Origin of the sequence: Rheinheimera sp. WS51, from assembly GCF_050936095.1 — a bacterium.
In the GTDB taxonomy this organism is placed as follows: domain Bacteria; phylum Pseudomonadota; class Gammaproteobacteria; order Enterobacterales; family Alteromonadaceae; genus Alishewanella.
The window spans coordinates 57,672-173,014 of the sequence record NZ_JBOTRC010000003.1 but is presented as its reverse complement, the minus strand read 5'-3'; the positions used below and the strand labels follow the sequence as shown (position 1 = coordinate 173,014).

The window sequence follows — 115,343 nt, the reverse complement described above, 5'->3', positions numbered from 1 at the left end:
CAGCTTCATGCACCTGTTCATTACGCTGCTTACTGCAAATAGGAATGGTTTTGGCCGCTTTAAACACTTTGTTCGCAACCGGTAAGTCGTAAATGGCTTTTTCCATTACAAACCGTACTGGCCGTCTTACTGCCCCGGCTATTAATAAGGCATCAACATAACTCACATGGTTTGCCACTAAAACCGCAGCGCCATCATCAGGAATATGCTCTAGACCTTTTTTATTTACTCTGTACATACTATGGCTAAGTAAATAAATAATAAAACGCCAGACAAATTCTGGCATTTGATAATAAACATAAAAGGCCACTACAAAATTCATTATCGCCAGAATAAGAAAATATTCGCTAATGGAAATTTGCAGTACAGATAAAAAGAAAATACCGGCTACAGCGCTGGCAACCATAAATAATGCATTAAAAATATTATTCGCCGCAATAACACGGGCACGTTGATTCGACTGAGCACGTTGCTGCAATAACGCATACAAGGGCACAATAAATAAACCACCAAAAACACCTATTAGGCTTAAATCAATAAGTAACCACCAGCCATGAGCGGTAGCAAAAAACTGACTTAAGTTTACTAAACTGGTCGGGGCCTGTGATGGGCTACTTATATATAAAGCGATACCAAACAGAGTTAACCCAGCAGAGCCAATAGGAACTATCCCAAGCTCAACTTTGTCGCCAGATAAGCGCTCGCAAAGCATAGAGCCAATACCCACTCCCATGGAAAACGCGACAAGTAATGCCGTGACGACGGTATTGTCGCCGCCTAATACTGTTTTAGTGTAGTTAGGAAATTGAGTTAGATAACTGGCGCCTAAAAACCAAAACCAGCTAATAGCCATAATTGATAGATATAAGTTGCGATTGCTATAGCTAATGCTGATGGCTGTTTTAGTTTGCTGCCAAGGCGAAAACTGAAATGGTTGCGCTGCCGTTACTTTGCCTACATCGGGAATATGCCGACTTGCCAAATAACCTAAAACCGAAAATAAAATAATCACAGCCGCCACCCATAGCGGTGCTTGTGTAAAGCCAACGATCAAGCCGCCCACTACGGTGCCAAGTAAAATAGCAACAAAAGTGCCCATTTCTACCCATGCATTACCCGCTAGCAATTCTTTATCAGACAGCAACTGTGGCAAAATAGCGTATTTCACTGGGCCAAAAAATGCCGACTGGCTGCCCATTAAGAATAATAATCCGAGTAAAAGTAAATATTGCTGAAAATAAAACGCTGCCGCGGCCGCTAACATTAAAGCAATTTCTATCAGCTTTAAGCGGCGGATTAACCGCGTTTTACAACTGGCATCAGCCAAGGCTCCAGCGGTAGCTGAAAACAGTAAAAAAGGTAATATAAACAAGCCTGCTGCTAAATTCATTGTAACATCAGTCGGCCAAGGCAAGGCGTTAGCAGCGGTAAAGGCTAGCATTAACATTAAGGCATTTTTAAACACATTATCATTAAAAGCGCCTAGTGCTTGCGTTAAAAAAAACGGTAAAAACCGTTTTGACACCATAATTTTCTGCCCTGACATCCCAACTCCATTAACAATGTGCTTAACTAGTTACCGCTGTGCAGCATAATAAAATCCTTAGCACAGCGCCAGCTATTAGATCGATAGCATTGCAGTTGACAGGACATCTAGCCGTCTATATATTGCGTTAGTTACTCTATATCGCTGCGCTAAATTTGACTTATTAAAGGGCTCGCTATGACCACATCTTATACCCATCCTGTTGGCGCTAAGCGCTCTTTAGTGCCACTGCTGGTTTTTATTATTTTATTTCTAGGTACCGGCTTATATTTACAAAGCCAAGATGTAGCTTATGCCTTTTATCAACTGCCTGGCCATGTAGCGATTATTCCGGCGTTAATGTTAGCGGTTTACTTTCATAGAGCGCCGTTAACCGAATCAATTGATGTCATGATCAAAGGCGCGAGCAATCAGAATATTATTACCATGTGTATTATTTATTTGCTTGCCGGTGCTTTTGCTAGCGTCGCTACTGCCACTGGAGGCGTCGATGCCGCAGTCAATGCCGGTTTAAGCCTCGTTTCAGCCGACTGGCTACTACCGGGGTTATTTATTATTGCCGCTGTTATAGCTACGGCTATGGGTACGTCTATGGGAACCATTGCTGCATTAGCGCCTATCGCCGTGACTTTAGCGAATCAAGCCAGTTTAGAACCCGCACTTGTCGCTGGGGTATTATTAAGCGGTGCCATGTTTGGCGATAATTTATCTATTATTTCAGACACCACTATTGCCTCAACTCGTACCCAAGGCGCTAAGATGTCGGATAAATTTAAAGAAAATATAAAAATAGCTTTACCGGCCGCTATTATCACCTTTGTTCTGTATATCTTCTTATCGTCAGATGGCGCTGTTATTAGCCAACAAGCCATTAATTGGACCGGTATACTGCCCTATGCCGCTATTTTAATGTTAGCGGTTATGGGCCTTAATGTATTTGTCGTGTTAGTGCTAGGTGTGCTTTTAGCTGCAGCACAAGGCGCTTTATTTGCCGATTACAATATCGGCAAACTAGGTAAAGACATTGCTAGCGGCTTTGCTAATGTGCAAGAGATTTTCATTTTAGCAATGTTAGTCAGTGCGTTAAGTGAGTTTATTAAGCAGCAAGGCGGTTTACAGTGGATAGCCTCTGGCATTCAGTTTTTGGCTTCTAAGCTGAAGCTAGCAGGTAATAAAGCACAACAACTGGCCATTGCCGCTTTAGCCTTTAGTAGTAACCTCTGTATTGCTAATAACACTGTTGCCATTGTTTTAACTGGCGATCTTAGTAAAAACCTGGCCGAAAAACACCAAATAAGCCCCAAACGTAGTGCCAGTTTATTAGATATCTTTGCCTGTATTAGTCAGGGCTTAGTGCCTTATGGCGCACAAGCGCTATTGCTCGGGGCCAGTTTTGGCTTATCACCTTGGCACGTTATTAGCCAAAGCTATTATTGTGTGATTTTATTAGTCGTGGCTATTGCCGTTATACTGTTACGCTCTTCAGCCCAAAGCAAGTCATCTGTTAGTTACGCTTAGTGTTAATGACCAAATACACGGGTTAACCAGTTTCTGCTTAACGCAATAGGTTTAGCTAGAGTGTGATAAAGCAAAATTTGCCAGCGCATCTTTAAATTATGCCCTCGAACAAACCAAATCTGCCTAGCTAGCCATGCTTCAAATGACGAGCCCTGTAACATTAACAGCACCAGTTTACAGACAAAAGATTGTGCTTTGACTGGGGCTGTAATCAGTACACTTTGTGCAGCTTTATTATTAAATAACTTAGCTAGCACCCAACAGGCATTGATCACAGCAGGCTGTACTGCCATCAGCCTAGCTTGCTCGATTAACAGCTTAAGTTGCTGTTGCTCTGCAACATCTAGTAGCAAATCATTTAAATCAATCACATCTTTTAGCAGTTTATGGCTTTCTTCTTGGTAAAATAAATGTACCGCAGCATGAATAAATAAATGTGCAGACATAGGCACTTTAAATACAGAACCATCTATAGTGTTCGCATGCGTAAAAATAGGCGCGATATCAATTTTTTTTGCCGATGCAGTTGGATAAATATGGTGATGTAAATCTATCACAGTACCGCGTTGATAATGCTGTAATGGCGGGTTTTGATGTGACCAATTAAGATAATAATCACGATCATAATCAGTAATAGTTCCTTCGGAAAAACCACTAAAAAACAATTTATCTCTGATCTGCTTAACTCGCTCTACAGGCACCAGAATATCGATATCTGCAAAAAGCCTTCCCATACTAACAGGCAAGGCTAAAGCTCGGTAGGCTGCCCCTTTAAGCAAGATGCAGGGACACTTTGCATCAGAAAACAGTGACTCTAATTGCTGCAGCTCGAAATATAACGAATGCTGCTGCTTTTTTGCATAAATCGCGGCTGATTTGCCATGTAAGCGTACTTGATCCGGCACCTGCTCAAGAAGTGCCTTTTGTTGTAATAGATAATAAAATCTTGCTGTTAAACCATGCTCTCTGGCTTGTTGTAAAAATAAAGTCCAGTCTCGCGCAGTCGCATGTTGAATAAAGTCAGTCGGATTTGTGAAAAAACATAATACAGGCTGATTTAGCATAATTGTTCTAACTCATTCAGGGCCTGTTTAATATCCGCATATTCTAATCTGAATGCGCTAATTTGCTGACATAACTGTCCTAACGCATTAAAACCTTGCTCTGCTAACACCGCGTAATTAAATGAATTGTTTGCTAAATGCATAAATGCGTCAGCCTGAGACATTTTGCTCAATTGTAGGTCTGTTTGCTCGGCATTATATTGAGGAAAAACCACCCAAGTTGCGTGCGCTGTTTTTTGGTAACTACACCAACTAGCTTGACTAGGTAATAAATACCCCACAGTGCCCTTAGTGGTACCTGTGGTAATTTGTTTAATATTGGCTTCTGGATACCAAGACTGTACTAAGTCTAGAGATTGATTCTTTAAACTTACCGGCCTAACAAAAGGCACTATTAAGCCATTTTCTAAGTCAACTAAACACATCTCGTCAGATAATAAACGCCAACCTTCTAACATCAGAGCAGCACATAAAGTACTTTTTCCTGCCCCAGGTGGAGCGGGCATAATTAACGCTTTACCTTGTTTTTCTAATACAGCAGCATGGATTGCTAAGTACTGATGCTGATATGAGGCAATACACCAATTAAGCCCCCATTCGAATACCGGGACTAATTGTCCTGGGTCCGTCATACGAAAGTGTTGTTGGCCAGCAGAGATATGATAAGGTCTGCCCCAACCTGCCCATTTGCGTTGAACATTAAGGCAAAAATCATAAATACAATTCGGCTTAGGTTTAGCGATAAAGTCTAAAGGATAGAGTTCTGTTAAAGCAGTAAATAACTGACGACTTTGATTAGATACGAGTACTGAAAATGGGGCTGTGTGAATAGCAAACTCAGTCAAGACTCGACTCCACAGGATCAAGATCAACGGCTGTATCTATACAGGTAGTATGATCTAGTAATGAAAAAAGCACCCTGCTTTTATCTGCAAAAGTTATACCTGTGGCAGATAATTGTTGAGTGCTTTGATCTGTATTTTGCTGGATTAACCAAGCAGCGTAGCCAAGGTACTCATCCATTATTTTAAGTTTTACCGTCTATATAATACACCAGCAATGCATCTAACTGCTGTTTTTGTGCTGTAGTAACTGAATTTAAATACGCATTAACAATTTCATATGGTTCAGGGAAATTACTACTTTGCCCCGTTTCTTGATAATATAACGAATGTAAAAAAGCAGCTGTTATATTACGTAAAAGTGAATTAGATTTTTTTAAATTCACCGCCTCATCCAATGTACCAGTGAAGCTACCATCAAAAACATCACTAAATTTGGTATCTTGATATATTTTGATGCCATTCCACTGTTTAGACCAAGCAGCAATAGTTATATGCTTTGGTTTATAAAAGTAACCGCCTTTGCCACCTGCCACTAAGGTAGAAACATTATCAAAGTAGCGTTTTGCACTGCCGTGAGAATCTAAACCCTGTTTACATGCCTCATACTTTTCAGGCTGAACAGATTGCATTTGTGATGCATTTTCACTGAGAGAGCAATTAAGTGTACTGGTGCCCCAAGCCGCTTTGCTTTTTAATGTAAGCAGTACAGGCAAGCTACCAATGCCTACATGTAATAAAAATTTACGACGGCTAGCTTGAGTCGATTTAACTTCCTTATTATCAATAGGTTCCATAATCTCATCCTAAAGCTTACAACATTGTCATATTAATATTTAAGCAAGAATTAGACCATCAAGCTAAGCAACTGATTATATTGATGGTCTATAAAACTCATTAACACTTAGCGTTAAAAGTGTAAAACAAGCTGACAGCTATTATAAACGACACTGAGGTAATGCAGCCCTAGCCTTACGCTCGTTATAGCTCTTCATTGCCACGGGTAATTCTTTTCGGATTGCAGTTATTCTATTTTCTGGTAACGGATGCGTTGATAAAATTTCTATTGAACCTCCGCCCCCGGCTGCCGCCATGTTTTGCCATAAATTAACAGCTTGTCTTGGTTCAAAGCCAGCTTTAGCCATTAAATCTAACCCTATAATATCAGCTTCGGTTTCATGAGCTCGACTAAAAGGTAAGGTCACACCTAGTTGTGCACCTATACCAAAGGCTGTCATTAACTCGTTTTGATATTGCACTTGGTAAGCCTTCATCGCTGTGCTACTAAGTGTCATGGCCGTTTGTACAAACTGGTTCGTTGATAAGCGTTCGTTACTGTGCCCTGCCATTACGTGAGCAATTTCATGACCAACTACAGCTGCCAACTGAGATTGATTTTCAGCTACCTTTAATAAACCAGTATAGATACCAATTTTACCACCAGGTAAGGCAAAGGCATTAACTTGTTCACTATCAAATACAACCACTTCCCAATTTTGCCGCGCATACTCAGCCGGAGTGACATTGATTAATGCGCCTGTGATGCATTGGACATATTGGATCGTGTTACGATCTTTAGAAGTTGGCGTTTCAGCTTTTATTTGCTCAAACGATTGTGCGCCCATTTTACTAAGTTCGGCATCATTAAATAACATAACTTGCCGACGGCCGGTTGGTGATTCAGCACATGATGCTAATAATAAAACTGTTGCAGTAACCAGCGCCGTTGTTTTTAACATTTTTATTCCTTATGTTTGCTAATAAGTAGCTATTCCAAATGTCAGTATAGATAATTTTATCTGGTAAAGAAAAAAAAACCACCCGAAGGTGGTTTTTTCTCTTTTAACCTAGCTGGTTAAGTCATCAAAAAACTTTTTAACACCATCAAAAAAGCCTTTTGATTTAGGTCTATGTTTAGCTTCGGCATCACCTGCCATGCTATCACCTAATTGGCGCAATAAATCTTTTTGTTTATCGCTTAGGTTTACTGGCGTTTCAATAACCACTTTACAAACTAAGTCACCAACACCGCCACCACGGACTGATTGCACACCTTTACCCCGCAAACGGAACATTTTTTCTGTTTGGGTTTCAGCTGGCACTTTTAATTTAACTCGGCCGTCTAAAGTAGGGACATCAATTTCGCCACCTAAGGCTGCCGTGGTAAAGCTAAGAGGTACATCACAGTATAAATTGCTACCTTCGCGTACAAAAATAGCATGCTCTTTTACATGTACTTGTACATATAAATCACCTGCTGGTGCGCCATGCATACCGGCTTCACCTTCGCCGGTTAAACGTATGCGATCACCTGTATCTACGCCAGCTGGGATCTTAACTGATAATGTTTTGGTTTTCTCAACTCTGCCTTCACCATGACATTTTTTACATGGGTCAGGAATAACCTTACCGCGACCATTACAGGTTGGACAGGTTTGTTGCACAGCGAAGAAACCTTGACGCATAGTAACTTGGCCAGCGCCATTACAAGTTGAACATGATTTAGCCGAGGTGCCTTTTTTAGCGCCTGAGCCATCACATATATCGCAACTTGCCATGGTCGGTATCTTAATATCGACCGATTTACCCCGTACAGCTTCTTCTAAACTTAATTCTAGGTTATAGCGTAAATCAGATCCGCGTTGGGCTCTTGATTGTCCACGACGACCACCGCCACCGAAGATATCGCCAAACACATCACCAAAAATATCGCCAAAATCAGCATTTCCGCCGCCAAAACCGCTAGCGCCACGATTAGGATCAACGCCGTCATGACCAAAGCGATCATAGGCTGCCCGCTTTTGCTCATCCGACAAGATCTCATAGGCTTCTTGGACTTCTTTAAACTTCTCTTCCATGGCCTTATCACCCTTGGTTCTGTCAGGGTGAAATTTCATAGCGAGGCGTTTATAAGCCTTTTTGATAGCTTTTTCGTCGGCGTCTTTAGCGACACCTAATACTTCATAATAGTCACGCTTCGACATAGCTTAGTGCTAACTTCTTATGTTGAGGGGCTGAGTAACCTCAGCCCAGTTAAACTTATCTTACTTCTTGTCGTCTTTAACTTCTTCAAACTCGGCGTCAACGACGTCGTCGTTTGAATCAGCTTGCTGACCTGCATCTGCGCCTTGCTCAGCTTGGGCTTTAGCTTGTGCAGCTTCCATCAGCTTTTGCGACGCTTGCATTAAGGCTTGAGACTTCTCATCAATAGCGGCTTTATCGCTACCTTTTAAGGCCTCTTCTAACTCAGCAATTGCAGTTTCAATAGCCGTTTTATCTTCTGCTGCTAAGCTATCGCCCGCTTCTTCTAATTGCTTACGAGTCGCATGCACCATAGCATCGGCTTGGTTACGCGTTTGCACTAGCTCTTCAAACTTTTTGTCTTCTTCAGCATGCGCTTCAGCGTCACGTACCATTGCTTCGATTTCTTCATCACTTAAGCCTGAGTTAGCTTTAATAGTGATTTTCTGCTCTTTACCTGTATCTTTATCTTTTGCCGATACATGTAAGATACCGTCAGCATCTAAGTCGAATGTTACTTCGATTTGCGGCTCGCCACGACGACCTGGGCGAATACCTTCTAAGTTAAACTGACCTAAAGACTTATTATCAGAAGAACGCTTACGCTCACCTTGTAACACATGGATAGTTACCGCTGACTGATTATCTTCTGCTGTTGAGAACACTTGCGACTTCTTCGTTGGGATAGTCGTGTTTTTCTCAATTAGTGCTGTCATTACGCTACCCATAGTTTCGATACCTAAAGATAATGGCGTAACGTCTAATAATAATACGTCAGTCACATCACCTGATAATACCGCACCTTGAACTGCCGCACCTACTGCTACAGCTTCATCTGGGTTAACATCTTTACGCGGCTCTTTGCCAAAGAAAGCAGTTACTGCTTCTTGTACTTTAGGCATACGCGTTTGACCACCAACTAAAATAATATCGTTGATTTCGCTTACGCTTAAGTCTGCGTCTTTTAATGCTTGCTTTAATGGCTCCATAGTACGTTGAATTAAATCATCAACTAAAGACTCCAATTTAGCGCGCGTTACTTTAATATTTAAGTGTTTTGGACCTGATGCATCAGCGGTGATGTATGGCAGGTTGACTTCCGTTTGCGATGCTGAAGACAATTCAATTTTCGCTTTTTCTGCAGACTCTTTTAAACGTTGCATAGCAAGCGGATCGTTATGCAAGTCAATGCCTTGCTCTTTTTTGAATTCTTCAACTAAGTAGTTGATTAAACGGTTATCAAAGTCTTCACCACCTAGGTGAGTATCACCATTAGTTGCTAATACTTCGAAGGTTTGCTCGCCGTCTAAATCATCAATTTCAATAATTGAGATATCGAAAGTACCACCACCTAAGTCGTAAACTGCTACTTTAGTGTCGCCTTTCTTTTTATCCATACCGTAAGCTAATGCTGCTGCTGTTGGCTCGTTGATGATACGTTTAACATCTAAACCAGCAATACGGCCAGCATCTTTTGTCGCTTGACGTTGTGCATCATTAAAGTAAGCAGGAACGGTAATAACGGCACCTGTTACTTCTTCACCTAAATAATCTTCAGCTGTTTTTTTCATCTTCTTCAAGACTTCAGCTGAAATTTGCGGTGCGGCTAATTTTTTACCTTTAACTTCAACCCAAGCGTCACCATTATCTGCTTTGACAATAGCAAAAGGCATAATTTTAATATCGCGTTGTACTTCTTCGTCTTCAAAACGACGACCAATTAAACGCTTAATTGCGAATAAGGTGTTTTTAGGGTTAGTTACAGCCTGACGTTTTGCTGGCTGACCTACTAAAACTTCACCGTCGTCGGCATAAGCGATAATTGAAGGTGTAGTACGTGTACCCTCGGCATTTTCTAGTACGCGTGGCTTATCGCCGTCAAGTACTGCTACACAAGAGTTTGTTGTACCTAAATCTATACCAATAATTCTACCCATAACTGCTCTCCACTTATATTCTGAACAATTAAAAATTGCGTTGAACAGTTAATGGGGATAGCCCTTGTTTCATTCAAGGTTATTCAACTAATTTTTTTTATTTTTTACTGAAATTTGTTTAAAAAGACCTAGTTGCTGTGTTTTTTAAGGCTTAAACAGCAAAAACGGTTAACTTCTGTTAGCAGACCTGACTATAATGCCCTTCATTGCTAAGCTGAAAATAGGTTTTATTTTATGCCATTACTAGATAGTTTTACTGTTGACCATACCATTATGAAAGCGCCAGCTGTGCGTGTCGCTAAAAAAATGAACACCCCCAAAGGCGATGCAATTACCGTTTTTGATTTACGCTTCTGTGTACCTAATGAAGAGATTTTATCTGAAAAAGGCATTCATACTCTAGAGCACTTATTCGCCGGCTTTATGCGTGATCATTTAAATAGTGATGATATCGAAATTATTGATATCTCTCCTATGGGCTGTCGTACTGGCTTTTATATGAGCTTAATTGGCACCCCAGACGAAGCCGCTGTTGCAACCGCATGGCAAGCAGCTATGCGTGATGTATTAAATGTATCTAAACAAAGCGATATTCCAGAGCTGAATATTTATCAGTGCGGTACGGCGCAAATGCATTCATTAGATGAAGCAAAACAAATTGCAGAGAATATTATTAATCGTGGTGTTGGTATTAACCAAAACGATGAATTAGCTCTGCCAGAAACCATTTTAAAAACCCTATAAGCCAAGCCGTTACTCAGCAATGACAATAGGCCGTTGCTGAGTAGACTGTAACAAGTTCGCAAAGCGAACAGCCACCTTTCTGCTTTAACTCAAACTCAACACTCAACACTCAACATTATTTTGCGCAGCTATCTAACAAATAGGCGATATGTTGATAGTCAATGCCACTGTGTCTAGACAGCCCTATCTCGCAGCTTCTGCTACTAGACACGCCTTGAATACAAGCTGCAACTTGTGGTTTTAAATTATCTAAGGCAGAAGCATTAAGCTCTGGTAGCACAAAGCCTTTATCACCAGCAAAGCCGCAGCAACTAATGCCTTCAGGGATCACTCGCTGTTCAGTACAGGCTGCCACTAACAGTTTTAGCTTATCGGCTTGGTTAAGTTGACTGGCACTACAGGTTAAATGCAAGGCGACTGGAGTTAATAACTTAGTGAGTTGTAATTTAGGTAGCACAAAATCTGCTAAAAAATCGACGCTGTCATACAGTTTTAACCGCGCATCTAGCTTAGCCTTTAAGGTTAAGCTACAGGGGCTGCTATCAGAAAGAATAGGTAAACTTCCCTTGTCGCTAACCTTAAGTAACCATTGCTCAAGCTGTTGCTGTTTTTGCTCGGCTGCGGCAAATTGGCCCTTAGAATGAAACGGCATGCCGCAACATTGACTATCAATACCTTCTGCGAGAATAAGCTGATAACCCGCTTTGGCTAACAACGATTGCATTACCTCAATTAAACTTCGCTTATCTTGGCTAGTCGCCATCGGCCCCATAACTCGGCCCGTACAGCTAGCCAGATAAATAATAGGCGTAAGCTCATCTGTTAACTGAGTGGTATTGTTGTGCTGATTTGCCTGCATATAATAAGCACTAGGCATAGCCTGATGCCAAAAAGGCAGTATTTTAGGTAAAGTATTACCAAGGCTTAAGCCATAGCGTGCGGCTTGAGCCATAAGGCGAAATTGGCTAGCCATTAGCTTAGTCAGCCCTTGCCAGCGCCGGTTATTAGTTGCCCTTAACTGGCGAGTTAAATCACCGGTGTTTATCCCTACCGGGCAAGCGGTTTGACACATTCCGCAAGCGGCGCAGCTATCATTGCCTTGATATTCATAAGCTTTGGTTAGCTGCTTGACGCGCTGTTTATTAGCCCCCGTTCGGTTAAGGCTGGTAATTTCACGCTGAATTACAATGCGCTGCCTTGGTGTTAAAGTTAGCTTACGTGACGGACAAACCGACTCACAGAAACCACATTCAATGCATTTATCGACTAAAGAATTTGTTGCCGGTAAAGGCTTTAAGTTTTGTAAATGAATTTGCTTGTTATGACTTAACACCACATCGGGATTAAGCAGTGATTGCGGATCGAGCAGCTGCTTAATTTGCCACATAAGCTGATAAGCGTCGCTGCCCCATTCTAATTCAACAAAAGGTGCCATATTACGGCCAGTGCCATGTTCGGCTTTTAATGAGCCGTTAAACTCTACCGCCACTAATTGAGTTACGGCCTGCATAAAGGCAGCATATCTTTTTACCTCTTGCGGTTGCTCAAAGCTTTGGCTAAAAACAAAATGCAAGTTGCCCTCAAGGGCATGGCCAAAAATAATTGCCTCATTATACTGATACTGCGCAAACAGCTGCTGTAACCTAGATACCCCTTGCGCTAGTTTTTCAACTGGAAAGGTAACATCTTCAATAATAACGGTAGTGCCGGTTTCACGCACAGCGCCCACCGCGGGGAAGGTGCCTTTACGAATAGCCCATAGCTGATTGTAGATCTTAGGATCAGTACTAAACTCAACTTTTTGTTCAAGCGCATAGCCTTGAAGTGCTGTGTTTATTTGTTGTATTTGCTGTTGTAGCCCTGTCGCTGAGGCGGCTGTGGTTTCAATAAGTAAGGCGCTGGCTGAATAAGACAATTGCTTTATCCACGCAGGCATGCCGGCTTTTTGCTCAATAGAGCTTAAGCTGCGCCTATCGAGCAATTCAACGGCTGCAACCGGTTGTTGCTTTAACAGCCTAACCGCTTCGCAGCATTGCTCTATATTCGGAAACACTAACAAGGCAGTAGCACGATTAGGATAATCTGGCACTGTATTTAAGGTTACTGAGCTAATAAAACCTAAGCAGCCTTCTGAGCCCACCATTAAATGCAGCAATATATCGATAGGATCGGTAAATTCAGTTAGCGCATTCAGCGAAAAGCCGGTGGTATTTTTTAAACGATACTTATGGCGAATTTTAGCCGTTAATGCGGTATTAGCCTTGGTTTGCTCGGCTAAATGGCTTAATGCGGCTAATAAACTGGCATGGCTTTGCCTAAATGCCGTAACGCTAGCAGCATCTTCGCTGTCTAGCACAGTGCCATCGAACAGCACTAGCCGCATACCGGCTAAAGTTTGAAAGCTATTTTGCGCCGTACCACAACACATACCACTGGCATTATTAGCAATAATGCCGCCAATTTTGCAGCTATTAATCGAGGCGGGATCGGGGCCAATTTTACGCTGAAACTTGCGCAGTACGGTATTGGCATCAGTGCCAATTACCCCAGGCTGCAAGCGAATTTGCTCACCTAAGCCTCGAACTTCTCGCTGCTGCCAGTTTTCGCCTAATACGATTAATATTGAATCAGTAACAGCCTGCCCTGACAAACTGGTGCCAGCAGCACGAAATGTAATAGCCACTCGGTGCTGATAGGCTAATTTAATAAGACTGATTACTTCAAGTTCAGTCTCTACCCGCAGCACCAATTTAGGAACTAAGCGATAAAAGCTAGCATCAGTACCATAAGCGAGCCTAGCTATAGCATCATCAAAATAGCGCTCGCTTGGGATTACCCCTTTAACTGATTTTATAAACTGCGGGGATAACATTTCTACCTCGGTGACCAGTAAGCCATTATGATCAATAATAGTAAGCAGGCTAACTTTGCTTGTATAAATTTTGATTGTAAAGCAATAAGGCAGAATTAACTTAGAAGGCGAAACAGACTCAACAGGATAAAAAAATAAAGAAAGGATGACAAGCTAACTAAGGTTAGCAAAAAAACGACAACCTGACTTGTCAGCTTTAGCCGCAAGTCAGGTTGTCGTTATTAATGTCATTTTTTACTACAAGGTACTGCTTAACTTATTGCTAATAACCGCAGATTTATTCTGGCGCTTTAGCAACACCTACCATTGCGGGGCGTAATAAACGACCATTTAATTCATAGCCCTTTTGCATAACAAAAGTAACAGTGTTTGGCGCAAACTCTGTTGTTGGCATCGTGGTCATTGCTTCATGCAGCTCTGGGTTGAATGGCTCACCTTGTGGGTTAATTTGATTAACACCATATTTAGCCACCACATCTAAAAAGCCCTTTAAGGTTAAATCAACACCTTCTACAAAACCTTTTAGCTGTTCATTTTCACGGTCAACAAACTCTAGAGCACGCTCTAAATTATCAGCGACAGATAATAAATCAGAAGCAAATTTTTCTAAGGCAAATTTATGCGCTTTTTCTACATCTAAAGTTGCACGGCGGCGTGTATTATCAGCATCGGCTTTAATGCGAAGCATTAAATCTTTTTGCTCGGCTAGCTGAGCCAGTGCTTGGCTTAACTCGGTTTCTAATTTAGTAATAATATCTTGCTCTGCTGAAAGCTCTACGTTTTCAGCTTGCTCGTTCGTTTGCTCAGTTTGCTCAGTTTGCTCAGTTTTTACGTCGTTTGGCTGTTGTTGCTCTGTCATATCTTACTACTCCCAAATTATGTAGGTGTATTATGGGGATACTTATCGCCGATTCAAGTGCAAACTTAATTGTCTAGCACAAGCGCTAACAAGCGGTATCAAACGGCCATAATCCATTCGTCTGTGTCCTAATAATGCGACAAAGCGCTGCGGCTCAGCCTGATATCGTTGCGCTATAATACTGACATTTGCCAATTCAGCAAAACCAGATTCTTTACCCAGCAGCAATTTTGGCGCGTCGTCTTTAGTAATCGTTTGTAATAACGACATTAAACCATCAGGGTATTCTAGTAACTGCATTACTTGCTGTAAGGCTGGGCTTTGTTGATAATCTGGTGTTAGTAGCAACTGATGCTGACCAAAAATAATAGGCTGGTGTTGCTGCAACTCATCAAGGCTTAGCTGGCCTAACACCTTACGTAATAAATGTTCACACAACCCCGTTTCTGTGCGTACAACATTACCTAGCCGCTCTATTCCGTCTTGCCACTGGCCGCCACTTAAGGCCGCGTTTAATAAACATAATGCCTTGCTTAATGTGGTTGGATCAATCGCCTGTTCGCAATGTAATACTCTATGTAAGATATCACCATCTTCATCTATGACTACTAATAATAATCTATCACTGGCTAAGCGAACTAGATCTATTTGTCTTACCATCCGTCCTTGTTCTTTAGGCGCACTAATAATTGCGACAAAGCCAGTTAAGTTAGTGATTAACTGGCCCGCTTGTTGGCATAATAAAGAAACGGGTAATTGAGCAGATAACTTGCGTTGGATCTCTGAACTCCACATGGCAGACAAGGGTTCTAACTGCATCATGTTATCGATAAAAAAGCGAATACCTTTACTGGTTGGGATCCGCCCGGCAGACGTATGAGGCGAACGTATAAGACCTTGTTGCTCGAGCTGCATCATAGAGTTGCGTACTGTTGCCGAGCTTACCGCTAATTCAGCATGCTGGGCCAATAACTTAGAAGAAACCGGTTGGCCATCTAATAAATACTGCTCAACTATCAACTTAAGTATTAGCTCAGAACGATTTAGCGTTAATGTCATGCCTACTTCCTAGTACAAATGTAAAGGTTATATGGGGGCTGTTATTACTGAATCAAGGTAAAATTGCGACTAGTGTCTGATTAAGGCTAAGGCTATACTGCTACTATGCTGTGTAAGGAATTTTCTATGTCTAATGCTTTTACAACAATAGGTCTAATTGGTAAGCCACATCATGCTGGGGCAAACCAAACCCTGCTAAGCCTATATCACTTTTTACAAGCTAAAGGGTTAACTGTTTATATAGAACAACGTGTCGCCGAATCGTTAGACTTACCCCATGCACAAATTTTAGATTTAGTCGATCTAGGTGAAAAATGTGATCTTGCTATTGTCGTCGGTGGTGATGGCAATATGTTAGGTGCAGCCAGAGTATTAGCCAGATTCGATATTGCTGTGCTAGGCGTTAACCGTGGCAATTTAGGCTTTTTAACCGATTTAGCTCCAGAAAATTTTGAACAACCACTAAATGATGTTCTTGCGGGCAATTTTGTCATTGAAAAGCGTAATTTATTAGAAATTACCGTGCACCGTCACGGCGTACTCAAAAGTAGCAATAGCGCTGTTAATGAAGCTGTATTACATGCAGATAAAGTAGCGCATATGATTGAATTTGAAGCCTATATAAATGATGAGTTTGTATTTTCTCAGCGTTCTGATGGTCTAATTGTTAGCACACCAACGGGATCAACCGCTTATTCTTTGTCAGGTGGTGGGCCTATTTTAACACCAGATTTAGACGCCGTAAGCTTAGTACCTATGTTTCCCCATACCTTAAGTAGCCGGCCTTTAGTGGTATCTGGCAGTAGTGAAATTCGCTTAAAAGTAGCTAGCACTAATGATGCCCATCTACAAATTAGTTGCGATAGCCATGTTATTTTAGCCGTAATGCCCGGTGATGATATCTATATCCGCAAACACCCAACCCCATTGCGCTTAGTACACCCACCAGGTTATAGCTATTTTCATGTCCTTAGAAATAAGCTCGGCTGGGGGAGTAAACTTTATTAAAAAGACACTTGCTAAGGGGTAATTTCAGGTATAAAGTTACTGTATAAATAAACACTGATATTTTGAACAGTTGTTTAATCAGCCACTTTATATTTCATTACCGGCTAAACGGTAACATGGATTGAACGGGAGCCTTATATGCTGTGTCATCTGCACATTAGCAATTTCGCCATAGTACGCGCTTTAGAAATAGACTGGGCAGACGGTATGTCTACTATAACCGGTGAAACCGGTGCGGGTAAGTCTATCGCCATTGATGCCCTATCGCTATGCTTAGGTGAACGAACCGATGCCACTGTTGTCCGCCCAGGCGCAGATAAAGCCGATATTGTTGCTACGTTTGACGTTAGTAACTTAGTAAGTGCCCAAAAATGGTTAACAGAACAAGATTTAGCCATGGCAAATGAATGTATAGTGCGCCGCGTAATTAATAGCGAAGGCCGCTCTAGAGGCTATATCAATGGGGTACAAGTTCCGGCTCAACAATTAAAAGTGCTTGGCCAACACTTGCTTAGCATTCATGGCCAACATGCTCATCAACAATTAATGAAAGGTGATTACCAGCGCCAGTTAATTGATAGTTTCGCTGGCCATCAAGCAGCCATCAACAACACTAAAGCCGCATGGAAGCAGTGGCAACAACTACAGCATGAATATACCGAGCTTGAGCAATCTAAACAGCAACGTGATGCTCAAAGGCAACTGTTAGAATATCAAGTAGCCGAGCTTGACGCCTTTGCACCTAATGCAGATGAATACTGCAGCTTAGAAGCAGAGCATAATTTATTAAGCCATGGTCAGACATTATTAAGCGAAAGTCAGCAAGTGGTGCAAATGCTGTATGACGATGAACAGCAAAACATTTATCAAGCCTTATCAGCAGCTCATGCCCAATTAGAACAACTTTCTACTTTAGATCCTGCTTTAACCTCGATTAGCCAAATGCTAAATGATGCCTTAGTACAAACCGAAGAGGCCAGCCGCGAGTTGCGCCGTTATAGCGATAAAATGGAACTTGATCCAGAGCGGCTAGACTATGTTGATCAAAGGCTAAGCCAGTGGTTAAACTTAGCCAGAAAACATCACACCAGCAATGAAGAACTAGCAAATCTGCACCAGCAGTTAAGCAGCCAATTAGCCGAGCTAACCTGTAACGATGCACGTTTAGCCAGCCTAGCCGATGAAATTGAGCAAGCGAAACAACACTATGCTGAGCAAGCAACTAGGTTAAGTCAGCAACGCAAAATTGCAGCAGAGCAATTAAGCAAAAAAATCACAGCCAGCATGCACGAGTTAAGTATGAGCAATGCTAATTTTCATATAGCCTTAATTGAACAATCATTAGAGCAGGCTAGCATAAATGGTATTGATGCTGTTGAGTTTCAGGTATCAACCAACCCTGGTCAACCCCTGCAAGCCATGCAGAAAGTGGCATCAGGCGGTGAATTGTCACGTATTAGCTTAGCCATACAAGTCATTTTGGCTGATAAAGTCACTACCCCAACTTTGATATTTGACGAAGTCGATGTTGGTATTAGTGGCCCAGTGGCCGCAGGCGTTGGTAAATTGTTACGCCAACTAGGCGATAAAACTCAAATTATTTGTGTTACCCATTTACCTCAGGTCGCCAGCCAGGGCCATCAGCAACTATTTGTCGAAAAATATACAGATGGTGTAGACACAGAAACCCGCATGTTTGCTCTTAATGATGAGCAACGGATCAGTGAAATTGCCCGTTTATTAGCTGGCGAAAACATTAGCGCCAGCGCATTAGCCAACGCCAGAGAACTTTTATGTGCGCCTGCAGTCTGAATCAGGGATTTTATCAGTACGCCTGTTAGGGTATGATGGGCGCATTCAGCTAGAGTAGACAGAATATATGAAAGCAGTTTTAACCACAGTATTTTTTATTATAGGGCTTAGCAGCCTAAGTGCATGCAGTAGTTGGGTATATCGTATTGATATCCCACAAGGTAACTTTTTAGAGCAAAAAGATATTAATAAGCTTCGGGTTCAGATGACAAAAGAGCAAGTGCTTTATGTTCTAGGCAGCCCAGTAGCAAGTAATCCATTTGATAACGATACTTGGCATTACTACTACGCTTTAAAAAGCGGTACTGATAGACAAGACTTTAAAAAACAACTTATCGTTACCTTCAGTGACAATAAGCTGTTAGATATTAGCGGCGATTATGAGAAGTCAGAAGACTTTAATCAGCCACTAGATATATAACGATTAATACTAAATTAATTATAAAACGCTTAACTTTGTTAAGCGTTTTTTGTGCCTGCTACACGGCCGCCCGTTACCTTATCCGCTCGCCCCTCTTCTTTTGCTTTTTCAGCGCGACGACGACGCAAGTCTTTAGGATCGGCAATTAAAGGTCGATAAATCTCAATTCGGTCACCATTTTTAACCGTATCGGTTAATTTAACTGTTCGGCTCCAAACTCCCACTTTTTGTTGCGACAGGTCAATATCAGGGTATTGCTGCAAAATGCCAGAACTATTAATAATTTGTTCCACTGTTGCATCTTGAGCAACAGATAATGTCAGTATGCTTTGTTGGTTAGGTAAAGCATATGCCACCTCAACCATAAGTTGCTCAGCCATTCGCTTCTCCGTATACTTGTTTTGCACGAACAGTAAAGGCGTTAACCATAGAAGTTGCTAATTCACTAAAAATTTTACCAAAGGCAAATTGAATAAGTTTATTAGAAAACTCAAAGTCTAGTTTAAGTATCACTTTGCAAGCATGGTCGTTTAATGGCACAAACTGCCAACCACCATGTAATTTTTTAAATGGGCCATCCACTAACTGCATATCAATACGTTGATAAGGATACAAAGTATTACGCGTAGTAAAAGTATGTCCAATACCGGCCTTGGAAACTTGCAATGATGCCACCATCTCTTGGTTAGACTGACTTACAATTTGTGCTGCAGTACAACCAGGTAAGAACTGCGGGTAATCCGGCACTTCATTAACTAAGTCGAACATCTGCTGAGTGCTATAAAAAACCAAGGCACTGCGCTCAATTTGTGGCATACTCTATCCCCTTTATTGTCGCGGCAGATTGTAACAGAATAACGGGCTGCAACAAGGCTAGCGCCAAAGCAATTCATTAATACAGGGCCGTAGATACTGATAAATTATGAGTAAAAAAAATAAAAGTAAAAACACCAATGGTACCATAGCGCAAAATAGAAAGGCGCGTCATGAATACTTCTTAGAAGAACGCTTTGAAGCAGGTGTTAGCTTACAGGGCTGGGAAGTAAAAAGTATTCGTGAAGGTAAGATTAATATATCTGACTCTTATGTCTTCATCAAAAATGGTGAAGCATTTTTATTAAATGCAAAAATTCAACCCTTAAATAATGCTTCAACACATGTAGTCTGCGATGCTGAACGTAGCAGAAAGCTACTGTTACATAAACGTGAACTTAATAAGCTTATCGGCTTAACTGAGCGCGACACTTATACCCTAATTGCGACAGCTATGTATTGGAAAGCATGTTGGGTAAAGCTAGAATTTTATTTAGCTAAGGGTAAAAAGAGTTTTGATAAACGTGATGATATTAAAGATCGTGATTGGTCTAGAGAAAAAGAACGGATGATGAAGCACTCACACCGTTAATTTCACTTACTAAACTTGAACTTTTTAGCAATACCCCCATCTAAGTAATTGATGGACAGTAAAGTAAGTTGTAATGCGGCTTGTATAAATAGCAACTGCAACGTACAATACAAAAACACTGATGAGTGTAAGTGCTTCACTACAGAATTCGGGGCTGATTCTGGATTCGACGAGATTCACGAACTCCTAAGTGCATGCCGAGGTGCGGTAGGCCTCGTATAAAAAACCGCAAACAAATAGTCGCAAACGACGAAACTTACGCAATCGCTGCTTAATAGGCAGTAGATAGCTCTTCCCCTCACGCATGCCTGTAAGCTGAGACTCTGGAAGATCACCCCCAACAGGATCGCGTGGCGTCTTTGCCTGGAGACAAAACGTTAAAACCAATCAGGCTCGCCCGACGATAGCCTGCCATTCGGCGCTCATAGGGTTAACTAAAAGAATGCGCTAAGCATGTAGTACTGAAGATGTAGGTTTTTCGGACGCGGGTTCAACTCCCGCCAGCTCCACCAAAATTGAGAGCGGCGCAATTAGCGCCGCTTTTCATTTCTGCTTATAAATATCAATTGATGTACTTAACCTAGTTTTAGCCTGTGCCGCTAATAAATTAATTTTTCCATTTTTACTGTAATTTAAGTCACTTTAGCTCTAATTTTTTTAAACTCACAAAATCATACGCTTAGCAACATATAACAGGCTAATTTACAATTTACATATAATTACAATTTGACGCTTAGCCATTTCAGTAGCATAGTGAATGCTGCCTGTGGCTTTGCGGTGTTACTTTTTTGCTGCTGTTTTTCCAAGGATTGGTATGTTCAGGCTTAATTTAAAAATTAAGAATTCAGTTTTATAACTGAATAAATACCATAATAAGAAAGGCAACTTAAATGACCGCCATGTTGAACTCGCCACAACAGCAAGTTAAAGCCGATGCTAAAAATCAGGCTATGCTTGCAAGCTCTACAGTTACACAAGCAGTCACGACACAGCCAACTTTAGATTATTTCCCTTATTTTTTTGCAGCGCAATTAGCCACTACAGCAGCAGAAAAACAAGATACTTTTCGGCTGCGTCATGCTGTGTATTGTGAAGAGTTACAGTTTGAGCCTATTAGTGACAGTGGTTTAGAGCAAGATGAATTTGATAAGCGATCGATTCATTGCTTTATAAAGCAACTGTCATCTAATAGCGTGGCTGGTACTGTGCGTTTAATTACAGCAAAGAATGCAGATGATAATTTGCCTATTGAGCTTTACTGTAATAATACCGCAGGTAACTTATCACCTAAATACTTCGACCACCGCGAGATCTGCGAAATATCTCGTTTAGCTGTACCGGCTAATCTGCGCCGACGCATAATAGCTAAAAACACTAATAGCACACCGCTAAATACACTATTGGAAAAGCTTGAAACAGACTGCTATTCAAGTATTGCGGTTGCACTATATTTAATTGCCACTCTTATTAGTGTTAAAGCTGGGAAGCATCATGCTTATGTGATGATAGAGCCTGCCTTAGCTCGCATTTTACGCCGCGTAGGCATTCACTTTGAAAAAATTGGTGATTGCATAAATTTTAACGGTAAGCGAGCACCTTATTATTTAGATATGCGTACTGTAACTACTACTTTAAAACCTGACTATTTAACCCTGCATTATTTATTAGCTAAACAACTTGGAACTCAATTATCCGCTGTTTATCCTACTTCTATTGTTGCTTCACCTTCATATCGAAGTACACCGCTAACAGATATAACACTGTCTGAAAAATCACCTACTTATAGTTAAACCCAAGTCATTTCTTCTGCTATGATTAGCCATAAGACCAAAATAATTTGATAGCTATATTAGTTTGTTTTTGGCCCCTCTGTTAACTCAGTTAAAAGCTAAAGGCACAAATGAATAAGACACTGCAGAAATTACTGTTAGATATTAGCTTAGATCCTAGGATAGACCAGGGTAACTTGGTTGAAGCCTGCCAGCTTGTCTTAACCACACTGCACAGTCAATTACAGGTCGATAGATTAAGTGTCTGGCTGCATAATAGCGATAATTCTTGTATAGACTGTATCTGCCTGTTAGAACAAAATAATTTTGTTTCTGTCGGCTTACCTAAATTAGTGCGCAGCCAATTCCCAGAATATTTCGCTACGCTAGAGCATTCTAAAGAAATACTGACCTTTAATGCGCCATCAGACTTACAAAATTCAGAGCTATATTCAGCCTATTTTAAGCCGCTTGGCATTACTTCAATACTGGAAGCTCCTATTAGATATCATGGTAAAATTGTTGGCGTTCTTAGCGTTGAAAATAATAAAACTAGGGTATGGACCGATGATAACGTAATGATTATCAGCGTATTTTCTGATATTTTAAGTCGTGCTATTAATGCTTCAGAAAGAATGACTTATCAGCGCCAGCTAAAGCAGCTAAACAGTAAATTAGAGCAAAAAATATTACAAAGAACGAAGAAGTTAACCCAATCGCTGTCGCAGCTAAAAAGCGCTCAACATAAGGTAATTGAATCAGAGAAAATGGCTAGCTTAGGCCGGATGGTTGCTGGGCTTTCTCATGAGATTAACACGCCTTTAGGCATAGCTGTTACTGCTAATAGTCATGCCGAATCTACCTTACTTGAATTAGAAGAGTTATTTTTAAACGGTCAACTTACCAGCAGCATTTTTGCTAAGCAGGGAGAAACCATTAAAAATAGTATAGTGTTAGCAGGTAATAACTTAAAACGCAGCGTCGACTTAGTAGAAAGCATTAAACAAACTGCTTTAGAGCCCGCGTCCTCTTTGCCTGCTTATATACAGCTTGACCAGTTTATTCCGCAAGTTATCTCTAGTTTGGCAGAAGAAATATCGGCTTGCCAATTAACGGTTAAAGTAGAGATCCCACAACAAACTGAGATAAAAACCTATGCCTCTGCATTAGCAACAGTGATAAGGCAATTAATTGAGAACACTTGCCTGCATGCCTTTACTGATCAACAACAGCGCAGGCTTAACTTAAACATCACCCTACAAGAAAGTACATGGTGTTTAACGCTTACAGATAATGGCAAAGGCATGCCTGAACACCAACTAAGCCGAGCCTTTGAACCATTCTATACCACTAATCGCAGTGGCGGCTCTAAAGGCTTAGGCTTAACGTTAGTGTTTAACCTAGTCACGCAAATATTACAGGGGCAACTTGAGCTAAAAAGTAATAGCTCTGAGTTTAGCGTGCAAATTACCTGCCCGCTTAACCCTAAATTACAACTTAACACTTAGGCCATCATTTAGCGTGTTTCTATAGGCCTGTATGCTGGGTATTAATGCTAATACGGCTGCAAAAACAATAATACCTAAAGCCCAATATAACGTATTATCATGAATAATCTGGCCACTGACGCTTAAGCTGTAATTAGCCGCTAAGCTTGGTGCTATCAACATTAAGGTTAACGTTAATAAGCCAACCGCAGACACTAGCGAGGCCAACATTAATAGTAATACCTCAATTTGAATTAAGGCAAACACATACCAAGCATTCGCCCCTGCTGCGCGCAGAATAGCGAGTTCACGTTGCCTTTGTTGCATAGAGGCTAATAGCGTTGTCACCATTCCCACTAAGGCTGCCAGCAACACCATCATACTAATAACGAGTAGCAGTTTTTCTACCATACCCAGCATATTCCATAATTCGGCTAAAGCGACACCGGGTAAAATAGCTGTGAGCGGTTCGGTGCGATACGTATTAATTTCTCGTTGTAAAGTAAAGGTTGCCATGCGCGAGTTAAGCCCTAGCATAAAAGCAGTAATAGAGCTAGGCTGGAGGTTTTGCTCTGACAGCGGTTTAGGTTTAGCGGTTAATGCTGGCCCGCCTTGCTGCCAACCTTGATGAATTGCTTCTATTGCTTGTAAATTAACATGCACTGTTTGGTCAACTGGCGTACCTGTTGGCTGTAAAATTCCCACTATAGTAAAAGGCTTATCTTTATGCTGGCTAAAGCTTACTGCACCTACGCCGTGCGATAGTTCAATTTTGTCATTTAAGTTATAGCCTAACTTGTTAGCGACTTCGGCACCAATAACCGCTTCGAACACACCGGAAAAAGCCTTTCCTTGAGAAAAAGTAAGTAATTGCTTACTGCCATAACTAAAGTGCTTAAAATATTCTATATTGGTTCCCATCACTCTATAGCCTTGATGCGAGTCGCCCAACGAAATTGGAATACTCCACTTCACTTGCGGATGACGGGTAATTTTCTGATAAGTTTCCCAGCTAATATTTGCCGTTGCATTACCTATTCTAAACACGGAATATAATAATAAATTAATCTGACCTGAGCGGGCACCAACAATTAGGTCTGTGCCAGAGATAGTATTGGTAAAACTTGCTTTGGCTTCATGTCGTATATGATCAATGCCCAATAGCAGGGTTAGACTAATTGTTAGTGATAACCAAGTCATTAGCACTGTACTGCGTCGGTTGTATAAGCTTAAACGGGCCAATTTCATTAACATGCCTGCACTCCTTTAGCTAAATGGCGCATATCTAAATATGCACTAAAGTAGTGTTGTAAGCTTAAATCATGACTAACAAAAATAACGGTACATTGGTTAGCGCTGGCTTCTGCTAACATAAGCTGCATAAAACTATCTCTATTATCGCTGTCTAAGGCAGAAGTGGGTTCATCTGCGATTAAAATGGTCGGTTTTGGCACTAGCGCTCGCACTATGGCTACGCGTTGTTGTTGACCAACGCTTAATAAGCGTGCGGGTTTATGCCAAAGTGTTTGTGGGATAGCAAGTTGCATTAATAACGCTTCAGCCCGCTGTAAAGCCTCGGCCTTATTCTTGCCAGCAAAGTAACTGCTTAAGAGGCAGTTATCTAATACGGATAAATACGATATTAAATTTAATTGTTGAAATACCACGCCAATCTGCTTAGCACGTAATAGATCACGCTGCTTAGCACTTAGCTTATGCATAGCTTGGCCATTTAACCACAGCTCACCTTTGTCGGCTTGAGTTACACCAGACAATAAGTTAAGTAAGGTTGTTTTGCCGGAGCCAGAACTACCATAAACAAATAAATGTTGGCCTGCAGCTAGAGTTAGCTTAGGGATCTGTAACTGCCAGCCTTGTTTATGATAGGAGAATTGAAGATTTTTTAGATTAATGGCGGGAATTTTCAGCTGTTCGGTCACGAGTGATCTCTGCGTCATGTTATGATACATATTGCACCCTATTATGCCCACTTTGCAGGAGCAGCTCCAATGCTACGGATGTTATTTGTTCTATTTAAGCTGATGTTGGTCGCATCTATCAGTTTTACTACTTTAGCTAATGACGTAAAAACCATAGAGTGGACAGACTTAATTCCAGAGTCTGATCAAGCTTTAATGGCCAATTTACCTGAAGTGCAACATGATTCTAACCAGTCGATTTTCGATCAAGACTATAACGGCGATGATCCTGCCGCTTTACAGTGGCAAGAAATATTAAAATCAGCCAAAGTGCGGGATGAGCTAAATAATACAAAAATAAAGATCCCTGGTTTTATTGTGCCTTTAGAATTTGACGATCAACAAAATGTAACCCACTTTTTCTTAGTTCCATACTTTGGTGCTTGTATTCATGTACCGCCACCGCCGCCGAATCAGTTAATTTATGTTAGTGGTGCCAGCAATTTAAAAGCCGATATGATTTATTCACCCTTTTGGATTACAGGTACGTTAACCACTGAAACAATGAGCAACGACTTAGGGCAAAGTGCTTACAGTCTTAAAGCTGATAACATTGAAGAGTATAGTTATTAATTTAGTAAAAAATGGTTTCTACTGTGCAGCTTAACCTTCACCTATAGTGGTTTAGCTGCAAGCCAGTTGTAATAAATTAAAAGCGGATAATAGATTGGCGTAAGCTTGCATCAGTGGCGCCTTGCTGACCATTAATGCTCCACTGCACCTGCAGTTGCTCTAGGCTAGGCAACAAATTAAATAGCGTCAGCTGTAATTGCTTTAAACGTGCAGGTTGCTGGCATAGCAGCTGATAATTTGCATAAAAGTCGGCATGACCATGATGAAACTTAGTGTCTAGTAAATCGGTATTTGCTTCTGCCGTAGTTAGTTCACAGTTAGCATCAGCATTAAATTGAAACCAGTCGGCTCGGTTAAAAATATCAATAGCCGCTGTCACTTCAGCACGCTGTTCAGCACTATTAGGCTTATTTTCAAAACCAACAATATTCATAGCCGCAGACTCAAAGGCGACTAGCATTTCATTGCCTTCAACCACTAAGGTTAACACTCCCTTGCCATGCTCATGAGCGCCAAAAGGCTCTGCTGCAACAATAGAAAATGTGCAAGCTAAACCAAGCACAGCGGCGGCAAGTGAAGTTCTCAAGGTCATAATGGACTACCTAAATAAACGATAACTTCGTTAACATAACACAGTCTATTTACTATTTTCTAGCTAGAAACCGTTTAAATCCGCGCTTTAGGCTAAAGTACGCTTGGCTAAAAAGGCAATAAATATAGCTGGAATAAATAGTAATAAGGCTAAATAAGCTAAGCCAATGCCGGAAGTCAGTGTTAGTAATATGCCACCAGCGTAGCTAGCTATCATAATTGAAAAGTTAAAAATACTAGATTGCAAAGAGGTCGCCACATCTTTTGCCCTGTCAACTTGTTTGCTGATAGCGGCTTGAAATAAGGTTACTACAGGTCCAAAAGCTAGCCCCCAGAGTAAAAAAGCAATATAGCTTACCCCTTGGTACTGGCTAAAGAAAATAAACAACGCCATAGCAACCGCTGCGGCAATGATCATACTAATGATTAAGCCGCGTAAGAAGGTATCAATATAACGTGCTGAAACAATAACTGAAATAACAGAGCCTATGCCAAAAATAAGCAATGCCAGTTCAACACCACCAATAAAGTTAAGACTAGTCATTAATAAGGTAATATAGGTATACACAGCGTAATGTGCTATCACCACCAAAAAGGTTAAACCTAAAATAATAAGCACTGCTGGCATTTTTAGTAGTGCTAACGGCGAGTTGCTTTTGCTGCGTTCTTCACCTGCAACCGAAGGTAAAAATATATAGCTTAGTAAAGCAATAATGGCTATTAGGCCGCCTAGGCTAATAAACTCTAGTCGCCAGCCAATCATAGTGCCAACATAAGTTACAAGGGGTAAACCTAGGCTAATGCCAAGTGTTGCGCCAGCCATAATGACAGCTATAGCTCTACCCTGCATATGGCTAGGCACTAGCCGAGTGCCATAGGCGGCTATCATAGGCCAAAGTACACCCGCACAAATCCCCCCCATAATTCGAAAGCCAACAATAACGTAATAATTAGAAGATAAACCAACAATAATATTAGATACAGCGAACCCCAGTAATAGTACCAGTAATAGGCTCTTTCTATTAAACCTCAGGGTTAAGCTGATAAGCGGAATGGTAAATACAGCCGAGGCCAAGGCATAAATTCCGACTAAAAATCCTATATCGGCAGTGCTAACTTGTAAGGCTGCACTCATTTGCGGCAAGATCCCTGAAGGTGCTAATTCAGACAGGATTGCCATAAAGGTAACGCTAGCCATTAAGCTGAATATAAACCAAGAAAAACCTTGTTTTTTATCCGCTATATTCATTATTACCCATCCTAAACTTATGTATGCTCTGGTAAAAAAAGGACAGCTATATTAAAAGCAAGCGATTAACGCTAAGCACATAATGCTGGTCTAATGCTTTAACTGTTCAGGCCTTTGTTGATCTAGCCAATAAGCCGTAGCGTAAATAGTTTGCATCACTTTTTGTAAAAAATGCGGCTCTATATTCTGCCACTTATCATCGACCGTATGGTATTGATCATGTTCTTGGCCACCGATAAAAATATAACTTATGCCTTGGCGATGAAAAGCACCATGATCACTCGCCATTAGCCAATTATTATTTCTAGTTAGGTTAGTAAACTTTTCAGGGCCTCTATTGTGTAAAAAACGGATACTAGCGCCTTGCTCTACATCTTTAAGGTACTGTTTAAGCTCTGGAAACTGTCTGGCACCGGTAACATATAACCGGCCTTGCCGATCAGCTCGACTAACCATATCTAAGTTAAGATTGAAAATAATATTTGATACCGGCACCGGTGCTTGCTGCAAAAAGGCTTTGCTGCCATATAAGCCGGTTTCTTCTGCATCTGTGGCAAGAAAAATATAAGAGTAAGCCGGACAGCTTATTTTAAATCGCTGAGCTAAGGCTAACATAGCGGCAACGCCAGAAGCATTGTCATCAGCACCATAATATATTTTAGAGCCAGAGCGCCCTAAGTGGTCATAGTGCGCACTAATAACAATATATTGATCTGGATATTTGCAGCCTGAGATCCAGGCTTGCATATTAGTGCCGGTTTTATCTGACCAGCCACGTTGATAAGTGAATGGCGCATAGTAGCTATTAGTAAACTTAGCTAGCCCTATATCAGCATAGCGGGCGGCAATATAGGCTTGCGCAACCGCACTGCCTTCAGTATTAGTTTGCCGACCCTGCATCGTTTTATCACTAAGCCGTTGAACATCTGCTAATACACTAGGCTTCGCATTACCATTATTATCACTGGCGGCACTAACTGCATAGAAAGCCGCAAAGTTGCAGCAAAAAAGCAAAACAACTAATAATCCATGCTGCCTTAATGCAGTCAGGTATTTAAATAGCATCTTCGTCTTCTTCACCGGTACGGATCCGAATAACGCGTTCTACTTCAAATACAAATATTTTGCCATCACCTATGCGCCCCGTTTGGGCAGTTTGCACAATAGATTCAATACAGCGCTCAACTTGATCATCACTCACTACAATTTCTAACTTCACTTTAGGTAGAAAGTCGACCATGTATTCTGCACCGCGATATAACTCGGTATGGCCTTTTTGCCGGCCAAACCCCTTAACCTCTGTGACTGTCATACCCGTAATATTAATATCCGCTAACGCCTCACGAACATCGTCTAATTTAAATGGTTTAATTATCGCTTCAATTTTTTTCATTTAAACATCCATAGAATAGCCACAAAGATTATAAGCAGTATAATACATTGCTTAGCGCAATCAGTACTATAACCTAACTATTGATTATAGGCTTTTGCGCCCAGCGCCTATTTATTATCTTAACAAACGAGGTTTACCCATGACTGCTGCCGAAATTATTCAACAAATGCAGGTTCTACCGCAGATCGAGCCAGAATTTGAAATTCGGCGTCGAATTGAATTCATTAAGAAACAATTAACTCATTCTGGCATGAAAAACCTTGTTTTAGGGATTAGCGGCGGCGTTGACTCTACTGTCTGTGGTCGTTTAGCTCAGTTAGCTGTTGATGAGCTTAATCAAAACCAACCAAACCAATATCAGTTTATCGCTGTTCGTTTACCCTACGCTGAGCAAAAAGACGAAGCAGATGCGCAACGTGCAATCGATTTTATTCAACCCAGCCAAACTTTAACCATTAATATACAGCCCGGTGCCGATGCCCTGCATCAAGCAACTTTCAGTGCAGTTGCGGGTGCTTCACTTGCGAATAATAAAGATCATGAAGTTGATTTTGCTAAAGGAAATGTCAAGGCGCGCAGCCGTATGATAGTGCAGTATCATGTTGCTGCTTTAGTAAAAGGCTTAGTCATTGGTACCGATCACTCAGCCGAAAATATTACCGGTTTTTATACTAAATGGGGTGATGGTGCCTGCGATTTAGCGCCATTATTTGGTTTAAGTAAACGTCAGGTTAGGCTTTTAGGTAAAAGCTTAGGCGCAGCTGCAGCACTAGTTGATAAAACACCTACCGCAGATTTAGAAAGCTTAGCGCCACTTAAAGCCGATGAAGCCGCTTTAGGCTTAAGCTACCAACAGATAGATGACTTCTTAGAAGGCAAAGTCGTAGCTGCAGAAGTGAGTGAAAAGCTAATTAGTATTTATACTAAAACACAGCACAAACGCCAGCCAATCCCGACTATTTACAATTAAATAACGCTCAAATTTTACACCAATTTAATTCCAGCTATACTTTTTATTAACCTTAAATTGTGAGGAGACATAAAAAGTGCGCTGGAATCATTTCGGTTTAACCTTATTAGAATTGCTCATTGCAATTGCTATTTTCTCTATTCTAATTTTTATTGGTATTCCGGCTATGGCCGAACTTTCAGAACGCCAACAAGCATCATCTTATATGCGTCATTTTAGCCAGCACCTTGCCTATGCTCGAATAATGGCAGTAAGCAGTAGCTTACCCGTTCAATTATGTCCTACCACTTCAGATGGCTGCTCTTTTGACTGGCATCACTCGCCAGTTAGAATCAGCATACTAGATCCTGATTCATCACTACGGTTATTAAGAGAAATACCCGCCATAAAAGAACCACACAAATTAGTTTATGACCGAGAACGAGTCAGCTTTCGCCGTGATGGTAGTTTAGACGGCTTCGAGAATGGTAGTTTTTATTATTGCCCTAGCGCTAGATATGATTGGCATTATAAGATGACGTTAAACCAAGCAGGGCGAAGTAAATTAGCACTCATTAACACCCGTTGCCCTAGTTAGACCCACAATAAACACTGCGCGCATAGAAAAGCGGGTTACTGCCAACAACTTATTGCTACACCATTATGAAGGTTGCGTTGACCAAAATGATTAAGCTGAAAGCTTAAACAGCCACTATCTGCAGTTTGGCTACCTGTCGCTGTAGCTAAAACACTAAAGCCTGCAGCCATCTCTGTTAGGCTTAAATTAATAGTATAGCGTCCTGATTTAGTGCTACTGGCTGTAACTAAGTTCAGCAAACCATTTAATTGACTGATATCCCCTTGATAAACGCCATGATCGGCAAAATACTGCTCTTGAGCATTCGCTATTGTTAATAGCGTTTCAATGGCTTCGGCTCTATAAGTCCGCAGCACATATTGCTGGTAAGCTGGGTAGCTAATACTAGCCAAAATAGCGACTATCACCACAGCAATCATGATTTCTATTAAGCTAAATCCATTATCAAGCTTAGCCATACTACCAAGCTCCTTGCTCAACCATATAAGTTGCTAAACGTAGCACTTTTGGGAAATCAGACGTAACTAAAGCTTGGGTACAAGTTGCACATTGTTCAGTAATTGCCAGCATATCAGGAATTAACCTGGCCTGTTCTGACTCATTTACAATTTTAAGTTGTAACTTATCATCAACCGTAGCGAGCTGTAATGAGCCATTAGTCACTGCTTCACTAAGCCAACTGCGTTGACTATAAACTTTACCGGCATGATGTAAATGTAGAGCAAAAAGTTGAGTTTCATCATCAGTATTAACCTCACAGCCTAAGCGCTCAGCGTCTTTAGTGGCTGTCATAAAGTAGACTACGCCAGCATAAATTTGCGGTTTCACTATCACAGTGTCATCTAACTTCATTAGCCAACCGGCGCTTTGCTGCAGTTCACGCCATGCAGTCTCAGTTAAACCAAGTTCACTTGCTTCTATGCTTAAATGCGTTCTATCTATTAAATCACTATAAGAAGTGAGTCTGCTATTATTTAGATAATGATTAAAAACAACTACAGTGTCTCCAGCTTCATGCTGTCTAGCAAGAAGAACTAAACTAACTTTAATCCGATCGATAACACCGACGCCAGCAAGTGCTTGTTTGTAGGTTGTTTGCACTAACTGCACCGGCTGGCTAAAAACAGCTTCAGATGCGCTAAAGTCTGCAATTAGTTTCGGACTAGCAAAACCTAACCCTTCTAGCTGAATAAACCAAACTCTGCCTTGTAAATCGACCACATACACGGCATCTGCTAGGCCATCCATATTCAAATCTACACGTGCTGGTTCAGCCATAATTCTGGCTGCCTCAATATCATGGCTAGCATCATGCCAATGACTTAATCTAGCCAGTAACACCGCACTAGATGCATCGTGCAACTCTAGCTGGGCGTGATCTGGCATACTGTCTAATATCCGGTTGTGGCTTAGCAATACAGACCGACTCGCTTCTGTACCATCCATAGCAAGCTGTAACGGTAAGGCATCGCTATCATTTAAATTACACTGCCCTAAACATAACCAAGACATTAATAATAGAATTACGTTAAAACATACTCTAGTCCAGATCATCAACACGCTCTCCTGCAATTAATGTTTGCTGCAATAACACACTGCTATAGCCACTGTAAAAATGATGGCTAGGATCATAGGTTTCTGTTGAAACTAAAACCGCTTTACACCTTAATACAGCCTCAGACCATGCAGCATACTCAGCTGGACAAACGACAAAATCTTCCGCGGCTAGATCCTCGGTTATAGTTAACGAACTTAAATGTTCTGTATAAGCCTGATGGGTTATTTGTAACTGCTGCTGGCCTGCATTAGCAGATTTTTGAGTTAACTGACTAACATACAAACTGGAAACCATAATTAAGCTTAAACTTAATAGCACCACTAACGAAATCACTAAAACCATACCGCGTGTATTTTTCATCACTTCTCCTATAACTGAGTATTATGAAAATAAACCGTACTACTTAGTAATAACCGGCGATAATGATCACCGCCCGCATCAAACCTTTGCTGCCCCATTTGGTAAACCTGATCATTGCTATAGTGTGGATCAGGCTGAATTGCTCTTAATAAGACATAGAACTTAATACTGACAATACGGTTAGTTAATTGCTGCCACTGCGATGCTGTCATCTGTGCTGTTGTTTGCTGATAATCAATATGGCCATCTAAATTAGCATCTATGCCAAATTCAAAATGTAACCGTTCTACACCATCTATAATTGAATCAGTCGTCATACGTGCCTCACCTTCGGCATTACGAATTAAGCGTTTGCGCATTAATACAGGCACTATTTCACCTTCATGTGACTGGCGTTGCACATAGAAAACTAAATGCTGATAAGGGTAATAATCCATAGCTGAATTTAATCCGCTGCTATCGGCAGAAACAAAACGACTATGCTGCCAATTGGTTTCTAAATAGAATCGGTTTGACTGTAACCTATCAATTGAATGCGCTTGGCCAATCAATCGCTTAATTTGTAGTAGCTCGCTGTCTTGCAATGCGCGTGGTATGCAACCTAACTGGGCGCCAGAAGAAACTGCTTTGGCATACAGAGTGACAAAACCGTTATCAAGACTTGGGAAACTGCCGCTATCGAGTATTTCATTATGACAATCTGGACTTGGCGCATCCGGCTTACTAACTGTTGACGCTAACAACACATCAGCCTTACCGCCCCAAAAGCCAACATTTTGTAATTCATTTTGTAGTAAACCCAGCATAAACTGGCCATTTTGTTGTAATTGCGCTAACTGCTGAGTTTGTTTTGCAGACCGACTTAAGGTGCTAAAGGCTGTTAATATCATCATTAGTAAAAATAGCCCTAGCATCATAGCAATTAACAGCTCTGTTATAGTAAACCCCGTATTGGCTCTCATTCTGCACCACCGACAGTAAAGCCACTTCTGCCAGACGCTAGAGCACAAGCCTCTGCCATCGGCTCATGATTTGCCAATCGCTGTTGCCAACTAACAAACATAGTTATCCCAGTGCTTGTAGACGAGAGACAAAACTCAGGATCAATAAGTGAAGATTTAGACGGCGTCGCCCATTGCTGATACCAAGTAAAACGCTGAAACTGCGCCAACTCAGAGGGATCACAAGAGATAACAGAAGAACAAGGACTTGGCGTAGACAACTCAATACCTGTCGTTAGCCTGCCAGACATAAGCGGTATAAGTTGTTGATTACTATAGATGGTATTAATGAGTTCGTTAGTCAAAGCCACAGCTAGAGTGCGCTGGGTGGCATCAATCACATTACGTAAAGCTAAGGTTTGCCCCGCAAGAATGCCAAGCAAACCTATTTTAACAATAACCAGTGCAACGAGAACTTCAACTAAACTATAACCCTGTTGTAACCGCATATCCTTATGCCCAGTTAATTACAATTAACTTTAAAGTTACAACATTATTTCAAAAGATCAAATTTTATACTTAAAAAATTACCAACATTTTTCTACAACGCTAGCAACAAAGCCGCCTTTAGCTCCTTTTCTACCTGCTTGGTTCAAAGTTAAAGTTGCGCATTCACTATCTTTTTGTAAAGCCGTAGGGGCAGCACTTAACTGATAACTACGCGCCGTTAAATTATTTAGACTTATAGTATATCTTTTAGAAATATCATTTCTGCATTGCAATTCAGGTAAAGCAAATCCAGTTGGATTATATCGCATATTAGAAGTGTAATTACGCTCCATAAACTGTGCATATTCCGATAAGCAAGCAGTAGCCGCAGTACGATTAGAGCGAATAATATGCTCTTGATAAGAAGGGATAGCGATAGCGGCTAAAATACCAACTATCGCTACTGCTATCATTAGTTCTATTAATGTTACACCTAACTGCTTTTTATTGATCATTAGTTTGTTAGCTCCCGCCATGAAACACGTCCACGCCTGATACCACCATTGTATCCCTCTACGGCAATGGTAGCAGTCGCTAATCCAATTGCCATTTTATCCTCAAATAATACAGGCTCACTTGGGGTACCATCAAACTTAATACCACTTGCAGGAATTTTGCTATCACCTGAGTTAATACCATCAGCACCATCAAATTTACCATCTTTTGATAAATCAAAGAAATGATATTTTAAGCGAGCGCCTTTGAAAGGATCTATTGACATTACGTAACCATCACCAGCAGGCTTACAGTCATCACCACTTGGAATCGCTGTACTCACTACTAAATTATTACCCGCTTGAACAGGCCTTGTAACAATACGCTCCTTGCCGTCAATCAAATCCATATACCAACCCAGCTTGCCTGCCATATCATTTTCAGTTGCTTCAGTTACAGTTCTGCTTTCTCTGCTTCCCGTCGCATCAGTGTAAACTACATTTTGCATTTCGCGTTTTTTCAGCTTAGAGCGGTCTATAATGCCCGCAACGTCCTGGATACCATACCAGCTCTGTACCTCTGCATTATTTAAATCTGCAGCTGCCAGCATTTTACCTGTTCCAAAAAACAACCATAGCTGGCCAGTTTTTGGCTCTGAACTCAAAGTTAGCCCTCCTGTGATAGGTTGGGCTTGATTTAAATCATTTTTAGCTCTAAATAAAGGAAAACCTGCATAAGCAACTTTCCATTCTGATGGAATATTACTTGATAAATCAAACTTCCACACATTACCTAATAAATCACCAGCAAAGAACCAATCTGTTGTGCCATCCCGGTCAGCATCCCAACCTTCAACCTGGCCAAGGCCATGAGCATTTTCATCTACAGTATCAGGAGCAGCTATATTAGCTAAAACATCGCCATTAGCGATATCAATCACTAATAAACCTGAACCTTTAGTTGCATTGTTATAACCATAACCGACTACAACTGCCCAACTACCATTATTTAAACGAGTGATCGACGGTTTCGTAGTAATTACGCCTAAATCACTGTACGACTTATCCCACAACACATTAGATGTAGTCATACTATTGGGGTTAGTAATATCAAGTGCAAATAAACTATTGCCACCTCGTCCTAATGAGCCGACCAAAATTGTTTTCCAACCCCCTACGTAGACATCAGCAGCTACAGGCGAACCATCAACAAAATATTTATGCTCATAAAAAGGGTCTGCATAAGAAGCTAAGTTAGTACTTTCTTTAAGCATGGCTTTGGGCATATAAGCAAAGGTTTCAGTACCATTAGCAGCATCGAAAGCATGTAAAAAACCATCATTTGCACCAACATACAAACGGCCTTCACGTGTTTTATTGTTTGCAATAAACGCATTGTAGCTATTTGCACCCAGCCAATTATAACGACCAAAGTTTCTATTTATTGGCGCAGCTACAAAATGTGGTGATGAATTAGCAATATCACCTAATAAACCACTGCGTTTGCGGAAGTTTACACTTGCTGGCGCTTCGTTTATCGTCTCCCCTCGCAAATAGTTAACTAAATCCTTACTTTTTAGAGCGTTCTTTTCAGACTCACTTAAATTTGACCAGTTAAAACTTTTTACACCAGATTCACCTGTGAAAAGTAAATTACGCGTATTCCATTCAGGAAAATTTGCTGACCATATTTTCGCAGAAGGATTAGTAATATCATAACTTGATAAAGTACCACTCCAATCATTACCATTGTAACTGCCTTGATAAACATAGTTATCAGCTTGAGTAGAGGTAGTCGTACCGGCTAAGTTAGAGGCTGAAGCAACACCTTGATCAATCCCTTTTAATGTTGCTGATAATTTTTCTGCAAACTCCGTTGGATCCTTAGCTGTAAAAAAGCCTCCTCTTGAATTTACCGCAGCATGAAGTAAGTCATCAATCTTAGCAGGACCATCACTAAATGGATTCCCCCAGTCAATACTATCGCCTGTTGTAATTGCATTCATAGCATCATCAGGTGAGACATCACCTGATAAGCCTAAACTAATACCAAATACCCGCATATGCTGCCAGAAAGCTGGTGATACCCCTTCGCTGGTTGGAACATTATTGTCTAAGCTTGGCATCAAATCATTTTTCCAATAATACATTGCAACATCAGCTAAAGTGTTGTCATAGCCATCTTTAAAAGGATCTGCTTTTGTATATTTACCACTCGCTCCTGATTCATTAGTAAGTAATAGACCATCAGTATTATCATTATTTTTACGTGCGCCTGAAGTTGCAGCTTCACTTGAGTTCCAGTAACCATCTGTCATTATTATACTAAAACTTTGCCGACAGCTCAGCATATCACTGCTGCGTTCTTCGGGCTCTGTGCGCCATGGGTGTTCTGTTTTATAATATTGACCCGCTTTATCAAGCGCATACCGTAGTGGAGTATTGCCACTTGCCTCAACATCAAACAGCCAATTAAAAAATCCAGTCCGTGCACTACCGTTGAATGGCGCGACGCCTTGATAACTTGAGGTTTTATTAATCGCACCATAACCTACGCGCAGCTTACCGCTTTGCTGATGAAAAGCTGTACTGATAGAAGATTTTGAAGCCTGTAATCTGTCACGGTAATAGGAATACCATATAGCAAATTTTTTCTTTATGTCTTCCGACATATCAGAGTGATGAACATACTTATAGCAATCATTATCATACTGATCATCATCATCACAATCGTCTAAATCTGCATCATATTGATAATAAAAGGCACCGTTATAATAGCGTCGGCCCCTATGACTAAAGTCATCTCTTAGATCAGAACGGCTGGTTTGGGTAAAGCCATTATCCCAAGCATTATTGAAAGACGGCTCTCCCCAACTTGTCACACCATCGCTTTTTAGCGGTATTTCATATTTACCGTTAGGATCAAAGTAAACGCCATTGACTTTAGAACTGTAATACCAAGGATAATAAACTTGTTCTGCATCATAATACGTACCAGTTCTTGTACACCGTCCCCCATCCCTGCGGTTACAAAATTCTTTAGTACCACTTTTATAATAGCCGCTGATATTATCTGGCATATACTCTCTATTCATAGAACCAGAATCATCGATAATAAACATAATATTAGGTGCAACTTCGCCACCTGTTTGCAAAGGCGAGGAGGCCAATTCAACTGCTGCATGGGCACTACTTGCAGCAAAAAGCATGCTAGCAATAAAGCTAATATATCTAGAAAGTTTCATCGCTATTATCTCCGCCAAATGGTTTGCATAATTACTGCAGCGCGCCCGTCATCATCTTGCGTGCGTGCTGTAATTCTAAATGTAGGTGACAAGCACCCCCGAGGAGGTGTTGTTGCACTATTACAATCAGGGAAATCAGGATCTGGCCAGTCCCCCATGTATTCAACAATATAACTAGCAGGGTTTGCCATGCCATCATTCATTGCTGCTGCATTTTGCCAATTCGGTGCACCTGGGTCAGCTAAAGTCCAACGATCAACTTGATTCGCAGCAGGAATAGGAAAAACAAAAGGTAATGCAACTGGATCTAAGACATTTAAACGTCGCTCTGCCTCTAATAATGCAGCCTCAACCTGCTGTTGAGTTAACTGCTTATCGTATAAGTTAGAGGTCATTTTTTCTTGTAAAGTTGTGCTCTTAATACTACTTAATGCTAGTAATGTAATAGCAACTAATATTAATAAGCTAACAATTAAGGCAACACCTTGTTGCTTTTTAGCATTCTGCATATCTAACCTACTCTATTTCTAAGTGTGATAATAAAGTTAATATTTTTTGCTGACTCTAATAGGTCCAGTTGTTTTAAAACTTTGTCATCTATAGTTAGTGTTACACTAACTGAAATAATATCGCCCCAATTAAGCACTGCATTTGCTGTACGAAACTGCCGGGTCGTTGCATCCATATAACTAAATTGAATGTTTGAAACACCAAATAATACTTCTTCATTAATTTGCTGAGCGCCCACTACAGCAGCTCGATATAAAGAATTGACACTGCTATCATCACGGCTAGGTGCAACAAACCAAGCTACAGACTCAAAGCGCATCACCATTGCATTACTTGGGAAACTTCTTACTGGCGTTGTTGCGCAATTAAATGGCATTAAAAAACCTAAGTTCTGAGTACAATTTAACGGTGCAGCACCCGTTTTATATTCCAGCGTATTGGCTGCTGCATTCACGGCAGATACCTGAAATAACGTTGTTAAAGTATCATCACATACAATGGCAATATCTAGCGGGTTGAGATCAGATGGTGCTGTTAATGTAAATTCTGCATTAGCCGTATCATGACTATTAATACTGCTACTGACACCTGAAGCATACATTACACGAATAGCTTCTGTACCTAGTGTCGGGGTTATGCCATTTATCGCAGCTACAGGTGCAGCCAAACCTCTAATGCCATCATTCCAGGTGGCCCAAGGCTGAGCAGAATTTAAGATATTAACTACGCGCACAGGATTACCGCAACCACTAAACCCAGCGCTACGGATATCTTTAGACATTAACTGAAATGCTATACGGGCGGTATTCTGAACTTCGGATAAAGAGTTATTGACACGACTAGTCGTCTGGTTAGACATAAATATACCTAATGCCCCCCCTAAAACTAATAAGCCAAGTACCATAGCAATCATTAATTCAGTTAATGAAAAACCTACCATTTTAAATGTTGAAATTACTTTTTGTTTTTTCATGGTAAAACCTGCATTACAACTGAATTTCCCGTCACTAAACGGTCGTCTGTCCAACTAATTGTTACAGTATAAAGATTCGCACCACCATCCCACGAAATTACCGGACAAGTCTCTGCGGTAGTAACCGCTTTAACATTTTGCACCCAGCGATCCGTCAATAAAGCTGAACTTCCTGTACAATCAGATAAAGCATAACCGCCATTCCTTGCTACATTAGGATTAGAACGCATTAGCTCGATTAAGTTATCGGTTAATATCATTGACATACTTCGCTCATAAGAGCTGTTAACATTACGAATGCTAGTTGTTTGAAGCCCTGCAACACCAAGCAAACCTACACCTAAAACAAGTACAGATACTAATACTTCAATTAATGTAACACCCTGCTGCATATCAAAATTATTTCTCATCTATCAATTCCTGCTTAACTTGGATTAGCTGGGGCGCCACAACTTGCAGCAGAACTAGAGTTAACATGAGCCCGACCACCTGAGCGTAATACAATATCACGCACATTATTATCAACTGACGACATACACACTCGTATTGTTCCGTTTAATGCCCCGTTAGTGGCAGTTCTAGCCAAGCCCTGTGGTGTAAACCGTATAGAGTCTGAAGCCGAGCTTAGTGATAAACTTGCCAAGGTTGTTATACGATTAGCATTAATTTGTCCATTCGCAATCACTATCCCACCGCCTTCACGCATAACTAACCAGCCTTTCCAGCCGGTGCTTGGAGCCGCTGAGCAGTTTGTTGCATCGCTGCTATGACACAATACCATTACTTGATTTTGCTTAATCGCTTCCGTTCTAGCTAAAATTAACGCAGCGAGGATCTCATTCGCTTGCCCAGTTAATCGATTACCATTAATCAAGCTAGTAAAACTGGGTACCGCTATTGCTAAAGTGATGGCAATAACTGCTACTGTCACCATCATTTCTATAAGCGTAAACCCTTGCTGTTTTTTATGTTTTTTATTAAGCACCTAGGAAACCGTCCATTTAGCAAAAAATTTGGTTTAGTTATTATTACAAATAATCTATATCTATATTAGAAGCAAGCTTATGCTTGATGAGCGGTTTGATTTAATGATAAGCGGTAAAACATTAAGCTAATAATTGTTAGTATTTAAGCGCTAAGGCTTGCTTTACGGTTGCAAGCGCTCTTCTTGATACATCAAGTTTTTCATCGCAACCTTGTAATTGGATATAGGTGCGACCGTCACTTTGGGTAGTTAAACTAGAGAAATGATCTACATTAATTAATATTTTACGATGACTACGAATCAGTTTTGGCGTGAGTGTTTGTAGTTGAGTTAAGCTTTGATCTATTAATGCTTCGGCATTGTGAGTTACAACCCGAACATATTTATCTTCAGCAATGCAATATAGAATATCCGTAATCAGTAGCTGTTTAGTAACACCTGCAATAGTATAGCTAAGCTTGTCTATTGTAGTTGTAGCCGGTTTAGCCTGTGCTGTTACCCTACTTCTGGCACGGGCTAACGCCTCGAATAAGCGATCCGCAGATATTGGTTTTAAAATATAATCTACCGGCCCAGCTCGATATGCCTCAAGCGCATGTTCTGCATGCGCAGTAACAAATATCACTTCTGGTGTTGGCTCTAGGCTTTGTAACTGACATGCTAGACTGATGCCGTCGGTTACTGGCATTTCAATATCAATTAACATTAAGTCGGGCTGATGCTGCTTGGTTAATGCTAAACCTTGCTGAGCATTCTGCGCCTCAGCAACACAAATAAAGCCTGGCTGTTGCTGTAATAATCGCTTTATTCTCGCCCTTGCTAAGGGCTCATCATCAACAATGATAACCTTTATTAGCGTATGCGTATTCATACTTCTTCCCTGTTATTGCACAGTATATTAATTCGGTAACACTAACTTTATTCTAAATAAATTATCAATAACACTATAAGTTAAACTGGCGTTAGGCCCATAGTGTAATTTTAAACGTTGGCGAATATTTTCAATCGCTATACCATTTTTCGGTCGATTAACACTTAGCTGTTGAAAAGGATTAGTGATCACAAAGCTGACTGCAGAGCGCGATTCAAGTAATTGAATTTTTAATAATGCCTTATCATGACAGCCTTCTATGCCATGGCGCACTGCATTTTCTAATAAAGGCTGAATGGTTAAGGCTGGAATTTTAATATTAGGCAATGTCTGTGGCAGCTGCCATTCAACCTGCATTCGGTTGCCTAGCCGCCATTGCTCTAGTGATAAATACTGCTTTGCTAGCTGTAACTCTTGGGCTAAAGGAACAACTTCACCAACATGCAATGCGGCTCTAAATAATGCAGCTAAATCTAATAAAGCTTTTTCTGCCGAATCTGCATCTATTTGGGTTAATTCAGCCACAGTGTTTAAGCTATTAAATAAAAAATGCGGCTGAATTCTCGCTTGTAAAGCACTTAGCTTAGAACGGTTTTGGGCGTCGAGCTGCTCACTGTGCTCAGAGTGCATAATAAAAAACTGAATAGCGATAATGCTAATAATAAAGGCAATCATGCTATTAGCCATTAAAAAGGCCGGCAGACTTTGATTTATCATTATTGTTTGAGCATTTAGCCAATAGTAAGCCAAGCTACTTATAGCAATTGTAATAAGCAGAAAAATAACGGTGCAGCTACTAAGAATGGTCATAGGGGCTAGCTTATTTAATCTTGGCCTCAACCAACATAAACAAGCGGTGCTAAGTAGCACCACCCAATGCATAAACAAGCTAATTATACCAAGTCGATACCAAGGATCGGTAATAATACCCGGTGCGAAAGCAAGCACAACGGCCACAGCTTGCGATAAAACAATAGCTCGAAAAATAAAACGGCCATGGCATAAATAAGGCAATTGGAGTGCCGGTAATCCGCTGCGCATCATTATCGGCTCCTTTGTATAATAAAACCCTAATTAAATAGTGATTAAGCTACTTTTATTACGCTAATTAATAACGCAGCTCCGCAGGAATAGCAAATACCACGTTTTCTTCACGGCCAGGATTTTCAGTAACGGTAACCCCACCCCATTGCTGTAATTGTTTAACGACTTGCTGCACTAAAACTTCAGGAGCAGAAGCCCCTGCAGTTACCCCTACGGCTTTTACATTGTCTAACCAGCTTTGTTGAATATCCTCTGCGGTATCAATTAAATAAGCAACACAGCCCATTTTTGCCGCAAGCTCTCGTAACCGGTTAGAATTACTACTATTTTTAGCGCCAACAACTAATAATAAATCGGCTTTATTAGCTAGGTCGCGCACCGCATCCTGACGATTTTGCGTGGCATAACAAATATCATCTTTACGTGGCCCTTCAATTTCAGGGAAACGCTCACGTAAAGCCTCAATTACATCAGCGGTATCATCAACTGACAAAGTGGTTTGACTGCTATAGCACAACGCAGCAGGATTTTTCACCGTTAACTGAGCAACATCTTCGACAGACTCAACTAAGTAGATCCCACCGGCTTCATTGCTATATTGGCCCATAGTGCCTTCAACTTCAGGATGCCCAGCATGACCAATTAAAATGCACTCTACGCCTTTGCGACTAGCGCGTGTCACTTCCATATGTACTTTTGTTACAAGTGGACAAGTGGCATCAAATACTTTTAAGCCACGTTGCTTTGCGTTTGTACGTACCGCTTGGGAAACACCATGAGCGCTAAAAATAACAATATTATCGTCTGGTACTTCATCTAGTTCATCAACAAACACAGCGCCGCGACGGCGTAAACCATCTACCACGAATTTATTATGTACCACCTCATGGCGTACATAGATTGGCGGTTCAAATAGCTCTAAAGCACGTTCAACTATACTTATTGCTCGGTCTACCCCAGCACAAAAGCCACGCGGGTTTGCTAATAAAATATCCATAGATTTAAAGTACCTGCACTATTTCTACGCTAAAAGTTAAAGTTTGGCCTGCTAAAGGATGATTAAAATCAACCGTCACTGACTCACCGGCTACTTCACGAATTAGTCCTGGTAATTCAGAGCCATCAGGCATAGCAAACCCTATTATAGCTCCGACTTTAGGCGTGGTTTCAGCCGAGAAGCGAGCGCGATCAACATAATAAATATTATCAGGATTAGGCATACCGTACGCATCTTCTGGTGCTAAGGTGAAGGTTTTCTTATCACCCGCTTTTAAGCCTGTTAATTCAGCTTCAAATGCAGCAGAAATACTCGCATCACCCATTTGCAACTTAGCTGGCTTATTATGCACTCGCGTACTGTCTGCAGCGCTACCATCAGCTAGCTTAATATCAAAATGAAATATAATAGTACTATTCGCGCCTATTGCCGCTGCACTAGCAGTATTTGAATTAGTAATAGGAGTTGCATCAGTCATGTTTTGCCTCTGCTTTATTAGTAAAACTATCCCAGATTAATAACGCTGCACCAATACAAATTGCAGAGTCTGCGATATTGAAAGCTGGATAATGCCAGTCTTGGTAAAATACATGTAAAAAGTCAATAACATAGCCATAGATGCTGCGATCAACTAAGTTACCTATAGCACCGGCTAACACTAAACTTAATGCTAAGCTTAATTTAACTTGTTGCCGCGGTAATCTACCTAACCAAACCGCAATAACCATACTGACTCCAACCGCAATTAACGTAAAAAACCAGCGTTGCCAGCCACCGGCATCACTTAAAAAAGAAAAGGCGGCGCCATAATTACGGACATAAGTAATATTAAAAAATGGCACTACCGAAATAGAATCAAATAACTGCATATTGTGGATAACCACTTGCTTTGTTACTTGATCGGCGATTAATAGCAGCAATATAAGCCACCAAAATCGCCAACCTGTTTGGCTAAAAAGCGTCATTAAGCAAACTCTCGCTGTTCACCATCGCCTTCAACGTTGCTAACACAGCGCAAGCATAATGCTTCATGTGCTGGGTTTGCGCCAACATCATGGCGGTGATGCCAACAACGCTCACATTTAGCCGCAGTAGATGCCGTAACTAAAACACTTAAGCCAGCAATTTCAGTTGCAACCGCATCCGCAGGTGCTGCATCAGTACTGACGGTCGCTGTTGACGTTATTAACACAAAGCGTAACTCATTAGCTAATAACGCTAAATCAGCAGCTAACTGTTCATTAGCGTATAAAGTAACTTCAGCTTGCAAAGAAGCACCAATTCGCTCTTCACGACGCGCAGCTTCAAGCACTTTATTTACCGCATCGCGCACTTGTAATAACTGCTGCCAGTAGCTGTCAGAAAACTTACCACCACTAACACCCGCTAAGCCTTGATACCAAACACCTGTAAACACAAACTCATCATGCTCACCTGGTAGCTCTTGCCAAATTTCTTGCGCTGTAAAGCTCATAATAGGCGCCATCCAACGCACCATAGCCTGAGCTATATGGTATAGCGCAGTTTGACATGAGCGACGCGCAATACCATCAGCATGTGCGGTATATTGTCTGTCTTTAATAACATCTAAATAAAAACTGCCCAGCTCTACGGTACAGAAATTCATGATTTTCGCACTAACTTGGTGGAACTGATAGTTGTCATAGGCGTCAACAATTTCTTGCTGCAACTGGGCGGCGCGGTTAACTACCCACAGATCTAATTGCACCATGTCATCAAAAGCAACCATATCGGTAGCCGGATTAAAACCAGATAAATTAGCTAATAAAAAGCGAGCCGTATTACGAATACGACGATATTTATCTGCAGCACGGTTTAGTATTTCATCAGAGACTGTCATTTCAGAGGTGTAATCTGCCGTGGCTACCCATAAGCGTAAAATATCAGCACCGAGCTTTTTCATCACATCTTGTGGCGAAACCACATTACCTAATGACTTTGACATTTTGCGGCCGCTACCATCAACAGTAAAACCATGAGTTAATACTTGTTTATAAGGTGCATGTTGATTAATGCTAACGCCTGTCATTAGCGATGACATAAACCAGCCACGGTGTTGATCCGAGCCTTCTAAATATAAATCAGCTTGGCTAGCCCCATTATATTCAGCTCGTGCGCCAACCACACAGGCATGAGTTACACCAGAGTCAAACCAAACATCTAAGGTATCTTTTACTTTTACAAACTGCTTAGCATCATCGCCAATTAAGGTTTCAGCCTCTAAATCAAACCAAGCTTGAATACCCTCTTTTTCTACTAACTGCGCAACTTGCTCCATCAGTTCTGCGGTATTAGGGTGTAAAGCACCGGTGTCTTTATCAATAAATAACGCAATAGGCACACCCCAAGTACGTTGTCGGGAAATACACCAATCTGGACGGCCGGCAACCATTTTTTCAATCCGCTGTTGGCCCCACTCTGGGATCCAGCGTGTTTGCTCAATTTGCTCTAATGAAGCCTGACGTAAACCTTGCTGCTCCATACTAATAAACCACTGTGGCGTCGCCCGGAAGATAATAGGCGTTTTATGGCGCCAGCAATGAGGATAGCTATGGGTATAGGCTTTATGTAAAAACAAAGCACCCGCTTCACGTAAGGCTTCAACCACGCTGTCATTGGCTTTAAATACATGTTGGCCTGCAAATAAGGGGGTATCAGGTAAATACACGCCATTAGCCCCAACAGGGTTTGCTATTTCTAAGTTATATTGCTTACCCACCACAAAGTCTTCTTGACCGTGCCCTGGTGCGGTATGAACACAACCGGTACCAGAGTCGGTAGTGACATGCTCACCTAACACTACAGGTACTGTCATATCATAAAGTGGATGCTGTAAAGACATCAGCTCTAAGCTTTCACCTTTAGCAAAACCTAAAGCGTGATAATGTTCAATACCCGCGCGGGCCATCACGTCGGTTACTAAGTCTGTGGCCATAATCAGTCGCTCAGGGCCATTAGGACCTTGCTCAACTTGAACTAAGCTATAATCTAACTGAGCATTAACCGCAACCGCACGGTTAGCTGGAATGGTCCAAGGCGTAGTAGTCCAAATAATGACTGATACTTTCCCTTGCCCTTTGTGGCCTTGTGGATGATCAAAACGATCAACATCAGTTTCATCTGTTAAGGCAAAGCGCACATCGATAGCCGGTGAGACTTTATCTTGATATTCCACTTCCGCTTCCGCTAAAGCTGAACCACAATCAGTACACCAATGCACCGGCTTAAAGCCTTGTTGTAAATGGCCGTTAGCGACTATTTTCGCTAATGAACGGATAATATTAGCTTCAAAGTCAAAGTCCATCGTCCGATAAGGCTTTTCCCAATCGGCTAATACACCTAAGCGAATAAAGTCATTGCGCTGGGCATCAATTTGCGTTGCTGCATAGTCGCGACATTTTTGTCTAAATTCAGCAGCACTAAGCTTAGTGCCCGGCTTACCGTACTTTTTCTCTACCACTAGCTCTATTGGCAAGCCATGACAATCCCAACCCGGTATATAAGGCGCATCAAAATCAGATAAGGTTTTTGCTTTAACAATAATATCTTTAAGAATTTTATTTACAGCATGACCAATATGAATATTACCATTTGCATAAGGAGGGCCATCATGCAAAACAAAACTCTTCTTGCCTTTTTTCGCGGCGCGAATTTTGCCGTATAAATCTGCTTGGGTCCATTTATCTAACATTTGCGGTTCACGCTGAGCTAAATTAGCTCGCATGGCAAAAGCTGTTTGTGGCAAATTCAGGGTATGCTTGTAATCACTCATCCGTTTTGTTCCGTTATGTCAGTATTAGCCTCTGATTGGCTAACATCAGCCTGGCTATTAAAAATTTGTTTGGCCGCAACAACATCTGCTGCGATCTGTTGTTGTAATGCAGTTAAATCTGCAAAACGTTGTTCATCTCTAATCTTTGCTATAAGTTGCACTTCAATTTGGCTGCCATATAAGTCGGCTTTAAAATCAAATAAATGCGCTTCTAACTGCTGACGTTTACCTTGTACTGTTGGTCTATTACCAATATTGGCAACACCCGTAAAGTCACCATAAATTGTTTTAGCCTTTATCGCATAGACACCGGCAACTGGCAATTTTTGCCGATACAAAAATACATTGGCCGTAGGAAAACCAAGATCACGGCCTAACTTTCTGCCATGACGCACCCGCCCGGTTAATGAAAAAGGTCGGCCTAACATCTCTGCAGCTAACGCTAATTTATCTTGCTGTAAAGCCTCACGAATTAAGGTGCTGCTAATGCGCTTATCGCCTAATACTAAACTTGAAGTGCTCGTTAAACCAAACTGGTATTGCTGTGCTGCATGTTGCAGCATTTGAAAATTGCCGCGTCTGCTTTTGCCAAAGCAAAAATCATCACCAACAATTAAATGTGCGACACCTAATTGCTTTAACAATAACTCTTGAATAAACAACTCTGGCTGCTGAGAGGCAAAAGCGGTATTAAAATTAACACAAATTAACCTATCAATACCTAGTGCAGCCAGTGCAGTATATTTTTCACGAAAGCGAGATAAACGCGCTGGCGCATCATTAGCCGTAAATAACTCTAATGGTTGTGGTTCAAATAGCATGACACAAGCTGGCAATTGCAGCTGTTTAGCTATGGCTAGCAGCTTGCTAAGCACAGCCTGATGCCCTAAATGCACACCATCAAAATTACCGATCGTTAATACACAGCCATGATGTTCAGCTTGAATATTATGTATACCGCGAATTAACTCCATGCCTGCCGATTCTACCTGCTGCTTATAAACCGCGCATTATAACCGCTAACTCATTTGCTTTCAGCAATAGAATTCGCTCTAAAGTGGCTTAATCTAATACCAAACACAAATAACAGCGCAAAATAAACCAAAACTGCGGCAAAACATAAGCCTGCCAAATAGATTACTTGCTGGCTAAAACTTAACAATAACCAGTTAGCAAAGCTTGGCATCTGCCAATATAAAATGCTGGCCATAAGCCCTGCAGCAATAACTAATTTAGCTAAAAACACCCAAGTTGTTTTAGTTAATTGGTATACACCGGCCAGTTTTAAACCACGATACAATAAAAAGGCATTTAACGTCGCCGACATAGAGGTCGCTAATGCTAAACCGACATAACTTAAAAATGGCGCTAGCATTAAGTTAAAGCCCATATTCGCCACCATAGCAATAATGCCAATACGCACCGGTGTTTTAATATCTTGGCGGGCATAAAACCCCGGCGCTAACACTTTAATTAACATAAAGCTAAATAAGCCTAGGCTATAAGCAATTAAGCTGTGCGATACCATAAGCACATCATTTGGCGTAAATTCGCCACGCATAAACAATAAAGCAATTATCAGCTTACCCAACACCATTAGGCCAGCCATAGCTGGTATGCCAAATAGCGCCACAAAGCGCAATGACCAATCTAATGTCTGGCTGAATCTTAGCGCATTAGCCCCCGCATGATGTCGAGACAAGTTAGGTAAAATCACAGTGGCGATGGCAATACCAAACAGGCCCAGTGGAAACTCAATTAGGCGATCAGAGTAATAAAGCCAACTTACTGCGCCTGTTAACAAAAAAGAGGCGATAACCGTATCAAGCAATAAATTAATTTGGCTAACCGACACACCAAATAATGCCGGTAACATTAATTGTCTAATTTTAACTACGTTTTCATCGCGCCAGCCCCATTTTGGCCAAACCAACAAGCCCGCTTTAGCTAAAAATGGCAATTGAAACAGCAGCTGCACAGCTCCGCCAATAAACACGCCCCAAGCTAGTGCAATTGCCGGCACCTCTAACTGAGGTGCTAACCAAATTGCACAAGATATAATGGCAATATTTAAAAACACCGGCGTAAACGCAGCCACAGCAAAGCGATTATAGGTATTTAAAATCGCCCCAGATAACGCCACTAAGCTAACAAACCATAAATAAGGAAAGGTAATTTTTAACATTAGGCTAGCTAATTCAAATTTATGCTGCTCTGGGCCATCATTTAGCCATTCAATAAACCAGCCCATGCCAAATAACATGGCCACTATAGGCGAGGCAATAACCCCAAGCACAGTAACTAGCGTCACCACAACACCTAAGCTTCCTGCTACTTTAGCAATTAATAATCGCACCGCATCATCGCCATGCTTGGTTTTCACTTCCGCTAACACCGGCACAAAGGCTTGCGAAAAAGCGCCTTCGGCAAATAAACGCCGCAGAAAATTGGGAATTCGATTAGCAAAGAAAAACACATCAGCTGCAGCGCCAGCACCAATAAAATTAGCCACAACCACATCACGAACTAAGCCTAATACTCGGGAAATCAAGGTCATAACACTAACAATTAGGCCTGATTTTAATAACTTATCTGACACAAAACGGCTCCTTATAAAATAGCACTGCTATTCTGCCTGCTTTTAGAATACAATTACCAGTAGCTAGATAGATTAAAATCTAGGTATTTATAGTAAAAGCATTTGACAATGGGCCATTAAATAGGCATATTATGCGGCCTTTAAAAGGTCCGGTTTTTAGTTTTTAGGAGTGTCACCTTGGCTAACATTAAGTCTGCTAAGAAGCGCGCAATTCAATCAGAGAAACGTCGTCAGCAAAACGCTAGTCAACGCTCTATGATGCGTACTTTCATCAAGAAAACCTACGCAGCGGTACTTACTGCTGACGTAACTGCTTCAAATGAAGCATTAAAGAAAATGATGCCTGTTTTGGATCGTATGGCCGCTAAAGGCTTGATCCACAAAAACAAAGCAGCACGTCATAAAGCGCGTTTAAATGCTCACGTTAAAGCATTAAACGTTGCCTAATATAGTGCAAAATTAAAAAATACCGGCTTACGCCGGTTTTTTTTATCTTAAATTTCAGCTTACTCGGTACAATATAATTGGTAAAGCAAACCAATTAACGCCTCCGCTTCCGCGCTATTAATACTGTAATAAACAGTTTGCGCCACCTTACGTGTTTTAACTAATTTTTGTCGGCGCAATAAGGCTAAATGCTGTGATAACGCAGACTGGCTTAATGCTAACTTGTCATTTAAATCACTTACCGACAGCTCAGCGGGTAACAGATGGCATAAAATAAGCAACCGTTGCTCATTTGCAACTGCTTTGAGCAACTTCACGGCTTGCGTTGAATTTTCTAACATATCGGCTAACTTCACTTACCGAAACTCCTTTATAAGCTTATAACCTAAGCTCAACTATTAGACTGAAACATTAATTGTTGTCGACACCTCGCAATAGTGCAAAATAGCGCCGTCATTAAACTAATAAAGATTGCATTAGATTGTGAATGCGATGAGCAGAAATAGGTTTAGTGACAAAGGCACTAGCACCAGATTCAAATGCTTGCTGTAAATTATCAACCGTGGAATAAGCAGAAATAATAAAAACTCGAGTGTGCTCACGCGCTTGTTTAAATTGCTTTAATAGCTGCTGACCATTAGCATCAGGCAATTGTAAATCTAAAAACACTAACTCAGGCTTATACTCAGCAAACAGTTTAGCCGCGCTTAAACCATCTTCAGCCTCAATCACATCAATAATATTTAGCTGCAGTAATATCTGGCGTAAATGCTGCCGTACATTGGCGACATCATCAATAATTAATGTTCTTAATTTGCTCACACTGTGCTGCATCCTGCACCTCCATCTCAAAGTCCTATCGAGCAAATAGTAATTTAGCTTATTCATACTGTAGACTGCCAGTAAAAATGCTAAAATCCGAGCAATATTTAAACTAAGGGCAATAATAAAATATGAAAATTTGGTTAACAATGCTAGTTGCGGCAGTTAGTCTGAATCTAACGGCTAATGACCTAGAGCTTGATCATTCTCTTGCTTATAAACTAACAGAGTCTCTCACAGTAGAAGTTGGTGCCCGTATTGCTGGAAGCTCAGCAGACGAAAGAGCCGTAGTTTGGGCCGAGAAAAATTTCGCAGCTTTGGGTTACGATAAAGTATGGCGAGAACCATTTAAAATGCCATTTTGGCAGCGTGGTGCGGCGTCATTAACTGTCAGTGCCCCTTTTCAGCAGTCTTTCGTTGTTAGCGCCTTAGGCGGCTCTATCGCCACACCTGCTTTAGGCATCGATTCTAACGTTATTATGTTTGCCAGTTTAGCTGAGTTAAAAAAAGCAGATCCTAGCCAAGTTAAAGGCAAAATAGTCTTTATTAATAAAAGCATGCAAAAAGACAAAGAAGGTAATTTTTATAGCGAAGTGGTTGGCGCTCGCTCTCAAGGCGCAATAGAAGCGGCTAAGCTAGGCGCTAAAGCTATTATTATTCGTTCTGTAGGTACTAGCCTAAATCGTTTTGCTCATACCGGAATTATGCGTTATAGCGATAAAGTAGCCAGGATCCCTGCCGCTGCTATTTCTGTACCTGATGCTATTCAATTAGAGAAAATGTTAGCGCTTCAGCCTAATTTGACACTGCGCTTAACCATGCAAAATAAGTTACCTGGTACTGTTACTAGTCATAATGTTATTGCTGAAATTACTGGCCGTACTAAGCCTGAAGAAATTGTCTTAATTAGTGCTCATTTAGACTCTTGGGATCAAGGTACTGGCGCATTAGATGATGCCGCAGGTGTCGGCTTAGTAATGGCTGTCGGCGCTTTAATTAAACAACAAGGCCAACCTGAGCGAACTATTCGTGTTGTTTTATTTGGTAATGAAGAAGGCGGTTTATTAGGTGCCAAGGCTTATGCAGCTAAGCATGCCAATAATTTACATAACCATGTTTTTGCTTCTGAATCAGACTTTGGTGCTGATCGTATTTGGCGTTTAGACAGCGGCGTAGGCAAAAATTCACTAGCCTTTATTGCTGAGCTGCAAAAGAAGTTAGCGCATTTAGATATTAGCTTAGGTAATAATGATGCTTATGGTGGCCCTGATGTTTCAGTACTAAAAGCCTTAGGCGTCCCTGTTGTTACCCTACTGCAAGACGGTACAGATTATTTTGACTACCACCATACCGCTAACGATACCTTCGACAAGGTTAATCCTGATGCTTTAGAGCAAAACTTATCCGCTTGGTTAATTACAACTAAAGCAGTTGCTAATAGCGACATTGATTTACGCAAGTAAAATAAATGCCTCATTGAAAAAGACAGCTGCAGTAGTCGCTGTCTTTTTTAAAGGCTAATATGACATTCTACGTGGTAATTTCACTTCGGGTCGCTTATGTTTGCGATATAAGCTGCGAATAAAGTACAACTGCAAAAATACGATTAAAAATATAGCTGCTGATGGGTATAAATAACTATTTTCTGATATTGCGAAAATACTTAATCCACAAGCTGCATAGATGAATGGTAATAACTCATATAACCAAAAGGGTATGCTACCTAGACGTTTATTTTTTATGCCATCAGAGCGGCGATTATAAGAGCGTAACACCCAAATTGTCGCACCACCTGCCATCAATAAAAATGCCGCACTTAAGCCTAGCCAAGAACTGGTCAGTTTTGGAAACTGTAAAATGCTCGCTCCTGTAATAAAATAACCATATGGTAAAGCTTCGTATAATCTTAACGGAACCATAGCGTGCCTCCTGCACTAAACCGACTATTTAACAGTATAGCCATCATTTAAAGCATTGTGCACTTTTTATACAAAGCTTTTATTGTATACCTGTATTAGCCATTAAAGCCTTTAAAATCACAACTAGTAAATTGCATTAATTAAACTAATCCGAATCAAGCAAAATTACTCAGTTGAGCAAACAGAGAGTCCGCAGCATAATGCCGCCAATTTCCTCTCTTATTCAATAAAATGGCAGTACATAAATGGCAGATCTATTTTTTAATACTATTAGCTGGATTGGTTTAGCTATCTGTATTGGGGCATTTTTTATAAAAGATGTTTTCCGCTTGCGTCTAGCTACCCTAATAGGTTGCAGTATGCTTTTTATTTACTATAGCCATATTGATATTTTACAGGGCGTTATTTCTAATTTATTAGTATTGTTAATCAATGCCTACTATATTCTGCGCTTTATTAAAGCCAAAAGATCTGAGCAGATGCAATCAGCAGCAATACCTTCTAACCAACCTGCAGCAGCATTATCAGAGTAAAAGCAGCGGAATACTGTTTTCACTGTAACCTTAACGCTATAATCTGCTTATAGCGTTAAAATGGGGGTTATATGCAAAACAACGATTCAGATTTATTTTTGCAAGAAATGCTAGGGGTTACCCCGCTATCTCAAGATGAGATAATACCTATCAGTGGCGAATTTAGCCCTACACTGGCGCAACAAGCTAGGCGCAAAGCTGCCGAACAAGAAATGGAATATGATCCTAATTATCTTAGTATGGAATATGTTGACTTAGTGAAGCCAGATGAGCCCTTTAGTTACAAAAAAGATGGTGTTCAAGACGGGGTGTATCGCAACTTACGCTTGGGCAAATATCAAATTGATGCCACACTAAATTTATTAGGTAAAACCCTAGTTGAAGCCCGAAGTCAATTATTTAGCTTTATCACCGATTGCCATCAGCGGGGGATTCGCACCTTACTAGTCCAGCATGGTATGGGTAGAAACAGCAAACCCCATCCGGCCATATTACGTAGTTATGTTTTTAAATGGCTGCCAGAGATGCCAATAGTCTTAGCCTGTAACACAGCCCAGCGGCATCATGGTGGCTATTCAGCCACCTATATTTTATTGCAAAAAAACCAGCAACAAAAAGCAGATAACCGTGAGCGTCATAGTAAACGCTAAGGCTGTTGCTTAATTGAAAATAAAACAGCCCCCAATAAAATTGGGGGCTGTTTTGGTCAATCCGTTCGACCTCTTTATCCCTAAAGCTAGCTTACACTACTTATCTGAATACGCATTTGCATCACTTATAAGTAAAGTAAGGCAGCTTCGGCTCTGGTCAAAAATGCCGATAACGCCATTAATACAACAACAATAGCGATTGCGGTAAAGCCAAAACCACGACTGGACGCTTTACTCATGCCTAACCTCAGTCACACTTTTACAATTACTAACTTACAATTTGACTAAACAAACCAATACAGTGCAACAGTCTATTGAAATTGTAACAATTTAACAATAACTGAGGATTTAACCAGCATTTTCATTATGATAAGCTAACGCTGAGTAAACAAAATCGGCGGTCAATAGCTGTTTATCATGACTACTCGGTAACTGCTCTAAAGCCTGTTCACTATTTACAATGACAAAGCCTGCTTTTTGGTAATTTGGCAAGGCCGCGGGATGATCGGCACTACAGGTGTGCAGCCATATTTTTGTTGCTTGCCAACTGGTTGCTAAATAAATAGCCTGTTGTGCTAGTTTTTTACCTAAACCTTGGCCGACAAATTGTGGCAATAAGCCAAAAAACATAATTTCAACGCTGCCATCTTGGTGCTTTACCAGTTCTACATAACCAGCGGGAGTCCCTTTGTTCCATAGCAGCCAAGTGCGTACTTTTTGCTGCTGTAAATAGCTAAGCCAGTCTTGATAGGTCCAACTTAACCGACTATACCAACGCCAAGGCCCACCTACGGTGCGAAATAAAAACTGATTTAATTCTGGGCAAGCTATTTCAGCTTCTATTAATTGGATGCCATCTGGCCAATTAATTGCCTCAGGTACTGGCCCTTGATAGTCTAAATACCAAGTTGTCACTTGTGTTGCTGTCATATTAATAACCTTGCTTACGATCAATGACATTTAACATTGGCAGCCCTTGCTTATAGCGCTGATAATTTAATAGGGTTTGCTCAATTGCTGAATTAAGATTAGTCACGGCCGAAATATGCGGCGTAATTAAAATTGCGGGATGCTGCCAAAATGGATCTGTGTTAGCTAAGGGCTCTTGCCGAAAGACATCTAAACAGGCCGCTTGCAGTTTGCCACTATCAAGTGCATCAATTAATGCCTTATCATCAACTATAGCGCCACGAGCAACATTAATAAAAATACTATTGGTTTTAAATTGGGCAAACACGGCCGCATTTAACAGGTTTTCCGTTTTATCGGTTAAAGGCAATAAGCAAATTACCACATCGGCGTTAGCAACCGCTTGGCTTAATTCAGCCTCTCCACTATAACAAGTCACATCTGCTAGTTTTTTTGCGGTTCTAGACCAGCCAGAGACTTGATAACCTAAGTCGACAAAATGTTTCGCTGCCGCCGATCCTAGCTCACCTAAACCCAAAATACAGATACTGGCTAACTTTCTTGGACTTTTCGGCTTCCAAATACCTTGTTGTTGCTGCTGTGAAAACTGATCTAACCGCAACTTGTAGTGGGCCACAACACCCTGTAAATAGTTAACCATGGTCTGATTAAGCTTATCATCAACAATTCTGGCTATAGGCACATCGGGTAAGGCAGGATCTAAAAGAATAGCATCAACACCCGCGCCAAAACACTGGATTGCCTTTAAATTGGTTAAACTTGATAAACTGCCCAGAGGCGGTTTCCAGACTAACGCAAACTCGACTTGGTCTTTTTGGCTAATATTAGGCCAAATTTCAACTTTAGTATCCGTTAAACTTGCCTGTAAGCGTTGCTCAAGCTGGGTTAGGTCTCTGTCAGGTATAATTAATGCAATGCTCATACGCCCCCGCTTATGGTTTAATAATCTCTATACCGAATGTAAAGCTTTAGTAAAGTTCAGTTTCAATTCAGCTGCTGCAGCCTATAAGATAGGGTAATTGAGCAAAATATCGCCACCAGTATTTATACTTCTGCTCGCGGTAATGAAAGAGGAAGCTAATATGAAACGCTTACTGATGCAACTAAGCTATGCAATGACAGTATGCTTACTATTTATGCTAAGCCCTGTCTTCGCAGCAACAGATAATACTATTACAGAAGCTGAGATCGACCAAATGTTAGCGCCTATTGCGCTCTACCCTGACACTGTGCTCACTCATATACTGATAGCTTCTACCTACCCATTAGAGGTTGTTCAAGCCGATCGTTGGGCTAAGCGTAATAAAAAACTTAACAGTCAACAAGCCATAGATGCTGTTGAAGGTGAGGATTGGGATCCTAGTGTTAAAGCGTTAATCGCTTTCCCTCAAATACTCAGCCGTTTAAGTGATGATTTAACTTGGACTGAAAAGCTAGGTGAGGCCTTTTTACAAGACGAAACGCAAGTATTATCACGGGTTCAGTACTTAAGACACCAAGCTGATCAGCAAGGCAATTTAAATGATACTAAACATGTTCAGATAGAACGTGATCGCGATATTATTATTATTGAACCTGCACGAAAAGAAGTCATTTATGTGCCAGTGTATGATACCCGCGTGGTTTACGGTCACTGGGGATGGCCTAGTCATCCACCTGTTTATTGGCATAATGTTGATAACCACTATAGTAATAGCGCATTTTATTGGGGTGCAAGTGTTAATGTAAATCCTTGGTTTTACTTTGGTATCTTTGATTGGCATCACCGCCATATCATAGTTAACCATAGTTACTATTATACACCATTACGTTATTACCCAAGACGCCGTGTTCACTTTAGTAATAGCTCGCGCTGGTACCATAACCACTACCATCGTCGTGGCGTCCATTACAGTAGTGCCCGTTTAAACAAACGTTATAATGGCGGCTATGGCCCTAAACAGTCAACTCGTGAATATAAAGGCCAACCTAATAAGTACAACCCTAATGGTCAAAATGTAAAACGTAGCAATACTCGGGAAATACATCCCGTTCGACAACGTCGTAACGCTGGGGATGTCATTATTCCTAAACGTAACGAACAAGGCACTAAGCCGGTAATTAGTCGTCAAGATCCGGCATCGTTTCGTGAATTACGAGCTGAACGCGAAAAAATGAGACCCGTAGATAGAACCCTGCCGGTTGATAGATTACCGCAACAGCTAAGAAAACATGACGATAAGCCGATTACCATAAGACGTGAACGCCCTAGCCAAACGGTAATGCCGCATCCGAAAGAAACTCGTCAGCGGACCGTTGTTAGGCAACAGCGCGCCCAGACAACTATAAGCGCTCCCGTTCGCCAACAAGCAATAGCAAGGCCAGCGCCACAAACTCGCTCTGTGCCTGAACGTACTATATCTAGAGCCATTAGTCGTGAAGCTCGACCGGCTGTACAGCGGCAAACCGTCACAACACGACAACGCAGTATCGACTAGCAATTAGCGTTAATATCAGCTCTAACTAGCCTAACTCCAAATATTAAGGCTAAGATTAAGACTAAAGGCGACTGCACAGCAGTTGCCTTTTTGTTTAAATTAGGCTCAGATATTATTATTAATCTCCTGCAAGGGCACCGCCATGACAGACTCTACAAAACTAAATTGGCAACATTTATTAAAGTCTGGTGATCGCATTTTTTTAGGTTCACATGCTGCTGCCCCCACCGCGCTGGTTAATGATCTAATTAAAAATGCTAAACAGCTACATGATATTGAAATTGTTCAAGTTGCCATCTTGGCTGATAACACTTGGGCAAAGCCCGAGCATCAGCAGTTATTTAAAGTAAATGCTTTTTTTATTTATGGCGATACGGTTCGTCAAGCCATTGCCCAAGGCCGAGCTGATTATACCCCTTGCTTTATGTCTGGGATCCCAGCACTATTTAGTGATGACATTCTGCCTTTAGATGCCGCCTTAATTATGGTTAGCCCAGCCGATGAACACGGCTATCATTCGCTTGGTGTCTCAGTCGATGTTGTCTCCGCCGCGGCTAAGGCTGCTAAAAAAGTGATAGCGCAAGTTAACCCTGCTATGCCTGTTACTTATGGCCAAGCTTTTATTCATCGTGATCAAATAGACGCTTTTTATTATGCCGAGCAAGCCTTACCTGAAATATCTCAGCCGGCTTTAGATACCGTTACTGAACGTATTGGCCAATATGTATCCTTATTAGTTGAAGATGGTGCGACAATCCAAATTGGTGTCGGTAAGGTCTGTGATGCCGTACTACGGTATTTAAGTAATCATAAAGATTTAGGTGTCCATAGTGAGCTTATCACCGATGGCATTCTTGAGCTTATTAAAAAAGGCGTGATTAATAATCGCAAAAAAACCTTCCATCAAGGCAAAACAGTCACTAGCTTTTGTATAGGCACTCAAGATCTGTACGATTATATTCATGCTAATCCCCACTTTGGCTTTTACCCCAGCGAGTATGTAAATTCACCCACGAATATCGCGAGAAACGATAAAATGATTTCAATTAATAGCGCCATTGAAGTCGATCTTACCGGCCAAATAGTGTCTGACTCACTAGGCCATTTATTTTATAGCGGTATTGGTGGTCAAGTTGACTTTAGCCGTGGCGCCTCAATGAGCCAAGGGGGTAAACCTATTATTGCCCTACCCTCAACAGCGAAAAATGGCACGGTTTCGCGCATAGTCCCCGTTATTTCTGAAGGTGCGGGTGTCGTCACCTCTCGCGGCCATGTTCACTATGTTGTCACCGAATTTGGCGTAGCTTCGCTGCGCGGTAAAAGTATACGTGAACGCTCTTTAGAATTAATCCGCGTCGCTCACCCTAAGTTTAGAGAGCAACTATTAGAGCAAGTGCGGGCCCATTATTGGGTGCCACATTATCAATTACATCCGCCAATGGAAGTGCCAGAGTTAGGCAGCGTTGGCTTTAAAAAACTCGATATTAACGGCGAAGAATTTGACTTAAGACCATTAAATCCGTCTGATGAGCGGCGTTTACAAGAGTTTTTTTACTCTCATACTAAAGAAACCCTACAACTACGCTATAGCGCTATTCCTACCCAAATGAGCCGAGAAAAATCCTGTACCTTAGTAGGGGTAGATCAATCTAGAGATCTGGCTTTGTGTATCGTTAAACAAAAAGGATCAGCGGTACAAATTCAAGCCGTTGGTCGTTACTATTTATTTAATAACAATACCGGCTGTGAAGTTGCCTTTGTCACTCGAGAAAAACATCAAGGTAAAGGCATGGCAAAATTACTGCTACGAGAAATGATTAGCATTGCTCAACAGCGTGGCTTAAGCAGTATGTCTGCTTTTGTGCGTGCCGAGAATAAAGCCATGTTAACCGTTTTTCAAAAAGCCGGTTTTAGCCGTTTGCCCTCTGATGATCCGGCAGAAATTAATTTGCAGCTGCGCCTGCCTATAACCCAGACTAGCCAGGAGTAATTATGGCCATTACCCTTTTTAGCCATAGCAGTTGCAGCTTACACTCTGCTGGCGATCACCATCCCGAGCGCCCAGCTCGACTAAGTGAAATAAACGATCAACTTATTCGCTCTGGTATGGAGTTTATTATTCAACAGCGTGATGCCAGCCCTGCTAGCAAAGAGGATTTATATCGAGTTCATGATAAACAGCTGGTTGATAGCCTATTTAACCTAGCGCCAAGCTCTGGCTATGTTCAGATTGATCCTGACACTCACATAAACCGCCACAGTATAAATGCCGCCTTACACGCTGCAGGTGCAGCTATTAATGCTGTAGATACGGTTATGGCTAGCACCAACCAACAAGCATTTTGTGCTATTCGGCCACCGGGACATCACGCAACACGCAGCCAAGCCATGGGCTTTTGTTTATTTAATAATATTGCGGTTGCAGCCGCTTATGCCATAGAGAAATATGGCTTAACACGCGTTGCTATTGTTGATTTTGATGTGCATCATGGCAATGGCACTGAAGATATTTTTCAGCACGACCCTAGAGTGTTGCTCTGCTCAAGCTACCAGGCGCAACTTTATCCTTATCCAAAACCACAACAAAATTCTGATTTACCACAATCTTGTATTAAAATTGCCCTACCCGCCGGTTGTCGCTCTGCTACTTGGCAACAAGAGTTGCACCAACAACTACTCCCTGCGCTAGATGCCTTTGCGCCAGAGCTTATTCTGATTTCGGCCGGTTTCGATGGCCATGCTGAAGACGAAATCTCGCAGTTATTATTAACCGAAGCCGATTTTGCTTGGCTAACTGCCGAAATTAAAACCCTTGCGGCTAAACATTGTGATGGCCGCATAGTTTCAACCCTAGAGGGCGGCTATGCCCTTAGTGCATTAGGCCGCAGCGTAGTGGCTCATTTAAAGGCCATGCTATAGCTATGCTATAACTGAGGTTTAGTTACGCTATAAAAAACCGCCTGTTATCACTAACAGGCGGTTTTTTATTACAACACGATAAGCTTAATTAAACTAAGATTAGCCTAACCATACTCGTGCATTGCGGAACATTCGCATCCATGGGCTATCTTCTTGCCAACCGTCAGGCTGCCAAGAGTTTGCCACTGCACGGAATACTCGCTCTGGATGCGGCATCATAATTGTTGAACGACCATCAGCAGAGGTTAAGGCTGTAATACCTGCAGCCGAACCATTTGGATTCAATGGGTATTGCTCCGTTACTTGGCCATAGTTATCAACAAAGCGCATTGCCACTGTGCCACTTTGATCTGCTTTAGCAAAAGCGGCTTTATCTGCAAACTCAGCATGGCCTTCACCATGTGATACAGCAATTGGCATCCGTGAACCTTGCATGCCAGCAAAGAATAAAGACGGGTTTTGCTGAATTTCAACTAAGCTAACACGGGCTTCAAAACGCTCAGACTTATTGCGGACAAAATGCGGCCATAAGTCTGCACCTGGGATCAAATCTTTTAGATTCGACATCATTTGACAGCCGTTACATACCCCTAACGAGAAGGTGCTATCACGGTTGAAGAAATCGCTAAACTGCTGGCGAGCTTGTGAGTTAAACAGAATAGATTTAGCCCAACCTTCACCGGCACCAAGTACGTCACCGTAAGAGAAGCCACCACAGGCAACTAAACCATTAAAGTCACTTAATTTCGCTCTGCCAGCTAGAATATCACTCATATGAACATCAATAGCACTAAAACCTGCACGATTAAAGGCCGCAGCCATTTCAACATGCGAGTTAACACCTTGCTCACGCAAGATAGCTATCTTAGGTGCCGCGCCTTTTAAGATATAAGGTGCAGCAACATCTTCATTTAAGTCAAAGCTTAGTTTTACATTTAAGCCTGGATCCGTTTTATCCGCTTTAGCAGCAAATTCTTGTTTAGCGGTTTCAGGGTTATCACGCAATGCCTGCATTTGATAGCTAGTTTCCGCCCAAATGCAACGTAAACGGGTACGGCTTTCACTGTAGACATTTTGCTGTTGACGGTTAATATTCAGCACATCACTGTCGTTTACTGTACCTAAAACATGGCTCAACTCAGCTAAATTATGCTGTGCTAATACTTGTTGTACATAGGCTAGCTCAGCATCTGAAACTTGAATAACCGCACCTAGCTCTTCGCTAAATAACACAGCCAAATCGTCAGCACCTAAAGCGTCTATATCAACATTAAAGCCTGCTTTACCCGCAAAGGCCATTTCAGCCAAGGTAACAAATAAGCCACCGTCTGACCGATCATGGTACGCCAACAACTTCTGCTCTGTCGTTAATTGCTGGATAGCATGATAAAAGTTAATTAATAACTCAGGGCTGTCTAAATCGACCGGCGTTTGACCGAGCTGTTTATAAACTTGAGCTAAACAAGATGCGCCTAAACGATGTTGCCCCGCCCCTAAGTCTATTAATAACAGATGCGTTTTGCCTTTATCGGTACGTAATTGTGGTGTAACCGTTTTGCGAACATCTTCTACTCGTGCAAAGGCCGTAATCACTAATGATAATGGCGAGGTAACGGTTTTATCTTCACCCTCTTGCTGCCATTGTGTTTTCATTGACATGGAGTCTTTACCAACCGGAATAGTAACTTCCAAGGCTGGGCATAACTCTTCACCAATGGCTTTAACAGCAGCATATAAACCAGCATCTTCACCTGGGTGACCTGCTGCGGCCATCCAGTTTGCAGAGAGTTTAATACGCTTTAAAGTGCCAATATCAGTGGCGGCTATATTCGTAATCGCTTCGGCTACGGCTAAACGTGCTGAAGCGGCAAAGTCTAATAACGCAACAGGCGTACGTTCGCCCATCGACATAGCTTCACCGTGGTAAGTGTCATAACTTGCTGCTGTTACACCGCAGTTAGCTACCGGCACTTGCCAAGGGCCAACCATTTGATCGCGTGCCACTAAACCGGTTACTGAGCGATCACCAATGGTAATTAAAAACGATTTTTCAGCAATCGTCGGTAAGCGTAATAACCGCTCTGCCGCATCACTTACACTAACATCGGCTAAAGCTAATGGCTCACCAACAGTTTGAGCGCTAGCAACATCACGATGCATTTTCGGCGCCTTACCTAATAAAACATTTAGCGGTAAATCAATAGGTGTAGTACCAAAATGTTTATCTGTAAGGGTTAAATGTTGCTCTGAAGTCGCTTCACCTACAACAGCAAAAGGCGCGCGCTCACGTAAACATATTTTTTCAAAGACAGCCATTTTGTCAGCTGGGATCGCCATAACATAGCGCTCTTGCGACTCATTACACCAAATTTGCAGTGGCGACATGCCAGGCTCATCATTCGGTACATTGCGTAACTCAAAGTTACCGCCAACACCGCCATCGTTAACTAACTCAGGGAAGGCATTAGATAAACCACCGGCACCGACATCATGAATAAACACGATAGGGTTGTCTTTGCCCATTTGCCAGCAGCGATCGATAACTTCTTGGCAGCGCCGTTCAATCTCTGGATTTTCCCGTTGCACTGAGGCAAAGTCTAAATCTTCTGCCGACTCACCAGATGCCATAGAAGAAGCCGCACCGCCACCTAGGCCGATATTCATCGCAGGGCCACCTAAAACCACTAACTTAGAACCTGGCAGTAAATCGCCTTTTTGCACGTGGTCTTGGCGGATATTACCTAAACCACCCGCTAGCATAATTGGCTTATGATAACCACGCACTTCCTGGCCGTTATGGCTAAGAACTTGCTCTTCATAAGTACGGAAATAACCTAAAATATTTGGTCGACCAAACTCGTTATTAAAGGCTGCGCCACCTAGCGGTCCCTCTAACATAATATCTAAAGCAGATACGATACGCTCTGGCTTACCAAAGTCGGTTTCCCATGGTTGCTCGAACCCTGGAATACGTAAGTTAGATACTGAGAAACCCACTAAACCCGCTTTAGGCTTAGAGCCAATACCGGTTGCGCCTTCATCACGAATTTCACCGCCCGAGCCGGTTGCAGCCCCAGGATAAGGTGAAATAGCTGTCGGATGGTTATGCGTTTCTACTTTCATTAAAATATGAATTGGCTCATGATGATACTGATAATCATGACTTCCAGGCTGAGCAAAGAAGCGACCAGCTGTTGAACCTTCCATTACAGCGGCATTATCGCTATAGGCTGACAACACATAGTCTGGTGTTTGTTGATAAGTATTTTTAATCATTTTAAACAGCGATTTCGGCTGCTCAACACCATCAATAGTCCAGTCAGCATTGAAAATTTTATGTCGGCAGTGCTCAGAGTTAGCCTGGGCAAACATATATAATTCAATATCATTAGGGTTACGGCCTAACTTAGTGAAATTTTCATATAAATAATCAATTTCATCTTCAGCTAAAGCTAGCCCCATACTAGAGTTAGCATGAACTAAGGCATCACGGCTGCCGTCAATAATATTCACTGAGCTTAGTTCTGCTGGCTCGGCTTGTTGGAATAACGCCTCAGCCTGCTCTAACTGGCTAAATACAGTTTCCATCATTCGGTCATGCAATAAAGCAGCTAATAGTTGTAATTGTTCCGGCTCTAAAGGAGCAGTTGCACTGATATAATAGGCTATGCCACGCTCTAAGCGCTGCACTTGCTGTAAGCCGCAATTATGAGCAATATCGGTCGCTTTAGAGGACCAAGGCGAAATTGTCCCTGGTCTTGGTGTAACTAAAAGTAATTGACCTTGAGGTTCATGGCTGGCAATACTTGGGCCATAAGTCAGTAACTTATTAAGTGTTTGTTGCTCTTCAGCACTTAACGGCGCCGAAGTAGTAGCAAAGTGATAGTATTCAGCATATATATTGCTGATGGTTAAACCACTTTGAGCAGCTTGCTCAAGTAGTTTTTGGATTCTGAAATCAGACAGTGCTGGTGCACCACGCAGGATCAACATAGGCTTGTTTTCCGTTGGTTGAACGACGATGGAACCTAAAACAGGTGCGTCATTATAAAGAAAATTCTTCCGAAGTGGTATGAGTAAAAACTGACTGATGACCAGAAGTTTGTTATAACTGCGATCAGAACGCCCGAATAAGTGAGATTTCATGCAAAAAAGTAGCTTCTGGTTACTCTTATTAACCCTGTTAGTTGGCTGCTCTGCAGAGCAAAACTCTAGCCAACTGCAGCAAATTTATCAACGAGACAGCATTAAAGTCGGCATTCTACATGGTCCTACCAGCTATTATGTTGGTATTGATGGCCCGGTTGGCTTCGAATTAGAGCTCAGCCAAGCTTTAGCCGATCAACTCGGTGTTAAATTAGAATTATACCCAAGCTATCAATTAGATGATTTATTACAAAAGCTTGCCGAAGGAAAAGTAGACTATATTGCCGGTGGCTTAACCTTAACCGAGCAGCGTAAAGCCCAGTTTAGAGCAACGCCCGCTTATCGCTGGATAAATGAAGTATTAGTCTTTCGCCAAGGTGAAACTTGGCCACGGACCTTAGATGATTTAACCGCACCTATCGTAGTAGTGAAAGACAGTAGCCACTCTGAAACCCTACGTCAGTTGCAACAAGAACAGCCTGATTTAGCATGGCAAGAGGATAATCATTTAGATTCAGAAGAAATTTTACAGCAAGTTATTGACGGTGAAGTCGCTTATACCATTACTGACTCAAACCAATTAGCTCTCAACCGCCGTTTTTATCCTCAGTTAAGCATAGCCATGACGGTAAAAGATAATTTACCCGTAAGTTGGTTGCTATCAAACAGCACTGATGATTCATTCTTTGCCGTGTTAATCGAGTTTTTTGGTAATGTCTATCAAAGTGGCGCCTTAATTACCTTAGAAGATAAATATTTCGGTCATGTGCAAGATTTTGACTATGTAGATACCCTAGCCTATATCGATGCGATTGAGCAGGTGTTGCCACGTTTTAGGCCCTTATTTGAACAATATGCTGGTGAACTTGATTGGCGTCTATTAGCCGCACTTAGCTATCAAGAATCGCACTGGAACCCAGTGGCAAAAAGCCCAACAGGGGTTCGCGGTTTAATGATGCTAACCTTACCAACAGCAAAACAAATGGGCGTAACCAGCCGACTTGATCCTGAACAAAGCATACGTGGAGGTAGCCGTTACTTACATCGTTTATTTAGTCGCATACCTGAGCGTATTCCTATGCCAGATAGGTTATGGTTTGCTTTAGCTTCGTACAATATCGGCTGGGGCCATGTTGAAGATGCCCGTAAGTTAACTCAAGGCATGGGCGCAGATCCTGATAAATGGCTGGATGTGAAAGTGCAATTACCTTTACTGCGCCAACGTCGCCATTACCAACATACTCGCTATGGATATGCTCGTGGCGATGAAGCCGTAACCTATGTTGAAAACATACGTCGTTATTATGATACGTTACTCTGGGTTGATGAACGTCAACAGGCTGAGCTGCGAATAGAGCAGCAAAAAATTCGATTGAGTGAGCAACTCGATTCCGCTACATTGCCAGAGATAGAACCTGAGATTATTGAAAATTAATGGCAATAGCCAGATAGACATCGCATTGGAAGTATATGCAAACACGAAATAACAGCCGACTTAAAGTAAATCGCCGCCACCAATCTCATGTAGCGGCCAATAGGCGCAAAGTAAAACGCCACTTTGCGGTGGTTAAAAGCCATCAACGCCGTCGCCATTATTATGGCTTTATTCGCCAGCAGTCTGTTTTAGAAGCTTCTGCTGTTGACGAGCAGCCTTAATTTGCGCTCGACGGCGACGAAAAAACGCTGATAACTGCTCAGAGCAAGTTTCAGCTAACACGCCAGAGACAACCTCGAGCTGATGATTAAACTCGGGTTTTTGAACAATATTCAAAACGGATCCTGCAGCCCCTGTTTTTAAATCATGAGCACCAAAAACTAGACGTTTAATTCGACTATGCACCATAGCACCTGCACACATACTGCAAGGCTCTAGGGTGATATATAGTGTACAATCTATTAATCTATAATTATTTATAGCCTGAGCACCGGCACGTATCGCTTGCATTTCGGCATGGGCAGACGGATCCTGGTTGCTAATCATCTGATTCCACCCTTCAGCAATAAGCTGGTTATCTTTAACTAATACAGCACCCACAGGCACTTCACCTTGCGCTTCTGCTTTAGCGGCTAAGGCTATTGCATGTTGCATCCAATCTTCATCGGTCATAATGGCTTACAATTTATGGCTAGACGTGAGATTAAGTTTACCACTATATTTTAGTGAAACTGGCTAAATTATTGTTTAAATGCACTAACCCAAGCACAGCAATAGACATAAGCTACTGATTAATAATAAATTAAAAATTGGCATTAGCTTTGCAACATCATCTGTAAACATTAATATAATAATATTTTAGGCTGCTGCAAAACCTGTAGCAGTACTTTTCTAAGTTTAAGGAGAAAACAACATGGGTCCATTTGAAATCGCTGCTATCGCTATTATTGGTGGCTTAGCTTATTCAGCTTACGAAGTGCACAGCAAAAATAAACATAGAACAAGTAACAAAGACATAGATGAATTAAGAGTGGAATTAAATAGCGTAAAACAACGCGTTGCCACTTTAGAGAGTATTGTGACTGATAAATCTTATCAGCTTAAAGAGCAAATTGACCGTTTAAAGTAACGCTGTCTCATAGCGCCAGTATGGCAGTTATATCCTGTTATGATACACTGCCGATAATTGCGACTTGGAGCTATATATGTCAATAGAATCTTTGGTTTCCCGTGCCCGCACGGTTTGTCAAAATAATGGAGCCCGTTTTACTTCCATTAGAGAAAAAGTATTTCGCTTATTAGCCCAAGTTGATGGCGGTATTGGCGCTTATGAGTTGCTTGAGCAGCTTAAACAAACAGAGCCAGCCGCTAAGCCTGCCACCGTTTATAGAGCCTTAGAGTTTCTTACCGAGCAAGGTTTTATCCATAAAATAGAATCGAGTAATGCGTTTTTACTTTGTCATCACTTTGATGAACACCATCCTGCGCAACTTTTAGTCTGTGATACTTGTGGCAATGTTCATGAGCTACATTCTGACGTATTACAACAAGAGTTTGATCAACAAGCTAAAAACCTTGGCTTTACTATCTCTCATCAAACTATTGAAGCCCATGGTGTTTGTAATAAGTGTAGTAAGAAAACAAATTAAAATAAGCTTTAACTTGTACCTACAAATTGCTATTTTAAGTTTATAATCGTTGTTAGAGCAGTCTCTCGATAGGTTTAGATATGAATGTAGAGTTTATTAATCCTTTTCTTACTTCCTTAGTTAATGTACTTGGCACTATGGCTAATACTAAAATTACACCCGGTAAACCACGGATTAAGAAAGATGAAATCGCACGTGGTGATGTATCGGGATTAATTGGCATGATTAGCCCACAAACTAAAGGTTCATTTTCTATTACTTTTGAAGCCCCCTTAGCCATCGAGTTAATGTTTAGAATGCTAGGCGAAAGGCCAAAGGGTATTGATGCTGATGTAACTGATATGGTGGGTGAAATTACCAATATGGTTACCGGCGGTGCTAAACGTATTCTAGCCGATAAAGGTTATGACTTTACTATGGCCACACCTGTTGTGGTTTCAGGTAAAGATCATACTATTTCTCATAAATCTGAAGGGGCGAAAATTTTAATGCCTTTCGATTCAGACTTTGGCAAAGTGCACATTGAAGTCAGCTTCGATAAATAAGCGTGCTTAGTGTTATTAGCGCTTAAATATCAGGCTGATTACTATAACTAAATTGCACTCGGCTGCTTATATTGCAAAGTAATTCATAAGGAATGGTATCCACCTTTTCGGCTAATAGCTCAACAGGTAAATTTTCACCCCAAAAAATAACCTCATCGCCCACGCAAATTGCAGCAGCACCGATATCGACAGTTATCATATCCATGGAAACACGGCCAACAATGGCAAAACGCTGGCCATTAATTAACACTTCACCTTTATTACTAGCCGCTCTTGGGTAGCCATCACCGTAGCCCATAGCCACCACAGCTAAACGCGTGGCCCTTTTAGCTTGCCAACTGCTACCATAGCCAACCGCTTCACCCTGTGCCAAGTCACGTACAGCGATAACACTACTTACTAAGGTCATAACAGGTATTAAACCATGATCGCGCCCTGTGCGTCCTTGCATAGGTGATACGCCATATAACAATAAGCCCGGTCGAACCCAATCGGCATGAGTAACTGGCCAATTAAGTATTGCACCAGAATTAGCCAGTGAATGCTCGGCACTAATATCGCCAGTAATTGTTTGAAATAACGAGAACTGATTTACAGTTGCTACGCTTGATACATCATCAGAGCTTGAAAAATGCGTTATTATGCGCATTGGCCCTTGCACATTCTCACTGGCCATTAAGCGTTGGTAAATGCTAGCAAACTCATTGGGCATTATACCTAAGCGATGCATACCAGTATCAATTTTCAACCACACCCGCACCGGAGCATCAAGTTTGGCAGCTAATAGCTCATCTACTTGGGCACTGTGGTGAATAACTACTTGTAAATTAGAAGCCACAACCTGCTCTAGCTCATCAACATGAAAAAAGCCTTCTAGCAATACGATAGGCTTAACCACGCCGCCGCCACGTAAGGCTAACGCTTCATCAATACGTGCCACGCCAAAGGCATCAACTTGTTTTAACGCTGAAGCAACTGCCAGCATGCCATGGCCATAAGCATTAGCTTTTAAAACCGCTAATACTTTGCTATTAGGAGCAAGTTGTTTGATCTGTAAATAATTATGCTCTAAAGCTTGTAAATTAATAAGCGCCTGAGGACGACGATTCATTAATATTCATCCTCAAAACGACTACTGCCGGCGTAATTATCAAACCGCGAAAAACGACCATGGAAGGTTAAACGCGTGCGACCGATTGGGCCATTCCGTTGCTTACCTATTATAATTTCTGCAGTACCTTTATCGGGGCTATCGTCGTTATATACTTCGTCGCGATAGATAAACATAATTAAATCGGCATCTTGCTCTATTGAACCCGACTCACGTAAGTCAGAGTTAACCGGTCTTTTATCAGAACGTTGCTCTAATGAACGGTTTAACTGTGATAAGGCAACAACTGGCACTTTTAATTCTTTAGCTAAGGCTTTTAATGAGCGAGAAATTTCAGCAATTTCTAAGGTTCTATTTTCACTTAACCCCGGCACTGTCATTAGCTGTAAGTAATCGACCATTATCATGCTTAAGCCACCATGCTCACGGGCGACACGACGAGCACGTGAACGCACCTCAGTCGGTGTTAAGCCCGAGGCATCATCGATATACATTTTGCCCTTGCTATTTAAGAGCTCAATTGCCGATGACAGCCTTGCCCAATCTTCATCTTCTAATTGACCAGTGCGTACTTTGGTTTGATCTATGCGGCCTAATGACGCCAAAATACGCATCATAATTTGTTCAGAAGGCATCTCTAAACTAAAAATCAATACCGGTTTTTCGCTAGTAATAGCCGCGTGTTCGCATAAGTTCATCGCAAAGGTGGTTTTACCCATTGATGGCCGAGCCGCAACAATAATTAAATCAGAGGGCTGTAAACCATTGGTCATTTTATCTAGATCAACATAACCGGTAGAGACCCCAGTTAAGCCACCTTCACTAGGGTTGCGAAATAATTCATCAATTTTATCAATGGTTTTGGCTAAAATGCTATTAATTGGCTCTGGGCCTTCATTAGCATCGGCGCGCTGCTCGGCAATTTTAAACACTTTGGTTTCAGCAAAATCGAGCAACTCCGCACTATTGCGACCTTGCGGATCATAGCCAGCATCAGCAATATCATGCGCAACAGAGATCATATCTCTGACCACTGCCCGCTCACGTACTATTACCGCATAGGCTAGAATATTAGCTGCACTAGGGGTGTTTTTAGCAATTTCACCTAAATAGGCAAAACCACCGACATCTTCTAGCTTTTGGTTAGCTTCTAAAGATTCTGACACCGTAATAATATCAATCGGCTGATTAGCTTCGGCTAACTGCGACATAGCGCTAAAGATAAAGCGATGTGCGCGTAGATAAAAATCTTGCTCAACAACTTTTTCAGCAACTCTATCCCAAGCTTCATTGTCTAGCATTAAGCCGCCAAGAACTGACTGCTCAGCTTCAATAGAATGGGGCGGCATTTTAACCGCTGCGACTTGTTTATCTTTTGAACTACTCATATCACCTGGATCAGTTGGCATTAGACAGCATAATGCTACCTTGCTAAGCGCAGAATAAGAAGTAAAGAGAGGAATATTTTTGTAAAGAATCTAACAGGAGAGAAGCGCACTGCAATTGCAGTGCGCTTTAAAGCTTTTACGCTTCAGCAATAACAACTAATTTAATAGTCGCTGTTACTTCTGCGTGTAACTGAACGTCGATTTCGAACTCGCCAGTTTCACGTAAAGTACCGTGAGGTAACTTAACTTCAGCTTTAGTAACGCTTACACCAGCATCAGTGATTGCTTGAGCAATATCACGAGTACCGATAGAACCGAACAACTTACCTTCATCACCAGCTTTAGAAGCGATAGTCACTTCAGCTAATTCAGTTAATTTAGTTGCACGTGCGTTAGCAGCGTCTAAATCAGCAGCTAATTTAGCTTCTAATTCAGCGCGACGCTGTTCGAATTTCTCAGTGTTGGCTTTAGTTGCTGGAACTGCTTTTCCTTGTGGGAATAAGAAGTTACGAGCATAACCTGACTTAACCGCTACGTTATCACCTAGGCTACCTAGATTAGCGACTTTGTCTAACAGAATAATTTGCATTGCTTATACCCCTTTCGTATTAACTGTGTGAGTCGCTGTAAGGCAGTAAAGCCAAGTAGCGAGCACGTTTGATAGCGCGAGCTAATTGACGCTGATACTTAGCGCTGGTGCCAGTAATACGACTAGGTACGATCTTGCCACTTTCTGTAACATAGTTTTTCAGAACAGCGGTATCTTTGTAATCAATCTCTACAGTGCCTTCTGCAGTAAAACGGCAGAATTTACGGCGACGGAAAAAACGTGACATTTGTCTGTCTCCTAACTTATTTGTTCAATGCGTTGCGCGTGCAGAACCAATTTTGCTTGGCCACTGCGGCTTTGGTGTCGGCTTAAAAAGCCTGTCACTTTTAGCGTATCGCCCAACGTTAATTTTCGAGTTATCGGTTGAAATTCAGTGCCAGTAGCAACCACTTGTATCCGAACATAAACCTGCCTTTGTAAGCCGGCTTCTTGCTGCATACTGCGATGCTCTAATACCAGTACTGAATGCGGGATCCCCGCTGGACTTTCGCTGTGTTCCGGCTGGCGGCATAAGCTACCAACAAGCACGCTGCAATTATCCATAAACAACTATTACTCTTGGTTTGCTACCGGCTCGTCATTTTCACGAGGAGCGCGCTCACGACGTTCTTCACGAACCTTTGCCATTGGAGATGGCTCAACTACGGCTTCATTAGTGCGCATAATTAGGTTACGTAATACTGCGTCGTTATAGCGGAAGTTAGTTTCCAGCTCATCAATCACAGTTTGTGGAGCTTCCACGTTCATTAACACATAGTGTGCTTTATGTAACTTTTGGATTGGGTAAGCCAATTGACGACGGCCCCAATCTTCAAGACGGTGGATAGAACCACCCGCTTCAGTGATTGAGCCAGTGTAACGCTCAATCATGCCAGGTACTTGTTCACTCTGATCAGGGTGAACCATAAAAACGATTTCGTAATGACGCATTGTAGCTCCTTACGGTTAGTAAGCCTCAAAGAACTCGGCCTTGGTTCTCATAGAGGCAAGGAACGTTAGTGTATGGCCGAAGGTCGCATATAATACGGACTTAGTAGTTAAAAAACAAGCAGCATTTAACACAACAGCCTATTTGCACTAAGCAAAATAGGCTGTTGTCGATCATAGCGGTTTAATCTACTGATGTTGTTACAGATGTTGTTGCCGATAGTTGCGGTTACTAGGGTTATTTATTGTCGCTGACGCACGGCTTCAAATAAACAAATCCCTGCAGCTACCGACACATTGAGGCTTGATACACTGCCAAACATAGGTATTTTAACGAGGCTATCGCAGGTTTCACGGGTTAAACGGCGTAAGCCCTCACCTTCAGCACCTAACACTAAGGCTAGCGGCCCTTTTAAGTCAGCTTGATAGACTAATGTCTCCGTTTCACCGGCGGTGCCCACCACCCATAAACCAGCATCTTGTAATTGACGCAAGGTGCGAGCTAAGTTAGTCACAGTAATAAAAGGGACCGTTTCGGCAGCGCCACAAGCAACTTTGCGCACCACTGAGGTTAACTTAACTGAGCGGTCTTTTGGTGAAACTACGGCATGAACACCGGCAGCATCGGCACTGCGTAAAATAGCGCCTAAATTATGCGGATCTGTCACCCCATCTAAAATAAGAATAAAGGGTTTATCTTGGCTAGCAATAATTTGATCTAAGTCTGCTTCGGTTCCGGTACTTTGTGGCCGCGCTTTGGCAATTACGCCTTGATGCTGGCCTTTAACTAGGTCATCTAATGTTTTACGGTTACAAAATTGTACCGAGATCCCATTTTGTCGTGCCTGCTGAATAATAGGTTGAGTGCGCTTATCATCACGATCTTTCATTACAAAAAGCTCTAGCACGTCTTGTGGTGCACGTTGTAATATTGCTGTTACCGCGTGAATACCAAATACTACATCTGCACTCATTTATCACCTATTAAACTGTTTTTAATCATAAAAGTTATTATTTCAATCATATTTTATTTTGCTTTTTTTGCTTTTTTGGCCTTGGATTTAGCTTTAGGCTTGGCTTTTTTAACCGAAGTAATATTACGAGCCCCTTTGGCTTTAGCCGGTTTTTTAGCTGTTATTTTATTCACTTTACTTGGCTTTTTTCGTGAGCCTCTTTGATTATCATCCGCTAACACTAAATCAATTTTACGTGCTTCTAAATTAACGGTTGCCACTTTAACCGCTAACACATCTCCCATCCGATAACTGTTGCCCTGCTTGCCAATAAGCACCTGACGCTCTGCATCAAAATGATAGTAATCATTCTTTAAAGAAGAAATATGCACTAGGCCTTCAATATACAACTCGGTTAAGCGAACAAATAAACCAAACCCAGTCACTGTAGATACAACGCCGCTAAACTCAGTGCCAATATGATCTTGCATATATTCACACTTTAACCAATCGGCTACTTCGCGTGTTGCATCATCGGCACGCCGCTCAGTCATTGAACACTGCTCGCCTAAAGGAACTATTTCTTCTTCAGTATAATAACGGGCCCCTGTTACTTTTTGGCCCTGCTTAGCCAGTATCGATTTAATGCTGCGATGTAGCACTAAATCAGGATAGCGACGAATAGGCGAAGTAAAGTGAGCATAAGCTTCTAGTGCTAAGCCAAAGTGGCCTTTATTCTCGCCTTGATACACCGCTTGCTTCATTGACCGCAGCATAGTGGTTTCAATTAACTCACGATCCGGCCGCTCGCCTAAACTCGCTAATGCTTGCATTAATTCAAGCGGTGTTGGCTCTGCCGACAAATTCGCTTCAATACCTAGCTCGGCTAAGAAACGGCGGAAATTAGCAAAGCGATCTGTATCTGGACGCTCGTGCACCCTAAATAGAGCATGTGCTTGGTGTTTTTCAATAAAGCGCGCTGCGGCTACGTTGGCCATAATCATACATTCTTCAATAAGCTTGTGTGATTCAACCCGATGCACAGGCACTATTTGTTCTATTTTTCTATGGCTATTAAAAATAAATCGTGTTTCAACAGTATCAAATTCTAACGCACCACGTTCAGTACGCACTTGGGCAAGTTTAGTATATAGCTGTTGTAACGCCTCAATATTAGGCAGGTTCGCAGCATATTGCTGGCGCAGTTCCTCATCACCCTGAATGATTTTATGCACTCGGTTATAGGTTAACCTAGCGCTTGAATTCATCATGGCTTGATAAAACTGGTAGCTTTCTAGCTCACCATCAGCACTTATTTGCATATCGGCAACAAGGCATAACCTATCAACATGCGGGTTTAATGAACATAAACCATTAGATAATGCCTCAGGCAACATAGGTACAACATGATCAGGAAAGTAAACTGAATTACCGCGTTCTAATGCACTTTCATCTAAAGCGGTATTCGGTTGAACATAGGCACTCACATCAGCAATAGCGACATATAAACGCCAGCCGCCGTTAGGGTTAGCTTCAGCGTAGACGGCATCATCAAAGTCGCGCGCATCTTCACCATCGATGGTAATTAAGCCCAGTTGCGTTAAGTCAACCCGATCTTGTTTAGCCTGCTCAGAAACGGTATCGCCATACACCGCGACCTGCTCTAATACAGCATTAGAAAACTGGTGAGGAATTTGGTGGTTACGGATGGCCACCTCAATCTCCATGCCTGGCGCTAGATGCTCACCTAAGACTTCAGTTATCTTACCTATTGCATTAACCCGTTTTGATGGCCTGTTTGTCATCTCTACTAAGACAACTTGGCCATGCCTTGCCGCACCTTGTTCACCCTCTGGGATCACAATATCTTGGGTAATACGCGGATCTTCAGGCACAACCACCCCTAAGGCAAAGTCTTTAAAGTAACGACCAACAATAGGCTCTGCACGCGCTTCAAGGATACGCACTATGCGCGCTTCTATTTTATCTTTGCTTTTTATGGTTTGGGCTGTGGCTAATACTTTATCGCCAGGTAATAACCGACGCATTTCAAACTGCGGTAAAAACCAATCTGGCCCGCCTTGATCTAGCTTTAAAAAGCCAAAGCCATCACGATGGCCTAAAACGGTGCCTTTGACTAAATCCATATTATCCACTAAGCCATAACGGCGGTTGCGGGTATAGATTAGCTGACCATCACGCTCCATCGCGCGCAGTCGTTTTTTTAAAGCGAATATTGCATCATCGTCAACTAAACCTAGCTCTTGAACTAATTCATCAAAATAAGCTGGCTCATCCCGTTTTTCGATATGTTGCAAAATAAATTCACGGCTAGGAATGGGGTTCTCGTATTTTTCCTGCTCACGCGCAAGATGCGGATCATTTACCGTCATTAAGTTATCTTTGTCTTCCTAAAATTATAATAAGTGTAACAGTGATACGCGGTTTTGCGTATCACTTCATTTAATAGGTCGCTTAGCCCTTGCTACTACTGCCTCTGGCATTTTTCTGGCTAAATCGGCTAAGGTTTGTTGTATTTGTTTATGTTGTTGCGGATTTGCTGTTACCGCATGATGTAACCAGCGATAACTTTGCTCAAAATCAACGGGACTTCCTTGGCCTGAGACTAGCAGCTTACCTAAGCGTAGCTGAGCGTTTAAATTACCTAAGGCCGAGGCTTCTCGTAAATAAATAATGGCTTTATCTATATCAGGTTGAACAAAACGACCAATATGATAATAGCGCCCTACTTGCTCTAACCCTTCGGGTAAGCCTTGGGCTGCTGATTGCAGCATTAAATCCCAGCCTCGTTCAACATTGCGCGGCACACAGACTGCGTACGCCAACATATCACCATAAAGATATTGATAAGCTGGCAGTTGCATTATATCAGCGCGCGCTTCTATGTCTTTCACTAACTGACAGTCATCTTTACGCACGCGCTGTAAGTGGCTATTAGTTCGAATTAAGCTTAATAGCTCATCTTGAGAATATAGTTGTATGGCTTCTAACTCTTGGCTAGAAACCATAAAGGGAGCTAACAACAAAGCAAATATGCCAACAAAATAGGTTTTCTTCATAACATGGTCTCTAAACACTCATACTCTCTGTTATCGGCCAATTGCAATAATTCTAAAGTTCCTATGTTGCTGTACTGCAAATGTTGCTTTAAAGTTAAAGCTTAGCCTTAACGCTCATTAGCAAATTGAGCTGCTAAGCCTAATTTAGCGGGCTGCCTTTGCATGCTATCGGTACTGAAGCTAGTCATTTTCTCTGCAAAAGCTTGACCAACATTACTACATTGATTATGCCTTACATAATAAAAAGCTTCGGCCAGTAAAGGATCATCTGTTGCGCCCCAATCACCTGTAATGCTATCGCTAACATAGCAATTAGGATTTAAACCATCAAAATAATCACCTTGGTCTAAGGCATTAACCGTCTGAAAGTTAATCGCCATTAACACATAATTACCTATTCGATCAGGCATCATGCCAACAGGTTTGCCGCAGGTAGTTTCACCAATTTGTACCACTTCAATAAAGGGGCTTAAAGAATTAATTACTAGCTCGCTTGCTGAGCAACTAGCCTCTGTTGTTAAAATGATAACCCGATCTAAGTTTAATGTTGTTTGTCCTGCCCCAAGTGAGAACAACGTTGTAGTGTTTTTATGCCAGTTTTTATCGTTATATTGATACTTAACAAAGGTTTTATTGGTAACTTTGTTAGCTGCTATTTGCGCACTTAATTGATTAGCCACACGGATAAGACCACCACCGTTATAGCGTAAATCAAGTATCAGTTCATTAACACCTTGAGCTGAAAAATCAGCAAAAGCCGCCTCTAATTCTGTCTCTGAAAGCTCTATAAAGGCATTAAAAACTAAATAGCCTAACCGTTTAGAATCATCATCTACCACAGAGCGATGCAAAACGGTATTAGTGCTAACTTGGTCTTTTATAAAGTCTGATGTTAGCTGCTCTCCATTAGGCTTGCGCCAAACAAAATTCCTAACTACCCCAGCTTCATTTGGCCCATAAATATCATCCTCTGTCACTAAGCCTGTATCTAACTTTTTTAGCCAATCGGCTACACTTACCCCTTCAATTTCTATAATTTTATCGCCGCGACGTAAGCCATTTTGTGCCGCAGAACCTGCATCATAAACATAAGCAACTTGTAAAGCCGTATCATTGTCAATTCGCATTGCAGAAAAGCCATAACCAAAAAATGTTGCATTAATAAATCGATCTTCGTATTCCTGCCCAGTCATTATAAAACTAAAGCGATCTTGTGGTGCCGCTACAGCAGCTAGCATGGTTTGAGGAGAGTTATAATCTGCAGCGTTTATGCTACTAGGTAAATCACCATACCAAAGGTAATCTTGCTGTAAGGCTTTAAAAACCTGAGCATTTATCTCAAGTTCATTATTGCTATCGCTACTACCACAGCTTGTGAGCGTTAGAAGCATTACAAATAATGATAATATCCGCACGATGTTTCCCTTTTCGTTTGTATTAACAATAGCATATCTTTATAAAACAAAAACGCTACCAAAAGGTAGCGTTTTTTATTTACTTTAAAGCAACAGCTTTAGGCTTCATAAGGGTGACGCAATACAATAGTCTCGTTACGATCTGGCCCGGTTGAAATAATATCAACTGGCACACCTGTTAATTGCTCTAAACGTGCAATATAAGTCCTAGCTGCCTCAGGAAGTTTTTCTAATTGCTGTACGCCATAAGTGTTTTCAGTCCAGCCCGGTAACTCTTCGTATACCGGTGTCACTATATCGTAGCCTTCCGCTGCTAATGGTGGGATATCACTTATATTACCCTCAGCATCTTTATAACCAATACAGATTTTTATGCTATCTAAACCATCTAGAACATCTAGCTTAGTTAAGCAAAAACCGGAAATACTATTAAGTTGGACAGCACGCTTAACCGCGACAGCATCAAACCAGCCGGTACGACGCTTACGTCCAGTTGTAGCACCAAATTCGTGCCCTTTCACACCTAAGTGCTCACCGGCTGTGCAAGTTAACTCAGTTGGGAATGGACCTTCACCAACGCGAGTTGTATAAGCTTTAACAATACCTAGAATATAGTCAAGATGACGCGGACCAAAACCGGTTCCTGTTGCCACGCCACCCGCAGTGGTGTTAGACGAGGTAACATAAGGATAAGTGCCGTGGTCAATATCGAGTAAAGTACCTTGAGCGCCTTCAAACATAATTTCTTTACCGGCTAAACGCGCGCGGTCTAGTAAATCAGTTACATCAACAATCAATGGCTTTAAGATTTCAGCAATAGCCAAGGCATCATCTAAGGTTTTTTGATAATCAACCGCATCCACTTTATAAAACTGAGTTAAAGTAAAGTTATGTAACTCCATTACTTCTTTCAATTTTTTAGCAAATAAGGTTGGATTAAACAAATCACCTACTCTTAAACCGCGACGCGCTACTTTATCTTCATAAGCAGGGCCTATACCGCGGCCAGTAGTACCTATAGGCTTATCACCCCTAGCAAGCTCACGCGCCTTATCCAGCTCAACATGAAATGGCAGGATCAAAGGACATGCTTCGCTAAGTAATAGCCGTTCTTTAACCGGAACACCGCGCTTCTCTAGCATCGTCATTTCAGTTAAAAAAGCCTCTGGCGACAGCACAACACCGTTACCAATCACGCATTTAACGTTTTCACGTAAAATACCTGATGGAATCAAATGTAATACAGTTTTCTCACCGTCAATAACTAAAGTATGCCCAGCATTATGACCGCCTTGATAGCGAACCACATAGCTAGCTTTATCAGTTAGTAAATCAACGATTTTACCTTTTCCTTCGTCACCCCATTGGGTGCCGAGCACTACAACGTTTTTGGCCATGGTTCCTACATCATGGAAAAAATTAGGCGAGAATTCTACCAAATCGTTTGCTAAGTTTCAGCCATCTAGATAAAAAAAAGCCGTATATTTAGCAAGTCTCTAATATATATCAGAATTTAGCTAGTTTCTTTCAGGCAAGATAAATCATAATCTGCACTATCATGGTATAAACCAAAGCCAAATCTGAGTCGCTCGCCCCGATAATCAGTTTCGATTCCAGCACGTTTTAACTGTGAGGCTAACTCTGCGGCTTCAGATGCATTAGCTAACTTAAAGGTTAAAAAGTGGCCATGATGGTTTAAATCATGCATAAGCAAGCTGCTAGAATTAAGTTTTGCATGTTGTACGATTTCCAATTTATCTAAGAAAACCTGCTGTAGTTTTTGCACATATTGATGACTACGGCCAACAGTGATACCTTGTTGTTTAAATAGCCGCAAAACTGCATTTAGCCTATACAACGCGGTAAAGTCCATGGTTGAACCGGCAAACCTAAAGCCGTCTTCGCTATATAAGGTTGTTGCCGTTTTCTCTGCAGCTAAGGTGCCAAACTCGGCAAACCAGCCTGTATAAAGCGGCCTATGCTCACTCCCTAAGGGTACAGCCATAAAACAGCAACCTTCACCGGCTTGGGCATATTTATAACTACCTGCAACATAAAAGATCCGCTCAGATACAGTTGATAAATCTGTTGGCAATGCCATAAAACCGTGATAGCCATCAATAACAATCATCGCTTTGCTTTGTTCTGCTAATTGCTGGACAAATTGAGTGAGGTCGCTAATAGCATAGCCGGAGTTAAAAAATACTTGGCTAACAAAAATAATATCGTAATCTTGATTGCTAGCCGCTTGAATAAAGCGTTGTTCAAAGGTAGAAAAAGGCTCAGTAGCAAGGCTATCTAACTGAACATTATCGTATTCAGCTAAACGCTTTACCTGGCGGCTAAAGCTATGAAATTCACTATCCGTGCTTAAAATACGTAAGGGTTTTCGCAAGTCAAAGCAACTTATTAAGCGCATCACCAGCTCATGGGTATTAGGGGCAAAAACAATTTGCTCAGGATGAGGAAGCTGTAAAATATCGGCGATTAACTGTTGGGTTTCTGGCACTTTTTCGCTAAAAATATAGCGCCATTTATCATCAACCAAACGGGCGCTATCATCCCAATACTCCAGCATAGCGTCTCGAGTAACATCAGGCCAGTAGTGATGAGAATGGCAGGCAAAGTGTTGCTTACCTTTGTTTGCAGTTAAAAAGCCTTGATAGAATTGTTTGTACATACTGTCACCCTTTATCCTTGCTATAAAAAAGGCCCTTGCGGGCCTTTTTTACTTATAAGATTAGTTGTTAATTTTGCACCTTATCTGATTTCATATATTTAAAGAAATCATTATCAGGCTGGACAACTAATATATCATCTTTGCTATTAAAGCTATTACGATAGGCTTCCATACTACGAACGAAAGAAAAGAACTCCGCGTTCTTATTATAGGCATCAGCATAAACTTTTGCTGCTAATGCATCACCTTCACCACGTACAGTACGCGAGTTACGCTCGGCATCAGCTACCATAACAGTTACTCTAGCATCAACATCCGCTTTAATAACTTCAGCCTTCTCACGACCTTTAGAGCGGTGTTCACGCGCAACCGCGTGACGCTCAGCTTCCATTCGAGCAAAGATAGAGCTACTTACTTCATTAGGTAAATTAATCTGCTTAACTCTTACGTCAACCACAGCTATACCTAGCTCTTTAGCGGCTTCACCCGCTTGTTGTAAAGCGCGTTCCATTAATTCAGTACGTTCGCCAGAAACAATCTCTTGAATGGTACGCGCACCAAACTCAGTCCGTAAACCGTTATTAATATACTGCTTTAATAAGACTTCTGCTTGCGCAGTATTGCCACCGGTTGATAAGAAATATGCTGCGAAATCTTTAATCCGCCATTTCACATAACTATCAACTAGTAAGTCTTTTTTCTCGGCAGTAACAAAACGATCGGCTGCGTCATCTAAAGTTTGGATCCGAGCATCAAGTTTACGTACAGATTCAATAAATGGTATTTTTAAATGCAGGCCTGGCTCATAAACAACAACTTGCTGCTGGGCATCACGTTGAATTTTACCAAACTGAATTACAATACCGCGCTGGCCTTCTGGCACAACAAACAGAGCAGAAATTAAGATAAAAGCTGCTACCGCAATTATGGCTACTAATAAGTTTTTCATCATTTACCCCCGGCCACTACTGCGTGTTGATGTACTGCGTATTGGATCTCTACGATCTTTTGCCGCTTGGCTATCTGAACGACTACGCGCTGGTATTACTGGCATACCACTAGTAGAGTCCGCATCTCGAGTTGTAGAAGATGACGAATTAATCATCTTATCAAGCGGTAAGTACATAATATTATTACCGTTTTCAACATCAACCATGACTTTAGACGTATTACTATAAACATATTCCATTGTTTCTAAATACATACGATCACGTGTTACTTTAGGTGCCGCCATATATTCTGGCAATAGCTTTTCAAAGCGAGCAACCTCACCTTGTGCTTTTAATACAATTTGTTGTTTATAAGCGTCAGCTTCTTGCATAATACGGTTAACTTGACCGCGAGCTCTAGGCTCTATTTCTAAGGCATAAGCTTCAGCTTCTTTAATAAAGCGCTCTTGGTCTTCTTGCGCTTTTATTGCATCATCAAAGGCATCACGCACTTCTTCAGGTGGTCTTGCATCACGGAAGTTTACATCAACTATCGCTAAACCTAATTTATAAGGTTCAATAATAGATTCTAGTTCTTGACGGGTATCTTGTCTCACAACTTCACGACCACGCGTTAGTACATCATCCATAATTGAATGGCCAATAACATAACGCAAGGCTGCATCTGTTGCTTCATGTAAACTACGATCGGCATCGACTACTGAGAATTTATAATCTCTAGCATTAAATACCCGATACTGAACTTCAAATGTTACCCTAACTAAGTTCTGATCTTGCGTTAGCATAAAACCATCAGTACGTAATGAGCGTACACTAGTAATATCTACCGGGATAACCTTATCAATAAAGGTTGGGTTCCAATGTATACCAGGTTCAACTTCGCTGTGATATTGACCAAAGCGAAGTACAACACCACGCTCAGATTCTTTAATGGTATAAAAACCACTTAGTGCCCACACAACTGCTGCCACAACAACAATTAAAATTAACGCCGCAAATGCGCCGCCTGAGTTATTATTAGACGACTTGCCGCCGCCGAATATTCCGCCAAACTTTTTACCAAAGTTGCGAAACACTTCATCTAAATCTGGTGGGCCCTGGTCACGACCGTCTTGTTTCCAAGGATCGTTTTTTTTACCATTGTTACCCGGCTCATTCCAAGCCATGCTGTACTCCGTTAAAGTTACTCGTTAAGGGTTAATGTATCAAAAATCTGTTGTGCTGACGACATAGTTTTCTATTTCGCCGTTACTTTGCTTTAACCAACGCTGCCAAACGGCATTCGCTATGCTCAAAGTTAGATGGCAATTGCCTGCATCATCAAAACTTTCCTGTTCAACACTATGCTGCTCATGACAACGTGCTCGCCATGCTGCATGCTCAGGTGGTAAAACTAATTTTACATCAATATGTTTCTGCGATAATAACTGGGCTATTGCCTGAATAAGTAAATCTATACCTTGTCCGGTATGTGCAGAAACATAGACCGCTTCGGGTAAGTTGTATTCATTATACTCAATTCGTGGCGCTTGATTTAGCAAGTCTATCTTATTATAAACCGTCAATTGACTAATTTGGTCAGCGCCAATTTCTTCTAGCACCTTAGATACTTGCTGCATATTGTCGGTTTTACGAGGATCGGCAGCGTCAACTATATGTAATTGCAAATCTGCTTCACGGGTTTCTTGTAACGTCGATTTAAATGCAGCCACTAGATTATGTGGCAAGTGACGGATAAAGCCAACTGTATCGGCTAAGACCACACCGCCCACGATAGGCAAACTAAGCTGGCGTAATGTCGGATCTAAGGTTGCAAATAACTGATCTGCGGCGTAAACCTCAGAATCGGTCATCCGATTAAATAGACTAGATTTACCGGCATTCGTATAACCCACTAATGAAATAACCGGTGTCGCCGCTTTTTGTCTTGCCCTTCGGCTTTGCTCGCGTTGCGTGGTCAATTTAGCCAATTTAGCCTGTAAGGCAGTAACTCGCACTTTTAATAAACGACGATCAGTTTCTAGCTGCGCTTCACCAGGACCGCGCATACCGATGCCGCCCTTTTGCCGATCTAAGCCATCCCAGCCGCGAACTAGCCGTGAAGCTAAGTGCTGCAACTGTGCCAACTCCACTTGTAGCTTACCTTCGTATGTGCGAGCACGCTGGGCAAAGATGTCTAAGATAAGTGTGGTTCGGTCTATGACTCTGGTTTGACATAAACGCTCTAGATTACGAGTTTGGGCAGGCGTTAACGCATGATTAAATATCACAAGATTTGCTTGGGTTTGCTCAACCACTTGCGCTATTTCAGCAGCCTTACCTGATCCGACAAAATGTTTAGTATCCGGTGCGCTGCGATTGGTTGTAATTATTTCTAAGGTTTGCACACCAGCTGAAGACACTAAGAGCTGTAGCTCTGTTAAGTCTTCGCTGTTATGCTGCTGCGGGAAATTTACATGGACAAGGATCGCTTGTTCCAGACTAAGGTTAATATCAGACAAGCGAATAACTCCTAATAATTATTCTAAATCCTCATCGTCATTTTGCGAAACACCTTGATGCATAGCAGTATTCACTGCACGTGCAGGTACAACTGTTGAAATGGCATGCTTATAAACCATTTGGCTGACCGTGTTTTTTAACAAAATAACAAATTGATCAAATGACTCTATTTGACCTTGCAATTTAATACCATTCACTAAATAAATTGCAACAGGGATCCGCTCTCTTCTTAAAGTATTTAAAAATGGATCTTGTAATGATTGGCCCTTTGCCATGTGCCGTATTCCTTTTATTATTAGTATGTCATATATTGGTATGAGTTTATTTAATTCAAGCTGTCAAAATAATAAATGTTATTTAATTCAATTACAGTTTAGTCTAGCCTTGATAACACTGCTTGAATATTTGCAGCCATTTCTTGCTCGCTTGAAAGCCGATACAGATTTTGCCAACCTCTTAACCAAGTCAATTGCCGCTTAGCTAATTGTCGAGTTGCCGCTATACCCCGCTCTTTCATTTCTATTTCAGTACAATCACCGTTTAAGTATTGCCACATCTGACGATAGCCCACACAGCGCATAGAGGGTAAATCAAGATGCAAATCACCTCGCTGCATCAGACCTTTTACCTCATCGGCAAAACCTTCTACTAGCATCTGCTCAAATCTAAGCGCTATTCGTTGATGTAATATGGCCCGATCAGAAGGTGCAATAGCAAATTGGTGTACAGAAAAAGGTAAAGGTTCCCCTTTATTTGCAGTTAATTCTGTCATAGTACGCCCGGTGAGACGATAAACCTCTAGCGCACGATTAATGCGTTGTGGATCATTAGCATGGATACGGGCACCGGCTACAGGATCAATTTGCGATAACTCGCTGTGCAACTGCTGCCAGCCTTTTTCTGCGGCTTCCTGTTCTAATTGCTGGCGAACCTCAGCATTTGCTTCTGGTAAAGGCGATATGCCTTCTAGTAAGGCTTTAAAATACAACATGGTTCCACCCACAAGCAGCGGAATATTACCTCGATGTTGTATTTCTGAAATCAGCTTTAGCGCATCTTGGCGAAAATCTGCCGCTGAATAAGATTGGGCTGGGTCTAAAATATCTATTAAAAAATGTGGTGCCTTGGCTAATTCAGCCGGCGTTGGTTTTGCAGTACCAATATCCATACCACGATAAACCAATGCGCTATCAACACTAATTAATTCGACCGGTAAATGTTGGCATAACTCAGTCGCCAAAGCGGTTTTACCTGACGCTGTTGGACCCATTAAAAAGATGACACTATTTTGTTTTGTCGTCATGTATTTATAATCATATTTCTGACTTAGCTAATAGAGCTAAACTAGCTTGCAATTGCAACGGGACTGCACACCATAACTCTGGTGTATTTAACTGGGTTTTAAAGTAGTCTAGCAGTACTGAGCTATCTACCCAATTAGCATTTAGTAGTATAGACAACAGTTTATAACTTAACGATTTTTGCAGTGATTCGTTATCAGTAGTAGTTTCTTGTTCATCTTCGGCTAATTGCTGGATAAAATTGGGTAGCCACTGGCTGATATTAGTATGCCTAAGCCATAGGGGGACTGCTTTGACAATAAATACATTGTCAGCAATCATAGTATCAAAGTGTAATTGTTTAATTTCTTCTGCATGTTTTGTTAGCACACTAACTTGCTCTTTGCTTAGCGTAAAACGCAATGGCAGCAATAAATTACCTGGCTTAGTTGTTAGTAATAATGCGCTATCACTTAGGGTTTTTACTAAGTCTATAACAAAAATTTGGCCTTGATGTTGCTGTAACCAATATCTATTCTCGGCCACCATAGGGCTAAGGACTTTCGTTGTAGCAACATCTGTTGCAGCTGCATTAGCTGCAACCTCTGCAGTCGTTGTTAAATACTGCTGTTGTTGGCTTAACTGACTAATGCTAGGCCGCGCTTTAGCGTAGGTTGCCATGCCTGATGTGGCACCTTTACCTGATGCATTTTTGCTTTCAGAGCGATACGTTACAACTTTGGCTGTGGCTGGTTCATACGCTTGCCTTAGCGGAGTTGCAATAGCCGTTTTATAAGTCGACGGCTGCCCCTCAGATAGTGCCGGCGCTACTGGCAGTGGCTCATTAGCATCAAACACTGCTGCTTGGGGCTCCATCTGGGCTAAAGCATCGGCTAGCGCTGAGACAACAAAATCATGAATTAAGCGCGATTGATGAAAACGCACTTCATGCTTAGCTGGGTGAACATTAACATCAACTTCTCGTGGATCAAGCTCGATATAAAGTACAAAGGCCGGTGTGTTATCGTCAGTTAAACGCTCGCCATAGGCTTGCCTTATGGCGTGATTTAACAATTTATCACGCATCATGCGGCCATTAACATAGCTATACTGACAATTTATTTGTGGCTTACATGCACTTGGCTGAAGTATCCAACCCCAAAGTTTTATACCCTGATAGATATTTTCTATTTCAGCGGCTTGCTCCGCAAAGGGCTTGCCGCATAAAGCGGCAACGCGTTGCTGGCGTTGTTCGGCTGTTAAAGCGGGTTTTAAATGGCGCACCCGTTGGCCATTATGAGTTAATAACCAGCCAACATCGTAACGACTTAACGCTAAGCGCTTAATTAGCTCATCAATATGGCCAAATTCAGTTTTATCCGTTCGCAGAAACTTTCGCCGCGCTGGCGTATTAAAAAATAAATCAACAACTTCAATACTCGTGCCAACGGGATGAGCTGCTGGGCGAATATCGACTTGCATATCTCGCCCTGTAGCACTAGCCTGCCATGCTGCTGATTGTTGCTTTGTACGAGAAGTTAATGTAAGGCGAGAAACAGAACTGATACTGGCTAAAGCCTCACCACGAAAACCCAGGCTACTTATGGCTTCTAAATCATCAAGATCAGTAATTTTACTCGTCGCATGCCGACTAAGTGCTAACACTAATTCATGCTCGGCAATACCACTGCCGTTATCACGAACCCGAATTAACTTACTGCCGCCTTTTTCTATATCAATCTCGATCTGTAACGCGCCAGCATCTAAGCTATTTTCAACCAACTCTTTAACAACTGATGCCGGCCGCTCTACAACTTCACCGGCAGCAATTTGGTTGGCTAACTGCGGTGACAAGATTTGAATTGACATGATTATGGGATCCGCAACACCTGACCAACACGAATACTATCACTACTTAACTGATTATGCTGGCGTAAATCAGCTATAGATACATTGTACCGCTGAGCCAGAACAGAAAGCGACTCGCCTGGATTCACTTTATGTTGCCGCGCACGATTTTGAGCAAATAAAGAGTCTGCCGGTGGTGACTGTTCGAAGTAACGTTTAACAGCAGTAAACATAGCTTTAGCTAACTTGTTTTGATGCGATGATGTTCGCAATAACTTTTCTTCTTGAGGATTAGAAATAAATCCCACTTCGACTAAAATAGACGGTATATCAGGCGCCTTTAATACCCCTAAACTGGCGGCTTGAGGTTTAGATTTATGCAAATAGGCCACTTTATCTAACTCTTGCAATACTTGCTGTGCTACTTGATGAGCTGTAGTCATAGAGTGGTTCATCGATAAATCTAGCACGGTTTGCGCCAAATAACGTTCATTAGCCGAGTCTTTAATTATTTCAGCTACACCGCCTAATAACTCAGAGTGTCGCTCTGTTTGCTCTAACATTCGGCCCACTTCAGTTGTTGCCCGTCTTAACGACAACACCCACACTGAAGCTCCTCTTGGTTGCGGCGAAGTAAAGGCATCAGCATGGATAGAGATCAGCAAATCCGCTTGTTGCCCTCTTGCTATTTCAGTTCGTCTATTAACATGAATATAATAATCATTGGTACGAACTAGCATGGCTTTCATACCTTGCTGTTGATTAATCAAGTCCATTAGACGCTTAGCTAAAGGCAAAGTGATATGTTTTTCATAATAACCGCTTGGTCCGATAGAACCTGGATCTTCACCACCATGGCCGGCATCTATAGCAATAATAATATCTCGCGCGGCACGAATTGATGGTGGCGGTAGCGGTTGCTCAGTCACATCATTTGGCAAATCAATGACTAAACGATGACCATAAGGCGCTGTTGGCGGTAAGGTGAACACATTAGCTTTCGTGCTTTTAAGTAAATCTAGCACAATACGCATACTGTTCTTATCACCGCTACTACGAATAGCTTTAATTAAATCTGACTCACCATTAATATTTGGCAGCTCACTGCCACCGCTAGTATTATTTAAATCAATAACTAAGCGATCGGGTTTATCTAAACTAAAGCTGTTGTGATCGGCCGCTTCTTTTAAATCAAACACCACGCGAGTGTTATCAGGCGATGGCCAGATCCGGATCCCTTGCACTTGATTAGCAGCTAATAGCGGTTGCATTACACCAAGGCAGCAAACAGCTAAGAGTACATTTAAGATTTTATTATTTTTTTTCATGGTTTTTAGCATCATTTAGTGCATTTATAATAGCTTTACCAGCCGGTGTCCCTGCGCGTATTTCTATCCGTCGTTGCTGTTCAACATAACTTAAGTGTATGTCGAGATCGGCTTGAGGTAAACAACCCTCCCCGCGTTCGGGCCACTCAATTAAACATAAGCTATCTTGGCGAAAATAATCACGAATACCCATAAACTCTAATTCTTCAGAATCAGTCAGCCGATATAAGTCAAAATGATAAATAGCTAATTCAGGCAATTGATAAGGTTCAACCAGGGTATAAGTTGGGCTTTTAACATTACCCTTATGACCTAAGGCTTGAAGTACTCCGCGGCTAAATGTGGTTTTACCCGCACCTAAAGGGCCCTGCAAAAAGAGCGTCTGGCCACCAGCAACATAGTGAGCTAACTGCGCTGCACATTGCAGCGTGGCTTGTTCATTTTCTAATTCAGCGTAAAATACGGCCACGACTGATACTCTCAATTATTGTTAATAACTTGGCTATGTTAACAAATTTATTGCCAGTGCAGCCAGTAAAACCGGCGCTTAGCTCTGACGGCTTTATTTAACAGAAGTTCCACCTTAAGACATCGACATGTTAGCATTAGCCATTAAACTCACTTTTTATCATTTTTGGCCTTAACAATGGACATTGATTACCAACAATTAGCGCAACAAATTAAGCAATGGGCGAAAGAGCTTGGCTTTGCTGATTTAGGTATTACTGATGTTGATTTATCTAGTGCTGAGCCGCATTTGCAGCGCTGGTTAGATGCTGGCTATCATGGTGAAATGGGCTATATGGCTAGCCACGGTATGATGCGTGCTAGACCCGCAGAGCTTCACCCTGGCACCTTAAGAGTGTTAAGTGTTAGGTTAAATTATCTACCCAAAGCCGCGGCTTTTGCCACTAACTTGGCTGATCCTAACTTGGCTTATATTAGCCGCTATGCCTTAGGTCGTGATTATCATAAGTTAATGCGCAACAGGTTGAAGCAATTAGGCGAAAAAATAAAACAGCAGGTCTCGGCCTTAGGTTTTAGACCCTTTGTTGACTCAGCTCCCATTTTAGAGCGACCTTTAGCACAAAAAGCGGGCTTAGGTTGGATTGGCAAACACAGTTTATTGCTAAATTCTGACCAAGGCTCGTGGTTTTTCTTAGGTGAGCTATTAGTTGATATTCCTCTACCCATTGATACGCCGCACCCAGGCGACTGCGGCAGCTGCGTTGCCTGTATCACCAGCTGTCCAACCGGTGCTATTGTTGCCCCTTATGTTGTTGATGCCAGACGTTGTATATCTTATTTAACCATTGAGCTCAAAGGCGCTATTCCTGAGGAATTTCGCAGCTTAATGGGAAATCGTATCTATGGCTGTGATGACTGCCAATTAGTCTGCCCAGAGAATAGGCAAGCTCCGCTTAGCCAAGAAAACGACTTTCAACGCCGAGAGCAATGGCAAGATCAATCCTTGCTGGCATTATTTGCTTGGTCAGAACAACAGTTTTTATCTAATACCGAAGGTAGCGCAATACGCCGTATCGGCTTTGAGCGTTGGCAACGCAACTTAGCCGTAGCTTTAGGTAACGCGCCTTATAGTGAAGAGATCATTAAGGCCCTACAACAAAAACTTAATGATACAACTGAGCTGGTAGCTGAGCATATTCAATGGGCCCTAAGCCAACAAAAACGTCAGGGTTGGCAACAAGCTTCAATATTGCCAAGGCAAACTGCCCGCTTAGTACGCATTATCGAAAAAGGTTTGCCTCGAGACGCTTAAACTTTGCCTCTTTTTGAGCTTTTCGTTGCTGTGCTGCGGCTAATATTTGTTGTTTTTGTTGTTCACTCGCAGCAGCCCAACCTGTAATTTCAGATAACAGCCGCCCACAGCCAAGACAGCAATCTTGATTATCTAAGCAACAATTTCTAACACAGGGTGAAGCCATCATAAATCACCTATTACTTAACCTGCATAGTCCCGGTTTGCTCTAAACGCTGATGCCACGATAAGGCTTCAGCTAAAATGTGTGGCGTATGGCCACCTTTAGCACAAGCTCTATTATAATAGTCTAATAACGCCTCACGGTAACTCGGGTGCACGCAATGATTAATAACTTGTATCGCCCGCTCTCTTGGCGCTAAACCTCTTAGGTCAGCTAAGCCTTGCTCTGTTACTAAAATATCGACATCATGTTCAGTATGATCAACATGACTAACCATAGGCACAACACTCGAAATACTGCCTGCTTTTGCTATAGACTTAGTAACAAAAATGGCTAAATGTGCATTACGAGCAAAATCACCCGAGCCCCCTATGCCATTCATCATTTTAGTGCCACATACATGAGTAGAGTTAATATTACCGTATAAGTCAAATTCCAAAGCGGTGTTAATGGCGATAATGCCTAGTCGGCGAACTAACTCTGGGTGATTAGAAACCTCTTGTGGTCTAAGCACTAGCTTTTGCTTATATTTTTCTAAATTACCAAATACCGCTTTGTTGCGTCGTTCTGATAAGGTAATAGAGCTACCTGAGGCAAAATCTAATTTACCGGCATCAATTAAGTCAAAAGTAGAATCTTGTAACACCTCTGAATACATTGTTAGATGCTCAAACGATGATTTAAGCAAACCAGACATCACAGCATTAGCAATATTGCCAATACCGGCTTGTAATGGCCCTAAATTTTTCGGCAAACGACCATCAATAACTTCTTGCTCTAAAAAAGCCACTAAGTGATTAGCAATCGCTTGGGTATCAGCATCAGGCTCAGTCACCGTTGAGGGTGAATCTGACTTATTGGTAAAAACGATAGCGACTATTTTTGCCGGATCAATTGCAATGGCTGTACTGCCAATGCGATCATCGGCTTTCACTAAAGGAAGCGAAGTACGAGTTGGCCGGTAGCTTGGGATATAAATATCATGCAAGCCTTCTAAGTTAGGGTTTTGCCCTGTGTTAATTTCAATAATGACTTTTTTAGCAAAGATAGCAAAGCTCGCGGAATTGCCCACTGAGGTAGTGGGCACTATATGGCCTTGTTCAGTTATTGCTACCGCTTCTATTATCGCAATATCGGGTAGGCGCAATTGATGATTCCGTAATTGTTCTACGGTTTCAGATAAGTGCTGATCAATAAACATCACTTGGCCACTATTAATAGCTTGGCGCAAGGTGCTATCTACTTGAAACGGCATTCTACGTGCTAACATGCCGGCTTCTGTCATCTGCTTATCTAAATCATTACCTAAAGACGCTCCGGTCATTAAGCTAATTTTCATTGGCGTTGTTAAGGCTTTTATTGCCAGCGCTTGGGGCACGGCTTTGGCTTCGCCAGCACGAGTAAAGCCACTCATACCCACTGTCATACCATCTTCAATAATGTCTGCAGCTTGTTCAGCGGACATTACTTTATTATGCAAAGACGCAAGACGGATCCGTTCTAAAGACATGATTTATTTTCTCAAGGCTACAAAAAGTAAATCATTCTATTTAGAAAATACCTAGCTGACTAGCAAACCTAGACTTAAGTCTAATAAGGAATACGCAACAATTTAGCCAGAAGATGATGCAGATGATTAAAAACAAAAAAAGCCGCTAAAAAGCGGCTTTTTTTGTGAATTTGGAGCGAGTAACGAGATTCGAACTCGTGACCTCGACCTTGGCAAGGTAGCGCTCTACCAACTGAGCTATACTCGCATCGAACAATGTAATTCGTAATTACGTGTTGATGGCGCGCATTTTACAAAACTGGTTTACTAATGCAAGTGTTTTTTTAAGGTAATTTAAAAAAGTGCTGCTTATAGACTATTAATTCAGCAATTGACTCGCGAATATCATCTAAAGCTAAATGAGTACCTGATTTTTTAACTAAAGCTGACACTTGTGGGTTCCAACGTTTAGCTAATTCTTTAATGGTACTCACATCTAAGTTTCTATAATGAAAAAATGCTTCTAATGTTGGCGCGTACTCGGCTAAAAAGCGACGATCTTGGCCAATACTATTACCACACATAGGGGATTTACCCGCATCTATATAGTCTTGTAGAAAAGCAATTGTCTGCTGCTCAGCTTCAGCTAATGTTACTGTGCTGGTGCGACAGCGTTCAGTTAGACCACTTTTTCCATGCTGTTCAATACACCAAGGATTCATGTTATCCAGTACCTGATCAGTTTGCTTAATGGCAAAAACCGGCCCTTCAGCTAAAATATTCAATTGGCTATCTGTTACAATAGTGGCAATTTCTAAAATAACATCGGTTTTAGGCTCTAGTCCTGTCATTTCAAGATCTAGCCAAATTAAATTCGTATCATTTTTACTCATTACAGGCCCCTATTAGCGTTGTCTCTTTGTTCATACACAGAATACAGGTATCATACACGGCCAGAGCTTATTATTGATAGTTAACTTTCGCCTTTTAAACTGCCCGAGTGAATATAACCACGTGACGAAAAAGAAACATTTAACTCAACGCCAAAAACAGCGGATCGCCGATAATGCCGATAAACGCTTACGCCAGCATAAAAACAAAATGGTCGAAAGTGTTGATGACGCGGCTTTTTCTGCACCTGAAACTGGATTAATTATCAGCCGGTTTGGTCAGCATGCAGACGTTGAAGCAAGCGATGGTCAAATTGTTCGCTGCAATATGCGCCGTTCTGTTTCTTCTCTTGTTACAGGCGATTTTGTTATTTGGCGTCGTGCTTTACAACCTACCGGCAGTATTGATGGCGTTATAGATGCCGTTGAACCCCGCGCTTCAGTTTTATTACGGCCCGATTTTTATGATGGCTTAAAACCTGTCGCTGCCAATATTGATTTAATGATTATAGTTTCTGCTATTTTACCTGCGCTTTCATTAAATATTATAGATCGCTATTTAGTCGCCGCTGAGATGACAGCGATAAAACCTCTGCTAGTGATTAATAAAATTGATTTGCTAAATACACAAGAGCAACAAGCCCTTGCTGAAAAACTCGCACTTTATAAAAATCTTGGATATAACTTTTTAATGGTAAGCGCCCAAACGCAACAAGACATGGCCGAACTGCTCAGTTATATTCAAAGTGGTACCAGTATTTTTGTCGGCCAATCTGGAGTCGGCAAGTCTTCTTTAATGAATAGCCTAATGCCAGGGCTGGCAGTGCAAACTCAAGATGTTTCAGCGAACTCTGGTCTTGGTCAGCATACAACAACCGTTTCACGTTTATATCATTTAGCTGAAGGGGGTAACCTAATTGACTCGCCTGGTATTCGTGAGTTTGCCCTTTGGCATTTAAGCGAAGAAGAGGTTACCCGCGGTTTTAGTGAATTTATTCCGTGGCTTGGCCGTTGTAAGTTTCGCGACTGCAAACATATCACTGACCCGGGCTGTGCCATACAACATGCCGTTGAAATTGGCGAGATCAGCACCGAGCGTTATGATAGCTACTTAAAAATTCTAGCCAGTATGGCACAAGACAAACCTAATCATTTCTAACTTTTATTGAGTGTTATATGGATAATTTAAAAATATCTTTGCAATATTTGCTGCCTAAGCATTTAGTATCACGGTTAATTGGCAAACTAGCTGCGGCTAAATTAGGCTGGTTTAGTCATTTTCTAATTAACCGCTTTATTAAAGCCTATAACATCAATATGCAAGAAGCGAAATATGAGCAAGCCAAAGACTATGCTAGTTTCAATGAGTTTTTTACTCGTCCGTTAAAAGACGGTATTCGACCGCTTGCCACCGATGAAAACATTATTGCTCATCCAGTCGATGGCTGTATTAGTCAGCTTGGCCCTATTGTTGATGGCCAACTGGTGCAGGCTAAAAACCATAACTATACATTGCAAAGTTTATTAGGTGGCGATAGCCACGATGCCCTGCCTTTTATCGGGGGCGATTTTGCGACTATTTATCTAGCACCTAAAGACTATCATCGTATTCATATGCCCATTGCTGGCACCTTACGCCAAATGATTTACATCCCCGGCGACTTATTTTCGGTTAATCCTTTAACTGCCGCCAATGTGCCAGATTTATTTGCCCGAAATGAGCGTGTTGTTACCATTTTTGATACTGAGCTCGGTCCTATGGCACTGGTATTAGTAGGTGCAACTATTGTTGCCAGCATTGAAACGGTCTGGGCTGGCACTGTAACGCCTCCAGCTGGGAAACATATCTTTCGTTGGTCTTACCCTGCTCATGGAAAAACAGCCATTAAACTTGAAAAAGGCCAAGAAATGGGCCGCTTTAAGTTAGGTTCAACCGTTGTTTTAGCCTTCGCTGCAGATAAGCTGCAATTCTTACCAGATCAAGAAGCCGGCACGGTAACTCGAATGGGCGCACCTTTTGCCAGCCGCATTGCAGCTCAGCAACCCGATGAGCTAAGTTAATAATGCAAATTATTGCCCATCGTGGTGCCAGTGGGGAGTTTCCAGAAAACACCTTGCTGGCAATTAAACACGCCATACAGCAAGAAGCCGATGCAATAGAAATTGATGTTTTTGCAGTTGATGAGCAGCTCGTTGTTATTCATGATCATCATCTTGAGCGAACTACAAACGGTAGGGGCAGTATTTACCAATATAGCCTAGACCAATTGCAACAATTAGACGCCGGTCTTGGTCAGTCTATCCCAACTCTGTGGCAAGTATTAACCTTAATTCAGCCAAGCAATCTGTGGCTTAATATAGAATTAAAAGGTGCTAATACCGTACAGCCTCTCATTCGTTTACTTAAACAGGCCGAGCTAGAGCTTAACTTTAATTGTAATCGGCTACTGGTATCCTCTTTTAATCATCATTTATTAACAGAGTTAGCGCAGTTCAGACCGGATATTAAACTTGGCGCGTTAACCGCAAACTTACCGCTTGGGTATGCGGCCTTTGCCAGTGAGTTTAACGCTTACGCGCTACATTGTGATATTAGTTTTATTGACCAAGCCTTTGTTGCAGATGCCAAAGCACGCAACTTAAAAGTCTATGTATACACGGTAGATAAAATAGATGACATCAAGAGAATGAAGCAGTATGGCGTAGATGGCATATTTACTAACTATCCAGCCAGAAGCCGCCAGCGAGTAATATAAGAGACGGGTTAACTTACAATAATCGCAGCTAACAACTGCGATTATTTATCATCTTCACAACTAACGCACTGACTACATAAGCGCATATTCATTAAATGCGCTAATACCACTAAAGCAGCACCAATGATTAATATGACATGCTCATACTCTGCACCCCAAGCTGCCTTTTGCCAGTAGATAAACCCACCCAAAAATAATGAATAAAATGGGTACAGTTTACGATGATAACGATGAAAACCAATGAATAAGGTAATAAAACCTAACACCATGGTTGTTAGCAACACAATATGCTCAAACGCATGATTATGCATAGCACTTAAACCAAATAAAGGTAAAACCGGTAATAATACAGGCAGCATAATGCAGTGGATTGCACATAACGAAGTTATGGTAATGCCGACTTTATCAAATAAGCTACGGAAACTGGCTAACACGGTATGAGTCTCACCCTAATAATGAAGAAACGATATATTATAACAAATCAATTAGGATGGGAATGGCCTAGCTAAAATATTTTCATTGCAGCTAAAGACAGCTGAAGCTTACTAAGAAATATGGCATAATAATAACAACTTTTTGCACAATAATATTGATAGGCAGTAGTGATGGATACGTTATTAAATCAACTTGATGACAACTTAAAAGAGTTGTATCGCAAAACAGTAGACGCCGATGCACTGCTAGACCAATTACAACAACAAGGCCAAGCTAAGCATCAACGTATTTTTGCTGACAATACCGTTTTCCAAGCTAGCAGCAACCGCTTTATGCCCTATCTTGCTGAAACAGCAGAACAAATTTCAGCAATACGCTTAAGTCAACAGTTTAACACCGCTACGTTACAGCGTGTAGTTAAGCAATTACAGCTATTGCATAAAACCTTAGCCGACTTTCGCATTGCTACTAAAGCCAGTTAAACTGGCTTTAGTTTGAGCTTACTTTCGGCAGCTTAGCTTGAGCGGCTTCTACTTCTGGTAATAAGTCTCTGATAAACCACTGCTCTATCATCTGCTTTTCATAGCGAAATTCATCGTTATCTCTAAAACCACGTAAGCTCTGCATAAACCCCATATCTCGCAGCTTTTCTTCCTGATTAACAATTTGTTCGCCATGTTTATTTATAACAGTATGACTAAATTGAATTGCTGGCGAGTAGATGTCTTTAATTATCCGTAACTCTTGCCCAGTACCACTAATAAAAGGATCAATATCCCCAGCTAAATCAAAGTCGGTTACTGTTATATGCCAGCGATATTCTTCAGGTAGTTTAGCTGCTAAATCAGAAAAAAAACCGTCAAAATGCTTTAATACTCGCTGTTGGTATTTTATTTTAGATTCATTAGCAGGGCGAATATCAGTAAACTTCTCTGGTTTTTGCCAAGTTACTTCAACTTCAGCAGCATAAGCATTAATGCTAATACAGGCTAAACTAGTCAGGCTACAGACTAACGCAAATTTACGCATACTTTATCTCCTCATCTAATTAAGTTTTAACTTAGCTATTTAAACTTAATTATAATCACTTCATTAGGTTTAGCTTAACTACTATAGGCCTATTCTCCATAATATGTCGTGATTAATTGTATAAATTTGTAGCAGCTTAGCTATGGCAAACTCTAATAAGATATGAACTTATCGCTTAAGCTATTTTTAAGATATTAAAAAGTAAGGCTTGATCATCACTGATTAAAGACAAAAAGCCCGGAAATAAATTCCGGGCTTTTAATGCTTCGAAGAAATTACGAAACAATAAAACGAGGCAGATTACATCATACCGCCCATTCCACCCATGCCGCCCATATCAGGCATTGCTGGTGCTGATTCTGGTGCTGGTTTATCCGTGATCATCGCTTCGGTAGTGATCATTAATGAACCAATTGATGCTGCAAACTGTAATGCTGAACGCGTTACTTTAGTTGGATCAAGAATACCCATCTCTAGCATATCGCCGTAGATATCAGTTGCGGCATTGTAACCGTAGTTACCTTTACCTTCTTTAACCTTATTGATGACAACAGAGCCTTCTTCGCCTGCGTTTTCAACGATTTGACGAAGTGGTGATTCCATTGCGCGTAGAGCGATTTTAATACCGTGCGTTTGGTCTTCGTTAGCACCTTTTAAGTCAACTAAGCTTGCCGCTACACGAACTAAAGCAACACCACCGCCAGGGACTACACCTTCTTCTACTGCAGCACGTGTTGCATGTAAAGCATCTTCAACACGGGCTTTTTTCTCTTTCATTTCAATTTCAGTTGAAGCACCGACTTTAATTACGGCAACACCGCCAGATAATTTAGCTAAACGCTCTTGCAGCTTTTCTTTGTCGTAATCTGATGTGGCTTCTTCAACTTGTTGACGAATTTGCTTAACGCGACCATTAATAGCTTCTTGTTCGCCAGCACCGTCAATAATAGTAGTGTTATCTTTAGTGATAACCACGCGCTTAGCTGTACCTAATTCTTCTAAACCGGCTTTTTCTAATTCCATGCCAATTTCTTCAGAAATAACAGTAGCACCTGTTAATGTAGCAATGTCTTGCAACATAGCTTTACGGCGATCACCAAAGCCTGGGGCTTTAACTGCTGATACTTTAACGATACCGCGCATATTGTTTACTACTAAAGTAGCTAAGGCTTCGCCTTCCACATCTTCAGCAATAATAAATAATGGCTTACCAGATTTCGCTACTGCTTCTAATACTGGTAATAGCTCACGAATATTAGTGATTTTTTTATCAATAGCTAAGATATATGGGCTATCTAATTCTACTTGGCCAGCTTCTTGGTTCGTAATAAAGTATGGCGATAAGTAACCGCGGTCGAACTGCATACCTTCAACTACGTCTAATTCGTTGGCTAAGCCTTGGCCTTCTTCAACGGTAATTACGCCTTCTTTACCTACTTTAGCCATAGCTTCGGCAATAATATTACCAATTTCTTCATCAGAGTTAGCTGAAATAGTTCCTACTTGGGCAATAGCTTTGCTGTCGGCGCATGGCTGAGATAAGGCTTTTAAACCTTCTACAGCAGCAGTAACGGCTTTATCGATACCGCGCTTTAAATCCATTGGATTCATACCAGCTGCAACGGCTTTCACGCCTTCAGCGATAATATTTTGCGCTAAAACGGTTGCTGTAGTAGTACCATCACCGGCTTCATCATTGGCTTTAGAGGCAACCTCTTTCACCATTTGTGCGCCCATGTTTTCAAATTTATCTTCTAATTCAATTTCTTTAGCTACTGATACACCATCTTTAGTGATTAAAGGTGCACCGTAAGATTTATCTAAAATTACGTTACGGCCTTTAGGGCCTAAGGTTACGCGCACTGCGTTTGCAAGAATGTTTACACCTTTAAGCATTTTGTTGCGAGCGTCATCGCCAAAACGTACGTCTTTTGCTGCCATTTTTAAGATCCTTATAAAGTCGTTAATCTAATATAAAAACAATTTACTCGTTGATAATTAGTCTAAAATAACACCTAAGATATTGTCTTCTTTAGTGATTACATACTCTTGACCTTCAATTTTCTCTGTGCGCTCTACATAGTTACCGAACAACACTTTGTCGCCTACTTTAACGTCTAACGGTTTTACGTCACCGTTATCTAGTACACGGCCATTGCCAACAGCAACAACTTCACCACGAGTCGATTTTTCGGCTGAAGTGCCTGTTAGAACGATGCCACCAGCTGACTTGGTTTCAGCTTCTAAACGTTTGATAATGACACGGTCATGTAATGGACGAATATTCATGCTCTATCTCCTAAAGCGTATTTTGTTGTTTAACAAGGGTGTTAAAATGTCTGCTCACTATATGGGGTAACCCTAGATAAAACCCAAGGCTTTTTTGTAAAAAATTCTTCAATCGTAAATTCTTCCCACTTAACCTCTTTGCGATGACTTTCTAATCACCTTTTGGGAAAAGCCTGATAGACTAAGGCCATTACCTTGAAATAGTATTGGCCTAACCTAGGTCTTTATGCTCAACCCGTGATAATAATTAGGAAGCTGTAAGCTATGTATAAGCTGTTTTTACTGCCATTTATTTTTTGGTGTGGACTATTACAGGCGCAAAGTAATAGTTTTTCTTTAGATAGTTTACTCAATACTCAGCCTGACTTTTTACCCGTTGAGCAGGCCTTTGAGTTTGATTTTAGCCAGCAAGGTGATCAACTCGTTATAAGTTGGACTATCGCTGATGAATACTATCTGTATAAAGATAAAATAAAGTTGGGTGGTGTTGCGGTAAGCTTTTCTCACCCGACTTATCCAGCCAGTATGCAAATTGAAGATGAATTTTTCGGTATAACTGATGTTTACTTTCATCAGCTTATATTACGGATCCCTTTGACCGATATCAGTGAAGATGCGGTGTTTAAGGTTCAATACCAAGGTTGCGCAGAAGCCGGTCTATGTTATCCGCCAGTAACCAAAGAAGTGCCAATTTCTGTTGTTAACTCAACAGAAAATATCTCAGCTTCTGATAACGATATCAGCAAAGATAACAATCAATCTCCTATTTCTAATCAAAATAGCTTAGCGGACAAACTTACTGATGGTGCAAGCCTAGTTACCCTATTTGGTTTCTTTTTACTCGGTTTAGGTTTAGCTTTTACGCCTTGTGTTTTCCCAATGTACCCTATTTTAACCAGCATTATTGTTGGTCAAGGCAAACAGTTATCGAATAAACGGGCATTTAGTTTATCTTTTTCTTATGTGCAAGGTATGGCTATTACCTACTCAGCCTTAGGGTTAGTTATTGCTAGCTTAGGCGTGAAGTTTCAAGGTTATATGCAACACCCTGCCGTGTTAATTGTCGCAAGCGTTATCTTTGTTTTATTAGCTTTATCTATGTTTGGCGTATTTAATTTAAACCTGCCGGCTAGCTGGCAAGAAAAAGTCAGTAACGTCAGTAATAAACAACAAGGTGGCTCATTAAAAGGCGCTTTTGTCATGGGCGCTTTATCTGGCTTAATTGCTTCGCCTTGCACCACCGCTCCCTTATCAGCAGCCTTACTTTATGTTGCGCAAAGTGGCGACCTACTGCTAGGTGCTATTACCCTGTATGTGTTAAGTTTAGGCATGGGTTTACCTTTGTTGTTGTTAGGAAGTTCAGGCGGGACTTTATTACCTAAAGCCGGTCAGTGGATGAATGCGGTAAAAGTAAGCTTTGGTTTTTTATTGTTGGCTGTGCCCTTAGTTTTATTAGAGCGGATGCTACCCTTTAACTATGTGCTTGTTGCTGGGTCATTATTATTGCTAAGCTTCTTAATTTATATCTATCGGGTTATGTTTAGTTTAACTAGCACCAATGCCAAAGCAATTTTATTGCTGCTTGGCCAGAGCTTACTTATTGCCGGTGTCTGGTTAAACGTACAATATTGGTGGCCAGCAACTGCCGTTAATGCTAGCTCAACAAGTCAGCAAGGTACTGAATTTATCACTGTTGCTACTTTAGATGAACTACAGCAACAGTTAAAGCAAGCACAGGGCCGCTATTCTATGGTCGACTTATATGCCGACTGGTGTATCGCCTGTAAAGAGTTTGAACATTTAACTTTCCCCAAGCCCGACGTCCAAGCGCAAATGCAAAAAATGCAGCTGATAAAAGTTGATGTCACTAAAATGACCCGTAAAGATCAGGCCGTTTTAGATAAATTTAACGTTTTAGGCTTACCCACCATTTTGTTTTTCGATCCTAATGGACAAGAGTTAAATCAGTCTCGTGTTACCGGCTCTATGGCTGCAGCCGAGTTTGCAAGCCACTTACAGCAAATCCAAAACTAAATCTAAGGCGGTGTTTTTGCATAAACACCGCCCACTTCTTCACTAGCTCTGGCTGATAAGACCAGTATTTTGCTGCCATTTGTCACGATTTCACTATAATAAAGCGCTATTGTTAAGCTAACTGTCTCTTTTGTCTGTCAGCAAAAAGGCTGTAATTGACAATAGATGCAATTAACAGCAAGCTTTGGCAAGATAGTGCCGAATAAGAATAAGCGGGAAAATCGCAGCTATGTCAGCAAAATTAACGGCATTAAAACCTAAAGTATTAGTGTTAAATGGCCCTAACTTAAATATGCTTGGTGTACGTGAGCCTGCAGTTTATGGTAGTGCGACCTTAACAGAAATTATCAACGACCTGACGGAACGGGCAAGCGTGTTGGGTGTCGAACTGACACATCTGCAGTCAAATGCAGAGCACGAATTAGTTACTGCTATTCAGCAAAGCCTAGGCCAACAAGACTTTATTTTGTTTAATCCTGGTGCTTATACTCATACAAGCATTGCCATACGCGATGCTTTGCTTGCTGTGGCAGTGCCTTTTATTGAGATTCATTTATCTAACGTGCATGCTCGTGAACATTTTCGCCAGCATTCATATTTATCGGATATTGCTAAAGGGGTAATTTGTGGCCTCGGTGCTAAGGGTTATCACTATGCGTTAGACGCAGCAGTATCGCTATTACATACAACAAACAGTCATAACTAAATCAGGCAAAATAATGGATATTAGAAAAATTAAAAAACTTATCGAGCTACTAGAAGAGTCTGGTATCTCTGAGCTTGAAATTACTGAAGGTGAAGAATCAGTACGTATTAGTCGTAACGGCACAGCGCCACAGTATGCGCCTATGCAGTACGCACCAATGCAGCAACAGTATCAGCAACCAATGGCTGCAGCACCAGCTGCTGCACCTGAGCCTGCTCCTGAAACACCTAAAGCGGTAACTGGCCACGTGGTTAAGTCGCCAATGGTTGGCTCTTTTTATCGCGCCTCTTCACCAACGGCAAAAGCTTTCGTTGAAGTAGGCCAAAGCGTAAAAGTAGGTGATACTTTATGTATTGTTGAAGCCATGAAAATGATGAACCAAATCCAATCTGATAAAGCCGGTGTAGTAAAAGAAATTTTACTAGAGAACGCTGAGCCAGTTGAATTTGATCAACCTTTATTTATCATCGAATAACGCAAAAGGCATACTGATGCTAGAAAAAGTACTGATTGCCAACCGAGGCGAAATTGCACTGCGTATACTACGCGCGTGTAAAGAGCTTGGCATAAAAACAGTGGCGGTACACTCAACAGTGGATCGCAACTTAAAGCACGTTTTACTGGCCGACGAAACCATTTGTATTGGTCCTGGACCGTCGCCACTAAGTTATTTAAATATTCCAGCTCTTATTGCTGCTGCCGAAGTGACTAATGCACAAGCCATTCATCCTGGTTATGGTTTTTTAGCTGAACGTGCTGACTTTGCCCAACAAGTTGAAGAAAGTGGCCTTATCTTTATTGGACCTCGTGCTGATTCTATTCGCACTATGGGCGATAAAGTTGCGGCTATTGAAGCCATGAAAAAAGCCGGTGTACCTTGTGTACCAGGCTCTGATGGCGCCGTGGGTGATGATGAGCAAACCAATAAAGCCATCGCTAAACGCATTGGTTACCCTATCATTGTTAAAGCCTCTGGCGGCGGCGGTGGTCGTGGTATGCGTGTTGTACGCACTGAAGAAGAGCTAGTTAGTTCAATTGAAATGACTAAAGCTGAAGCCAAAGCCGCTTTTGGTAACGATATGGTATATATGGAGAAATTTTTAGAAAACCCTCGCCATGTTGAAATCCAAATTCTAGCGGATGGCCAAGGTAATGCGATCCATTTAGGTGAACGGGATTGCTCTATGCAACGTCGCCACCAAAAAGTGGTAGAAGAAGCTCCTGCGCCAGGCATAACAGATGAACAGCGTAGTTTTATTGGTGAACGTTGTGTAGCCGCCTGTAAAGTAATGAACTACCGTGGTGCGGGTACTTTCGAGTTTTTATTTGAAAACGGCGAGTTCTTCTTTATTGAAATGAACACGCGGATCCAAGTTGAGCACCCTATTACTGAAATGATTACCGGCGTAGACTTAATTAAAGAACAATTACGTATTGCTTCTGGTATTCCACTAAGTATTAAGCAAGAAGACATTGTTATTCGTGGCCATGCCATTGAATGTCGTATCAATGCTGAAGATGCTAAAACCTTTATGCCATCACCTGGCACTATCACTCGGTTCCATCCACCTGGTGGTAATGGCATCCGTTGGGATTCTCATATTTATTCTAACTACACAGTGCCACCTAACTACGACTCGATGGTAGGTAAGCTAATTACTTATGGTGAGACACGTGATATTGCTTTAGCTCGGATGCGCAATGCGTTAGATGAACTACTCGTTGAAGGCATTAAAACCAATATCGAACTACATAAAATTATTATGAACGATGCTGGTTTCTGCCAAGGCGGCACCAATATTCATTATTTAGAGAAAAAGCTAGGCCTAGCCTAAGCGATAAAATAATGTTTACCCTGATATTAAAGGCCGCTAATGCGGCCTTTTTGTTATAATGTGAAAAATATAAATAGCCACGAGACAAAATATGCCTTGGATCCAATTGCGGGTTACAACAACTGAAGAAAAAGCAGAGCAAGTAAGCGATATGCTTATGGGCTGGGGGGCGCAAGCAGTTAGCTTTTTAGACGCGCAAGACACACCAATATACGAGCCTATGCCTGGCGAAGTTATTTATTGGACCAAAACCATAGTAGTCGGTTTATTTGATGCTGAACATCCAATGGCCGATGTTGTGAATAAACTAAAAAATGTCTCTTTCTTTAAGCAAGGCCTAGATTACAAACTTGAGCAACTAGAGGATAAAGACTGGGAGCGGGAATGGATGGAAAACTTCCATCCGATTAAATTTGGTCAACGATTATGGGTCTGCCCAAGTTGGCGTGATGTACCCGAGCCTAATGCGGTTAATGTAATGCTAGATCCAGGTTTAGCCTTTGGCACTGGCACCCACCCAACGACAGCACTATGTATGCAATGGTTAGATCACGTTATTCAACCTGAACAAACCGTGGTCGACTTTGGTTGTGGCTCAGGTATTTTAGGTATAGCAGCACTTAAACTAGGCGCTAAACGTGTTATTGGTGTTGATATTGATCCGCAAGCAATTGAAGCTAGTGGTAAAAATGCCCAGCGTAACCAAGTTGCAGGGAAAATAGAACTATACTTACCTAAAGATCAACCAAGCTTCAATGCGGACGTCGTTGTTGCCAACATCTTAGCCGGCCCTTTAGCTGAGTTAAAATCGGTAATCAGTGCTTATGTCAAGCCAGGTGGCTTGTTAGCCTTATCCGGCATTTTAACTAGCCAAGCTGACAGTGTAATGGCAGCCTATGCTGATGAGTTTACTTTTGATCCTATTGTCGAACAAGAAGAGTGGGTACGCCTAACGGCTATAAAACAGCTATAGGGTAAGCCCCAACTAAAGTGGAGACCTAAGATGGCCAATTGGTTAGACGCAACTGTAATAGAAAACAAGCATTGGCATGCCAACCTGTTTAGCTTAAAGCTAAAAACCCCAGCCTTTGATTTTACTGCAGGCCAATTTGTCCGATTAGCAATGGAAACTCCTGAAGGTAGAAAGCAACGGGCCTATTCTTTAGTGAATAGCCCAGGAGAAGCAGAGCAAGAATTTTTAATTAGTACCGTCGCAGATGGCATACTCTCGCCTTTGCTGCAACAATTACAGATGGGTGACAAGCTGCAACTAAGTCAGCCTGCCACAGGATTTTTTACCTTAGATGAAGTCCCTGAAGGTGATAATTTATGGCTACTTTCTAGCGGCACAGGCATTGGCCCTTATATTTCTATGTTAGGCACCCGTAATCTATGGCAACGTTTTGAACATATAGTAATAGTTCATAGTGTGCGTACTATTGCTGACTTAGTTTATCGCCAATATATCGAGCAAAAACAAGCGCAATACCCTGGCATGTTACATTACCAACCTATAGTAACCCGCGAAGCCCATACTGGCGCACTTAGTAAACGCTTGCCTGAGTTAATAAGCAACGGAGAGCTACAACAAGCCTGTCAGCAAAAAATTGATACTCGCTCGCAAGTGATGATTTGCGGCAATCCTGCCATGATTACCGACACCAAAGTTCAATTAGAAAGCATGGGCCTGACAAAAAATCTAAGGCGTACACCTGGTAATATTACCGTGGAGCAATATTGGAAGTAACGCCAGTTTAATCAAGGTAGCCACTATTGCCGTTATAAGTAATGCTATAGCGGCTAATTACAGTCTTGGTTCATAGCTGCTATTAACCATCCGTGCTATCATATTCGTCATCCCCTGCGAGTAATAAAACGCCAACGGTTATAATACGATGGCCCACCATTTCTCGAACGGATAATTGCACATCTTCTAATTCAACAGTTGAATCAAGCTGAGGCGGTTGGTTTAACGCGTTTTTTAATACCTGCTCTAAGCTGTTATCATTTTCAACATCTAATTGAATGCCATAGGAATGCTTTAAGTCCGCTACTTTGGTATTACCTTTAAGCCTTAACTCGCGTGCGGGCAACTCATTACTTTCATCATCATTAATAGCGGCAGAAAACACACTATCAACAAACCGGCGTGTTCCAGGTTTAAGCACAATAAATAAATGATCATCTGCACATAACAGCGTAGAGCCCCGAGGCGTAATCACAGTGTCCGCTCGGGTGATCATAGCGACAACCGTCGTATCGGGTAAGGCTAATTGCGATAATCGCCGTCCTACGGCTCGAGATGTCTCGCCTAAGGTATATTCAACAATATCGGCATCTACTTTGCCTAAAGCAGTAATTTCTAATGTGGCAGCTGGTGTTGCTGGGGGTGCCAAAGTTAACTTTAACTTTCTGGCCATCCAGGGTAAAGAAGAACCTTGCACTGTTGCTGAAATTAACACCACAAAAAACACCACATTAAAAATTAAGGCCGCGCCTGGTAATTCAAAAAGCAAAGGAAAAATGGCTAGAATAATGGGTACTGAACCGCGTAAACCAACCCAAGACACTAAGGTGATTTCACGGCGATTAAAGCCAAATAATGCCAAAATGGGAATAACTGCAACGGGTCTGGCAATAAAGGTTAACACCAGCGCGATAATTAAACCTTCAAACCAAACATCTAATAATGAAGAAGGATTAATAAGTAAGCCTAACACCACAAACATGGTGATTTGACTTAACCACGCCAAGCCATCATGGAATAAGAAAGTACTGCGCTGAAACACAAAGCGGCTATTACCTATAACAACACCAGTAATAAAAATAGCTAAGAAGCCACTTCCGCCAATATTAGCTGTAATACCAAAGGCTAATAAACCACAGGCCGCTACCATAACCGGATATAATCCCGATGCCACCAGCTGAATTCTGTTAATTAGTTGCACCGATAACCAACCTATAGCAAATCCCACTAAGGCACCTAAACCCATCTGCGACACAAACATCATTAATAAGCCTGTGCCTGGCTGCATATCGTGCATTAAAATTTCAAGCATGCCGACGGTAAGAAATATCGCCATAGGATCGTTGGAAGCACTTTCTATTTCTAAGGTGGCTTTAAGCTTTTTATTTAAGTGAATACCCGCATTGCGTAACAGTGAAAACACCGCCGCCGCATCAGTAGAGCCAACAATAGCGCCTAAAAGTAACCCCTGCATTATTGGAATATGTAGAATATAAGCTGCTGCAACTCCAGTAATAGCCGCCGTTACTAACACCCCTAAGGTAGCTAAACTCGCCGCCGGTCGCCAAACCTTTTTAATAGCTCGAATAGGCGTTTGTAAACCGCCATCGAATAAAATCATCGCTAAAGCTAAAGTGCCCAAAGCATGAGCCGCACCGGCATTATCAAATACAATACCGCCAGGACCATCTTCACCCGCTAACATGCCGACTAATAAAAAAAGTACTAATACCGGCAAGCCTAATCTGGCCGACAATTTACTCGACATAATACCCAGCAAAATTAATACTGCGGCCAGTAGGATCATATGGTCAATTACGAACATGCAGAGGTCTCTATTCTTAGCCCATAAAGCGCTAAGTGTAATTAAAGATTAGGAATAATATAGCAACTATATGGAGACGGATCGCCTGAATTTCAACTAAAACAGGCGTTTAGTTGCTAATTAAAATATTCCAGCCAAAGATCGCAATAAACCTTGATGCAAGGGTTGCTCGGCTTCACGCCACCGTAAATTGGCTTTGTTAGCAAAACTAACCACTTTAATCTGATACTTTCGCATATCGGTATCCCGCTGCCATAATTGCTCTAAAGTGCCACTATCGCCTTGCTGTAAAAAGTGCTGACTAACCTCTTGTACAGATGCAATAGAATCTGACCTAATTCGCTCTGCAATTTGAATGTCGGTTAACATGGTATAATATTTATCTTTAACTAACTGATTGCCTACATACTCAACCCCAGCAAAAGCGGCTAATACAACTAAGCCCTTAACAATGTCTTTACCATCAATATCCGCGGCTATGCCAGCATCAATATAAACCTTACTCGGAGTAGAATAAACTGGCTCAGCATCCTCCGACTGCGGAATAGCATCAGCTAAAGGGGCAATTTCAGGGTGGAGTAAGGCATGGCTTTCTTGTGCTGACATGCCATATTCTTGCGCTAATACCTTAGCAGGTTTTTCTTTTATTACCGTGCGCACATTTACTTGCAACCAATATTGCGCCTGTAAAGGGGATGCCACTAAGCGGTAGCCACGACTTAATAAAAAGCTTTGCAAATCCTCTGCCAGCGGTAGGGTGTATTCTGCGGTGGTATTTCTAATATCAATAAAAATACTCCGATGCTCAGGATCGACAGGATCAAGATAAACAGTCTGGCTCATCCTAGTTTGCACATCTAGCTGCCGCTTAGCGACAGAAGTATGTATAGCCGAACAGCTAGTTAGAAAAAGTAAGCAAACAACTAGCCCGAGTCGCATCTAAAATAACCCTGCCACAGCACGCGTTAAACCTTGCGTTAGCGTCGGCTCAGCTTCATGCCACTTTAAGTTAGCTTGATTAGCATAGCTAACAACCCGAGTTTGGTATTTACGCATATTGGTATTACGGTTATAACTTGATGTCGTGCTACCACTATCCCCTTGCAATAACTGATGCTGTGAAGTTTCCCGCACAGTGCCATCAAAACGTTCCATAATTTGAATATCGGTAATCACGCTGTAATAAACATCTTCAACTAACGCATCAAAAACAGTACCCGCTATAGCTCCCCCGACCACGGCACCTGCCGTTGCAGCTCCAGATGCACCTCCAGTGGCTCTATGTATTGCATAACCCGTTACAGCCCCGCCTGCAACGCCGTGCCCCATACGCATAGCAGTATTAACATCACGGCCGTTCGTACGGCCAACTTGTAACACATTTGCTTGCAACCAGTAATGCGCACGACTGGGACTATCAATTACCTGATAGCCACGGCTAATTAAACTGGCAACAACCTGTGGTGTTAAATCAAATTCAGGTTTATCTGAGGTATTGCGAATATCAACAAAAATAGTTCTTAGCTCAGGATCAACCGGATCAAGAAAAATTGACGAGCTCATTTTTGTTTGTACATCTAAGTTGCGTTTAGCTACCGACGTATGCAAAGCGCCGCAAGCACTTAAAATAACCACTAATCCAAGCACAATTAAAGCTGTAAATTTATTCATTGCTACACCCACTTTGCCTTTTGTTTTTCTGCCAATTTAGTCGTCATAACTTAACCATCTATGAATGCTTAGCTAGAGCTTAGCACTGTAGATTATTAGGTTAAGTCTAGCCTATTATCAAGCTAGACAGGAAAAGCCAGAGTTTTGCTTTACATTTCTAGCTTAACCGTTACAATATGCGCCGCTCTTTTGAACGATATTTATACAGCTCTTTATAAAATAAGGTAATCGCTATGCATCCGATGTTAAACATCGCGGTTCGTGCTGCTCGCAGTGCGGGTAACGTGATCGCTCGTGCCTGTGGCCAACTTGATATGGTCCAGAAACTACAAAAAGGCACAAATGACTTTGTCACTAATGTCGACAAAGAAGCTGAACAAGCCATTGTTCAGATCCTAAAAAAATCATACCCTACTCATGGTATCGTCGGTGAAGAGCATGGTGATTACGGCAATAGCGACAGTGAGTATCAATGGATTATTGATCCACTAGACGGTACTGCCAACTTTATTAAAGGCATTCCTCATTTTGCCGTTTCTATTGCATTAAAACACCAAGGTAAATTAGACCAAGCAGTGATCTTTGATCCTCTGCGCGGTGAGCTATTTACTGCATCACGTGGCCGTGGTGCGCAATTAAATGGCACGCGTATTCGGGTTGTTAATTTACCAGATATGTCTGGCAGTATTATCGCTACTGGTTTTCCATTTAAAAATAAAACTCATATGCCTGCTTATAGCGGTATGCTTGGTTCCATTTTTAATGAAGCCGCAGATGTTCGCCGCACAGGCTCTGCCGCTTTAGACTTAGCCTATGTAGCAGCAGGTCGTTTTGATGGCTTCTTTGAAATTGGTTTAAAACCGTGGGATATCGCTGCGGGTGAATTAATTGTGCGTGAAGCTGGTGGTTTAGTTTCAGATTTTATCGGTGGTAATAACCAATTACGCAGCGGTAATATTGTTGCCGCTAGCCCGAAAGTGTTAGCCGGTATGCTAAAACATATTCGCCCGCATTTAACCGACTATCTATCACGTTAAGTCTTTCTTAGCGCGTTAATTCCCGGCCGATTAAGTTTAGACTATATCACAGCCTCACTGCTAGATATCACTACAGTGGGGCTTTTTTAATAGTATTAACCGGCCTTAAGTTGCCAGCGCCGTTATTACCATTTTAGTTATAATTGCTTTACCTGATAGCCTTTTTCTCGCAGTAAATCTAACACATTAGCGTCACCAGCAAGGTGCAAGGCGCCTACTAGCACCATTTCAACTTCTTTGGTTTTTAACATAGCTTCAAGCTGAGAGATCCAAGCTTGATTACGTTGTACTAACATACGCTGATAAAATTGTTGGCCGGCAGCCGTATCGGCACCTTCCATTGCTAACTCAGCTAAAACAGTTAAATTTCCTTTACGCCAAGCCCCTATAATTTGTTTTAATTGCGTTTCAATATCTTGTAATTGCGCTAATGAGAACTGAACAAACCAGTCTTCATTGCCTGTTGAAGCATTAAATAATAAACCAAGTTGCTGCTCAATTGTTTCCAGAAAAGCCAGCTCTCTGTTGTCAGCTATTGCTTTATTAAGATAAAACTTATCAACCCCCTCACCGGCTAAGCCGGCTTTATTTAAGGCTAATTGCATTAAATTAATAATAACGAAGTCCGGTTTAAAACTGTCTAAAGCCTGAATATTTAAACCTAACGCAGCAGCTTGTTTATCTAAGGCCTGATAATTAGCTGTATTTAATACTTGCTTTAATCTGTTGCCATCTTGATAGCGAGCGTGCTGCATTAATAATTGCATGCCCGCAGCTGTTTCTAGTTGTCTAATATCAGCTTCAAATACCATTATGCTACTTTGCTGATAAGCTAGGTCAAAAGCCTCAGGTAATGGAAACTCTGAGCTAGGTAATATATGAACTGTTCCGGCTATAAATAATTTTTGTTCGCCTTTACTAATTTCAAACACGGCTGTGCTGGCAAGCGCTGTCTGGCTAAAAAGGAATATAACAGCCCAACATAGATAATTAACTAAATAAGACATTTTGTTTCCTTTCATGATTGTTTTGTTTCCTGTTCAATAGGCAAAGCACGCTGACACCAGTCTCTATAGCCGCCATCTAAACTAAACACTTGGCTATAACCCATTTTTTGTAAATTATCCGCAGCCAGCGCTGACCTGTAACCACCGCCGCAATACAAAACGATAGTCTGCGTTTTATCTGGCACCCTTTGTTCAATATCACGCTCTATAATACCTTTGCCTAAATGCTCTGCCTTCGGAATATGGCCACCTTGCCATTCATGATCTTCGCGGATATCAAAAAGAATATACGGCTGATTTAACTGCTGTAATTCTGGGATCGTTATTTCCTTTATCTGTTGCTTTACATTTGCAACTAACGCTAAAAAGCGTGAAGAATGTTGTGCAGCCATTTCAAGTTCCTTGTAAAAATGTCCGAAAAAAATGCCAGTCATCGACTGGCATTTTTAGCATCTTTTTACCTAAATTACATTAAGGCGTCGGTATTCTCGCCTTCTTTTTCAATTGGCGGTGGCGGTAACATATCTTCACGGCTAATACCGAGAATTTCTGCTATTGAACTAGCCACATAGACTGACGAATAAGTACCAATAGCGACACCAAACAATAAGGCAGTTGCAAAGCCATGAATTAAGGCACCACCCATGTAGAATAGTACTATCAATACTAAGACTGTAGTTAATGAGGTTATAACGGTACGGTTTAATGTAGACGTAATCGCATCATTAATAGTGTCATCAACGCTAGTATCACGTAATTTACGGAAACTTTCACGTATACGGTCAAATACAACGATAGTATCGTTAATCGAGTAACCAATAAGCGCAAGAATTGCCGCTAATACCGTTAAGTCGAATTCTAAGCCTAGTATCGAAAATAAACCCATGGTTAAAATCGTATCATGGCCTAAAGACAACACAGCACCAACTGATAAGCGCCATTCAAAACGCATAGTGACATAAAGTAAGATGCCGATTAATGCCACTAGCATAGCAAGACCACCGTCTTCTTTTAATTCTTCACCTACGCTTGGGCCAACAAATTCAATCCGACGCATCGTCACACCATCGGCATTACTTTTGTTTAATATCGCCATTACCTCATCGCCTAAGGTAACTTGTTCAATATCTTCACGTAATGGGATCCGAATTAAAACATCACGGCTAGTTCCAAACAACTGTACTACTGCGTCTGGGTAACCCGCTGCAGATAATACTTCTCGTACTGCAGGTAAGTCAGCCGGTTTATCAAAACCAGCCTCAATAACTGTTCCACCTGTGAAGTCTAAGCCCCAATTAATACCCTTAGTACTAATTGATACCACTGAAGCAATTAACATAATTGACGACAGTACTATGGCTGTCCATTTAAACCGCATAAAGTTTAACGGCTGTTTAAAATTAAAAATTTGCATGCCGTAATCCTTATATTGGTAGCGACTGCACGCGGCGGCCACCCCAGAATAAATTAACTAATAAACGCGTACCGACTACGGCAGTAAAGATTGAGGTTAAAATACCTATTGCTAAGGTAATAGCAAAACCTTTAACTGGGCCTGTTCCTATGCCAAATAGAATTAACGCCACGAGTAAAGTTGTAATATTCGAGTCGGTAATAGTTGCAAAAGCACGATCATAGCCATGATGAATAGCTTGCTGAACCGATCGACCATCAGCTAATTCTTCACGAATACGCTCAAATATGAGTACGTTAGCATCAACCGCCATACCAACGGTTAAAACGATACCAGCCATACCTGGTAAGGTTAGCGTGGCACCTGGGATCATAGACATTACACCTACAATCAAGACTAAATTTGCAACTAGAGCCACGTTAGCGACTAAACCAAAGGCCTTGTAGTAAATAATCATAAAGATTAACACTGCTACCATGCCCCACAGAATTGCCGTGGTACCTAGCTCAATGTTTTCTTTACCTAAACTTGGGCCTATGGTGCGCTCTTCAACAATTTGAATAGGCGCTAATAAAGCACCAGCACGTAATAAAGTTGATAAGTTTTGCGCTTCACCTGGCGAGTCTATGCCAGTGATACGAAAATCACGACCTAACCGAGCTTGAATAGTCGCATCATTAATCACTTCTTGGCTTTTTACTAAGATAGGGTTGCCTTGCTCATCTAGCTCATCGCTTGGCTTATATTCAATAAACACTGACGCCATACGACGACCAATAGCATCACGAGTCGCAGCTGATAACATGTTGCCGCCTTTCGCATCTAACTTAATGCTAACCTGAGGACGACTATATTCATCAAAGCTAGAGCTTGCTCCAGTAATATGCTCACCCGTTAACATAATGCGTTTTTCAAGCAATACAGGGCGGCCATCACGGCTATAGAATAACTCCGTACCTGGTGGTACTCGGCCTTCTAGGGCGCTACCTAAGTCGGCATCGGTATCAACTAAACGAAACTCTAAGGTTGCCGTTGCACCCAAAATTTCTTTCGCTTTTGCTGTATCCTGAACACCAGGCAATTGCACCACAATGCGATCAGCACCTTGGCGTTGTACTATCGGCTCAGAAACCCCAATTTCATTAACACGATTACGAATAATAGTGATGTTCTGCTCTAGGGCATATTCTTGGATTTCTTTTAAGCGAATTTCACTAATACTAATATTAGCGGAGAACTCATCAGCACCGGCTGAAAATACTAACTCACGATCACGCTTTTTTAACGCTGCTTCTGCTGCCGCTAAATCTTCCGCGCTTCGCATAGTCAATTTAACATGGCCATTAGCTACATCTGCTTGGACATTACGATAGCGAATTTTATCCTCGCGCAAGTCAGCTCGGAATGTTTGCTCCATGTCTTGCAGGTTTTTATCAATAGCCGCCTTCATATCAACGGCCATTAAAAAGTGAACCCCACCACGTAAGTCTAAACCTAACTTCATAGGTGAAGCACCAATAGCATTTAACCAAGCTGGCGTTGCCGGCGCTAAATTTAAAGCCGTTACATAATTATCACCAAGCTTTTCAGCGGCTATTTCACGGGCTTGTAATTGATCTTCCGAAGTATTAAAACGAGCTAATACTTGACCTTGATTTAATACAACTGACTTTGCACTAATGCCTGCTTGATCAAAGTTACGCTCTATTTCAGCACGTACCTGCTCAGTGACTTCACCACCTCGGGTTGCACTAATACTTAATGCCGGATCTTCCGGATACAAATTTGGCAATGCATAGACTAGCGCGAGTAAAAGCACACCAATCACTAGCATATAGCGCCATAGAGGGTTTTTATTTAACACCTGTTTATCCTTTCTATCAGCTTACAGCGATTTAAGAGTGCCTTTTGGCAGAACAGCGCTAATAGCAGATTTTTGTACTGTAACTTCAGTGCTATCGTTAATGGCAATCACAACATAGTCTTTATCATCAGCAATTTTGCTAATACGGCCTACAATGCCACCTTGAGTTAATACTTCATCGCCTTTGCCTAATGCCGACATTAGGTTACGGTGCTCTTTTACTCTTTTCGCTTGTGGGCGGTAAATTAAAAAGTAAAAAATTAAGCCAAATGCAACCAACATAATAATAAGATCCCAACCACCACCTTGTGGTGTGGCTTGGCCTGCTACATCTGCATATGCTTTATTCATAAATAAACTCATGGTTTCTGTCCCCTTAATTATAATTAATTTTGTTCTGTAGCCGTTGGCGTTGCTTCTAGTGCTGGTACCGGTAAGCCCCGCTTTGCATAAAACTGTTCAACAAACTGCTCCAAGTTACCAGCAGCGATAGCGTCGCGCAATCCTTGCATTAATACCTGATAATGACGCAAGTTATGTATCGTATTTAATCGAGCACCTAAAATTTCATTACAGCGGTCTAGATGATGTAGATATGACCGAGAATAATTTTTACAAGTGTAACAATCACATTCTGGGTCTAAAGGCGTAATATCGTCTTTGTGTTTTGCATTACGAATTTTCACCACACCGGTGCTAATAAATAAATGACCATTACGGGCATTACGGGTTGGCATAACACAGTCAAACATATCAATACCACGACGCACAGCTTCTACTATATCTTCAGGCTTACCTACGCCCATTAAATAACGTGGCTTCTGAGCCGGCATCTGGTCTGTGGTATGGTTTAAAATATTGATCATATCATCTTTAGGTTCACCTACTGATAAACCTCCAATGGCATAACCATCAAAACCAATTTCTTCAAGGCCTTGTAGCGATACATCACGTAAATTTGGATACATGCCGCCTTGAATAATACCAAATAAAGCCGACGGATTATCACCATGCGCCTCTTTGCTACGCTTTGCCCAGCGTAATGAAAGTTCCATCGACTTTTTAGCTTGCTGCTCGGTGGCAGGATAAGGCGTACATTCGTCAAAAATCATGACAATATCTGAGCCTAAAGCGCGCTGCACTTCCATCGAGCGCTCTGGGGTTAACATAATACGCTCACCATTTAGTGGTGAACGAAACTTAACGCCTTCTTCTGTAATTTTACGTAGTTCACCTAAACTAAAGACTTGAAAGCCACCTGAGTCGGTTAAAA

At 41.6% G+C, this 115,343-nt stretch carries 115 protein-coding genes, 1 tRNA gene and 1 other RNA gene (2 of these 117 cut by a window edge); 35 read left to right on the top strand and 82 right to left on the bottom strand.

The features are described 5' to 3' along the window. A protein-coding gene (locus ACRCA4_RS06270) for an MFS transporter (RefSeq protein WP_433185724.1) crosses the window boundary here: on the bottom strand, nucleotides 1-1,546 show its 5' portion. 326 nt of this gene lie to the left of the window's left edge; only the first 1,546 of its 1,872 coding nucleotides appear in the window; it begins with the start codon at nucleotides 1,544-1,546; its stop codon lies beyond the left edge, outside the window. Nucleotides 1,547-1,723: 177 nt separating this feature from the next. Between ACRCA4_RS06270 and ACRCA4_RS06265 the strand changes: the two genes are divergently transcribed. Next, nucleotides 1,724-3,064, top strand: a complete 1,341-nt coding sequence (locus ACRCA4_RS06265; protein ID WP_433185721.1) for a Na+/H+ antiporter NhaC family protein — start codon at nucleotides 1,724-1,726, stop codon at nucleotides 3,062-3,064. A gap of 2 nt (nucleotides 3,065-3,066) precedes the next feature. Here ACRCA4_RS06265 and ACRCA4_RS06260 read toward each other — a convergent pair whose 3' ends face one another. The 7 genes from ACRCA4_RS06260 to dnaK all read right to left on the bottom strand — a co-directional run bounded on the left by ACRCA4_RS06260 (nucleotide 3,067) and on the right by dnaK (nucleotide 9,928). Then, nucleotides 3,067-4,128, bottom strand: coding sequence for a nucleotidyltransferase domain-containing protein (locus ACRCA4_RS06260; RefSeq protein WP_433185718.1), 1,062 nt, complete (start codon nucleotides 4,126-4,128; stop codon nucleotides 3,067-3,069). Continuing rightward, the gene (locus ACRCA4_RS06255; RefSeq protein ID WP_433185715.1) at nucleotides 4,122-4,973 is read right to left on the bottom strand and encodes an HprK-related kinase A; all 852 of its coding nucleotides are present in this window, start codon (nucleotides 4,971-4,973) and stop codon (nucleotides 4,122-4,124) included. The genes ACRCA4_RS06260 and ACRCA4_RS06255 overlap by 7 nt, the downstream gene beginning before the upstream one ends. Next, nucleotides 4,966-5,151, bottom strand: a complete 186-nt coding sequence (locus ACRCA4_RS06250) for a hypothetical protein (protein ID WP_433185712.1) — start codon at nucleotides 5,149-5,151, stop codon at nucleotides 4,966-4,968. The genes ACRCA4_RS06255 and ACRCA4_RS06250 overlap by 8 nt, the downstream gene beginning before the upstream one ends. 4 nt (nucleotides 5,152-5,155) lie before the next feature. Beyond that, on the bottom strand, nucleotides 5,156-5,767 hold the full coding sequence (locus tag ACRCA4_RS06245) for a hypothetical protein (RefSeq protein ID WP_433185709.1): 612 nt from the start codon (nucleotides 5,765-5,767) through the stop codon (nucleotides 5,156-5,158). A 141-nt stretch (nucleotides 5,768-5,908) separates the two neighbouring features. After that, entirely contained in the window at nucleotides 5,909-6,709 is an 801-nt protein-coding gene (locus tag ACRCA4_RS06240) for a M48 family metallopeptidase (protein ID WP_433185706.1), read from the bottom strand. Nucleotides 6,710-6,817: 108 nt separating this feature from the next. Beyond that, nucleotides 6,818-7,954 carry a molecular chaperone DnaJ gene (gene dnaJ, locus ACRCA4_RS06235; RefSeq protein ID WP_433185703.1) on the bottom strand — a complete coding sequence of 379 codons (1,137 nt, stop codon included), beginning with the start codon at nucleotides 7,952-7,954 and terminating at the stop codon, nucleotides 6,818-6,820. A gap of 60 nt (nucleotides 7,955-8,014) precedes the next feature. Continuing rightward, a complete protein-coding gene (dnaK, locus tag ACRCA4_RS06230) occupies nucleotides 8,015-9,928 on the bottom strand; it encodes a molecular chaperone DnaK (protein ID WP_433185700.1) in 1,914 nt (637 codons plus the stop codon). A gap of 234 nt (nucleotides 9,929-10,162) precedes the next feature. On the opposite strand from dnaK, the gene luxS reads away from it, so the two are divergent. Continuing rightward, complete coding sequence (gene luxS, locus ACRCA4_RS06225; RefSeq protein ID WP_433185697.1) at nucleotides 10,163-10,672, top strand: S-ribosylhomocysteine lyase; 510 nt, start codon at nucleotides 10,163-10,165, stop codon at nucleotides 10,670-10,672. 115 nt (nucleotides 10,673-10,787) lie between these two features. On the opposite strand, the gene ACRCA4_RS06220 is transcribed toward luxS, so the two are convergent. The 3 genes from ACRCA4_RS06220 to hrcA form a co-directional block, all read right to left on the bottom strand. Beyond that, on the bottom strand, nucleotides 10,788-13,544 hold the full coding sequence (locus ACRCA4_RS06220) for an FAD-binding and (Fe-S)-binding domain-containing protein (RefSeq protein WP_433185695.1): 2,757 nt from the start codon (nucleotides 13,542-13,544) through the stop codon (nucleotides 10,788-10,790). A gap of 277 nt (nucleotides 13,545-13,821) precedes the next feature. Beyond that, the gene (grpE, locus tag ACRCA4_RS06215; protein ID WP_433185692.1) at nucleotides 13,822-14,403 is read right to left on the bottom strand and encodes a nucleotide exchange factor GrpE; all 582 of its coding nucleotides are present in this window, start codon (nucleotides 14,401-14,403) and stop codon (nucleotides 13,822-13,824) included. 42 nt (nucleotides 14,404-14,445) lie between these two features. Beyond that, nucleotides 14,446-15,462: a heat-inducible transcriptional repressor HrcA gene (gene hrcA / locus ACRCA4_RS06210; RefSeq protein WP_433185689.1), complete on the bottom strand. Its 1,017-nt coding sequence runs from the start codon at nucleotides 15,460-15,462 to the stop codon at nucleotides 14,446-14,448. 126 nt (nucleotides 15,463-15,588) lie between these two features. On the opposite strand from hrcA, the gene nadK reads away from it, so the two are divergent. The 3 genes from nadK (at nucleotide 15,589) to ACRCA4_RS06195 (ending at nucleotide 18,703) form a co-directional block, all read left to right on the top strand. After that, complete coding sequence (nadK, locus tag ACRCA4_RS06205) at nucleotides 15,589-16,470, top strand: NAD(+) kinase (protein ID WP_433185686.1); 882 nt, start codon at nucleotides 15,589-15,591, stop codon at nucleotides 16,468-16,470. A gap of 138 nt (nucleotides 16,471-16,608) precedes the next feature. Continuing rightward, nucleotides 16,609-18,282, top strand: a complete 1,674-nt coding sequence (gene recN / locus ACRCA4_RS06200; protein WP_433185683.1) for a DNA repair protein RecN — start codon at nucleotides 16,609-16,611, stop codon at nucleotides 18,280-18,282. A gap of 67 nt (nucleotides 18,283-18,349) precedes the next feature. After that, nucleotides 18,350-18,703, top strand: coding sequence for an outer membrane protein assembly factor BamE (locus tag ACRCA4_RS06195; protein WP_433185680.1), 354 nt, complete (start codon nucleotides 18,350-18,352; stop codon nucleotides 18,701-18,703). Between the two features lie 38 nt (nucleotides 18,704-18,741). Here the strand turns inward: ACRCA4_RS06195 and ACRCA4_RS06190 are convergent, their stop codons facing one another. Then, on the bottom strand, nucleotides 18,742-19,083 hold the full coding sequence (locus ACRCA4_RS06190) for an RnfH family protein (protein WP_433185677.1): 342 nt from the start codon (nucleotides 19,081-19,083) through the stop codon (nucleotides 18,742-18,744). After that, nucleotides 19,076-19,519, bottom strand: a complete 444-nt coding sequence (locus tag ACRCA4_RS06185) for an SRPBCC family protein (RefSeq protein ID WP_433185674.1) — start codon at nucleotides 19,517-19,519, stop codon at nucleotides 19,076-19,078. Before ACRCA4_RS06185 ends, ACRCA4_RS06190 begins: the two co-directional genes overlap by 8 nt. A gap of 106 nt (nucleotides 19,520-19,625) precedes the next feature. Here ACRCA4_RS06185 and smpB point away from each other — a divergent pair, with 106 nt between their 5' ends. From smpB to ACRCA4_RS06165, 4 genes are all read left to right on the top strand, one after another. Beyond that, nucleotides 19,626-20,108 carry an SsrA-binding protein SmpB gene (smpB, locus tag ACRCA4_RS06180; RefSeq protein WP_433185671.1) on the top strand — a complete coding sequence of 161 codons (483 nt, stop codon included), beginning with the start codon at nucleotides 19,626-19,628 and terminating at the stop codon, nucleotides 20,106-20,108. A 150-nt stretch (nucleotides 20,109-20,258) separates the two neighbouring features. After that, nucleotides 20,259-20,620, top strand: a transfer-messenger RNA (tmRNA) gene (ssrA, locus tag ACRCA4_RS06175). A 378-nt stretch (nucleotides 20,621-20,998) separates the two neighbouring features. Further along, a complete protein-coding gene (locus ACRCA4_RS06170) occupies nucleotides 20,999-21,898 on the top strand; it encodes a PEP-CTERM/exosortase system-associated acyltransferase (RefSeq protein WP_433185668.1) in 900 nt (299 codons plus the stop codon). 110 nt (nucleotides 21,899-22,008) lie between these two features. Then, a complete protein-coding gene (locus tag ACRCA4_RS06165) occupies nucleotides 22,009-23,385 on the top strand; it encodes a GAF domain-containing sensor histidine kinase (protein WP_433185665.1) in 1,377 nt (458 codons plus the stop codon). Here the strand turns inward: ACRCA4_RS06165 and ACRCA4_RS06160 are convergent. Next, the gene (locus tag ACRCA4_RS06160; RefSeq protein ID WP_433185662.1) at nucleotides 23,368-24,618 is read right to left on the bottom strand and encodes an ABC transporter permease; all 1,251 of its coding nucleotides are present in this window, start codon (nucleotides 24,616-24,618) and stop codon (nucleotides 23,368-23,370) included. The two genes, ACRCA4_RS06165 and ACRCA4_RS06160, sit on opposite strands and share 18 nt — an antisense overlap. Continuing rightward, nucleotides 24,612-25,304 (bottom strand): ABC transporter ATP-binding protein, encoded by a 693-nt coding sequence (locus ACRCA4_RS06155; RefSeq protein ID WP_433185659.1) that lies wholly within the window; start codon nucleotides 25,302-25,304, stop codon nucleotides 24,612-24,614. The genes ACRCA4_RS06160 and ACRCA4_RS06155 overlap by 7 nt, the downstream gene beginning before the upstream one ends. Nucleotides 25,305-25,373: 69 nt before the next feature. On the opposite strand from ACRCA4_RS06155, the gene ACRCA4_RS06150 reads away from it, so the two are divergent. Then, nucleotides 25,374-25,916: a DUF3299 domain-containing protein gene (locus tag ACRCA4_RS06150; RefSeq protein WP_433185656.1), complete on the top strand. Its 543-nt coding sequence runs from the start codon at nucleotides 25,374-25,376 to the stop codon at nucleotides 25,914-25,916. Between the two features lie 76 nt (nucleotides 25,917-25,992). Here the strand turns inward: ACRCA4_RS06150 and ACRCA4_RS06145 are convergent, their stop codons facing one another. From ACRCA4_RS06145 to glnB, 4 genes are all read right to left on the bottom strand, one after another. Further along, nucleotides 25,993-26,508 carry a ZrgA family zinc uptake protein gene (locus ACRCA4_RS06145; RefSeq protein WP_433185653.1) on the bottom strand — a complete coding sequence of 172 codons (516 nt, stop codon included), beginning with the start codon at nucleotides 26,506-26,508 and terminating at the stop codon, nucleotides 25,993-25,995. Between the two features lie 87 nt (nucleotides 26,509-26,595). Continuing rightward, a complete protein-coding gene (locus tag ACRCA4_RS06140; RefSeq protein WP_433185650.1) occupies nucleotides 26,596-27,756 on the bottom strand; it encodes an MFS transporter in 1,161 nt (386 codons plus the stop codon). A 90-nt stretch (nucleotides 27,757-27,846) separates the two neighbouring features. After that, nucleotides 27,847-28,821, bottom strand: coding sequence for a M28 family peptidase (locus tag ACRCA4_RS06135; protein WP_433185648.1), 975 nt, complete (start codon nucleotides 28,819-28,821; stop codon nucleotides 27,847-27,849). After that, nucleotides 28,811-29,149, bottom strand: coding sequence for a nitrogen regulatory protein P-II (gene glnB / locus ACRCA4_RS06130; RefSeq protein WP_433185645.1), 339 nt, complete (start codon nucleotides 29,147-29,149; stop codon nucleotides 28,811-28,813). Before glnB ends, ACRCA4_RS06135 begins: the two co-directional genes overlap by 11 nt. Nucleotides 29,150-29,288: 139 nt before the next feature. Here glnB and nadE point away from each other — a divergent pair, with 139 nt between their 5' ends. After that, complete coding sequence (nadE, locus tag ACRCA4_RS06125) at nucleotides 29,289-30,119, top strand: ammonia-dependent NAD(+) synthetase (protein ID WP_433185642.1); 831 nt, start codon at nucleotides 29,289-29,291, stop codon at nucleotides 30,117-30,119. A 76-nt stretch (nucleotides 30,120-30,195) separates the two neighbouring features. Further along, complete coding sequence (locus ACRCA4_RS06120; protein WP_433185640.1) at nucleotides 30,196-30,696, top strand: GspH/FimT family pseudopilin; 501 nt, start codon at nucleotides 30,196-30,198, stop codon at nucleotides 30,694-30,696. Between the two features lie 35 nt (nucleotides 30,697-30,731). Here the strand turns inward: ACRCA4_RS06120 and ACRCA4_RS06115 are convergent, their stop codons facing one another. The 19 genes from ACRCA4_RS06115 to murJ form a co-directional block, all read right to left on the bottom strand. Further along, a complete protein-coding gene (locus tag ACRCA4_RS06115) occupies nucleotides 30,732-31,154 on the bottom strand; it encodes a type IV pilin protein (RefSeq protein ID WP_433185637.1) in 423 nt (140 codons plus the stop codon). 1 nt (nucleotide 31,155) lies between these two features. Further along, a complete protein-coding gene (locus ACRCA4_RS06110) occupies nucleotides 31,156-32,250 on the bottom strand; it encodes a hypothetical protein (protein WP_433185634.1) in 1,095 nt (364 codons plus the stop codon). Beyond that, nucleotides 32,237-32,614: a hypothetical protein gene (locus ACRCA4_RS06105; RefSeq protein ID WP_433185632.1), complete on the bottom strand. Its 378-nt coding sequence runs from the start codon at nucleotides 32,612-32,614 to the stop codon at nucleotides 32,237-32,239. The genes ACRCA4_RS06110 and ACRCA4_RS06105 overlap by 14 nt, the downstream gene beginning before the upstream one ends. Nucleotides 32,615-32,622: 8 nt before the next feature. Next, nucleotides 32,623-33,576 carry a PilW family protein gene (locus ACRCA4_RS06100; protein WP_433185629.1) on the bottom strand — a complete coding sequence of 318 codons (954 nt, stop codon included), beginning with the start codon at nucleotides 33,574-33,576 and terminating at the stop codon, nucleotides 32,623-32,625. Continuing rightward, the gene (gene pilV, locus ACRCA4_RS06095) at nucleotides 33,573-34,064 is read right to left on the bottom strand and encodes a type IV pilus modification protein PilV (RefSeq protein WP_433185626.1); all 492 of its coding nucleotides are present in this window, start codon (nucleotides 34,062-34,064) and stop codon (nucleotides 33,573-33,575) included. The genes ACRCA4_RS06100 and pilV (ACRCA4_RS06095) overlap by 4 nt, the downstream gene beginning before the upstream one ends. Before the next feature lie 78 nt (nucleotides 34,065-34,142). Next, on the bottom strand, nucleotides 34,143-34,559 hold the full coding sequence (locus ACRCA4_RS06090; protein ID WP_433185623.1) for a type IV pilin protein: 417 nt from the start codon (nucleotides 34,557-34,559) through the stop codon (nucleotides 34,143-34,145). Further along, complete coding sequence (locus tag ACRCA4_RS06085) at nucleotides 34,559-37,783, bottom strand: pilus assembly protein (protein WP_433185620.1); 3,225 nt, start codon at nucleotides 37,781-37,783, stop codon at nucleotides 34,559-34,561. The genes ACRCA4_RS06090 and ACRCA4_RS06085 overlap by 1 nt, the downstream gene beginning before the upstream one ends. A gap of 5 nt (nucleotides 37,784-37,788) precedes the next feature. Next, entirely contained in the window at nucleotides 37,789-38,292 is a 504-nt protein-coding gene (locus ACRCA4_RS06080; protein WP_433185617.1) for a pilus assembly PilX family protein, read from the bottom strand. Between the two features lie 2 nt (nucleotides 38,293-38,294). Further along, a complete protein-coding gene (locus ACRCA4_RS06075; protein WP_433185614.1) occupies nucleotides 38,295-39,266 on the bottom strand; it encodes a PilW family protein in 972 nt (323 codons plus the stop codon). Continuing rightward, the gene (pilV, locus tag ACRCA4_RS06070) at nucleotides 39,263-39,676 is read right to left on the bottom strand and encodes a type IV pilus modification protein PilV (protein ID WP_433185611.1); all 414 of its coding nucleotides are present in this window, start codon (nucleotides 39,674-39,676) and stop codon (nucleotides 39,263-39,265) included. The genes ACRCA4_RS06075 and pilV (ACRCA4_RS06070) overlap by 4 nt, the downstream gene beginning before the upstream one ends. 14 nt (nucleotides 39,677-39,690) lie before the next feature. Beyond that, complete coding sequence (locus ACRCA4_RS06065) at nucleotides 39,691-40,251, bottom strand: GspH/FimT family pseudopilin (RefSeq protein WP_433185609.1); 561 nt, start codon at nucleotides 40,249-40,251, stop codon at nucleotides 39,691-39,693. Between the two features lie 136 nt (nucleotides 40,252-40,387). Beyond that, on the bottom strand, nucleotides 40,388-41,122 hold the full coding sequence (locus ACRCA4_RS06060; RefSeq protein ID WP_433185606.1) for a LytR/AlgR family response regulator transcription factor: 735 nt from the start codon (nucleotides 41,120-41,122) through the stop codon (nucleotides 40,388-40,390). A 27-nt stretch (nucleotides 41,123-41,149) separates the two neighbouring features. Then, on the bottom strand, nucleotides 41,150-42,166 hold the full coding sequence (locus tag ACRCA4_RS06055) for a sensor histidine kinase (protein WP_433185603.1): 1,017 nt from the start codon (nucleotides 42,164-42,166) through the stop codon (nucleotides 41,150-41,152). Nucleotides 42,167-42,230: 64 nt separating this feature from the next. After that, a complete protein-coding gene (gene ispH / locus ACRCA4_RS06050) occupies nucleotides 42,231-43,163 on the bottom strand; it encodes a 4-hydroxy-3-methylbut-2-enyl diphosphate reductase (protein WP_433185600.1) in 933 nt (310 codons plus the stop codon). A gap of 4 nt (nucleotides 43,164-43,167) precedes the next feature. Further along, complete coding sequence (gene fkpB, locus ACRCA4_RS06045) at nucleotides 43,168-43,641, bottom strand: FKBP-type peptidyl-prolyl cis-trans isomerase (RefSeq protein ID WP_433185598.1); 474 nt, start codon at nucleotides 43,639-43,641, stop codon at nucleotides 43,168-43,170. Further along, the gene (lspA, locus tag ACRCA4_RS06040; protein ID WP_433185595.1) at nucleotides 43,634-44,128 is read right to left on the bottom strand and encodes a signal peptidase II; all 495 of its coding nucleotides are present in this window, start codon (nucleotides 44,126-44,128) and stop codon (nucleotides 43,634-43,636) included. The genes fkpB and lspA overlap by 8 nt, the downstream gene beginning before the upstream one ends. Then, on the bottom strand, nucleotides 44,128-46,956 hold the full coding sequence (ileS, locus tag ACRCA4_RS06035; protein ID WP_433185592.1) for an isoleucine--tRNA ligase: 2,829 nt from the start codon (nucleotides 46,954-46,956) through the stop codon (nucleotides 44,128-44,130). The genes lspA and ileS overlap by 1 nt, the downstream gene beginning before the upstream one ends. Continuing rightward, the gene (gene ribF / locus ACRCA4_RS06030) at nucleotides 46,953-47,930 is read right to left on the bottom strand and encodes a bifunctional riboflavin kinase/FAD synthetase (RefSeq protein WP_433185590.1); all 978 of its coding nucleotides are present in this window, start codon (nucleotides 47,928-47,930) and stop codon (nucleotides 46,953-46,955) included. The genes ileS and ribF overlap by 4 nt, the downstream gene beginning before the upstream one ends. 50 nt (nucleotides 47,931-47,980) lie before the next feature. Beyond that, nucleotides 47,981-49,555, bottom strand: coding sequence for a murein biosynthesis integral membrane protein MurJ (gene murJ, locus ACRCA4_RS06025; RefSeq protein WP_433185587.1), 1,575 nt, complete (start codon nucleotides 49,553-49,555; stop codon nucleotides 47,981-47,983). A 177-nt stretch (nucleotides 49,556-49,732) separates the two neighbouring features. Here murJ and rpsT point away from each other — a divergent pair, with 177 nt between their 5' ends. Further along, complete coding sequence (gene rpsT, locus ACRCA4_RS06020; protein WP_433185585.1) at nucleotides 49,733-50,002, top strand: 30S ribosomal protein S20; 270 nt, start codon at nucleotides 49,733-49,735, stop codon at nucleotides 50,000-50,002. Between the two features lie 59 nt (nucleotides 50,003-50,061). On the opposite strand, the gene ACRCA4_RS06015 is transcribed toward rpsT, so the two are convergent. Both ACRCA4_RS06015 and ACRCA4_RS06010 read right to left on the bottom strand, forming a co-directional pair. Further along, complete coding sequence (locus ACRCA4_RS06015; protein WP_433185582.1) at nucleotides 50,062-50,358, bottom strand: ArsR/SmtB family transcription factor; 297 nt, start codon at nucleotides 50,356-50,358, stop codon at nucleotides 50,062-50,064. A gap of 100 nt (nucleotides 50,359-50,458) precedes the next feature. Next, complete coding sequence (locus ACRCA4_RS06010) at nucleotides 50,459-50,836, bottom strand: response regulator transcription factor (RefSeq protein WP_433185579.1); 378 nt, start codon at nucleotides 50,834-50,836, stop codon at nucleotides 50,459-50,461. A 119-nt stretch (nucleotides 50,837-50,955) separates the two neighbouring features. Between ACRCA4_RS06010 and ACRCA4_RS06005 the strand changes: the two genes are divergently transcribed. Then, the gene (locus ACRCA4_RS06005) at nucleotides 50,956-52,287 is read left to right on the top strand and encodes a M20/M25/M40 family metallo-hydrolase (protein ID WP_433185576.1); all 1,332 of its coding nucleotides are present in this window, start codon (nucleotides 50,956-50,958) and stop codon (nucleotides 52,285-52,287) included. Nucleotides 52,288-52,341: 54 nt separating this feature from the next. On the opposite strand, the gene ACRCA4_RS06000 is transcribed toward ACRCA4_RS06005, so the two are convergent. Continuing rightward, on the bottom strand, nucleotides 52,342-52,743 hold the full coding sequence (locus tag ACRCA4_RS06000; RefSeq protein WP_433185573.1) for a hypothetical protein: 402 nt from the start codon (nucleotides 52,741-52,743) through the stop codon (nucleotides 52,342-52,344). Between the two features lie 245 nt (nucleotides 52,744-52,988). Between ACRCA4_RS06000 and ACRCA4_RS05995 the strand changes: the two genes are divergently transcribed. Together ACRCA4_RS05995 and smrA are read left to right on the top strand one after the other, a co-directional pair. Next, nucleotides 52,989-53,276 carry a hypothetical protein gene (locus ACRCA4_RS05995; RefSeq protein WP_433185570.1) on the top strand — a complete coding sequence of 96 codons (288 nt, stop codon included), beginning with the start codon at nucleotides 52,989-52,991 and terminating at the stop codon, nucleotides 53,274-53,276. Between the two features lie 71 nt (nucleotides 53,277-53,347). Further along, on the top strand, nucleotides 53,348-53,926 hold the full coding sequence (gene smrA, locus ACRCA4_RS05990; protein WP_433185567.1) for a DNA endonuclease SmrA: 579 nt from the start codon (nucleotides 53,348-53,350) through the stop codon (nucleotides 53,924-53,926). 348 nt (nucleotides 53,927-54,274) lie between these two features. On the opposite strand, the gene ACRCA4_RS05985 is transcribed toward smrA, so the two are convergent. Both ACRCA4_RS05985 and ACRCA4_RS05980 read right to left on the bottom strand, forming a co-directional pair. Beyond that, on the bottom strand, nucleotides 54,275-54,856 hold the full coding sequence (locus ACRCA4_RS05985) for a GNAT family N-acetyltransferase (protein WP_433185564.1): 582 nt from the start codon (nucleotides 54,854-54,856) through the stop codon (nucleotides 54,275-54,277). Nucleotide 54,857: 1 nt separating this feature from the next. Then, on the bottom strand, nucleotides 54,858-55,778 hold the full coding sequence (locus ACRCA4_RS05980; RefSeq protein WP_433185561.1) for a 2-hydroxyacid dehydrogenase: 921 nt from the start codon (nucleotides 55,776-55,778) through the stop codon (nucleotides 54,858-54,860). A 160-nt stretch (nucleotides 55,779-55,938) separates the two neighbouring features. Here ACRCA4_RS05980 and ACRCA4_RS05975 point away from each other — a divergent pair, with 160 nt between their 5' ends. From ACRCA4_RS05975 to ACRCA4_RS05965, 3 genes are all read left to right on the top strand, one after another. Then, entirely contained in the window at nucleotides 55,939-57,333 is a 1,395-nt protein-coding gene (locus ACRCA4_RS05975; protein ID WP_433185558.1) for a DUF3300 domain-containing protein, read from the top strand. A 142-nt stretch (nucleotides 57,334-57,475) separates the two neighbouring features. Beyond that, on the top strand, nucleotides 57,476-59,323 hold the full coding sequence (locus tag ACRCA4_RS05970; protein WP_433185555.1) for a GNAT family N-acetyltransferase: 1,848 nt from the start codon (nucleotides 57,476-57,478) through the stop codon (nucleotides 59,321-59,323). A 2-nt stretch (nucleotides 59,324-59,325) separates the two neighbouring features. Then, nucleotides 59,326-60,252 carry a histone deacetylase family protein gene (locus tag ACRCA4_RS05965; RefSeq protein ID WP_433185552.1) on the top strand — a complete coding sequence of 309 codons (927 nt, stop codon included), beginning with the start codon at nucleotides 59,326-59,328 and terminating at the stop codon, nucleotides 60,250-60,252. Between the two features lie 99 nt (nucleotides 60,253-60,351). Here the strand turns inward: ACRCA4_RS05965 and purL are convergent, their stop codons facing one another. Then, on the bottom strand, nucleotides 60,352-64,245 hold the full coding sequence (purL, locus tag ACRCA4_RS05960; protein ID WP_433185550.1) for a phosphoribosylformylglycinamidine synthase: 3,894 nt from the start codon (nucleotides 64,243-64,245) through the stop codon (nucleotides 60,352-60,354). A 151-nt stretch (nucleotides 64,246-64,396) separates the two neighbouring features. Between purL and mltF the strand changes: the two genes are divergently transcribed. Beyond that, nucleotides 64,397-65,833, top strand: a complete 1,437-nt coding sequence (mltF, locus tag ACRCA4_RS05955; RefSeq protein ID WP_433185548.1) for a membrane-bound lytic murein transglycosylase MltF — start codon at nucleotides 64,397-64,399, stop codon at nucleotides 65,831-65,833. Nucleotides 65,834-66,001: 168 nt separating this feature from the next. Here the strand turns inward: mltF and tadA are convergent, their stop codons facing one another. After that, nucleotides 66,002-66,505: a tRNA adenosine(34) deaminase TadA gene (gene tadA, locus ACRCA4_RS05950; RefSeq protein ID WP_433185545.1), complete on the bottom strand. Its 504-nt coding sequence runs from the start codon at nucleotides 66,503-66,505 to the stop codon at nucleotides 66,002-66,004. 241 nt (nucleotides 66,506-66,746) lie between these two features. Here tadA and ACRCA4_RS05945 point away from each other — a divergent pair, with 241 nt between their 5' ends. The 3 genes from ACRCA4_RS05945 to ACRCA4_RS05935 all read left to right on the top strand — a co-directional run bounded on the left by ACRCA4_RS05945 (nucleotide 66,747) and on the right by ACRCA4_RS05935 (nucleotide 68,027). Beyond that, on the top strand, nucleotides 66,747-66,962 hold the full coding sequence (locus ACRCA4_RS05945) for a hypothetical protein (protein WP_433185542.1): 216 nt from the start codon (nucleotides 66,747-66,749) through the stop codon (nucleotides 66,960-66,962). Between the two features lie 76 nt (nucleotides 66,963-67,038). Beyond that, complete coding sequence (locus ACRCA4_RS05940) at nucleotides 67,039-67,482, top strand: transcriptional repressor (protein ID WP_433185539.1); 444 nt, start codon at nucleotides 67,039-67,041, stop codon at nucleotides 67,480-67,482. Between the two features lie 80 nt (nucleotides 67,483-67,562). After that, entirely contained in the window at nucleotides 67,563-68,027 is a 465-nt protein-coding gene (locus tag ACRCA4_RS05935; RefSeq protein ID WP_433185536.1) for a chemotaxis protein CheX, read from the top strand. A gap of 22 nt (nucleotides 68,028-68,049) precedes the next feature. On the opposite strand, the gene alr is transcribed toward ACRCA4_RS05935, so the two are convergent. The 20 genes from alr to tsaE form a co-directional block, all read right to left on the bottom strand. Beyond that, complete coding sequence (alr, locus tag ACRCA4_RS05930; RefSeq protein WP_433185533.1) at nucleotides 68,050-69,138, bottom strand: alanine racemase; 1,089 nt, start codon at nucleotides 69,136-69,138, stop codon at nucleotides 68,050-68,052. Beyond that, nucleotides 69,138-70,547 (bottom strand): replicative DNA helicase, encoded by a 1,410-nt coding sequence (gene dnaB, locus ACRCA4_RS05925; protein WP_433185530.1) that lies wholly within the window; start codon nucleotides 70,545-70,547, stop codon nucleotides 69,138-69,140. The genes alr and dnaB overlap by 1 nt, the downstream gene beginning before the upstream one ends. Before the next feature lie 115 nt (nucleotides 70,548-70,662). Beyond that, nucleotides 70,663-71,115 carry a 50S ribosomal protein L9 gene (gene rplI, locus ACRCA4_RS05920; protein WP_433185528.1) on the bottom strand — a complete coding sequence of 151 codons (453 nt, stop codon included), beginning with the start codon at nucleotides 71,113-71,115 and terminating at the stop codon, nucleotides 70,663-70,665. A gap of 19 nt (nucleotides 71,116-71,134) precedes the next feature. Then, nucleotides 71,135-71,362, bottom strand: coding sequence for a 30S ribosomal protein S18 (rpsR, locus tag ACRCA4_RS05915; protein ID WP_070050292.1), 228 nt, complete (start codon nucleotides 71,360-71,362; stop codon nucleotides 71,135-71,137). 11 nt (nucleotides 71,363-71,373) lie between these two features. After that, on the bottom strand, nucleotides 71,374-71,679 hold the full coding sequence (gene priB / locus ACRCA4_RS05910) for a primosomal replication protein N (RefSeq protein ID WP_433185523.1): 306 nt from the start codon (nucleotides 71,677-71,679) through the stop codon (nucleotides 71,374-71,376). A 9-nt stretch (nucleotides 71,680-71,688) separates the two neighbouring features. Beyond that, a complete protein-coding gene (gene rpsF, locus ACRCA4_RS05905) occupies nucleotides 71,689-72,066 on the bottom strand; it encodes a 30S ribosomal protein S6 (RefSeq protein WP_433185520.1) in 378 nt (125 codons plus the stop codon). Nucleotides 72,067-72,305: 239 nt separating this feature from the next. Further along, nucleotides 72,306-73,037, bottom strand: a complete 732-nt coding sequence (rlmB, locus tag ACRCA4_RS05900) for a 23S rRNA (guanosine(2251)-2'-O)-methyltransferase RlmB (protein ID WP_433185517.1) — start codon at nucleotides 73,035-73,037, stop codon at nucleotides 72,306-72,308. A gap of 53 nt (nucleotides 73,038-73,090) precedes the next feature. After that, a complete protein-coding gene (gene rnr / locus ACRCA4_RS05895; protein WP_433185515.1) occupies nucleotides 73,091-75,409 on the bottom strand; it encodes a ribonuclease R in 2,319 nt (772 codons plus the stop codon). Between the two features lie 66 nt (nucleotides 75,410-75,475). Continuing rightward, entirely contained in the window at nucleotides 75,476-76,096 is a 621-nt protein-coding gene (locus tag ACRCA4_RS05890) for a tetratricopeptide repeat protein (RefSeq protein WP_433185511.1), read from the bottom strand. A gap of 107 nt (nucleotides 76,097-76,203) precedes the next feature. Continuing rightward, nucleotides 76,204-77,511, bottom strand: coding sequence for a S41 family peptidase (locus ACRCA4_RS05885; RefSeq protein ID WP_433185508.1), 1,308 nt, complete (start codon nucleotides 77,509-77,511; stop codon nucleotides 76,204-76,206). Between the two features lie 98 nt (nucleotides 77,512-77,609). After that, nucleotides 77,610-78,908: an adenylosuccinate synthase gene (locus ACRCA4_RS05880; RefSeq protein WP_433185505.1), complete on the bottom strand. Its 1,299-nt coding sequence runs from the start codon at nucleotides 78,906-78,908 to the stop codon at nucleotides 77,610-77,612. A gap of 116 nt (nucleotides 78,909-79,024) precedes the next feature. After that, a complete protein-coding gene (locus ACRCA4_RS05875) occupies nucleotides 79,025-80,191 on the bottom strand; it encodes an aminotransferase class V-fold PLP-dependent enzyme (RefSeq protein ID WP_433185502.1) in 1,167 nt (388 codons plus the stop codon). A gap of 67 nt (nucleotides 80,192-80,258) precedes the next feature. Continuing rightward, complete coding sequence (gene hflC, locus ACRCA4_RS05870; protein ID WP_433185500.1) at nucleotides 80,259-81,140, bottom strand: protease modulator HflC; 882 nt, start codon at nucleotides 81,138-81,140, stop codon at nucleotides 80,259-80,261. A gap of 3 nt (nucleotides 81,141-81,143) precedes the next feature. Next, nucleotides 81,144-82,307: an FtsH protease activity modulator HflK gene (gene hflK, locus ACRCA4_RS05865; RefSeq protein WP_433185497.1), complete on the bottom strand. Its 1,164-nt coding sequence runs from the start codon at nucleotides 82,305-82,307 to the stop codon at nucleotides 81,144-81,146. Between the two features lie 39 nt (nucleotides 82,308-82,346). Beyond that, nucleotides 82,347-83,642 carry a ribosome rescue GTPase HflX gene (hflX, locus tag ACRCA4_RS05860; RefSeq protein WP_433185495.1) on the bottom strand — a complete coding sequence of 432 codons (1,296 nt, stop codon included), beginning with the start codon at nucleotides 83,640-83,642 and terminating at the stop codon, nucleotides 82,347-82,349. A gap of 18 nt (nucleotides 83,643-83,660) precedes the next feature. After that, nucleotides 83,661-83,918, bottom strand: coding sequence for an RNA chaperone Hfq (gene hfq, locus ACRCA4_RS05855; protein WP_433185492.1), 258 nt, complete (start codon nucleotides 83,916-83,918; stop codon nucleotides 83,661-83,663). Between the two features lie 98 nt (nucleotides 83,919-84,016). Then, on the bottom strand, nucleotides 84,017-84,946 hold the full coding sequence (gene miaA, locus ACRCA4_RS05850) for a tRNA (adenosine(37)-N6)-dimethylallyltransferase MiaA (RefSeq protein WP_433185489.1): 930 nt from the start codon (nucleotides 84,944-84,946) through the stop codon (nucleotides 84,017-84,019). A gap of 10 nt (nucleotides 84,947-84,956) precedes the next feature. Next, a complete protein-coding gene (gene mutL / locus ACRCA4_RS05845) occupies nucleotides 84,957-86,792 on the bottom strand; it encodes a DNA mismatch repair endonuclease MutL (RefSeq protein WP_433185487.1) in 1,836 nt (611 codons plus the stop codon). A gap of 2 nt (nucleotides 86,793-86,794) precedes the next feature. Then, entirely contained in the window at nucleotides 86,795-88,099 is a 1,305-nt protein-coding gene (locus tag ACRCA4_RS05840; protein ID WP_433185484.1) for an N-acetylmuramoyl-L-alanine amidase, read from the bottom strand. Continuing rightward, nucleotides 88,086-88,568, bottom strand: a complete 483-nt coding sequence (tsaE, locus tag ACRCA4_RS05835; protein WP_433185481.1) for a tRNA (adenosine(37)-N6)-threonylcarbamoyltransferase complex ATPase subunit type 1 TsaE — start codon at nucleotides 88,566-88,568, stop codon at nucleotides 88,086-88,088. The genes ACRCA4_RS05840 and tsaE overlap by 14 nt, the downstream gene beginning before the upstream one ends. A 177-nt stretch (nucleotides 88,569-88,745) precedes the next feature. Between tsaE and queG the strand changes: the two genes are divergently transcribed. Beyond that, entirely contained in the window at nucleotides 88,746-89,879 is a 1,134-nt protein-coding gene (gene queG, locus ACRCA4_RS05830) for a tRNA epoxyqueuosine(34) reductase QueG (RefSeq protein WP_433185478.1), read from the top strand. Here queG and ACRCA4_RS05825 read toward each other — a convergent pair. The 4 genes from ACRCA4_RS05825 to orn form a co-directional block, all read right to left on the bottom strand. After that, nucleotides 89,848-90,045 carry a DUF1289 domain-containing protein gene (locus ACRCA4_RS05825; protein WP_433186006.1) on the bottom strand — a complete coding sequence of 66 codons (198 nt, stop codon included), beginning with the start codon at nucleotides 90,043-90,045 and terminating at the stop codon, nucleotides 89,848-89,850. The two genes, queG and ACRCA4_RS05825, sit on opposite strands and share 32 nt — an antisense overlap. A gap of 13 nt (nucleotides 90,046-90,058) precedes the next feature. Then, on the bottom strand, nucleotides 90,059-91,552 hold the full coding sequence (locus ACRCA4_RS05820; RefSeq protein WP_433185476.1) for an acetyl-CoA hydrolase/transferase family protein: 1,494 nt from the start codon (nucleotides 91,550-91,552) through the stop codon (nucleotides 90,059-90,061). A gap of 171 nt (nucleotides 91,553-91,723) precedes the next feature. Beyond that, nucleotides 91,724-91,799: transfer RNA gene (locus ACRCA4_RS05815), tRNA-Gly, on the bottom strand. 76 nt (nucleotides 91,800-91,875) lie between these two features. Beyond that, the gene (orn, locus tag ACRCA4_RS05810) at nucleotides 91,876-92,424 is read right to left on the bottom strand and encodes an oligoribonuclease (protein WP_433185474.1); all 549 of its coding nucleotides are present in this window, start codon (nucleotides 92,422-92,424) and stop codon (nucleotides 91,876-91,878) included. 121 nt (nucleotides 92,425-92,545) lie between these two features. Here orn and rsgA point away from each other — a divergent pair, with 121 nt between their 5' ends. The 3 genes from rsgA to ACRCA4_RS05795 are packed head-to-tail and all read left to right on the top strand — an operon-like array spanning nucleotide 92,546 to nucleotide 95,177. Beyond that, on the top strand, nucleotides 92,546-93,580 hold the full coding sequence (gene rsgA / locus ACRCA4_RS05805; protein WP_433185471.1) for a small ribosomal subunit biogenesis GTPase RsgA: 1,035 nt from the start codon (nucleotides 92,546-92,548) through the stop codon (nucleotides 93,578-93,580). A 17-nt stretch (nucleotides 93,581-93,597) separates the two neighbouring features. Further along, entirely contained in the window at nucleotides 93,598-94,482 is an 885-nt protein-coding gene (asd, locus tag ACRCA4_RS05800; protein WP_433185468.1) for an archaetidylserine decarboxylase, read from the top strand. 2 nt (nucleotides 94,483-94,484) lie between these two features. Continuing rightward, nucleotides 94,485-95,177, top strand: coding sequence for a glycerophosphodiester phosphodiesterase (locus tag ACRCA4_RS05795; protein ID WP_433185465.1), 693 nt, complete (start codon nucleotides 94,485-94,487; stop codon nucleotides 95,175-95,177). 41 nt (nucleotides 95,178-95,218) lie between these two features. Here ACRCA4_RS05795 and ACRCA4_RS05790 read toward each other — a convergent pair whose 3' ends face one another. Then, nucleotides 95,219-95,611 (bottom strand): MerC domain-containing protein, encoded by a 393-nt coding sequence (locus ACRCA4_RS05790; RefSeq protein WP_433185462.1) that lies wholly within the window; start codon nucleotides 95,609-95,611, stop codon nucleotides 95,219-95,221. Nucleotides 95,612-95,782: 171 nt separating this feature from the next. Between ACRCA4_RS05790 and ACRCA4_RS05785 the strand changes: the two genes are divergently transcribed. Further along, nucleotides 95,783-96,094, top strand: a complete 312-nt coding sequence (locus tag ACRCA4_RS05785; RefSeq protein ID WP_433185459.1) for a prephenate dehydrogenase — start codon at nucleotides 95,783-95,785, stop codon at nucleotides 96,092-96,094. A 7-nt stretch (nucleotides 96,095-96,101) separates the two neighbouring features. Here the strand turns inward: ACRCA4_RS05785 and ACRCA4_RS05780 are convergent, their stop codons facing one another. The 3 genes from ACRCA4_RS05780 to ACRCA4_RS05770 form a co-directional block, all read right to left on the bottom strand. After that, entirely contained in the window at nucleotides 96,102-96,641 is a 540-nt protein-coding gene (locus ACRCA4_RS05780; RefSeq protein WP_433185456.1) for a DUF3016 domain-containing protein, read from the bottom strand. A 300-nt stretch (nucleotides 96,642-96,941) separates the two neighbouring features. Next, a complete protein-coding gene (gene groL, locus ACRCA4_RS05775) occupies nucleotides 96,942-98,582 on the bottom strand; it encodes a chaperonin GroEL (protein ID WP_433185453.1) in 1,641 nt (546 codons plus the stop codon). A 57-nt stretch (nucleotides 98,583-98,639) separates the two neighbouring features. Further along, nucleotides 98,640-98,930 carry a co-chaperone GroES gene (locus ACRCA4_RS05770; protein WP_433185450.1) on the bottom strand — a complete coding sequence of 97 codons (291 nt, stop codon included), beginning with the start codon at nucleotides 98,928-98,930 and terminating at the stop codon, nucleotides 98,640-98,642. A gap of 264 nt (nucleotides 98,931-99,194) precedes the next feature. On the opposite strand from ACRCA4_RS05770, the gene ACRCA4_RS05765 reads away from it, so the two are divergent. The 6 genes from ACRCA4_RS05765 (at nucleotide 99,195) to ACRCA4_RS05740 (ending at nucleotide 105,252) form a co-directional block, all read left to right on the top strand. Beyond that, nucleotides 99,195-100,964, top strand: a complete 1,770-nt coding sequence (locus ACRCA4_RS05765) for a protein-disulfide reductase DsbD (RefSeq protein WP_433185447.1) — start codon at nucleotides 99,195-99,197, stop codon at nucleotides 100,962-100,964. Between the two features lie 229 nt (nucleotides 100,965-101,193). Then, the gene (aroQ, locus tag ACRCA4_RS05760) at nucleotides 101,194-101,670 is read left to right on the top strand and encodes a type II 3-dehydroquinate dehydratase (protein ID WP_433185444.1); all 477 of its coding nucleotides are present in this window, start codon (nucleotides 101,194-101,196) and stop codon (nucleotides 101,668-101,670) included. Nucleotides 101,671-101,683: 13 nt separating this feature from the next. Beyond that, nucleotides 101,684-102,145 (top strand): acetyl-CoA carboxylase biotin carboxyl carrier protein, encoded by a 462-nt coding sequence (gene accB, locus ACRCA4_RS05755; RefSeq protein WP_433185441.1) that lies wholly within the window; start codon nucleotides 101,684-101,686, stop codon nucleotides 102,143-102,145. Nucleotides 102,146-102,161: 16 nt separating this feature from the next. Further along, nucleotides 102,162-103,505, top strand: coding sequence for an acetyl-CoA carboxylase biotin carboxylase subunit (gene accC / locus ACRCA4_RS05750; protein ID WP_433185439.1), 1,344 nt, complete (start codon nucleotides 102,162-102,164; stop codon nucleotides 103,503-103,505). 91 nt (nucleotides 103,506-103,596) lie between these two features. After that, the gene (gene prmA, locus ACRCA4_RS05745; RefSeq protein ID WP_433185436.1) at nucleotides 103,597-104,478 is read left to right on the top strand and encodes a 50S ribosomal protein L11 methyltransferase; all 882 of its coding nucleotides are present in this window, start codon (nucleotides 103,597-103,599) and stop codon (nucleotides 104,476-104,478) included. A gap of 30 nt (nucleotides 104,479-104,508) precedes the next feature. Continuing rightward, a complete protein-coding gene (locus tag ACRCA4_RS05740; protein WP_433185433.1) occupies nucleotides 104,509-105,252 on the top strand; it encodes a ferredoxin--NADP reductase in 744 nt (247 codons plus the stop codon). Between the two features lie 82 nt (nucleotides 105,253-105,334). Here ACRCA4_RS05740 and ACRCA4_RS05735 read toward each other — a convergent pair whose 3' ends face one another. From ACRCA4_RS05735 to ACRCA4_RS05725, 3 genes are all read right to left on the bottom strand, one after another. Continuing rightward, the gene (locus tag ACRCA4_RS05735; RefSeq protein WP_433185430.1) at nucleotides 105,335-107,077 is read right to left on the bottom strand and encodes a potassium/proton antiporter; all 1,743 of its coding nucleotides are present in this window, start codon (nucleotides 107,075-107,077) and stop codon (nucleotides 105,335-105,337) included. A gap of 120 nt (nucleotides 107,078-107,197) precedes the next feature. Continuing rightward, nucleotides 107,198-108,016: a complement resistance protein TraT gene (traT, locus tag ACRCA4_RS05730; RefSeq protein WP_433185427.1), complete on the bottom strand. Its 819-nt coding sequence runs from the start codon at nucleotides 108,014-108,016 to the stop codon at nucleotides 107,198-107,200. Then, entirely contained in the window at nucleotides 108,017-108,748 is a 732-nt protein-coding gene (locus tag ACRCA4_RS05725) for a complement resistance protein TraT (RefSeq protein WP_433185425.1), read from the bottom strand. 233 nt (nucleotides 108,749-108,981) lie between these two features. Between ACRCA4_RS05725 and suhB the strand changes: the two genes are divergently transcribed. Next, nucleotides 108,982-109,785, top strand: coding sequence for an inositol-1-monophosphatase (gene suhB, locus ACRCA4_RS05720; protein ID WP_433185423.1), 804 nt, complete (start codon nucleotides 108,982-108,984; stop codon nucleotides 109,783-109,785). Between the two features lie 137 nt (nucleotides 109,786-109,922). Here the strand turns inward: suhB and ACRCA4_RS05715 are convergent, their stop codons facing one another. From ACRCA4_RS05715 to tgt, 6 genes are all read right to left on the bottom strand, one after another. Then, nucleotides 109,923-110,807 (bottom strand): TraB/GumN family protein, encoded by an 885-nt coding sequence (locus ACRCA4_RS05715; protein WP_433185420.1) that lies wholly within the window; start codon nucleotides 110,805-110,807, stop codon nucleotides 109,923-109,925. Beyond that, entirely contained in the window at nucleotides 110,804-111,184 is a 381-nt protein-coding gene (locus tag ACRCA4_RS05710) for a rhodanese-like domain-containing protein (protein ID WP_433185417.1), read from the bottom strand. Before ACRCA4_RS05710 ends, ACRCA4_RS05715 begins: the two co-directional genes overlap by 4 nt. 74 nt (nucleotides 111,185-111,258) lie before the next feature. Then, a complete protein-coding gene (gene secF, locus ACRCA4_RS05705; RefSeq protein ID WP_433185414.1) occupies nucleotides 111,259-112,206 on the bottom strand; it encodes a protein translocase subunit SecF in 948 nt (315 codons plus the stop codon). A gap of 10 nt (nucleotides 112,207-112,216) precedes the next feature. Next, nucleotides 112,217-114,070 (bottom strand): protein translocase subunit SecD, encoded by a 1,854-nt coding sequence (secD, locus tag ACRCA4_RS05700; protein ID WP_433185412.1) that lies wholly within the window; start codon nucleotides 114,068-114,070, stop codon nucleotides 112,217-112,219. Between the two features lie 21 nt (nucleotides 114,071-114,091). Further along, nucleotides 114,092-114,421 carry a preprotein translocase subunit YajC gene (gene yajC, locus ACRCA4_RS05695; protein ID WP_433185409.1) on the bottom strand — a complete coding sequence of 110 codons (330 nt, stop codon included), beginning with the start codon at nucleotides 114,419-114,421 and terminating at the stop codon, nucleotides 114,092-114,094. A 35-nt stretch (nucleotides 114,422-114,456) separates the two neighbouring features. Further along, nucleotides 114,457-115,343 carry the 3' portion of a tRNA guanosine(34) transglycosylase Tgt gene (gene tgt / locus ACRCA4_RS05690; protein ID WP_433185407.1) on the bottom strand. 256 nt of this gene lie beyond the right edge of the window, so the window shows 887 of its 1,143 coding nt (coding positions 257-1,143); its start codon lies off the right edge, out of view; its stop codon occupies nucleotides 114,457-114,459.

Excerpts from the sequence above, each read along its gene's own strand:
- ACRCA4_RS05825 (WP_433186006.1), bottom strand. The coding sequence starts at position 90,045 with ATGGCTTCACCCTGTGTTAGAAATTGTTGCTTAGATAATCAAGATTGC.
- orn (WP_433185474.1), bottom strand. The coding sequence starts at position 92,424 with ATGAGTAAAAATGATACGAATTTAATTTGGCTAGATCTTGAAATGACA.
- ACRCA4_RS05970 (WP_433185555.1), top strand. The coding sequence starts at position 57,476 with ATGACAGACTCTACAAAACTAAATTGGCAACATTTATTAAAGTCTGGT.
- luxS (WP_433185697.1), top strand. The coding sequence starts at position 10,163 with ATGCCATTACTAGATAGTTTTACTGTTGACCATACCATTATGAAAGCG.
- mutL (WP_433185487.1), bottom strand. The coding sequence starts at position 86,792 with ATGTCAATTCAAATCTTGTCACCGCAGTTAGCCAACCAAATTGCTGCC.
- hflK (WP_433185497.1), bottom strand. The coding sequence starts at position 82,307 with ATGGCTTGGAATGAGCCGGGTAACAATGGTAAAAAAAACGATCCTTGG.
- ACRCA4_RS06080 (WP_433185617.1), bottom strand. The coding sequence starts at position 38,292 with ATGCAGAATGCTAAAAAGCAACAAGGTGTTGCCTTAATTGTTAGCTTA.
- ACRCA4_RS06010 (WP_433185579.1), bottom strand. The coding sequence starts at position 50,836 with ATGCAGCACAGTGTGAGCAAATTAAGAACATTAATTATTGATGATGTC.
- ACRCA4_RS06100 (WP_433185629.1), bottom strand. The coding sequence starts at position 33,576 with ATGAGAGCCAATACGGGGTTTACTATAACAGAGCTGTTAATTGCTATG.
- ACRCA4_RS06245 (WP_433185709.1), bottom strand. The coding sequence starts at position 5,767 with ATGGAACCTATTGATAATAAGGAAGTTAAATCGACTCAAGCTAGCCGT.
- purL (WP_433185550.1), bottom strand. The coding sequence starts at position 64,245 with ATGTTGATCCTGCGTGGTGCACCAGCACTGTCTGATTTCAGAATCCAA.
- glnB (WP_433185645.1), bottom strand. The coding sequence starts at position 29,149 with ATGAAAAAAATTGAAGCGATAATTAAACCATTTAAATTAGACGATGTT.
- ACRCA4_RS06090 (WP_433185623.1), bottom strand. The coding sequence starts at position 34,559 with ATGATCAATAAAAAGCAGTTAGGTGTAACATTAATAGAACTAATGATA.
- lspA (WP_433185595.1), bottom strand. The coding sequence starts at position 44,128 with ATGACGCTTTTTAGCCAAACAGGTTGGCGATTTTGGTGGCTTATATTG.
- ACRCA4_RS05765 (WP_433185447.1), top strand. The coding sequence starts at position 99,195 with ATGTATAAGCTGTTTTTACTGCCATTTATTTTTTGGTGTGGACTATTA.
- ACRCA4_RS05735 (WP_433185430.1), bottom strand. The coding sequence starts at position 107,077 with ATGTTCGTAATTGACCATATGATCCTACTGGCCGCAGTATTAATTTTG.
- dnaK (WP_433185700.1), bottom strand. The coding sequence starts at position 9,928 with ATGGGTAGAATTATTGGTATAGATTTAGGTACAACAAACTCTTGTGTA.
- yajC (WP_433185409.1), bottom strand. The coding sequence starts at position 114,421 with ATGAATAAAGCATATGCAGATGTAGCAGGCCAAGCCACACCACAAGGT.
- ACRCA4_RS06075 (WP_433185614.1), bottom strand. The coding sequence starts at position 39,266 with ATGAAAAAACAAAAAGTAATTTCAACATTTAAAATGGTAGGTTTTTCA.
- suhB (WP_433185423.1), top strand. The coding sequence starts at position 108,982 with ATGCATCCGATGTTAAACATCGCGGTTCGTGCTGCTCGCAGTGCGGGT.
- ACRCA4_RS05995 (WP_433185570.1), top strand. The coding sequence starts at position 52,989 with ATGGCAGATCTATTTTTTAATACTATTAGCTGGATTGGTTTAGCTATC.
- ACRCA4_RS06115 (WP_433185637.1), bottom strand. The coding sequence starts at position 31,154 with ATGGCTAAGCTTGATAATGGATTTAGCTTAATAGAAATCATGATTGCT.
- ACRCA4_RS06260 (WP_433185718.1), bottom strand. The coding sequence starts at position 4,128 with ATGCTAAATCAGCCTGTATTATGTTTTTTCACAAATCCGACTGACTTT.
- hflC (WP_433185500.1), bottom strand. The coding sequence starts at position 81,140 with ATGAAAAACTTATTAGTAGCCATAATTGCGGTAGCAGCTTTTATCTTA.
- ACRCA4_RS05725 (WP_433185425.1), bottom strand. The coding sequence starts at position 108,748 with ATGAATAAATTTACAGCTTTAATTGTGCTTGGATTAGTGGTTATTTTA.
- accC (WP_433185439.1), top strand. The coding sequence starts at position 102,162 with ATGCTAGAAAAAGTACTGATTGCCAACCGAGGCGAAATTGCACTGCGT.
- secF (WP_433185414.1), bottom strand. The coding sequence starts at position 112,206 with ATGCAAATTTTTAATTTTAAACAGCCGTTAAACTTTATGCGGTTTAAA.
- ACRCA4_RS05875 (WP_433185502.1), bottom strand. The coding sequence starts at position 80,191 with ATGTACAAACAATTCTATCAAGGCTTTTTAACTGCAAACAAAGGTAAG.
- priB (WP_433185523.1), bottom strand. The coding sequence starts at position 71,679 with ATGGATAATTGCAGCGTGCTTGTTGGTAGCTTATGCCGCCAGCCGGAA.
- dnaJ (WP_433185703.1), bottom strand. The coding sequence starts at position 7,954 with ATGTCGAAGCGTGACTATTATGAAGTATTAGGTGTCGCTAAAGACGCC.
- alr (WP_433185533.1), bottom strand. The coding sequence starts at position 69,138 with ATGAATCGTCGTCCTCAGGCGCTTATTAATTTACAAGCTTTAGAGCAT.
- ACRCA4_RS05840 (WP_433185484.1), bottom strand. The coding sequence starts at position 88,099 with ATGAAAAAAAATAATAAAATCTTAAATGTACTCTTAGCTGTTTGCTGC.
- ACRCA4_RS06140 (WP_433185650.1), bottom strand. The coding sequence starts at position 27,756 with ATGAATATAGCGGATAAAAAACAAGGTTTTTCTTGGTTTATATTCAGC.
- mltF (WP_433185548.1), top strand. The coding sequence starts at position 64,397 with ATGCAAAAAAGTAGCTTCTGGTTACTCTTATTAACCCTGTTAGTTGGC.
- asd (WP_433185468.1), top strand. The coding sequence starts at position 93,598 with ATGGATAATTTAAAAATATCTTTGCAATATTTGCTGCCTAAGCATTTA.
- ACRCA4_RS05890 (WP_433185511.1), bottom strand. The coding sequence starts at position 76,096 with ATGAAGAAAACCTATTTTGTTGGCATATTTGCTTTGTTGTTAGCTCCC.
- ACRCA4_RS06220 (WP_433185695.1), bottom strand. The coding sequence starts at position 13,544 with ATGTTATCCCCGCAGTTTATAAAATCAGTTAAAGGGGTAATCCCAAGC.
- ACRCA4_RS06165 (WP_433185665.1), top strand. The coding sequence starts at position 22,009 with ATGAATAAGACACTGCAGAAATTACTGTTAGATATTAGCTTAGATCCT.
- ACRCA4_RS05715 (WP_433185420.1), bottom strand. The coding sequence starts at position 110,807 with ATGAAAGGAAACAAAATGTCTTATTTAGTTAATTATCTATGTTGGGCT.
- ACRCA4_RS05795 (WP_433185465.1), top strand. The coding sequence starts at position 94,485 with ATGCAAATTATTGCCCATCGTGGTGCCAGTGGGGAGTTTCCAGAAAAC.
- ACRCA4_RS05710 (WP_433185417.1), bottom strand. The coding sequence starts at position 111,184 with ATGGCTGCACAACATTCTTCACGCTTTTTAGCGTTAGTTGCAAATGTA.
- queG (WP_433185478.1), top strand. The coding sequence starts at position 88,746 with ATGGACATTGATTACCAACAATTAGCGCAACAAATTAAGCAATGGGCG.
- rplI (WP_433185528.1), bottom strand. The coding sequence starts at position 71,115 with ATGCAAATTATTCTGTTAGACAAAGTCGCTAATCTAGGTAGCCTAGGT.
- smrA (WP_433185567.1), top strand. The coding sequence starts at position 53,348 with ATGCAAAACAACGATTCAGATTTATTTTTGCAAGAAATGCTAGGGGTT.
- grpE (WP_433185692.1), bottom strand. The coding sequence starts at position 14,403 with ATGACAGAGCAACAACAGCCAAACGACGTAAAAACTGAGCAAACTGAG.
- ACRCA4_RS05880 (WP_433185505.1), bottom strand. The coding sequence starts at position 78,908 with ATGGCCAAAAACGTTGTAGTGCTCGGCACCCAATGGGGTGACGAAGGA.
- prmA (WP_433185436.1), top strand. The coding sequence starts at position 103,597 with ATGCCTTGGATCCAATTGCGGGTTACAACAACTGAAGAAAAAGCAGAG.
- recN (WP_433185683.1), top strand. The coding sequence starts at position 16,609 with ATGCTGTGTCATCTGCACATTAGCAATTTCGCCATAGTACGCGCTTTA.
- rpsF (WP_433185520.1), bottom strand. The coding sequence starts at position 72,066 with ATGCGTCATTACGAAATCGTTTTTATGGTTCACCCTGATCAGAGTGAA.
- pilV (WP_433185626.1), bottom strand. The coding sequence starts at position 34,064 with ATGCGGTTACAACAGGGTTATAGTTTAGTTGAAGTTCTCGTTGCACTG.
- ACRCA4_RS05980 (WP_433185561.1), bottom strand. The coding sequence starts at position 55,778 with ATGAGCATTGCATTAATTATACCTGACAGAGACCTAACCCAGCTTGAG.
- ACRCA4_RS06265 (WP_433185721.1), top strand. The coding sequence starts at position 1,724 with ATGACCACATCTTATACCCATCCTGTTGGCGCTAAGCGCTCTTTAGTG.
- tadA (WP_433185545.1), bottom strand. The coding sequence starts at position 66,505 with ATGACCGATGAAGATTGGATGCAACATGCAATAGCCTTAGCCGCTAAA.
- ACRCA4_RS06240 (WP_433185706.1), bottom strand. The coding sequence starts at position 6,709 with ATGTTAAAAACAACGGCGCTGGTTACTGCAACAGTTTTATTATTAGCA.
- ACRCA4_RS05780 (WP_433185456.1), bottom strand. The coding sequence starts at position 96,641 with ATGCGTAAATTTGCGTTAGTCTGTAGCCTGACTAGTTTAGCCTGTATT.
- hfq (WP_433185492.1), bottom strand. The coding sequence starts at position 83,918 with ATGGCAAAGGGCCAATCATTACAAGATCCATTTTTAAATACTTTAAGA.
- ACRCA4_RS06190 (WP_433185677.1), bottom strand. The coding sequence starts at position 19,083 with ATGGCTGAGCAACTTATGGTTGAGGTGGCATATGCTTTACCTAACCAA.
- rnr (WP_433185515.1), bottom strand. The coding sequence starts at position 75,409 with ATGACGGTAAATGATCCGCATCTTGCGCGTGAGCAGGAAAAATACGAG.
- ACRCA4_RS06005 (WP_433185576.1), top strand. The coding sequence starts at position 50,956 with ATGAAAATTTGGTTAACAATGCTAGTTGCGGCAGTTAGTCTGAATCTA.
- ileS (WP_433185592.1), bottom strand. The coding sequence starts at position 46,956 with ATGAGTGATTACAAGCATACCCTGAATTTGCCACAAACAGCTTTTGCC.
- nadK (WP_433185686.1), top strand. The coding sequence starts at position 15,589 with ATGTCTAATGCTTTTACAACAATAGGTCTAATTGGTAAGCCACATCAT.
- ribF (WP_433185590.1), bottom strand. The coding sequence starts at position 47,930 with ATGGAGTTAATTCGCGGTATACATAATATTCAAGCTGAACATCATGGC.
- ACRCA4_RS06000 (WP_433185573.1), bottom strand. The coding sequence starts at position 52,743 with ATGGTTCCGTTAAGATTATACGAAGCTTTACCATATGGTTATTTTATT.
- aroQ (WP_433185444.1), top strand. The coding sequence starts at position 101,194 with ATGTCAGCAAAATTAACGGCATTAAAACCTAAAGTATTAGTGTTAAAT.
- ACRCA4_RS05785 (WP_433185459.1), top strand. The coding sequence starts at position 95,783 with ATGGATACGTTATTAAATCAACTTGATGACAACTTAAAAGAGTTGTAT.
- ACRCA4_RS06060 (WP_433185606.1), bottom strand. The coding sequence starts at position 41,122 with ATGAATACGCATACGCTAATAAAGGTTATCATTGTTGATGATGAGCCC.
- accB (WP_433185441.1), top strand. The coding sequence starts at position 101,684 with ATGGATATTAGAAAAATTAAAAAACTTATCGAGCTACTAGAAGAGTCT.
- ACRCA4_RS06135 (WP_433185648.1), bottom strand. The coding sequence starts at position 28,821 with ATGCTATTTAAATACCTGACTGCATTAAGGCAGCATGGATTATTAGTT.
- hrcA (WP_433185689.1), bottom strand. The coding sequence starts at position 15,462 with ATGACATTAACGCTAAATCGTTCTGAGCTAATACTTAAGTTGATAGTT.
- ACRCA4_RS06110 (WP_433185634.1), bottom strand. The coding sequence starts at position 32,250 with ATGATCTGGACTAGAGTATGTTTTAACGTAATTCTATTATTAATGTCT.
- ACRCA4_RS06085 (WP_433185620.1), bottom strand. The coding sequence starts at position 37,783 with ATGAAACTTTCTAGATATATTAGCTTTATTGCTAGCATGCTTTTTGCT.
- smpB (WP_433185671.1), top strand. The coding sequence starts at position 19,626 with ATGAGTAAAAAAAATAAAAGTAAAAACACCAATGGTACCATAGCGCAA.
- rlmB (WP_433185517.1), bottom strand. The coding sequence starts at position 73,037 with ATGAGTGCAGATGTAGTATTTGGTATTCACGCGGTAACAGCAATATTA.
- ACRCA4_RS05940 (WP_433185539.1), top strand. The coding sequence starts at position 67,039 with ATGTCAATAGAATCTTTGGTTTCCCGTGCCCGCACGGTTTGTCAAAAT.
- ACRCA4_RS05975 (WP_433185558.1), top strand. The coding sequence starts at position 55,939 with ATGAAACGCTTACTGATGCAACTAAGCTATGCAATGACAGTATGCTTA.
- ACRCA4_RS06150 (WP_433185656.1), top strand. The coding sequence starts at position 25,374 with ATGCTACGGATGTTATTTGTTCTATTTAAGCTGATGTTGGTCGCATCT.
- ACRCA4_RS05770 (WP_433185450.1), bottom strand. The coding sequence starts at position 98,930 with ATGAATATTCGTCCATTACATGACCGTGTCATTATCAAACGTTTAGAA.
- ACRCA4_RS05740 (WP_433185433.1), top strand. The coding sequence starts at position 104,509 with ATGGCCAATTGGTTAGACGCAACTGTAATAGAAAACAAGCATTGGCAT.
- ACRCA4_RS06195 (WP_433185680.1), top strand. The coding sequence starts at position 18,350 with ATGAAAGCAGTTTTAACCACAGTATTTTTTATTATAGGGCTTAGCAGC.
- pilV (WP_433185611.1), bottom strand. The coding sequence starts at position 39,676 with ATGAGAAATAATTTTGATATGCAGCAGGGTGTTACATTAATTGAAGTA.
- ACRCA4_RS06105 (WP_433185632.1), bottom strand. The coding sequence starts at position 32,614 with ATGAAAAATACACGCGGTATGGTTTTAGTGATTTCGTTAGTGGTGCTA.
- ACRCA4_RS05985 (WP_433185564.1), bottom strand. The coding sequence starts at position 54,856 with ATGACAGCAACACAAGTGACAACTTGGTATTTAGACTATCAAGGGCCA.
- ACRCA4_RS05945 (WP_433185542.1), top strand. The coding sequence starts at position 66,747 with ATGGGTCCATTTGAAATCGCTGCTATCGCTATTATTGGTGGCTTAGCT.
- fkpB (WP_433185598.1), bottom strand. The coding sequence starts at position 43,641 with ATGACTGATGCAACTCCTATTACTAATTCAAATACTGCTAGTGCAGCG.
- miaA (WP_433185489.1), bottom strand. The coding sequence starts at position 84,946 with ATGACGACAAAACAAAATAGTGTCATCTTTTTAATGGGTCCAACAGCG.
- dnaB (WP_433185530.1), bottom strand. The coding sequence starts at position 70,547 with ATGCCAACTGATCCAGGTGATATGAGTAGTTCAAAAGATAAACAAGTC.
- ACRCA4_RS05820 (WP_433185476.1), bottom strand. The coding sequence starts at position 91,552 with ATGTCTTTAGAACGGATCCGTCTTGCGTCTTTGCATAATAAAGTAATG.
- nadE (WP_433185642.1), top strand. The coding sequence starts at position 29,289 with ATGACTGCTGCCGAAATTATTCAACAAATGCAGGTTCTACCGCAGATC.
- groL (WP_433185453.1), bottom strand. The coding sequence starts at position 98,582 with ATGGCAGCAAAAGACGTACGTTTTGGCGATGACGCTCGCAACAAAATG.
- ACRCA4_RS05965 (WP_433185552.1), top strand. The coding sequence starts at position 59,326 with ATGGCCATTACCCTTTTTAGCCATAGCAGTTGCAGCTTACACTCTGCT.
- ACRCA4_RS06055 (WP_433185603.1), bottom strand. The coding sequence starts at position 42,166 with ATGATGCGCAGCGGATTACCGGCACTCCAATTGCCTTATTTATGCCAT.
- ACRCA4_RS06250 (WP_433185712.1), bottom strand. The coding sequence starts at position 5,151 with ATGGATGAGTACCTTGGCTACGCTGCTTGGTTAATCCAGCAAAATACA.
- ACRCA4_RS06145 (WP_433185653.1), bottom strand. The coding sequence starts at position 26,508 with ATGACCTTGAGAACTTCACTTGCCGCCGCTGTGCTTGGTTTAGCTTGC.
- rpsR (WP_070050292.1), bottom strand. The coding sequence starts at position 71,362 with ATGTCACGTTTTTTCCGTCGCCGTAAATTCTGCCGTTTTACTGCAGAA.
- ACRCA4_RS06170 (WP_433185668.1), top strand. The coding sequence starts at position 20,999 with ATGACCGCCATGTTGAACTCGCCACAACAGCAAGTTAAAGCCGATGCT.
- traT (WP_433185427.1), bottom strand. The coding sequence starts at position 108,016 with ATGCGACTCGGGCTAGTTGTTTGCTTACTTTTTCTAACTAGCTGTTCG.
- ACRCA4_RS06160 (WP_433185662.1), bottom strand. The coding sequence starts at position 24,618 with ATGTTAATGAAATTGGCCCGTTTAAGCTTATACAACCGACGCAGTACA.
- ACRCA4_RS06185 (WP_433185674.1), bottom strand. The coding sequence starts at position 19,519 with ATGCCACAAATTGAGCGCAGTGCCTTGGTTTTTTATAGCACTCAGCAG.
- ispH (WP_433185600.1), bottom strand. The coding sequence starts at position 43,163 with ATGGATATTTTATTAGCAAACCCGCGTGGCTTTTGTGCTGGGGTAGAC.
- ACRCA4_RS05935 (WP_433185536.1), top strand. The coding sequence starts at position 67,563 with ATGAATGTAGAGTTTATTAATCCTTTTCTTACTTCCTTAGTTAATGTA.